Below are 115,343 nucleotides of genomic sequence, written 5' to 3' on the forward strand. Positions count from 1 at the left end.
GACGAAGGAATCGAGACCTTTGTCGGCCCGGTCGAGGAAGAAGACGAGAGCTGGTAACTGTGTGGAGGTCTGGTCCCTCCCCAGACCCGCTTCCGCTCTGGTTATAACGACCGGAAGGTCTTCCCTTTTGCTGCGGTATTGATCGCCAGGCCCCGCATGCGGCAGGGCCTTTTGTTCCCCTGCTTCCTCTCCCTATCTCTATTTGCCATTTTATGGGACCAAGCGGCCCGGCTTGCGGTAAACCGCCAGGCGCCATTGACAATCCCTGCTATGGTTAAAGAGTGAAGGGAATCGCGACAGTGTGACAGCACACGACCCAATCGCGGTGCCGCCCGGAAACACCAGGAGTTTGTGTTTTCGGCGGCACCAATTGGCATCAGCGAGCGGTTCCGCGATCCATGACTCTATCCTCTCAATTTCCCCGGTTTGCGTCTTTGCGCTCAACCTTCGTTGTGTTTTTTTTGTCATTGCCGACGGCATATGCGGTGCCGGTCACTCTTGCGGACAAGCGGATACTGGAAACGGGGCTAGCGGAGGCGCGCCTACTGGCCGAGCTACGTGGCTTCGCCCTTATTGCCGGCCGGCACTGTATCGGCTGCGATGAAAACACGGCGCTGTATGTCCGCAAGATCGCACCCCGCACAGGCTTTGTGCAGCGAATTTCCGAGCCGGCGGCGCGCTATACCTATCCCGGAAATTATCGCGATTACCAGAGCAAAGCGCTGGTTGAAAAAACACGCTTTTTTTACGGACGCTGCTATGAGGGGCAGTCTGCTCTGCTGTGGCTCAGCGAGTACCGCGGGCCCGGGGGCTGGAATCGCGATACCTATCTGATTCTTTTTGGCGAACGGGGACTGGAACACCGCTACAGCACCCAGTACCGGCCGGAGCTTTTCCATCTGGGGCACAGTGAATGTCGGGAACTGCCCGGAGTCGACGCTGAAGTCGAACCCTAGGGGCAATCGGCAGGCAAAAAAAAGCCCCGCTCGGAGGCGGGGCATTCAGACCGCGGTTAGCCGCGGTTTTTAGGGTTGTTCCCTTCGTGTGTCGGTTACTTGACCGGCTTAAAGACAATCTTCAGTTTCTTCTTACCCCACTTGCGGGCTTTCTTGATGTCTTTCTCCATCCACACGTCGATGCGGTTGGTGAAGCGCTTGTTCATACGGTCGCGGACGGTGTAGGTGCCGGGCAGACCTTCAATCTTTACCTTGGCGCCGTTAGTCAGGCCGTGCTTTTCGAGGTCGCGGGATACGGCGATGACCTTGTCACCCGGGCGCAGGCGGTTGTTCCAGGCAGCTACCCAAGGATCGTCATCAGTCTGGCCGGGCACTGAGTTGTAAGCAGTTGCGTGAACGGTCATGGTCTTTTCCACTGCCGCAGACGCGTTCAGGCTCAGAGAGCCGGCCAGAACGGCTGTTACAAAAAATACCCAATTGCGCAGAGTCTGTTTCAACATGTCCCGATACCTCCGAGATTCAAACGGTCACAAGCCAAGAGTTGCTTGTGAAGCTTCCAAGTACTTTTGGAAATAACTGATCAATATTTGAACAGTGGTCGCTATATTACGGGTCGTGGCCGGGTTATCAAATTTTTCTGCGCCGGAGATGCAGGTTCGACCGGGTGCGCGTTTTTTGGCCAGAGAATGGCAAGCCATCTCAATTTGCGGGGGGAGTAGGGGAAATCATTCTTTCAAATACGGATTTGGTTGATAAATGATCAGCTGTTGCCGGTCATAGGAGAAATCGAATCCGCCGTCGCCTGAGCGTAATGACAGCGATGTCTTCCTAAAAAATTCCGCTGGCGGTTGGAAATCCGGTTTCTAACCCTTGCCTCAAAAGTAAAAAATTCTCCCCAAGTTATTTGTGACTTTAAAGTCAAAATCAGGGCAGAGTGGGCGACCCGGGTGAAATATCCGAGGTTTTTGGGGAGATGAAGGCATGTCAGCGGTGTCATCGCACATTGTCAGCGATGTCTTTGGGGAGATCGCGGCAGGTCAGAGGGCGGTGGTCGTGGCCCTGGCGGGCGGGTTCAGCTGCTCGCGCAGTGCCAGCAGGTAGGCCCGATCCTCTTCCAGGTCGGCGAAGCCGTGCTCGGCATCCAGGTCCACGGCCTTTTCCAGCCAGTCGACGGCTTCCACCAGGTTGCCCTGCCACTCGCAAACCTGGCCGAGGTTGAAGTAGGTGATGGCCAGGTTGTGCCATTCCTTGCGGCTTGCCAGATCAGAAAGGGCGCCCCGGTAAAGAAAGTAGGCATTGCGGAGCAGATCCGCCTGCTTGCCGCCCTCTGCTGTTGCTGCCTGTTGGTGATAGGTATGTGCCAGCGCCGAGCGTACCCGGGCGGGGGAGTGGGTCAGGGTCTCGCCGCTGTCGAGAAAGTCGAGAACCGATTCAAATTGCGCCCGGGCAAGGGGGTAGAGGTCTGGCCGCAGCTCGCCGCCGAGGGCGCTGAGTACGATGCCATACCGGTAGCGCAGGTTGTTCTGCTCGCGGGGCTCGTCCGACAGGGCGGCGATTGCCTGCTCGTAGAGGGGCAGGGCGGCATCGTAATCGCCCTCCATCGCCAGGGACTCCGCTTCCGCCACCAGATCAGGGGCCGATTCCGCAGCGAAGGCAGTGGGGGCGAGCATGACTGCGCAGAAGATCAGGGGCTTGAGGAGGTTCGACATAGCTCTAAACACGGTATTGAGTTTTGCCGGACGCGCTTCCCTCGCGCCCGGGGGCACATCACTCAGTAAACCGCGAATCGGCCATTTGTGCCAGCAATCCTTGCAGCGGATGGCGCAATGTCACACCCGCGAAGCGCTTGCTCTGGCAGCGACAGGAATAGCCGCTGGCCAACAGTGACTGATTATCGCCATTCAGCCGCGGTGCCCAGGACTGTTGGAAGATGGTGCGGGAGGTTTCCCGGTTAGCGGTCTCGTGCCCGTAGGTGCCGGCCATGCCGCAGCAGCCGAGTCTCTCGGTGGTCAGTTCCAGCCCCAGTGCCGCGAAAATCGCCTGCCAGTCCCGCAGGGAGGCTGTGGCGTTGGTCTGCTCGCTGCAGTGGGGCAGCAGGCGGAAGCTGCCGCTGATGACCCGCGGGCGCTGCCGCTCCAGGTGTTCGCGCTGGCTTGCCAGCCATTCCTGCAGCAGCTTTACCTCGGGGGCGCCTTCGCCCAGCACTTTGCGGTACTCGGAACGGTAGGTGAGCGTCATGGAGGGGTCGACACCCACCAGGGGAATGCCACTGGCGGCCAGTTCCTGCAGCATGTCGCTGTTGGACTGGGCTACGCGGCGGAACTGGCCGAGGAACCCGTGCACATGCAGGGGTTTGCCGTTGGCGCGGAAGGGCGCCACCAGCGGATAGAAGTCCAGCTGCTTCAGCAGACGCAGGGTGTCTGCCACTACCTGGGCGTCGAAATAACTGGTGAACGCGTCCTGGACGAGGATGACCGCGCGACTGCGCTGCTCCGGGCCCAGCGCCGCGATGCAGGCGGGTCGGGCGACAGGCACGCCAAGCTCCTCCATTTCGTCGCGCAGGCTCTTGCGCGACAGTTCGGGGCTGTCCGCCAGGCCGAGTCCTCGCTCCATCACCCAGCGGACCGGCGCCAGTTTCAGTGGCCAGTTATACAGCTGCGGGGCACGGGACAGGTGCGGAATGACGAACTCGAGCGCGCCGACGAAATAGTCCTTTAGCGGCCGCAGATAGCGGCTGTAATAGAGCTCGAGGAACTTGGCGCGGAATTCCGGCACGTCTACCTTGATGGGACACTGTCCGACGCAGGACTTACAGCCCAGGCAGCCCTGCATGGCTTCGTTGACTTCGTGGTTGAAGTCGTACTCGCCACGGGCCCAGGCGAGGGAATTCTTGATGCGCCCTGGCAGGCCGACAAAGAAGGACTGTTCGCGGAATTTCTGGCTGGCCTCTACCGGGTCCACATCGCGGGCGCTGAGCAGCCGCAGCCATTCCCGCATCAGCGAGGCGCGCCCCTTGGGCGAGTGAATCCGTTCCCGCGTGGCCTTGTATGACGGGCACATGGCGGAGTCCGGATCCCAGTTGAAGCAGGCGCCGTTGCCGTTACAGTGGACTCCTTCACTATAGCCCTCCCAGACCTGTACCGGGATTTGCCGGTCGCGCTCACCACGGGTAGCTACCCCGTCCACTTTGAGCAATCCGGAGGCGCGGCTGGGAGTGGCGATCTTGCCCGGGTTGAGCTGGTTACGGGGGTCGAAGGCCGCCTTGACCTTTTGCAGTTCCGCGTACAGCTCGCCGAAGAATTCCGGTGCGTATTCGGAGCGAACCCCCTTGCCATGTTCGCCCCACAACAGGCCTTTGTATTTCTGGGTCAGGGCCACGACCTTGTCGGTAATGGGCCGGACCATGGCGGCCTGTGCGGGGTCCTTCATGTCGATGGCCGGGCGCACGTGCAACACGCCCGCGTCGACATGGCCAAACATGCCGTATTGCAGCCCAGCCTCATCGAGCACTGCACGGAACTCGGCGATGAAGTCCGCAAGGTGTTCCGGGGGTACACAGGTGTCCTCGACGAAGGGAATAGGGCGCTTTTCACCCTCGGCATTGCCCAGCAGGCCAACCGCGCGCTTGCGCATGGCCCAGATACGGTTGACCTCGCCGTGCCCGCGGGCGACGGAGTAACCGAAGCTCTTGCCCGGCTGGCCGACGGCACTATCGATCAGGCTGGTGAATCCCTGCAGGGCGGTTTCCAGCTTCTCTTCGGAATCCGCGGTGTATTCGACCAGATTGATGCCGCGCACGGCGCGCTCATCGGTGGGGAAGAATTCACTGACGCTGTGCCAGACGATGTCACCCATGGCCAGCTGTAGCACTTTGCTGTCGACGGTTTCGATAGAGGTGGGGCCGGCCGCCATCAGGTCCTTGGCATCCCGCAGGGCATCCTGGAAGTTGTCGTACTTGAGGTTGACCAGTGCCACGCACTTGGGAATCGGCAATACGTTCAGCTTGGCTTCGGCGATAAAGCCGAGGGTGCCCTCGGAGCCGCAGAGCACGCTGTTCAGATTGAATTGCGCCGAGTCTCCCTCGCCCTCGCGCAGGTGGGCCAGATCATAACCGGTCAGGCAGCGGTTCAGCTTGGGAAAGCGCTGCTCGATCAGCGCCGCCTTGTCCCGGGCGATCTCGTCACAGGCGCGATGCACGCGGCCAGCGCGGTCGTCACGGGCGGTGATTTCCGCCAGCTCACGCTCGCCGACCGGTCTGGAGTGCCACAGGGCACCGCCCAGCAGAACAGTGGAGAGTTCCAGCACATGGTCGCGGGTCTTGCCGTAAACGCAGGAACCCTGCCCGGACGCGTCGGTATTGATCATGCCGCCGATGGTGGCGCGATTGCTGGTGGAGAGTTCTGGCGCGAAGAACAGCCCGTGCGGCTGGAGTGCCGCGTTCAGCTGATCCTTGACCACGCCCGCCTGTACCCGTACCCAGCGCTCCTCGGCATTGATCTCGAGAATCCGGTTCATGTGCCGGGAGATATCCACGACCAGTCCGTCGGTGAGTGACTGGCCGTTGGTTCCGGTGCCGCCGCCACGGGGTGAGAGGACCACCTGGTGGAACTCCTCCCGCTCCGCCAGTTCCCCCAGCAGCTGCAGGTCATGGGTGTCGCGCGGGTAGACCACTGCCTGTGGCAGCACCTGGTAAATAGAGTTGTCTGTGGCCAGCACCGTGCGGCTTGCATAGGTGGGGCTCAGGTCGCCGCGAAAGCCCGCGTCGCGCAGGGCCTTCAGAAACTGCAGGTACAGGGCCTGAACCGGATCGACTTCACGCAGTGCTGGGATCATGGGGTTTTCCGTGACTCACAGGAGGTCTGGCATTGTAGCGGTGGCGTAGTGTGGCGCAAGCGGGTCTCCCGGTCACTGTCGCCAGCAGGACAGTGACGGGGCTGACATGCGGTCAGTCTAAAGTGGCGACACCGACCTGCGTTATACAAGATTAATTCTTGTATAAGTTTGGGTGTGAGGTTATAAACCTTGTACAGCTTTCAAAGAGTGTACAAGGGCGATGAAGATTGAGTTGCTGACCGACAAGATCCCCGTGGGCATCAGCCAGTGCGCCATGGGTGACCCGGTTCGATACAACGGTGGCCACAAGCACAGCAAAGTCTGTACCCAGCTTCTGGGTCGGGTATTCGAGTATGTGCCACTGTGCCCCGAAGTGGCGATCGGAATGGGAGTGCCACGCCAGCCCATCCGCCTGGTGAAAAGCGATCCGTCTGCGGATGCGGAGATTCGGGTGCTGGGGGTGGATGATCCGACCCTGGATGTCACCGAGCCATTGAGGGAATACGCCGATAGCGTGGTGCCAGAGTTACAGCAGGTGCGCGGCTACATCTTTATGCAGAACTCCCCCAGTTGTGGTCTCAAGGGGATCCGTCGCTACCTGCCCAATGGTCACGGGCATGACAGTGACGGCATGGGCGTATACGCCCAGCGCTTGCGGGAGCGTTTCCCGGACATGCCGATGGAGGAAGTGGGGCGGCTCAACAACAACGAGATCCGCGAAAATTTCCTGACCCAGGTATTCGCCTACGACGCCTGGTTCCGCTACGTGCATGAAGATCCGCGCCCTGCGCGCATTATCGAATTCTTCACCGCCTACAAGTACCTGTTGCTCGCCCACCACCAGCAGAAAACCCGCGACCTTGGTCAGGTGCTGGCCAATTCAAAAGGACGCGATCATGAGGAGCTGGCGCTGGAGGTGCGTGCGCGCATGATGGAAATCCTGACCCACATGGCCACGCGCAAGGACAAGACGAATGCGCTGATGCACAGCCAGGGGCACCTCAAGGGTTACCTGAGCAAAGAGGAGAAGGCGGAGCTCACGGAATTAATCGATGAGTACCGCCGCGGGCTGAAGCCGGCCTCGGCGGTACTGACCCTGCTGCGCCACTATCTGCCCCGCACGCCCCACAGTTTTATTCACAACCAGATGCTGCTGGCGGCAGAACCGGCGGAAATGGGTCTGTGCGATTTTCACTAGCCGGTGGCTGGTAAAGGTTTTGCCCGCCCGGGGTGCCTGGTCTTCCAGGCGGCAGTAAAGATTTTGTGGAGATGAAAAACCGTGTCTGAAGCAGAAACACAGACGCACAGCGAGACGGACAAGCAGGTTGCTGCGCCGTCGGCTGAAACTAACCTGACCATTGGGGAGGTCGCCCAGCGAACCGGCGTCAACCCGGTAACCCTGCGGGCCTGGGAACGCCGTTACGGTCTGTTGATACCGGGACGGACGGGCAAGGGTCATCGCCTCTATAGCGAGCGTGACGTGAGCAGGATTCGGGATATCCAGTCCTGGCTCGCTCGCGGAGTGGCGATCGGCAAGGTAAAACCGTTGCTGGAGAAGCCGGGTGAACCCGCCCCGGCAGAAGACAGCTGGGCGCAGCTGGTGGCAGATACCCTGGCGATCATTGAGCGCCTGAGCCCGGCGGAACTGGAGCGACACCTGGAGCAGCTGCTCTCCGCTTACCCTTTACCCCTGTTGCTGGATCGCTGGCTGGCGCCGTTGCAGCGCAAGTTGAGCCGCCAACATCGTTTTGGCAATAGCGTCACCCAGGCCCTGTTCTGGCGTCACCTGAACGAATTGCTGGCGGTAAACCTGCGCGCGGCCCGGCGCAATCGCAAACGTGGCCCGGCCATTGGGCGGCTGTTATTGCTCACCTTCCCGGGCAGCGAGCAGGCGGTATTTGCCCAGTTGTTTGAGGCGGCGCTGACGGACCTGGGGTTTGAAGTGATTGGACTGGCGCCGGAGGTGGAACTGGGCGAGTTGGCCTTTGCCGAAAAGAGCCTGCATATCGATGGTGTGCTCTGCTACAGCCATCACGCCCTGCCGATGGCAATTCTCGGTAGTGGGCTTGAGCGCGCTCGCAGGGGATTGCGCGGGCCCCTGTGGTTCGCCGGGGGCTTTGTTGAACTGCAACAGCGGGATCTGCGCCGGTTAACGCAATCGGGATCGAACCGGCTGTTGTCTGGTAACAGCACCGAGGTACTGCAGCAACTGCGGGAGCAATTCTCATGAGTGACAGGTTCGAGCACGAGCGCGGGCTGGTCTGGTTCCGCACCGATCTCAGGGTTCATGACAATACGGCGCTGCACCGGGCCGTCCAGGCCTGTCACTCGATTGCCGGCGTCTATATCGCTTGCCCGGAGACCTGGCAGAGTCACGATGAGGGCGACAACCTGGTGGCATTCCGTCTCGCCTGCCTGCGCGAATTACAGGAGTCCCTGGGTGAGCGGAATATCCCCCTCTACTTTCTCGAGCTGAAGCGCTTCGACCAGGTGCCAGAAGCGATGGCCCAGATCGCGAGAAAGCTCGAGGTGAGCGCTGTATTTGCCAATGCGGAGTACCCGGTCAACGAGCGGCAGCGGGACGAGGCGGTGCGACAAGCGCTCAAGCAGGTTGATATCCCGATCGAATACAGCACCGACAGAACCCTTGTCCCTCCGGGCGCGATCAAGACCAACAGTGGAGACGCCTACAAGGTTTTCACGCCCTTCAAGAGGGCCTTTATCGACCAGTGTGGTGGGGGGGATTTCTCGCCACTGCCCGCGCCGCGAAAGCGGGAACCTGCGGACTGGCCCAGCTGGTTACAGGTGAAGGCAGAGGAAAACCTGCGGCAGACAATTCCTGCCACAGTGGCAGGCTACGACGCGGTGGCGCAAAAAGATGGCAAGCTCCTCGGCTGGGAACCTGGGGAGAAAGCGGGCTTGCGCCGATTGCGGGAATTCGAGGAAAACATCGATGCCTACGAGGATGAGCGGGATTATCCGGCCATCGATGGCACGTCGAAGCTCTCTCCCTACCTGAATGCCGGGGCGCTCTCGGTGCGTCAGTGCGTGCACATGGCACTGGAATGTAACCGCGGTCGCTGGAAAGGTGGCAGTGAGGGCATCGACTGCTGGCTCAGTGAACTGATCTGGCGCGAGTTCTATACCCATCTGATCGTGGCATATCCGCGACTTTGCAAACACAAACCCTTCAAGCCCGAGACCGAGGGCGTGCCCTGGTCTGGCGATGAACTGGCGTTCCGTCGCTGGTGCAAGGGCAAGACCGGTGTGCCCATCGTCGATGCGGCCATGCTGCAGCTGGAAAAAACCGGCTGGATGCACAACCGCCTGCGTATGGTAGTGGCCTCGTTTTTAACGAAAAACCTGTTGATCGACTGGCGCTGGGGCGAGCGCTATTTCATGAATCAGTTGATTGACGGCGACTTCGCTTCCAACAATGGCGGCTGGCAGTGGGCGGCATCGACCGGCACGGATGCGGCGCCTTATTTTCGTGTGTTTAATCCCTACAGCCAGTCGGAGAAGTTTGATCGTCACGGCGAATTTATTCGTCATTTTCTGCCACAGCTAAAAAAACTCAGCGACAAAGAGGTGCACTGCCCGCCACCCACCGAGGGTTACCCGCCGCCTATTTGTGATGTAAAGGAGACGCGCAAAAAAGCCATCGAAGCATTTGCCGACCTGAAGGGTTAGTGATTACGACAGCTTAATTGACAACGGCACACTCGACCGTCTGGCATCTGTAGGGCAGAGAACTCCAGTGATCGCACGCTGCAGAAATTTTGACCAGTTCGCTGTCTATACTTGCCCAATCGCGACCAGTGCAAAGGAGTGCATTATGGGATTCACGGCAAGATCCATCAGCCTGGCGGTGGCACTGGCATCCGCATCGGCGAGCGTCGTTGCCGACAGTGTCACCACCGGGCTTTACCGCAACTTTGTCGTCTTCGGGGACTCCCTCTCGGACAGCGGCAACGCCGGGATTTTTACCAGTGACGATCCTGATGGTGAGACACCCCGCCAGCCGGCGATCAGTTTCACCGCGCAGCGGTTCGGGCTCGAGCCCCTGACTCCTTCCTGTTTTGGCCTGGGCCCGGCTTTTGGCGGTGCGGTCCCCTGCTATCCGGCGGCGGGAACGGTGGCAGAGCAGGTGGCACAGATTACCGGCTCGGTGCTGACCAATGGCAGCAACTGGGCGGTCGGCGGCAATCGCACGGCGGATGTGCTGTTGGACGTCGTCGGACCACAGCGTTTTGTCTCCCTGTTTCCCGACACCACGGTGGCCGATCACAACAGTCTGACCACCATATTGCCGGACTCAACCCGCTGCGGCGAAGACGGGGTGTGCGATCCTGCTGCAGGGGAGAGCCCTTATCTGCCACCGGCAGAGTTGATCGCCGCAGTCTCCAGTTTTGGCAACCCGGCGGCCCTGCAGGCCCTGGTGGATGATCCGAATAACGGTATCGGTCTCACCGGCGTGCCCAATGCCCTGGGGCAGGGATATCTGCAGCGCAACAGCGTTTCCCGTGACACGCTCTATTACCTGAATGGCGGTGGCAACGATATCGTCGCCAATACCATTGCCGGTACCATCAGCCCTGCGACCATGGAGCGCGCCGCCAATTTTCTCGTCACCGCTGCGGCAGAGTTGCGCGCTGCCGGTGCCAAGTATGTGGTGGTTTCCAACGTGCCGCGGGTTGGCAATACGCCACTGATGAATGACCTGGGGCCGGCCGCGGTTTCCGCAGCAAACTCAGGCACAGCACTGTTTAACGAAGAGCTGCGCGGCCAGCTGCTGTTTGTTGGAAACGTGCTGATTCTGGACACTGAGGGATTTGCGGCCCTGGCGCTGGAGCGTCCGGGGTTGTTTGGCTTTGCCGATATCGACCAGGCCGCGACCTGTTACAGCGCTGGTGGATGCGCCAATCCGGATCCGGTGTTCAGTGAAGTGGGCAGTGCCCCCAATGCCGACAGGCTCTATTTCAACGACGGTGTGCATCCAACCCTGGCAGCACAGGAAGTGCTCGGCGATTACTATTACTCCGTGCTGAGCGCTCCCGCAGGGTTCGCGATCCTGCCGGACCTGGGCTACCAGAACACCCGCGCCCACCAATCGAATATCGATCAGCACCTGCTGTCGCAGCGTTTCCGCGAGCCCACCACCACGGTATTTTTCAGCGCCGCCTGGTCCACGACGGAGCTCGGTGGTGGTCCGGCGCCTAACTATAACGACGATGCATGGGACGGTTTCTTCGGCCTCAGCTTCAATGCCACCGACAATTTCGAGTGGGCACTGGCACTTTCGTATAGCAGTTCCGATTACCGTCCGCGGGACTGGTCGCTGGAAGCGGATAACGTGAATTTCAGCTGGTTGGCCCGCTGGCATGATGAGCGCTGGTTTGTGGACGGTGGCCTGACCTACAGCGACATCGACTACGATGACGTCAATCGCCACATCTATCTCGGTCCTTACACGACACAGATCCAGGCGAGTACCGAGGGCGATGCCAGTAGCGTGTTTGTCCGCGGTGGCTTCGACACGGCGCCGGCACTGCCCTGCCAGATCGGTCCCTTTGTCTCGGTGGCCTGGACTGATGTGGATGCAGATCGCTTCACCGAGCGCGCCAACTCCGACCTGACCTATATCAGTGCCATCAATGGGCAGACAGTCGATCCTATCGGGCTGCGGGTTGGCGGCATCAGCCGGGAGTACTGGCGCTACCGTGCGGGCTTTTTCTATAACGCGCCCGAGGAAGCCGACTGGCGCTGGTTCGGTGAAGTCTGGGTGGAAGCCAATGACGGCGACGACCAACAGGACGTGAATATCGGCATCAAGTCCATTCGCGGCAACAATGCCAACCTGGCGGCCTACGATAGCCGCAACTCGGGTTATTTCCAGAACGGTGGCGGTGCCATGGTGGGGCTTAATATTACCGATCAGCTGCAGGTGAGCGGCACGGTGCTGGTGCGCCCGGAGGATACACTTGGGGGACTGAACTTCAGCTACCGGTTCTGATTACGCCCGTTCAGTTGGTCCGGCGCGACTGCCCGGGTAAGGACAGTCGCCAGGCCCCTGGCGCAGAATTTTCTGCGGTATGGACCGGAAAAAAGCCGGGGGAATGCGAAATCCGCTTCGAGATCGGGCATCAATTACCTGCGCGGTTGTTAAGTTAGGCAGTATCGATAACAACCGGATAGTGAAGATGTTCAAGCCAAAGTTCAGCCTGCCGAGTGAAGCCCTCAACCGAGCCGACGCCGATGTCTGGGCGGTCAGCACGCGAGCCCACGAGCTGGCCGACAAGGGTGAGGACGTCATCTTTCTGTGTGTAGGTGATCCCAACTTCGATACCCCCGAACCCATTCTCGACTATACCCGCGCACGCCTCGGTGTCGGCCGCACCCACTATTCCCCCGACGCCGGCGAGCCGGTGTTGCGCCGCGCCATCGCCACCATCGAGAGCAAGGTTTCCCCCCATCCCTGTAGCGCCGATGACGTAGTGGTATTCCCCGGCGGCACCAATGCGATCTATTCCGTGCTGGCCTGCCTGCTGAACCCGGAAGAGGAAATCGTGATTCCGGAGCCGATGTATATCGGCTACGTGCCCATTTGCGATGCCCTGCGTTTGAACGTCAAGCGAGTCGCCTGCCCGGCGGAAGACAATTTCGCCTTCGACGTGGAGTCCATCAAGGCCGCCATCGGCGATGAGACCCGCGTGGTGATGATCAATACCCCGGTGAACCCCACCGGTGCCATGGCAACACCGGAGCAGCTGCGGGAGCTGGCGGCCTATTGTCGCGAACGCGACGTATGGCTGGTCAGCGATGAAATGTATTCCATGATCACTTTTGCCCGTCGTCACACTTCCCTGCGCACGGCGGCCGAGCATCTGGACAACGTGGTTGTGATCGATGGACTGAGCAAGTCCCACGCCATGAGCGGCTGGCGCCTCGGCTGGGCCGTTGCCCAGGGAGAGCTGGTGGAGCGGCTGGCCCAGTGGGCCGGTGCAACCATGTTCGGCTGCCCGCAGTTCATCCAGGAGGCGGCGGCGTTTGCACTTGAGTTTGACGGTTACTTCGTGGAGCAGATGCGTTCGGCCTATGAAAAGCGTCGCGAACTGATTGTGGAGCGCATCAGTAATATGCCCGGCCTCAGCTGCTATGCGCCGGATGCTGGCATGTTCGTGATGGTGGATGTGTCCCAGGTGGCGGAATCCGGGGAAGCTTTTGCGTCTGCACTGCTGGATGCCGAACGGGTCTCCGTACTGCCGGGCGCGCCCTTCGGTCCCAGCGCGGTCAACCATGTGCGCCTGACTCTGGCGGCAGACGAAGCCGATCTGCGCCGTGCGCTGGATCGTATCGAGCACTTCGTGACCAGCGACAATCGCCAGGCGGGCTGATCGCGGATTCCCGTTATTGATGTGGCAATGAGGTGCTGCGCCCGCGGCTGCTGTGGGCGCCCCTGTTTCGACATCTGTCGATTGCCGTTATCCTTGCCTTTTCTGTTGTAGAAGAAACAGCACCGTGAAAATCGACCGGCATAACTTAAAAATACTGCAGGCCCTGCAGACCAACGCCCGCATCAGTAACCTGAACCTGAGCGAACAGATCGGCCTTTCCGAGAGTGCCTGTCTGGCGCGGGTTAAGCGGCTGACCAGCGAGCGCTATATCCGCGAGTTTCACGCAGAGGTGAACCTGGACAAGGTGCGTCACGCCGAGTTTTACGTCAACGTGGCCCTGAAGCGGCAGGACGCCCGTACCAGTGAGAGTTTCCGTCGCGCCATCAACGAGATCCCGCAGATCGTATCCTGCGTGAAGATGTCTGGTGAGTTCGATTACATGCTCCGTTTTGTCTGCCCGGATGCGGCGGATTTCAACCAGGTTTCGGAACAGTTGCTGGCCAACGAGGACGCGGCCATCTCCCGCATGACTTCCCACCTGGTGATCGAGAAGACCAAGCCGTTTACCGGCTATCCACTGGAACTGCTGTTCCAGGACTGAGCCCACACAGTCAACGGGTGGACTCCAGTCCACCCGGTTTCCCTTCAGGCAACTCCCATCACAACAGCACCAGTGACAGGCTGCGGTCGAGCAGCCACCAGGCTGCCAGTCCTCCCACCAGGTAGGAGGTGGGCCAGGCCACGACGGCGGTGGCGGAGGCACTTTGGCTGGCTTCCCACAGCTTTACCGGTGGCACTTGCCGTGCCAACCACCAGAGGGCTGCAAGGGTGGTAATAAAAGCCAGCTGGCCGGCTTCAACGCCGATGTTGAAAAGCGCCAGTGACAGCGGAATGGCGTGCTGAGGTACACCGATTTCCGTTAGTGCGCCGGCAAAGCCGAGCCCGTGCAGTAATCCGAAACCGAATGCCACCAGCCACGGCTTGCGGATTGCCAGCGTCGAGCGGCCGCGAACTTTGTGCAGGATTTCGCTCGCCACGAACACGATGCTGAGGGCGATGATGGCCTCCACCGGTGCCTGGGGCACCGATACCCAGCCCAGCACTGCGGCAGCCAGGGTCAGGCTGTGGGCTAGCGTAAATGCCGTAATTGTCCACACCAGTTGTCGCAGGCCGCTCACGAGCAATACCAGTGCCAGCACAAATAACAGGTGATCGATACCCAGCAGGATATGCTCGACACCGAGAGTGAAATAGGTTGCGGCGATCTGCGAGCCACTCCCTCTGGTTTCAACCACCAGCGTGGTCTGGTCCGGCATCAGCCTGGCGACCTGCTCCCGCCCGTCGAGCCACTGGATATGCACCAGTGCGTCGGTCATTGTCTGCTGCAGACCATCGATGGTTACTCGGACATCGGCGAGAGAATCGCTGTGGGATATTTGCCAGGTCTCGGTATAGAAACTGGAAGCAAAAGCACCGCGGGGCGGCGTGACGGGGGACACGCTTTTGTCGAATTTTACGTTGAGGGAGAGCCGTAAGTCGCCACGCGCCGGCACACGCCAGGCCACGGAGAAGCTCTCTTCAGCAGTTTGCTCGATTTTCAGGTAGGCGGGCCGCAGTTCGTGGGACTTGGCCTGGAAGGCCAGCAACAAGCTGAGCACGGCAAATATCAAGGTCACATGGAGCGGTGAGAGGCGATTCATTGTAAGGCCATCTCCTCACTGGTCTGCTTCAGCTTGCCTTCCACGCGCAGTTCATAGGCGTTGCGATAGGTGTCGTACTGCGCTTCTAGAATTTTCTTTTGTTCATCTGTTTGCCAGTCGCGCAGGACCGCCGCGCGGACATCATCAAACTGTGCTGTCCGCTGCGTTTTTACCGACTCCAGAAGCACCAGGTGCAGGCCATAGGCAGATTCGACCGGGCCGCTCCATTCTCCCTGTGGCAGCCGCTGGAGCTGCTCGGCAAAGCCCTCGCCAAATAGCCGGTCCAGGCGATCGCTGGATTCCGCCTCATAGCGTCGTTGCAGCAGGCTGCTATCCCCCAGCTCGTTTTCAGGCGCTCCTTCCCACAGGAGCGCCCTGGCGGTCTCGATGGTGGCGTCGAGGTTCTTATGTGTGTCCCTGTTGAAGTAAATCTGCTGGATCGTCAGTTGGGCCGGTTCCAGGTAGCGCTCGGCATTTACAGCAAAGTAATCGCGAAGGACACGATCCTCGGGCTCGATGGCATCGATCAGGTCTTTGGCCAGGAATTCCATTTTCATCCGCAGGCGCCGCCGGATCACCGTATCGTCCCGATCCAGACCAAGCTTGAGGGCCTCGCGGTAAAGCACTTCCTCACGCACGAAGTTGTCCACCAGCCGGTTCAGTTCCTGTTCGGTGGGTGGGCGTTGCCATCGCCGCTCGAATACTGCAGCCAGGTGGTCGATACGACTCTGTGTAACGACAATTTCATCCTGCCTGGGATCGTCGCTGGAAAAGAACGCACTGACAGCGAATAACAGCGCGCCGATCAGGGCAAAGTGCAGCAACGGTTCGCGAAAAACCGAGTGGCTCATAAGTGACATCCCTTTCATTAACTTTATGTGACGCCAAGAAACTTTATAAAATTGCGGTCAGCCTGAATGTGCTGGTGCGAATACCCCGGTGGTCTGCAACTCCTACGACGTTGATAGCTCTTATCTTTGCACCTGGGGCTTGAACCAGATTGGTGATGTCCAGCCTCGCTCCTGTAAGGATACCGGCAGGTCGTCGCGCGGCTCTCTGCCAAGTTTGGCAGCATCGTAGGTGGACCAGCGCGGCGTAGGGATCTCGATGACTCGTGCATAGTAAAAGGCGTGCTGCTCTGGATTGAACTCCTCATCCGTCCAGACTGCACCCAGTTGCGCAGCGCCGATCGTGTTGGTGTAGGTTGCTTTTTCGGCATCGACGGTGTTCCCCACCGGCGGTACTTTGCCATCGGGGGCGGGCTTGCGTTTACCTGAAAGTGCCACCTCGAAAATCTTCTGATGCTGCTCACCGTTTTGATCGACCCAGCCTTTAATGATCTGAATTCGATCCAGGTTGGCGCCGGCACTGTCTTTCATTGCCTGCACGATGAAGACAGGTTTGCGGTCTTTATCTGCGGGCTGAAGAGTCCCCCCCATGGGCACGCCGGCAGCATAGGCATCTTTAACCCAGTTACTGCTGTTTAATGTGTCCTGTGGATAGTTCCAGCCGCCGAAAAAGCGCAGCTTCAGTCGTGTGCCGGACGTGGCATAGGTTTCTTTGCGCTTGAGTGCCGCGTATATCGCCTCTCGCGTGTTTTCCGGCGCCCAGACCGCAGCGAGGCCACCGGAGCTGAATTCGCGCACCCGCTGGTTGTTGACCTCGTCTCCGGGAATCGGGCCGTCCAGACGGTGTTCCGGGCTGGCCTCAATCCCGAACTTACCGGTGTAATTGTCCTCCTCTATTGCCGAGGCTGAATTGTGCGTATCCGAGTCTCCGATCAGGCCGAATACGTAAGGGTTACCTCGGCCTTCGGCTGCCATCGAAAGGCCATCCAGGTATGCCTGGCGCGCATAGCTGCCTTTCTTGTTCTTCGGACGTTCCACTTTGGTAGAGGAAAGCGTGTAATCCCAAATTTCGAAACCGGCGAATTCATCGTTCGGAGATAGGCTGGGAAAAGTCTCTGAGGTCCCCTTGATCTGGGACACTTCATACAGGGGCTCGTTGGCAACGCGCGTTTTGATGTATTCCTCGGTCAGGGGCTCGCCATCGATCTGTGTCGGGAACATCAGGCCATCACTGGCATTGCCATTGTGAGGGATTGCCAGCAGGGTCGCTCCACCATCCCGGGTCTTGGCCATCCATTTCCACAGGTCTCGAGGGTCGTCCGAGTCCAGCGCCGAATACGGCAGAGTGGGGACTCCTTTCGAGGTTTGGAAAACCACGACGCGGTGCAGGTTGAGTTTGTCAGGGTTGGACGTCCACTCGAACGCCGGGAATGTCGTGAATTTTCCTGGCTCGTAGAATTTGTCGGCCGTCTCGACCATTTCCTTCCAGATGGGCTCAGTAATTTCTGGATTGGAGAGCGCGGGATCGGAGTTGCCGGGTTGCATGGAATCGAGTACCCGCGCATAGGCGTCGAATGCCACCTTGGTATCCTTGGACGTAATTTCTTTGGCAATGGGTAACTTGCTGGCTGGGCTTTCCGGGTCATACATCTTCTTGAAAACACCCAGGTACTCCGCATGGTCGGATACAGAATAAAAATCAAGGGGGCGCTTGATCTGAAGTTTGACGTCGATTGCGCCGGCGGGAATGGCTTCGCCTTTCGCCCAGCGGTAAGCGTCTGCAGGGGTTGTCGTAGAACCATTGGTGACCGCATCAAACGAATAACTGGTGTGCACATGAAAGTTGCCGAAGTACACATTGTCGGCAATGGTGTTGTGATCAGTCGCGGTCACATCTGCTGTGCTTCCCGGTGCATCACCGTCTGCTGTGGAGGATGCATCTGTCAGTGCCTTGCTCTCGTCGGGGGCAATCGCCGTTTCGGTTTCATTATCCGCAGTGGCCGGGTTTTCTGCTTGCTCTGCCGTTTTCTGTCCATCTCCGCCGCAGGCGGCCAGGAGAAGGGAGAGGGCGAGGACGCTGTATCGATTAAACATGACGAGCCTTTGCGAGTTTATTTGCACTAGGGTGTCTTGTGCGGCAGTGCCAATTAACTTTATTCAGTGCATATAGATAGCAGAAACATGCCTGTTTGACCTGTTGGGCACCGGGAAAAGCCGGTGAATATAGAGGAAGAAAAGCATTGCTCAGTTTCCTGTCGCTGAGTCAGTTTGTTTTATGTATGCCAGCAACACGATAAGGCGTATCTGGCTGATTTATCTGCAGCTGATTACTGGAGTATTGAATACAAAGCGATGGAACGATTTTCTTGGTGCAGTCAGAACTGGTAGACCAGTTTGAGCCAGAAATAATCGCCTTCAGGCGTGTTTTTGGTATCCAGCTCTGGAAGCCAACGGAATTCCACCAGTAAATTTTCTTTACCCATTGGCAGCACATAACCGAGCACAGGGCCGATGCCTGAAGAGCGTTGTCTGAATTCCTGTATAAACACCCCGGGGCCGGGATTGTCGTCATCACTGATCTGGTTTGCATAGAAGGCGTTCAGCCCCAAACTGACAAATCCTTCACCAGCGGGAAGCAGTTGCTGCAGGCTGCCGTCCAGGTGGAAGAGGGTGCCACTCTGGTAATCCGTATCGGGGTTTTCCCAGTTATAAGTCACCCCGGCAAACAGGGTCGCGTTGAAACCGGATTCCTGGTTGCTATAGGCAACGCCAAAAGTGGGATCCACCGCCCAATAATTGAGTCCGGGGTTGGCGAGTCGCCCTGTCTCGTAATCCCCGGTGGGGGCATGGACGGTCAGCAGGGCGTTGTATTGCCAGTTGCCACACTGCCAGCCGAGCATCGCCGGGATCAGGGTGGTGTCGCCTAGCCCAGAGGTGGAGTCAGTGCGGGCGAAATCACCGATGGCGGTTTCGATGCGGCCTGTCACCTCCACATCAACCCAGGACGCATACACTCCGGCGCTGTACTTGGCGCCCAGCACCGGTGTCTCGATGGTGTAGAGCCCACCGACAATCACAGCATCCAGGTCGACATCGATGCCGGCTGCGACGAGCCCGGCGATGGGGATGTCAGCGCCGGCACCGAAATCACCGCTGTAGTGGAGGTACATGGGTTCGAATACCCAGCCGGCCTGTAGTGGCGCCCGGTCGATCAGAGTGGCTGTCGTGCCGGGCACGTAATAGCCGATGCCGCCCTCTGTGCACACGGCAGTGGATGATATGGCCAGCAGACTCAGCCCCAGAATTCCTGCGCAGGGTTTTCTGTGAATTCGATACAGGGGACTCGGCGCAAAAAAGCCGTTTGCTCTCATACTTTTAAGCTCCCACCGCTGAATTCGCTGTTCAAACGTTTTCCAGCTTGTGTTCAGGGCGTGTACCAGATGGGTGAAGAGAAACCGCGCTCCTGGTGAGTGAGCGGAACGTCTTTGTCCATCTCCACGTCGAAACGCACTTTGTCGTAGAGAGTCCAGCGGGGTGTCGGTATTTCCAGCACCCGCACGTAGTAAACCGCTTTATGATCAGGGTTGAATTCCTCATCCACGAAGTAGCCCATTAATTGGGAGGCGCCGATATCGTTGGTGTACTCGGCGGTTTCCAGGTTGACGGAATTGCCAACCTCCTGGATTGCTCCCTGACCATCTTTGGTGCGATCGCCAGACCAGGTCACGTTGAAGATCTTCTCGTGGGCCTTGCCGTTGCCGTCCACCCACCCCTTGATGATCTGCACCCGGTCCAGGTTGGCGCCCTCGGGGTCCTTCATTGCTGCTACCAGGAAGGTCATCGGCTGGCCCTCCTTGGCTGCGCTCAGCCTGGCGCCCATTGGTACACCTTTTTCATAGCCAGCGGCGGCAATGTCACCCTTGGCGTCCTGTTCTGTGAAATCGTATCCACCGAAAAAGCGCAGGGTCATGCGTGGCCCGGTGGTGGCAAAGGTCTCCTTGCGCTTCATGGCATCCCAGATAGCCTCGCGGGTGTTTTCTTTAGCCCAGACGCCCATGACTCCCGAGGCCGCCTGTTCCCAGCCATAAAAGTCGCCGCTCTTGCCCTCGAGTAGCGGGTAGTTCCAGCGGGTCTTGTTGGACGGCTCCAGCGTCTTGAACTTACCGAAAAAGTTATCTTCTTCTGTGGTTGAGAGGCCGGTGTGGGTATCGGTGGCGGCGTTGGCGCCATACTCGAAGGGATTGGTGCCTAATTCGTCCTGCAGGCGCATTCCTGACTTGAGCGCCTCGCGCCAGTATTCGGTCTTGATGGCACCCTCGGGTTTCGGCACCAGGATCAGGTTGCCCCGGTCCCAGAGGTCCCAGTTGGCAAACTCGTCCTCAGGGGACAGGCTGGGGTGGGATTCACTCTGGCCTTTGATCTGGGTCACCTCGAACAGAGGCTCGTACTTGGCCCGCATTTGTGCCCACTCACTGGTCATGGGGGAGCCGTCGAACTGCTGTTCTTCAAACATGCGCCCGTTAGAGAGATTGCCATTGTGGGGGATGGCCAGTACCTGTCCGCCGGTTTTTTGCTCGTAGGCCTGCATCCACTGCCACAGTTTCATCGGGTCCTGGGTTTCGAAGGTGGTCAGCGGCAGCAGGTCACCGATGCGATCGGCGCCATCGCGGAAGATGACGTTGCGATGCAGGTTGTTCCCGCCGTCGGCATTGACTGTCCATTCGAAGGCGATAAAGGTGCTGAATTCACCGGGCTTGTAGAACTTCTCGGCTGCAGCAACGGTTTTTTCCCAGGCAGATTTCATCCATTTGGGATCCATCACCTGCTTGGGTAACCGCTCCTCCGATTGCATGGTAATCAATTCGCTCTTGGCGGCGCTGGCCTGCTCGGGGTCCCCGGAATTGAGTGCCTCACTCCACTTCTTGATTGTCGGGTCTTCCATCATTGCCGGGTTGCCGGCGATGATTTCATTGATGACGCCCATGCCATCGGAGTGGTCAGTGATCATGAACCAGTCATACGGTCGGTGCAGTTTTGCTTTTACACCGCTGTTGGAGTCCACCTCCTCGCCCAGTGCGAAGCGGTAGGCGTCCTCCGGCGTGAGTATTGCGCCATCCATCCCCGCATCGGCGGACCAGCCAGTATGCACATGGGTGTCACCGAAATAGGCGGTGGTCGGGTAGTCGCCCCTATCTGCGGTGGCTTTATTGGCATCGCCAGTGCTGCTGTCATCGGAGTCTGTGGCGGCATAGGGATTGGTTTCTTCGTCCACTTCGCTCACCGGTGCGTCGCGGGAGCCAAACTCTTCCCCGATGATTTGCCCACTGCCACTATCCGTTTGTGCTGGCTCACCCTGTCCTCGATCGCCACCGCAGGCGGTCAGCGCTGCCACGATGGTCAGTAGCGCAGAAGTGAGAATGTGCGGTTTCATGGGAGTCTCCGATAGGAATATCTTGCATCGCTGTGTGGCATGCTTGATGAGCGTAAGGAGCAACGAGCCAAGGTGTTGATCACGGTTTTAGCTGCTTGAAGCTTAGTTGGGGCGGTTCAGGCAGGGAGGGTGGTTGGCATCTGATCACCCACTTGGTACGTATTTCTCAACTTATATCAGTGCCTAAATTGAGCCGTGCTGAACTGAGAGGGGTGGCTAGGCTTTGGTGGGGCAGTCAAATCAACCAGCAGGAGGCCGGGTAATGAAAAATAGCGGGACCATTTATCTGATTCTGAATGCGCTGATCTTCGCCATTATTGGTGTGTCAGCCTTTGCGAATCCGCTCGCATTCACCAAGACAATCGATTTCGCGCTGACCGCACCGGCAGCGATGCCGGAGTTTTTAGCCACCTTTGGCGGGTTGATGGTGATGATCGGTGTGGCAATTGGTCTGGCGGTGGTCTTCCGCCGGCACCGCAAAATCGCTTTCCTGCTGATTGTCATGGCCTATGCGGGTTTCGGCAGTGGGCGCCTGATCGGCATGCTGGCGCACAGTGGGTTTGACTGGCGCAATGGGCTTTTCTTCGCCACCGAGATCCTGCTGATCCTCTGGGGCACGGCTTGTTATCTGCAGGAGCGGAAACAGGGCCACTCAGCGGCGTGAAGGAATAAAAAAGCGCGGCACCGCAATGCGGGCCGCGCGAAGCTTGCGGTTTGTTGCCGATCAGCCGCAAATTTGTATCAGGTCGCTACCTTGGCGCCGGCGCCACTTTCATCGTCAGTCTCATTGCCACCGGCGGCGCGGCGGAACGCCTCTTTGTAGTTCTTGAATTCGGTCCCCATCAACCGGTCCCAGAAGGTGAAGTAGAAGCCGTAATTACCCTGGAATTTCTGGTGGTGCAGGTCGTGGTGGGTGGTGGTGGTCAGTAGATCCAATGGCCCATCCACCCAGCCGCGGGGGTGGAATTCACAGCCGGCGTGGAGCATGGCGTTACGGAAGATCATCACGAAAATAAAGGACAGCCACACCAGGACATGCAGAGGCAGCAGGATAGTGATCAGGGGCGAGAAAATGGCCATCAGCGCAGCCTCGCCCACGGAGAAGCTGTAAGCGGCCCAGGGAGTCGGGGTGCGCGACAGGTGGTGTAGCCGGTGGAAGTGTCGGAACAGCTTCGGATGGTGCATGGTACGGTGGGTCCAGTAGAAGTAGGCATCGTGGACCAGGATCACCACCGGCAGGCTGACGATATTCCACCACAAGGGGTATTCCCCCCAATCCCGATACAGTTGTAACCAGCCCCAGTCATACAGTACGCCGGTAATCAGGCCGATGGTGGCGAAGACACCCATGGTCAGCATCGAGAAGCTGACCTCGCGGCGAATATCTTTCCAGCCGGCACGGCGCTTCTGAATACGCCGGCGGTCCATCCAGCGCCTGAACACGACACCAACCAGCAGGCTGACAGTGGTGGTGGCGAGCAGGTAGCGGAACAGGTCGCGCTGAAAGTGCCGCGCCCAGTCCTGGCCCATCTCCAGTAGGAATTCCATGGCTGACCCCTCACTCGGGCTTTCGTTCTTCTTGTTCGCATGGCTCCGGTGAGCCGTGCCGGTATGCGCTGTCTCAGTGACAGATAAGCAGTGTGATGGAAAGCCGGCAGGGACGCTTGCGGAATCCGCAATAACAGCTGACGGATTCCGAAATTGGGCGGATCAGGCGGGCAGTTGCTCGCGCCGGTACTCGGTGGGGGTGCGCTTGTGGCGGCGCTTGAAGGCGGCGTTGAAGGGACTCAGTGAGCGATAGCCGATATCGAGGGCGATGGTCAGGACCGGCAGGTGTGCCTGTTGCGGGTCAGCGAGGCGGGCGCTGGCCTCATCGATCCGGAATTCGTTCAGGTATTCATTGAAGTTGCGATAGCCAAGGTGGCGGTTGATCAGGCTGCGCAGCACATGCTCGCGGGCGTCCAGCTGCTCCGCCAGCTCGCGGATCGTCAGCCCGGTATGGCGGTAGCCCCCATCCCGCATATGAGCCTGCAACTGCTCCAGTAGCTGGTGCTGGGCTGCGTCGAGTGGAGGTGATGGCCGCTCCGGAGGTTCCGGTACTTCGGCTGGATTTTCCTCTGGCGCAGGTGGCAGTGATTCCCCCAGCGCTTCGGGCGAGAGGGCTAGCAGCCACAGGCAGGCGGCGAAGGACAGCAGGGTGGCCAACAGGGCGTGCAGGGTGGGGATTCCAGCGGGGATTGGCCAATAGCTAAAGAGAAATTCCGCACTGACGACCACCAGCATGTAGCCGCCGACGGCGATCAGCAGTACCGCGCGCAGGCGCCGGCGTGCCTCCACCAGGTCGGACTGGAAGCGGCGGAACAGTTCGACCATGCCCGCTGCGATGAGCCCCAGCTTGAGTGGTTGTGCCAGCACGTAGAGCGCCTCGTGCAGTGCCGGCGTGGTGGCAAACTCCAGGTGGTTGGCTGCGGCGGGAACGATGACCGACAGAGCGATAGGTATCCAACCCCAGCGAGGGAAGGTTTCCCCTTCACTACAGAGCTGGTGGGCGAAGAGCCAGAAGGCGGCCGGCACCAGGATAGTGGGCAGGTCGAATAGCAGCCTGGCCAGCGGGTGTTCCAACGACAGCAGGGGCCACAATAGGTAGCAGAGCACGCCGGTCAGCATCAGGATCAGCCAGCGCCCGGCAGGTTGGTGGCGGTAGCTGATCAGCAGGCGGGCGTTAGCCAGCAGCAGCAAGCCACAGGCAGTGCCGGTAAAGAACACATAGCTGCTATGCACCGATTACCTCCACCGGTCCGCCCAGGCGTCCAGCACCTTGCTACTGTAGGTATGGCGGCCGTAACTGCCGTTGTAGTAGGCCAGGGCGTTAGCCAGGTTGCCCTTGGCCTTGCCGATATAGTGCTTGAGGATGGTGCAGCCGTAGCGCAGGTTGGTGTCCATGTCGATCAGGTTGTCGTCCGGGCTGCCGATTTCGTTTTTCCAGAAGGGCATTACCTGCATCATGCCCTGGGCGCCTACGCGGCTGACGGCATAGGGATCGAAGGCGCTCTCGATCTGAATGACGGCAAGGACGATTTCCGGCTGCAGTCCCGCCAGTGTGGCCTCCCGGTGCACAGCCTTGAGCACGCGCATGCGCTCGTCAGGATCTTTGATGTAGCGGGCCAGGGGTTGCGATTTGGCCATCAGCCAGACTTCCGCATCGAAGCGGTCGGTAAAACTGTGGGCCTGGTGGATTGCCGCGCGCAGGGCGCGGCGCTGCTCCGGATCAATCTGTGGGATCTGCATCTGCGCCTGTGCAGGGGCCCAGGCGAGCGCGAGCAGCAGGGTTAGGCAGATTCTTATCATTGTCTTAACGGTCTATGGCAAAGCGGGCTTCGGGTTATCTTACCCCATCGCCCGCACAGCGCCACCGGGCTCAGCCGGCGAGTTTCTCCAGCAGGATCTCCAGCAGCTGGGATTCAGCGAAATCCTGGCTCTCTGCATCGCGGCGGCCTTTGTATTCCACCACGCCGCGCTCGAGGCCGCGGTCACCCACGACAATACGGTGGGGAATGCCCATCAGCTCTACATCTGCCAGCATGGCGCCCAGCCGTGCCTTGGGCTCATCCATCAGCAGCACGTCGACACCTTCGGCCCGCAGGGCTTCATAGAGATGCTCGCACTTTTCCCGCACCAGGTCACTCTTGTGCATATTGATCGGCACAATGGCGAGCTGGAACGGGGCGATGGCCTCGGGCCAGATGATGCCGGAGTCGTCGTGGTTCTGTTCGATGGCCGCGGCGACGATGCGGGATACCCCGATACCGTAACAACCCATGGCCATAACCTGTTCCTTGCCATTCTCATCCAGCACGGTGGCATTCATGGCGCGGCTGTACTTGTCGCCCAGCTGGAAGATATGGCCAACTTCGATACCGCGCTTGATTTCCAGGGTGCCCTGGCCATCGGGGCTCGGATCACCAGCGACGACGTTGCGGAGATCGGCCACGCGGCCGGGCTCGGCATCCCGGCTCCAGTTCACGCCGGTCAGGTGATAGTCGTCCTTGTTGGCGCCGCAGATAAAGTCCGCCAAGTGCGCTGCCGCGCGATCGACGATGGTCTCGATCTTGAGGCCGACGGGGCCCAGGGAGCCGATACCACAGCCCAGTTCTTCGGCAATACGTGCTTCGGGGGCGAACTCCAGCGGGCTGGCGATACCCTCGAGTTTTTCCGCCTTCAGTTCGTTCAGCTCGTGATCGCCACGCAGCACCAGGGCTACCAGCGGAGCCTTTTCTTCCTCCTCGGCTTCGCCGAGCACGATCAGGGTCTTCACCGAGTGGGCCGGATCCGATTGCAGGAAAGCACTGACGTCGGCGATGGTTTTCTGTCCGGGCGTGTGCACTTCCTGCATTTCTTTGGACGGAGCAGGGCGCTCGCCAGCGGGGGCGACAGCTTCGGCCAGCTCAACGTTGGCGGCGTAGCGGCTCTCAGAGGAAAACGCGATATCGTCCTCACCGCTCTGTGCCAGCACATGGAATTCGTGAGAGCTGGAACCGCCGATGGAGCCGGTATCGGCCAGCACGGGGCGGTAGTCCAGGCCGATGCGATTGAAGATGCGGCAGTAGGCATCGTGCATCACGTCGTAGGTTTCCTGCAGCGAGTCTGCGTCCACATGGAAGGAATAGGCATCCTTCATGGTGAACTCCCGCGCACGCATCACGCCGAAGCGGGGGCGTATCTCATCGCGGAACTTGGTCTGCACCTGGTAGAAGTTGGCCGGCAACTGCTTGTAGCTGTTGATCTCATTGCGGATCAGGTCGGTAATCACTTCTTCATGGGTCGGGCCCAGGCAGAAAGGGTTCTGATGGCGATCTTCGATGCGCAGCAACTCGGGGCCGTACTGCTGCCAGCGGCCGGACTCTTCCCACAGCTCGGCGGGCTGCACCACCGGCATCAGCACCTCAAGGGCTCCGGCCCGGTCCATTTCCTCGCGCACGATACGCTCCACCTTGCGCAGTACACGCAGGCCGGTCGGCAGCCAGGTGTAAAGGCCGGAGGCGAGGCGTCGGATCATACCGGCCCGCAGCATCAACTGGTGGCTGATGACCACTGCGTCGTTGGGCGTTTCTTTCTGGGTGGCGATCAGGTAGCGGGATGCGCGCATAGGGATATTCGGTTTGTCTTGCTGATAGGGCCGCACATTTTACGCCGGGGCGGCCGCAGGATGGTAGGGGCCCGGAGGCTCGAAAGTGCGGGGCCAGAAACAGAAAACCCCGCCGGGGCGGGGTTTTCTAGTGTCGGAGACTGCCGGAATCAGTTCTCGGCCATTTCCTTCAGCTTCTTCAGCGGGCGAACCTTGACCTGGATGCTGGCCGGCTTCGCCTTGAATACAGTCTCTTCGCCGGTGAACGGGTTGATACCCTTGCGGGCCTTCTTGGCCGGCTTCTTCACCGTGGTGATCTTCATCAGGCCGGGCAGGGCGAACTCGCCAACCGCGCGCTTCTTGATGTGGCCCTCGATCACATCGGACAGTTCGTCGAGGACAGACTGGACCTGCTTGCGGCTCAGCTCGGTGTTCTCGGCGATCTGGTTCAGGATCTGGGTCTTGGTGTACTTCTCTTTGATCGCGGTGACCTTTTGAGGCTTGGCCGCGGCCTTGGCTGCGGTCTTCTTGGCGGGAGCCTTCTTAGCTGCCGTCTTCTTGGCGGGGGCTTTCTTAGCTGCTGCTTTCTTGCGTGCGGCCATGGTAGCTTCCTTCTCTATTGGTTGTGTCTATCCGGTGAAAATGTGTTCTGTACCCCACCGGTATAGCCCTGGTTGAGCATAAAACCGCGTGGGTATGGGCTGAGTATATCCAGTTTTTTTTCTCCCGCACGAGAAAAACCGGGAAAAATAGTGCTTTTTTTCACGATATGACAGCGCAGGCGGAATCTTCGTGCTCTTTTTTGCCGATCTGGCAATGACTCCTCCGCAGCGCCCGGGCCAGCTTCTTCCTGTCAGAGCGCTCATGTATAATCTGCGCCCCTCAAAGCACCAGGTACCGATCCATGCCGATCTATGAATACCAGTGCAGGGCCTGCGGTCATCAACTGGAGGCTCTGCAGCGCATCAGCGACGCACCGCTGACCGATTGTCCGGCCTGTCAGAAGGCCGACCTGCAGAAAAAGATCTCGGCCGCTGGTTTCCGCCTCAAGGGCGGTGGCTGGTACGAGACCGATTTCAAAACCGGTAGCAAGAAAAACCTGGCCGGTGATTCGGCCAAGCCCCAGTCAGCCAAGTCCGGCACGGACAAGTCGGGCGGGGGCTCCGCCGCAGCGGGCTGAGACCCGGCGGCACCAAAACCGGGCCGGCGCTCACCGGCCCCGACAACTCACGAGACAACGGGAATGTTATCCATGCGCAGCGACTACTGTGGCGCCCTTCGATCTGCGGACATCGGCCGCGAAGTTACCCTGTGTGGCTGGGTGGACCGCCGCCGCGACCACGGCGGAGTCATCTTCATCGACTTGCGCGACCGCGACGGTATCGTGCAGGTGGTCTTTGACCCCGACGCCGCCGAGCATTTCGAACAGGCCGACCGCGTGCGTACGGAGTATGTATTGCAGGTCAAAGGCCGGGTGCGTCCCCGTTCAGAAGCCACCGTCAACCCGAACATGGATACCGGTGAAGTAGAGGTCTACGGCAATGAGCTTGAGATTCTCAACGTTGCCGAGACACCGCCTTTCCAGCTGGACGAGCACACCAACGTCGGTGAGGACGTACGTCTCAAGTACCGCTACCTGGACCTGCGCCGCGATGAAATGCAGCGCAACCTGCGTTTCCGTTCCAAGCTGACCACGGCAATCCGCAATTATCTGGATGGGATGGGTTTCCTGGATATCGAAACCCCGATCCTGACCCGCGCCACTCCCGAAGGTGCCCGCGATTATCTGGTCCCGAGCCGCACCCACGACGGCAAGTTTTTTGCTCTGCCGCAGTCGCCTCAGCTGTTCAAGCAGTTGCTGATGGTGTCCGGCTTCGATCGCTACTACCAGATTGCCAAGTGTTTCCGTGACGAGGACCTGCGGGCGGACCGCCAGCCGGAATTCACCCAGATCGATATTGAGACCTCGTTCCTCGACGAAGAGGACATCATGGCTATCACCGAGGGCATGGTGCGCAGCCTGTTCCAGGAGCTGCTGGGCGTGGATCTGGGAGAGTTCCCGCGCATGTCCCACTACCAGGCGATGCTGCGTTACGGTTCCGACAAGCCGGACCTGCGCATCCCGCTGGAGCTGGTAGAGATCAAGGATCTGATGACCGAGGTGGACTTCAAGGTGTTCTCCGGTCCGGCCAACGATCCGAAAGGGCGTGTGGCGGCCATCAAAGTGACCGGCGGTAATGACAAACTCACCCGCAAGCAGATCGACGATTACGGCAAGTTTGTCGGCATCTATGGGGCCAAGGGCCTGGCGTATATCAAGGTCAACGACCGCGACGACCTGGAAAACGGCCTGCAATCGCCGATCGTAAAATTTCTGCCCGTCGAAGTGCGTGCGGCCATTCTCGAGCGCCTCGAGGCGCAGACCGGCGACCTGATCTTCTTCGGAGCGGATTCCCACAAAGTGGTCTCCGAGTCCCTGGGCGCACTGCGCTGCAAGCTGGGCGAGGATCTGAACCTCTACACCAGTGAGTGGGCACCGCTGTGGGTCGTGGCCTTCCCGATGTTCGAGGAAGACGATGACGGCAGCCTGACCGCATTGCACCACCCGTTTACCGCACCTTCCTGCAGCCCCGAAGAGCTCGAAGAGAACCCCCTCGGCGCCTTGTCGCGTGCCTACGACATGGTGCTGAACGGCACCGAGTTGGGCGGTGGTTCCGTGCGTATCCACGATCAGGCGATGCAGCAGGCAGTGTTCCGTATTCTCGGTATCGAAGCCGAGGAGCAGCGGGAAAAGTTCGGCTTCCTGCTGGACGCACTCAAGTATGGTGCGCCGCCCCACGGTGGCCTGGCATTCGGCCTCGATCGCCTGGTAATGCTGATGACCGGCAGCGACTCTATTCGCGACGTGATCGCATTCCCGAAAACCCAGAGCGCCGCGTGTGTGATGACCGATGCCCCGGGCACTGTCGATTCTCGCCAGCTGCGCGAGCTCAATATTCGCCTGCGTCTCAAAGAAGAGCAGGTCAGCTAAACGTCTGTGCGCCGTCACTTCTGTGCCGGCGCCAGTGACTCAAGCCATAACTGATTCAACCCGGAGAGTTCTGATGGCCGGACACAGTAAATGGGCCAACATCAAGCATCGCAAGGCGGCCCAGGATGCCAAGCGCGGCAAGGTATTCACGAAGATCATTCGCGAGCTGACCGTGGCCGCAAAGGGTGGCGCTAACCCGGACGACAACCCGACGCTGCGCGCCACTATCGATAAGGCGCTCGCCGCGAACATGAAGAAGGACACCATTGAGAAAGCGATTGCTCGTGGTGCCGGCAATGCCGACGGCGATAACTACGAGGCGGTGACCTACGAAGGCTATGGCGTTGGAGGTGTTGCGGTCCTGGTAGAGTGCCTGACTGATAATCGCAACCGCACTGTGGCCGAGGTTCGCCATGCGTTCACCAAGCGTGGCGGCAACCTGGGTACTGACGGCTCGGTGGCTTACCTCTTCTCACGTAAGGGCCAGATGTACTATGAGCCCGGCGCGGACGAGGATGCACTGATGGAAGCTGCCCTCGAGGCCGGTGCCGAGGATATCGAGACCAATGACGACGGCAGCATCGAAGTCACTACCGAGTTCCAGGAATATATGTCGGTCAAGGATGCGCTGACCGAGGCGGGCTTCAAGCCGGACAATGCCGAGATCGCCATGATTCCCTCCACCACGGTTCCCATGGATAAGGATGGAGCGGAAAAGGTTATGGCTCTGGTGGATATGCTAGAGGATCTTGATGACGTGCAGAACGTCTACACCAACGCCGATATTCCGGATGAGGTCATGGCCGAGCTGGGCTGATCTCTCTCGCGATTGCGCATAAAAAAGACGGGCCCAGGCCCGTCTTTTTTTATGCTCGTTTTTTTCCGGCTGATCAGATCGGCGGTGTATATAGTTCCGGGAACTTGCCGATCTTGTCCGCATAAAAGTCGCGGAAGCGCTTCAGTTCGGCTTCCAGGTTCTCCCCCATGCGAAAAGCGGGGCCCAGCCCCAGTTCTTTCTTGGGAAAATTGATGAAGCCGCATACCACCGGTACGGCCGCGCCCCGGGCAATGTGGTAGAAACCGGTCTTCCAGCGCTCGGCCTTGCCGCGGGTGCCTTCCGGAGGCACCGCGACGATAAGCTCTTCGCTCCGATTGAACGCGTTGACGGTTCCCTCGACAAGGTTGTTGGCCTTGCTGCGGTCCACGGCGATGCCGCCAAACCAGCGCATCATGCCGCCGAGAGGAAACTTGAACAGGTTGTCCTTACCCATCCATTGGGGCACCAGCTTTAACTTCAGGGCGGCGAGGATGAAGTAATAGCCGTCCCAGTTGGTGGTGTGCGGTGCGCCCAGCAGGACATATTTCTTCGCGTCCTGAGCGCTCTGGTCATAGATTACCCGCCAGCCATGCAGCTTGAGCAGCAGGCTTGCTACCTGGCGAAGGAGGGGGGTGATCAGTGGTGTGTTGAAAATCGTCCGTTGCATAGGTCCGGCCCCAGTAAATGCAGGCGGCGCAGTATAGAGTGACTTTCTGCGCCATACCCAGTCATTTTAGGCCGTTTCGCTGGCTTTGTGTGGCCAGTATTTTGAGCCCTCAGGCCCGCTCCAGCATCTCCCCGGCGTGAGCGAGTGACTGCTCGGTGGGTTCACCACCCAGCATCCGTGCAATTTCTTCGCGGCGCTGCGTGTCTTTCAGCTCCCGCAGTGACACGAAGGCGCTGTCGCCATCCGCGTGTTTTTCCACCAGATACTGGCGGTGCGCCCGTGCTGCCACCTGGGCCAGGTGGGTAACGCAGATGACCTGTCCGGCGCGCCCTTCCCGAGTCTCGCCCAGTTGCCGCAGCAGCCGGCCGACGACATCACCGGTAGCACCGCCGATGCCTACATCCACCTCATCAAACACCAGGGTCGGCGTGCGGGAGGTCTGTGCGGTGACCACCTGAATGGCCAGGCTGACTCGTGAGAGTTCACCACCGGAGGCAATCTTGCCCAGTGGCCGCGGCGGTTGACCGGGATTGGTGGCAATCAGGATTTCCACTTCTTCGAGTCCACTTGCGGCAGGTTTCTCCAGCGGTTGCAGTGCCAACTCGATTCGGGCGTGTGGCATGGCCAGTGCCGCCAGCTGCTGGTTCACTGCGCTCGCAAGGCGCAGGGCCGCCTCTGCGCGCAGCTGGCCGAGCCGTGTTGCGACCTCCCGATAGCTGGCCTCCAGGGCTTCGCATTCCTGAGCCATCTTATCGAGCGCGTCCGGTGCGCCGATCTCGTCCAGTTCGGCCTGAAGTTGGGCCTGTAGCCCCGGCAGCTGGTCCGGCTGCACGCGATGCTTGCGGGCGGTCTGGTAGATGGCGCTGAGGCGCTCTTCCACTTCGGCGAGACGTTCCGGATCCATTTCGAAGCCGTCGATATGGCGGGACAGGGTGCTGGCGGCTTCATCCACCTGGATGCGGGCGCTGTCGAGCATCTGCGCCACTTCGGTCAGTGCCGGGGACTGCTCCGGCATGGCAGTGAGCAGTTGCAGGGCGCGGTGCAGGTGTTCGGCGATATCGCCCTCGCCGCCGGATAGCATGGCGGCCAGCTGGTAGCTGCCGCTCAGGATCTCGCCGGCATTGGCCAGCTGGCGCTGTTCGCTCTCGAGAGACTCGATTTCATCCGGCTGCAGGTCGAGCTGCTCCAGTTCCTCGAGCTGGTATTGGAGCAGTTCGCGGCGGGCCTCGGTCTCCTCGGCGCTTTCCGCCAGCGCCCGGTAGCGGCGGTACCGGTCCTGCCAGGTCTTGAAGTGGATGCGGGTTTCCGCGGCCAGTGCCTGGGCTTCGGCGTATTCATCGAGCAGGCGCCGATGGGTGTCTTTTTTCAGCAGCGACTGATGTTCGTGCTGGCTGTGGATATCGATCAGCTGCTCGCCCAGGGCCCGCAGCTGCAGCAGCGTGACTGGCTGGCCGTTGATGTAGGCGCGGGAACGGCCGTCGGCACTAATGGTCCGGCGCAGGATCACTTCGCGGCCGGCGTCCATCTCCTGCTCTTCCAGCCAGGCGGTCGCTTCCGGGTGGTCTGCAATATCAAAGGTGGCGTGGATGTCGGCGCGGTTGGCGCCGGCCCGGACCAGCTCGGCGCTACCGCGGTCGCCGAGGGCCAGGCCCAGGGCGTCGAGCGTGATGGACTTGCCGGCGCCGGTCTCGCCGGTCAGGGCGCTGGTGCCCGGTCCGAATTCCAGCTCCAGCTGGTCCACCAGGGTGAACTGACTGATCGACAGGTGCAGCAACATAGGAATCGCTTCTGTGGCCGTTCTTATTGGGTCGCCGGGTGCATCCGGCACTGCGTGAATCAGTGGTTATTTATACAGTAATGGTTGCCTGTTCGCCAGAGGGGCTGTGGGACATTACCCTCTCGTGAAAATCCACTTGAAGAATAGGGCTTAGGCCCCATATAGCCCTGCACTTGCCGAAATTTGCTGTGGGACAGGTGTCCGGCGGCGAAGACCGGACCGAATACCACGCGATTTATTTGACACCCGACGCGACGGAGTAGAGCAGTGGCCAGAGAGCGCAGCGAAGAAGAACAGAATATGGAGAGTGGGGCCGAGCACCACGAAGCCCTGAGCGACCAGCATATCGAGCCCGAAGAGCAAGGGCCCGAGGTGGAGTTGGAAGTCCCCTCCTCCGAGGAGCAGCACGAGGCCGAGGAGGCCCTGCACGAGGAAGCCCACAGTGCCGAGGCCCTGAAAGCACAGGTCATCAGCCTGCAAGAGCAGATCGATATCCAGAGGGATTCGGTGCTGCGCGCCCAGGCCGAGGCCCAGAACGCCCGTCGCCGGGCGGAGCAGGATATCGACCGCGCACGCAAGTACTCCACCGAGAAGCTGCTGCAGGACCTGCTGCCGGTAGTGGACAACCTGGAGCGTGCACTGTCCAGCATCGACAGGGGTGACGAGGCCAACAAGGCGGTGATCGAGGGTATCGAGCTCACCCGCAAGTCCTTCCTGGATACCCTGGCCAAGAACGGTGTCGAGGAGGTGGATCCGAGCGGCGAGCCCTTCGATCCGGAGTTGCACCAGGCCATGACCCAGGTACCGAACGGCGATGTGGAGCCCAACACCGTGCTGGAAGTGTTCCAGAAAGGCTACCGCCTGCACGGCCGTCTGGTGCGCCCGGCGATGGTCGTTGTCAGCAAAGCCCCATAAGGGAAATTGAGGCGGAGCTGAAGAAAGCCCCTTGAAATTGTAAGGCCGGCACCAATATAGCTGGCAACAGAGAATACAAACGCGCAGCGGCCCGGACACAGGGGGTGGCGCGCAGAGACTAGAGGACATACTGATGGGAAAAATTATCGGCATCGACCTGGGTACCACCAACAGCTGTGTGGCTGTTCTGGAGGGCGATAAGGCACGTGTAATCGAAAACGCCGAGGGTGATCGCACCACCCCGTCCATCGTTGCTTTCACCGATGACAACGAGATTCTGGTGGGCCAGTCTGCCAAGCGTCAGGCGGTAACCAACCCGCAGAACACCCTGTTCGCGGTGAAGCGCCTGATCGGCCGCAAGTTCAAGGATGATGTGGTGCAGAAGGACATCAAGATGGTGCCCTACCAGATCGTCGAAGCCGACAACGGCGATGCCTGGGTGGAAGTGAAAGGCGACAAGAAGGCGCCGCCGCAGATTTCCGCTGAAGTGCTGAAAAAGATGAAAAAGACTGCCGAGGACTTCCTCGGTGAGAAGGTCGACGCCGCGGTGATCACCGTACCGGCCTACTTCAACGACTCCCAGCGTCAGGCCACCAAGGATGCCGGCCGCATTGCCGGTCTGGACGTGAAGCGCATCATCAACGAGCCGACGGCAGCAGCGCTGGCTTACGGCATGGATAAAGCCGGTGGTGACCGCACCATCGCGGTTTACGACCTGGGTGGTGGTACCTTCGATATCTCCATTATCGAGATCGCTGATGTCGACGGCGAGAAGCAGTTCGAAGTGCTGTCCACTAACGGTGACACTTTCCTCGGTGGTGAGGACTTCGACCTGCGCCTGATCGAATATTTGGCCGAGCAGTTCAAGAAAGAGCAGGGTATCGACCTGCAGGGCGACCCCCTGGCCATGCAGCGCCTGAAGGAAGCGGCCGAGAAGGCCAAGATCGAGCTGTCCTCCAGCCAGCAGACTGAGGTGAACCTGCCGTACATCACTGCAGATGCCACCGGTCCCAAGCACCTGGTCGTCAAGCTGACCCGCGCCAAGCTGGAGAGCCTGGTAGAAGAGCTGGTTACCCGCTCCCTGGAGCCGGTCAAGACTGCCCTGGCCGACGCGGACCTGTCGGCTTCCGGCGTTGACGAAGTGATCCTGGTCGGCGGCCAGACCCGTATGCCGCTGGTACAGCAGAAGGTGACCGAGTTCTTCGGCAAGGAACCGCGCAAGGACGTGAACCCGGACGAAGCCGTTGCCATGGGTGCGGCCATTCAGGGTGCAGTACTGGCCGGTGATGTGAAAGACGTGCTGCTGCTGGATGTGACCCCGCTGACCCTGGGTATCGAGACCATGGGTGGTGTGGCCACGCCGCTGATCGACAAGAACACCACTATCCCGACCAAGAAGTCGCAGGTATTCTCCACCGCCGAAGACAACCAGACTGCCGTGACCATCCACGTGGTACAGGGTGAGCGCAAGCAGGCGGCGCAGAACAAGTCTCTGGGACGTTTTGATCTGGCAGACATTCCGCCGGCGCCGCGCGGTGTGCCGCAGGTTGAAGTGACCTTCGATATCGATGCCAACGGTATCCTGCATGTACATGCCAAGGACAAGGCCACCGGCAAGGAGCAGTCCATCGTGATCAAGGCCTCTTCTGGCCTGTCCGATGAAGAGATCGACAAGATGGTGCAGGACGCCGAGGCAAATGCCGAGGCCGACAAGCAGTTCGAAGAGTTGGTGACTGCGCGCAATACCCTCGACGGCCTGATCTCTGCGACCAAGAAAACCCTCGAGGAAGCGGGTGACAAGGTTACCGCCGACGAGAAGTCCGCGATCGAAGCGGCACTGTCCGAGGCGGAAGAAGCCGTCAAGGGCAACGACAAGGCGGCGATGGACGCGGCTACTACCAAGCTGACCGAGGCTTCTGGCCCTGTGGCTCAGAAGATGTACGCCGAGCAGGCTCAGGCTGCGCAGGGCGCCGAAGGTGCGGCTGGCGGAGAACAGGCCCAGCAGTCCGGTGGCGACGACGCGGTGGACGCCGAGTTCGAAGAAGTGAAGGACGACAAAAAAGAGGACAAGTAAGCCGCTAGCCAGCGGGCTGAACGTCCTTCGCGGGGCGCGGCGGTTTACCGAAAGGGGCCGCCGCGCCCCTGTCGTTTGCGGCCGGGCAACCGGTAGCGAGCGATATCGCCGACGGGAGAGCGGCGTGTTTGGGTTTGGGAGAAAGAGAACAAAGACAGCCTGACCGGCGAATTGACCGGTCCAGAGATACAGATTTATGTCGAAGCGCGATTACTACGAAATTCTCGGTGTCAGCAAAGGTGCGGACGAGAAAGAGCTGAAAAAAGCCTATCGCCGGGTGGCGATGAAATATCACCCGGACCGCAACCCCGATGACAAGGAGGCAGAGGCCAAGTTCAAGGAAGCCAATGAGGCCTACGAGGTCCTGTCCGATCCGCAGAAAAAAGCCGCTTACGACCAGTTTGGCCATGAGGGCGTCGAGGGGCAGATGGGCGGCGGCGCCGGTGGTTTCGGCGGCTTCTCCGATATTTTCGGCGACGTCTTTGGCGATATCTTTGGCGGCGGTGGCGGCCGTCGGGGCGGTCCGGCGCGGGGTTCCGACCTGCGCTACGATCTGGAACTGGATCTGGAGGACGCGGTGCGCGGCACCACCGTCAAGATCCGGGTGCCCACCCTGGTCGGCTGTGATACCTGCGACGGTTCCGGCGCCAAGCCCGGCTCCAAGCCGCAGACCTGTGGCACCTGTGGCGGTGTCGGTCAGGTACGCATGCAGCAGGGCTTTTTCTCCGTGCAGCAGACCTGTCCCAATTGCCGCGGTCGCGGCACTATCATCAGCGACCCCTGTGGCAGCTGCCATGGCGCCGGGCGCGTGGAGCAGACCAAGACCCTGTCCGTAAAAGTACCGCCGGGTGTCGATACCGGCGACCGTATTCGCCTGTCCGGTGAGGGTGAGGCGGGGCCGGACGGTGGCCCGCCCGGGGATCTGTACGTGCAGGTGGTGGTGAAGGAGCACGAGCTGTTCCAGCGCGATGGCCGCAACCTATACTGCGAGGTGCCCATCAGCTTTGTCGCCGCGGCCCTGGGCGGCGAGCTGGAAGTGCCGACCCTGGACGGCAAGGTGAAACTGAAGATTCCGGCCGAGTCCCAGACCGGCAAGCTGTTCCGCCTGCGCGGCAAGGGTGTCACCCCGGTACGCGGTGGTGCGCCCGGTGACCTGCTGTGTCGGGTCGTGGTGGAGACACCGGTCAACCTGACCGGCAAGCAGAAAGAGTTGCTGCAGGAGTTTGCAGGCACCTTGAGTGAGAAGAAAAACTCTCCCCGCCAGACCGGCTGGTTTGAAGGGGTGAAGAACTTTTTCGGCGATATGAAACTGTAACAGGCGCGTATCGCCGACATTTTTCGGCCGATCCAGCACAAAAAAAAGCGGCTTTAGGCCGCTTTTTTTGTGCCAGCTTGATGCAGGTGTTACGGGGAACTCCGGCCCGAGTGACGCTCTGCAAAGAAGAAATTCACCGCCTCGTGTAAGGTGTCGGGTTCAGATCAGTCGCTGACTGTGATCGCTTCAGGGGTGCCGGGGTGTGGCGCTCGATATGAAAAAAGAAAGGATGCATTAGAATGAAAAAAATTTTGAAGGTTTTTGCCTTGGGGGTGCTGAGTCTCCTGATCGCTACCGGCGGCTTCGCTTTTTATCTTTACCAAACCAATGACTTTGTCAGCGCAGTGGTGGATAACGATGAGTCCAGGCTGTTTTATTTCCCGGTGAAAGAGATGCGCCGAATGGAGGTGCTGGCTTATGAGGAAATTCCGTTGCGGGTTGCTGAGGATGTCACCATCTACAGCTATTTCTTCAAACCAGAGACAGACAGCGTCAGGGCCACAATCTTCTTCCTGCATGGCTCGGGAGGTAATGTCAGCCTGTACCTGCCCGCTATCCAGCCACTCGTGGAAAGTGGATTCCAGGTATACGCACTCGACTGGCGGGGCTTCGGTAAGTCTGGGGGTAAGCCGACGCACCTTAATGTGCTGGAGGACAGCAAAATCGCATTCGCCGATATGCGCTCCCGGGAAGAGGTGAAGTCGACTCCCGTGGTCGTTCTCGGCCAATCCCTGGGCGGCCAGGTGGCTGTGGGATTGACTAGGGAGTTACAGGAGCAGGTAACTGCGCTGGTGCTCGATGGCAGTGTCGCGTCCTTCTCCACCGTTGCGGCTGACAATACCCCGGTGGAATTCCTGCGCCAGCGCGCGGAGAGCCACCCTGAAGATTTCCACCAACCCTACACGGCCGCCGAGGACATTCGAGAGATTACCGCCATCCCAAAGCTGATTATTCAGAGCCGCGATGACACCAATGTGCGCCCCGAGCGCGGCCAGACACTCTTTGCCAATGCCCGAGAGCCAAAAGCCTTCTGGCAGACAGAAGGCAAACATATCCATACGCTGATGAAATACCCGGACGAAACAGTGAGCAAAATCGAGCAGCTCCTCAACTAGTGCCCACTGTGCCTCTCCTGTGCACCTCTCCTGAAAGGGGCGCCAGGCGAGGGCAGGTTTAGCGGTTGGCTAAAGTTTGTCCAGTCTTTCGCGAAAGTCCTGGTGATATTCCCGCTGTATTTCCTTGAGCGTCTCGAGCTGGTCCGGTGCGAGTAGCGGCACCAGCTTGGCGCGGGTTTCGGCACGAATGGCGATCATCTTGGCATCGATTTCTTCTACTTCCTGCTCGCTAAGGTGCGGTTTGTCGCCGCTCAGGAAACCGTAGGACTTGAGCATTTCTTTTTTACGCTGGAAATCCTGCTCGAGGATCGGGAGCACTTTCTGTTCCTGCTCCGGCGTGAGCTCCAGGCGCAGGGTCACCCAGTCGGCAATATCGTCATATTTTTCCCAGAAGTCCTCGCCGAGACCCTCGTCGCGAGCACAGCCGCCAAGCACAAGTAGCGCGGTGGCGAGCAGGGCCCAGTGGCAGAGGCGGGATGTGGATAAGGCTTTTCTCGAAGTGATTTCAGGTGTCAACATTGGCGCTTCTCCCTTGCTTTCTCCAAGCCTAGCCCGAAGGGGAGAGACAGCCGCACGATATGCATAGAGTTCGTGAGAATAGCCGCCATCCGTCGCTCGGAATCCTGGCCGCTGATTGCCGCTCTGTTATCTTTTCGCTAGCGCAAGGACAGGTGCCGGTAGAGCGCGGTAGAATCCGCCGCTTTAAGCAAGGAGGAGAGAGCCCATGGCGGTAAAGGTTGCAGTCACCGGGTTTGGTGGCCGGATGGGGAGAGCCCTGGCCCAGGCGCTGGTCCAGTCAGAGCGGGCGGAGCTCTCTGCGGCCGTGGTGCGCCCTGAATCCACTCTGGTCGGAGCCGATGCCGGCGAGATTGCTGGCCTGGGAAACCTTGGGCTGCCGGTCGTGGGGGCTTTAAAGGACGCAGAGTTTGACGTTCTGATTGATTTCTCCGCCCCGACGGCGACACTGGCCAATGCGGCTTTCTGTGCCGAGTATGGAAAGCCAATCGTGATCGGCACCACCGGTTTTGACGCTGATCAAAAGGCGCGACTGCTGAAAGCGGCCGAGGTGATCCCGCTCTGTATGGCCAGTAATTTCTCTACCGGGGTCAACCTGTGCTTCAAGCTGCTGGAATCCGCAGCGCGGGTCATGGGTGAAGACGCCGACATCGAGATCGTCGAGGCACATCATCGGCACAAGGTGGATGCGCCCTCCGGTACCGCCCTCAGCATGGGGGAGGTCATTGCAGATACCCTCGGTCGGGACCTGTCGGAGGTCGCGGTTTACGGACGAGAAGGGCAGACGGGAGCCCGTGACCGGGACACCATCGGCTTTGCCACCGTTCGTGGCGGAGATGTGGTGGGGGATCACACGGTAATGTTCCTTGCCGACGGTGAGCGGGTCGAGATCAGCCACCGCGCCAGCAGCCGCTTGTCTTTTGCCCGCGGTGCTGTGCGCGCCGCGCTGTGGCTCGCAGGGGAGGGCGGCGAAGTACGCGCGCCTGGCCACTACGATATGCGCGACGTCCTCGGTCTGTAATTTCTGCAATATTTTTAAACTGCGCTGAGCGCAGCCCTCTCCAGTTCAAGGAGTCAGTGAGTTTGGAAAAAAAATTAATCGTCGGCAGCGAGGAGTGGTGCAGCTTTCCCTCTCTCGGTATTCCCGCTATCAAGGCGCGGGTGGACTCGGGGGCAAAGACCTCCAGCCTGCACGCTTATAACATCCAGACCTTCAAGCGGGATGGCGAACCCTGGGTGAGCTTTGAGGCGCATCCGCTGCAGCACCTGCGGCGCCCGTCCGTGCGCTGCGAAGCGAAGCTGCTGGACAAGCGCATGGTGCGCAGCTCCTCAGGTGAGGCGGAGAAGCGCCCGGTGATCCGCACTTCCCTGTCCATCGGAGGCAGTGTCTGGGATATCGAGCTGACGCTCACCAATCGTGACAGCATGGGTTACCGGATGTTGCTGGGGCGTGAGGCGATGCTGGGGCGCATGCTGGTGGATCCCTCCGAGAGTTTCTGTCTCGGTGATGTCCGCCCGAGCGAGCTGGAAGAGTATTACCGGGACGAGCACCACATCGCCGGCACCGGGCTGCGTATTGGCCTGCTGGCTTCCAACCCGGACCTTTACAGCAACCAGCGCATTATGGAGGCGGGGGCGGAACGTGGGCATCGCATGAGCTTCCTCGATATCCGCCAGTGCTATATGAAGCTGGACCCCAATGAGCCGGAAGTGCATTACCGCGACGGTCGCATCCTTAACAACCTGGATGCCGTCATTCCGCGGATCCGCCCCAGTCAGACGTTCTACGGCTGTGCGCTGACACGCCATTTCGAAAGCCTGGATGTCTTCGCCCTGAACGGCTCAGCGGCCATCAGTCAGTCTCGGGACAAACTCTTTTCACTGCAGTTGTTGCAGCAGAACGGTCTGAATATTCCCACATCGGGCTTCGCCAACTCCCCGGTAGATACCAACGAGCTGATCGAAATGGTCGGGGGTGCACCTCTGATCGTGAAGCTGCTGGAAGGAACTCAGGGGCGGGGCGTGGTGCTGGCCGAGACCCGCAAAGCGGGAGAGTCGGTGATCAATGCCTTCAAGTCCCTGAAGGCGAACCTGCTGGTGCAGGAGTTTATCCGCGAGGCTCAGGGGCGGGATCTGCGCCTGTTTGTGATCGATGGCAAGGTGGTAGCCGCCATTCAGCGCGAGGCGGCTCCCGGAGAGTTCCGCGCCAATATTCACCAGGGTGGCACGGCATCGGTGGTCAAAGTCACCGTCGAGGAGAAGCGTCTGGCGATCAAGGCGGCCAAGGTGTTGGGACTCAAGGTGGCGGGGGTCGATATTATCCGCTCCAAGAAGGGGCCGTTGCTGCTGGAGGTCAACTCCTCCCCCGGTCTCGAGGGAATCGAGAGCGCTACCCGCAAGGATGTGGCCGGCGCGATGATCATGTCCATCGAGAAAGCGCTGAAGTGGCGCCCGCCCATCGCAGCCAACAGCACTGCCCCGGCCGGGGATGCTGAGCCGTCTGCTCCGGAAGACTGACCTTTAGGCTCCGGGGGGCTAGGTGCACTTCCTTTCCCTCTGGCTCAGTCTTTTCGGGGGGCAAAGCAGGCTTTTGGCGAAGCGCCGCTGCCGAGACTACCCTCAAGTTGGGAGACTGCGCATTCGCTTGCGTGCGTCTCCAGGGCGTGACGGGCGTGGTGGTGATTGCAATCCCCCACCCGCCACTGCCGCACATCGAAATCTGGCCGCCATGGACGGGCGGTAGCGGGGAGCTGGCCTCCCCTCAACTTCACCTCGGTGACTGCGAAATGCATGGATTCGCTGGCATGAAAAGTAGCAAGCTGTTTCCTGAAACCCTCTTGCGGCAGGTGCGCATTTTCTTGGCTATGTGCCTGCTGACTGTATTGGCCGCGCCGGGTGTCGGCGCTTCTCCACGGCTGTCGGAAACCGAAGCCGGCCGCGAGGTAATGGTCAATTACATTATCCACTTTGCCCACCATATCCAGTGGCCCATCGAGGCGTTTAATGGCACCGCCGCGCCCTTTCGGGTCTGTCTTATCGGCGATGACCAGATTCGAAAGCCCCTGTGGGCGCGGCTCAAGCACCAGAGTATCGATGGGCGTCGGGCCTCGGTGGAGACGCTGGCACACGGCGAGCTGCGCCGGGCACGGGATTGCCAGGTGCTGCTGTTACTGGCCCTGCCGCGAGCAGACCAGCTGGAGATTATCGGGGCGCTGCAGTACTTTCCGGTCTTGACCATGAGCGACAGCCCGCGCTTTGCCGCGACCGGGGGAATGGTGGAGTTCGCCGGCAGCGGGGGCAATGTATCCCTGCGCTTGAACAAGACGATGCTGGAGCGGGCCGAACTCAAGACCGGCACCAGTCTGTTCCGACTCACACGCCATGTGCCCTGAGGCGCCACATGGTCAACGTTGACTGAGCAGCCGACCGGTCTCGTGGGTTTGATGAGAAAATCGATGCTTTTTTGCACTGGCGCCTGGGGCCTAATTGCCGTAGAATCTGCGCCCGGTTTGGGCATGCCCCGCAGCGAGGTCTGTCTGTGCAGTGGCGGCCCCGTCAACGCCGGCGGCAAGTGCCGGCCACAGTGTGAGAGCCGTGCGTGAATAATTTCAAAAAAGCGAGATGAAGCGGAAGTTTCATCTCGCTTTTTTATAGGGGCAATCCGAGCAGTCCCTGCACCACCGCAGTCTGGTGCCGCCCCCAAACCGTCCCGCCCGGAAGCAGTTCTGAAGATTGGAGATCACGTTGAGTAAAACTGTCCCCACGCCGGAGTTCCTGATGCCCCGCACCACCCCGGCCCTGCTGGTCCTCGCCGACGGCAGTGAATTTCACGGGCGCGCCATCGGCGCTCATGGCAGCTCCACCGGTGAAGTGGTGTTCAACACCTCGATGACCGGTTACCAGGAGATCCTGACCGATCCCTCCTATGCCCGCCAGATCGTTACCCTGACGTATCCGCACATCGGCAATACCGGCACCAATGCCGAGGATGAAGAGTGCGAAGAAATCTGGGCCGCGGGCCTGGTCATCCGCGACCTGCCGTTGCTGGCCAGCAGCTTCCGCAACGAGCAGTCCCTGGAGGACTACCTGAAGGCGCGCAACATTGTCGGTATCGCGGATATCGATACCCGCCGCCTGACCCGACTGCTGCGCGACGGCGGCGCCCAGAGTGGCTGCATTGTCGCCGGCGACAATATCGACCGCGACGCAGCCCTGGCCAAGGCGCGGGAGTTTGCCGGTCTGAAGGGCATGGACCTGGCCAAGGTGGTATCCACCAAAAAGCCCTATCCGTTCAACGAGGGCACCTGGGCTCTCGGTCAGGGCCACAAGCCGGCACCGGCATCGCAGCCGCACAAGGTGGTGGCCTACGATTTCGGTGTTAAGCGCAACATCCTGCGCATGCTGGTAGACCGCGGCTGTGAGATCACCGTGGTGCCGGCGGAGACACCGGCAGCGGAAGTCCTGGCCATGAAACCGGATGGTGTTTTCCTCTCCAACGGTCCGGGCGACCCCGAGCCCTGTGACTACGCCATTGCCGCCATCCGCGAGCTGCTGGAGGCGGAGATCCCCATCTATGGTATTTGCCTCGGCCACCAGTTGCTGGGTCTGGCCGTGGGTGGGCGCACTGCGAAGATGAAATTCGGTCACCACGGTGGCAACCACCCGGTGCAGTGCCTGCAGAGCGGTCGCGTAATGATTACCGCCCAGAACCACGGCTTCGCCGTTGACGAGGGCTCCCTGCCGGACAACGTGGAAGTCACTCACGTTTCACTGTTCGACAAGACCAACCAGGGCATTCGCGTTAAAGACAAGCCGGCGTTCAGCTTCCAGGGGCACCCTGAAGCGAGCCCTGGCCCGCACGATATGGCGCCCCTGTTCGATCAGTTTATCGACCTGATGGCGGAGCGCCGCTAGGCAAAGCCACTGCAAAACGCCCGAGAGACAACTTTAAAACGACCGGTTCCAGGCCGGCGTGAAGCGGAAGAAAGATGCCAAAACGCACAGACATCAAAAGCATTCTGATTATCGGCGCTGGTCCCATCGTGATCGGCCAGGCCTGTGAGTTCGACTACTCCGGTGCCCAGGCCTGTAAGGCGCTGCGGGAAGAGGGATACCGGGTTATCCTGGTCAACTCCAACCCGGCCACCATCATGACGGATCCGGCGATGGCCGATGCCACTTACATCGAGCCGGTGGAGTGGAAGACCGTTGCCAAAATTATCGAACAGGAGCGCCCGGACGCCATCCTGCCCACCATGGGTGGCCAGACCGCACTGAACTGTGCCCTGGCGCTGGACAAGCATGGCGTGCTGGAAAAGTTCGGTGTGGAACTGATCGGTGCCGACAAGGAAGCCATCGAGAAAGCCGAGGACCGCGACCTGTTCGACAAGGCGATGAAGTCCATCGGCCTCGAAACCCCGCGCGCCAAAATCGTCCACTCCCTGGAGGAGGCGAAGAAAGTCCCGGAAGAGTTCGGTTTTCCGGTCATCATCCGCCCGTCCTTCACCATGGGCGGCTCCGGCGGCGGTGTGGCCTACAACTGGCCGGAGTTCGAGGAAATCTGCAAACGCGGACTCGACCTCTCGCCCACCAACGAACTACTGATCGACGAATCCCTGCTCGGCTGGAAAGAGTACGAGATGGAGGTGGTTCGCGATAAGAACGACAACTGCATCATCGTGTGTTCCATCGAGAACTTCGATCCGATGGGGGTGCACACCGGTGACTCCATTACTGTCGCGCCGGCGCAGACGCTGACCGACAAGGAATACCAGCTGATGCGTAACGCCTCCATCGCGGTACTGCGCGAGATCGGCGTGGAGACCGGCGGCTCCAACGTGCAGTTCGGCGTCTGCCCGAACACCGGCCGCATGGTCATCATCGAGATGAACCCGCGGGTATCCCGCTCCTCAGCACTGGCCTCCAAGGCCACCGGCTTCCCGATCGCCAAAGTCGCGGCCAAGCTGGCGGTGGGCTACACCCTCGACGAGCTGCAGAACGAGATCACTGGTGGTGCGACACCGGCCTCTTTCGAGCCGTCCATCGATTACGTGGTTACCAAGATCCCGCGCTTTACCTTCGAGAAATTCGGCGAGGCGGATGCCCGCCTGACGACGCAGATGAAGTCCGTCGGTGAGGTGATGGCTATCGGCCGCACTTTCCAGGAGTCCCTGCAGAAAGCCCTGCGCGGCCTGGAAGTGGGTAGCTTTGGCCTGGAGAGCAAGATCGACCCGGATGAGGACGGGGCCAAGGAGCGCCTGCGCCGCGAGCTGTCCGTCGCCGGTGCCGAGCGCATCTGGTATGTCGGCGATGCGTTCCGCATGGGCATGAGCGTCGAAGAGGTGTTCGAACTCTCTGCCATCGATCCCTGGTTCCTGGTGCAGATCGAGGAGCTGATCAAGATCGAGGAGCCCCTCAAGTCCCTGCCGACCTCGGCGCTCACTACCGAGCATATGCGCTTCCTGAAGCGCAAGGGTTTCTCTGACAAGCGTCTGGCGGACCTGCTGGGTGTCAGCCAGAAGACCGTGCGTGAGTTCCGCCACAAGCTGGGCGTGTTCCCGTCCTACAAGCGCGTGGATACCTGTGCGGCGGAATTTTCCACCAGCACGGCCTACATGTACTCCACCTATGACGAGGAGTGCGAGGCCAACCCGTCCGACAAGAAGAAGATCATGGTGCTCGGCGGCGGTCCCAACCGCATCGGCCAGGGCATCGAGTTTGACTACTGCTGTGTGCACGCGGCTCTCGCCATGCGCGACGACGGTTACGAGACCATCATGGTCAACTGTAACCCGGAGACGGTTTCCACTGACTACGACACCTCGGACCGCCTCTATTTCGAGCCGGTGACCCTTGAGGACGTGCTGGAAATCGTGCGCAAGGAAAAGCCCACCGGGGTCATCGTGCAGTTCGGCGGTCAGACGCCGCTGAACCTGGCTCGCTACCTGGCCGCCGAGGGTGTGCCGATCATCGGTACCACCCCGGAGCAGATCGACCGGGCCGAGGACCGGGAGCGCTTCCAGCAGATGATCATGCGTCTGGGCCTCAAGCAGCCTGACAATGCCATCGTGCGCTCCGTTACCGAGGCCATTCAAACGGCCAAGGATGTGGGCTATCCGTTGGTGGTGCGCCCCTCCTACGTATTGGGCGGCCGCGCCATGGAGATCGTCTACAAGGAAGAGGAGCTGCTCAAGTACATGAAGGAGGCCGTGGAGGTCTCCGACGAGGCGCCGGTACTGCTGGATAACTTCCTCAATGCGGCGATCGAGGTGGACATCGATGCGGTATCTGACGGTGAGGATGTCGTGATCGGTGCCATCATGCAGCATATCGAGCAGGCAGGTGTGCACTCCGGTGACTCCGCGTGCTCGCTGCCACCCTACAGCCTGCCGGCGGATGTGCAGGACAAGATGCGTGAGCAGGTGAAGGCCATGGCCCGGGAACTGGGCGTCGTGGGTCTGATGAACACCCAGCTCGCCTACCAGGATGGCGAGATCTACGTGATCGAGGTCAACCCGCGCGCTTCGCGCACCGTGCCGTTCGTCTCCAAGTGTATCGGTACTTCGCTGGCCAAAGTGGCTGCTCGCTGTCAGGCCGGCATCAGCCTGGCGGAGCAGGGCTTTACCGAGGAGATCGTGCCGGACTACTTCTCCGTGAAGGAGTCGGTATTCCCGTTCAACAAATTCCCGAAAGTGGACCCGATTCTCGGCCCGGAAATGAAATCCACCGGTGAGGTAATGGGGGTTGGCGCGACCTTTGCCGAGGCGTTCGACAAGGGGCTGCTGGCCGCCGGCGACACCCTGCCGGAATCCGGCAAGGTATTTATCTCCGTGCGCGACTTCGACAAAGACGCGGTGGTCCCCGTCGCCCGCGACCTGGCGACCCTCGGCTTCGAGCTGGTGGCTACGCGCGGAACCGCTCAGGTGTTGCAAGACAGCGGTATTGCCGTTACAACCGTCAACAAGATGAGCGAAGGCCGCCCGCATATCGTCGACATGATCAAGAATGACGAAATCGCGCTGGTGGTGAATACCACGGAAGGGCGCCAGGCCATTCGCGATTCGGCTGATATCCGCCGCAGTGCGGAGAATCACCAGGTGTGCTACACCACCACGCTGGCAGCAGCCAAGGCAATGGCTCTGGCAATGCAGCTGGGCGAACCCCTCAAGGTGCGCCGTCTGCAGGACCTGCACCAGCGCGTGGTCAAGCTGCCAGAGTAAAGCCGATTACTCAGGCCGCCAGGCTTCAGCCTTGCGCGGCCGGCCACTCTGAACACAACAATCGCAGCCAGGCCCCCGAACTTCGGGGGTCCTGGTTTTGTCGTTATAAAAAACTGGAGGCCCAAATTGAACCGGGTACCAATGACTGTCGAGGGCGCCGAATCACTGCGCGCCGAACTGAACAACCTGAAAAAAGTCGAGCGTCCCGCCGTCGTACAGGCGATCGCTGAGGCGCGCGAGCACGGTGACCTGAAAGAGAACGCCGAATATCACGCCGCACGGGAAAAGCAGGGGTTCATCGAGGGTCGCATCCAGGAAATCGAAGCCAAGCTGTCTCACGCCCAGGTTATCGATGTCAAAGCCATCGAGCCAAGCGACCGGGTGATCTTCGGCACCACCGTCACCATTATTCATATGGAGACAGACGAAGAGGTCACCTACAAAATCGTTGGCGATGATGAGGCGGATGTTAAGCAGAAGAAAATTTCCGTGAATTCGCCAATCGCCCGTGCCCTGATTGGCAAGGAAGTGGGCGATGTGGTGGAAGTGCATACGCCTTCCGGTGCGGTGGAATATGAAATCGATTCCGTAGAGCACCTCTGAATAGGCGGGAAGCAGGCAGGTTTTTCGGAATGTAAAAGGCGGCCCCTGGGCCGCCTTTTTTATTGCTGCCGACGGCCCGGCGTGGGAGAGATCTGGTAGTACAAACTTGAAGCCGGCCGTTATCTTCATTAATTTGAATGTCATTCATCCTGAAAGACGAGCCCGTCAATGGCCAAGGAATGTGCCGGTCTAAACCTGCCTGAATGGTGGGACGACAGCCATACTGCTGGGGCATCAGCTACCCGTAGGTTTGTCCGCCATACTTTCCTCATTCAGGGCGACAACTCCTGATGCGTGTGTCGCTCATCAAGGGCCTGATCTCCAGGCTGCCCCCCCTTCTGCAGCTGGCGCTGACGATCATTACTGTGGTTTGCCTGTCCGGCTGTGAACCAGAGCCGCAGCGCGTACTGGGAACGCTCGAGTGGGACCGGATAGCGCTGCCGGCCCCGGTGGCAGAGAAAATCGTTGCGATCAAAGTCCGGGAGGGGGACCGTGTCACCGCTGGCCAGATATTGATGGCACTCGATGACAGTACGGTAAGAGCACGTAGGGACGCCACAGGTGCAGAAGCGGCGCGCCAGGAAGCACTGTTGCAGGAATTACGCGAGGGGCCCCGCTCGGAGGAAATTGATCGGGCCAGGGCGGATCTGGAACGGGTCCGCAGCCAGCTAAGGGATGCCGAAGCCCGTTATCGGCGTCTTGCCGAGTTAGCCAGGCGGCACTTTGTTTCCAAAGATGACCTGGACAGTGCCAGAGCTGCCGCCGAAAGTGCCCGCGCCCAGGTAACAGCGGCAGAGGCTTTGCTGCTAGAGCTCGAGAGAGGCACCCGCTCGGAGCGTATCGACCAGGCTCAGGCGGCGCTGGAGCGGGCCAGGTCCGAACAGCAAGTCCAGCAAGCGTTACTGGATAAGCTGGTATTGCAGGCACCGCGGTCCGGACTGGTCGACAGTATTCCGTTCAAGCTTGGAGATGAAGCCCCGATTGGCGGGCCATTGATCACTATGCTGGTCGGCGAAACGCCCTATGCCCGGGTCTATATTCCTCAGCCCATGCGGGCCGGAATTCAGGTTGGCGATGCCGCGACTGTCACAATCGAGGGAGGCGATAGAGGTTACCCGGGGCGAGTAAGAGCTATTCGCAGTGAACCGAGCTTTACACCCTATTACGCGTTGACCGGCGAAGATGTCTCTCGGCTCAGCTACCTGGCGGAAATTCAGCTGGACGAGGCTGCGGCGAACCTGCCCTCGGGGCTGCCGCTGCAGGCAAAATTCTTAACGGCTCGAGCCAGCGACGCCCCGTCCACATCGCCCGCAACCGGGGCCGACAATGTCCGATGACGAGGTCGCAATCCGTGCCCGTGGGCTGACCAAGTGTTTTGGCAGCCTTCGCGCTGTCGACGGCCTCGATCTCACTGTCGATCGGCGCCAGGTCTATGGCTTTCTCGGCCCGAATGGCTCGGGAAAATCCACTGCAATCCGTATGCTATGCGGTTTGCTGACGCCCACTGCCGGGGATATCGAGGTGCTCGGACTGCGCATCCCCGAGCAGGCGGATCAGCTCCGTTACCATATCGGCTACATGACCCAGCACTTTTCCCTGTTCAGCGATCTCACTGTGCGGGAAAACCTCGAATTTCTCGCCGCCATCCACGGGCTTGAACAACGCGATAGTCGTAAACGGGTGGAACAGTTACTCGGGGAATATCAGCTTGAGCACCGGCAGCAACAGCTGGCCGGTACTTTGAGCGGCGGCCAGCGCCAGCGGCTGGCACTGGCCGGTAGTGTACTCCACCGGCCGGAACTACTTTTTCTTGATGAGCCCACCAGTGCGGTGGATCCGGAGTCGAGGCGGGATTTCTGGGAAAAGTTGTTTGAGCTGGCGGACGCGGGCACCACCATTCTGGTTTCATCGCACTACATGGACGAGGCGGAGCGGTGCCACCGCCTGGCCGTGCTCGATCACGGTTGCCTTGTGGCCGACGGCAGCCCGGCAGAACTTACCGGTGGCCTGGAGGGGCGTACCTTTGAGGTGCACGCGCAACAACCCCGTCGCGCACGTCAAAAGCTTTTACAGATGGCAGGGATTATCAGTGCGGCACAAATTGGCAACAACCTGAGGGTGCTCTGTGGTGAGTCTCAAGTCGATGTGCAGCAATGGCAAAAGGAGCTTGATGAGGCCGGGCTGCAGGCGCAGATCAACCCCATAGCACCGAACCTCGAAGACGTATTTGTCGCAGTCACCAATAAACCGGAACACATCCCCGAGGCCGCGCCGTGAACTGGCGTCGCACCTGGGCCGTGCTGGTAAAGGAGCTGCGCCAGTTGCGCCGTGACAGGGTGACCCTGTCCATGATCGTCGTGATTCCAATCCTGCAGCTGGTGCTTTTCGGCTACGCGATTAACCTCAATTTGCGCCATCTTCCCACGGCTATCGTCGACCAGGCGGGAACCAGCAGCTCCCGACAGCTGGTGATGGATATGCTCGCCACTGATGTTATTCACCCCGAAACCGATGCCCGTACACCGGAACAGCTGATGACAATGCTGCGCCGCGGGGAAATCCAGGTTGGGGTGGTGATACCACCAGACTTCGAGCGCCGTCTGGCTAGGGGGGAATCCGCGGTGCAAGTCCTGGTGGACGGCAGCGATACGGTAGTACAGAACGCCGCCCGTCAGCTCGCACGGATGCCGCTGACAGACAGCGCCCGTGAGCGGCACCTGAATTCGGTGCCTGTACCGGAAGTGGCGGTTTCGGTAGTCAGTTTCTATAACCCGCAACGGGTATCCGCCATCAATATCGTGCCTGGCCTGATCGGTATCATTCTCACCATGACGATGGTGATGTTCACGGCCATTGCCATTGTGCGGGAGCGGGAGCGCGGCAATATGGAGCTGCTGATCGCAACACCGGTCAGTGGTACGGAGTTGATGACTGGCAAGGTACTGCCCTATGGTGTCATCGGTCTGATCCAGACCAGTCTGGTGCTGCTGTGTGGGATATGGCTTTTTGGGGTGCCGGTGCGGGGCAGCATCCTGGATGTCTACCTGGCTGCGCTTCTGCTGATTCTGGCCAACCTGACTCTTGGTCTGCTCATATCAACCCGGGCGAAATCCCAGTTTCAGGCCATGCAGATGACGTTTTTTGTGTTCGTTCCCTCGATCCTGTTGTCAGGGTTCGTTTTTCCCTTTGAGGGGATGCCGGAGCCGGCACAGTGGATTGCAGAGGTGTTACCGCTGACACACTTCGTCCGCTTGATTCGCGGTGTGATGTTGCGGGGAGCTGACCTGACAGAGTTATGGTCCGATGTGCTGGCGCTTATCGCCTTCACCGCTGTCATGATGACGCTGGCAGTCCTGCGCTTCAGTAAGCGACTTGATTAAGTTCTGGCTTTTTCTCTCCCCCTGGTCCCGGGCAGTGAGGTCAACAGCAGCAATAGCGGCACTCACCGCGTCATGGATTCTCTGGTTCCAGGTGCAGCTTGGCCCAGTTGCTCGCCTGCACCCGGTTCTTAACGCCGATCTTCTTGAAGATGTTGTACATATGGTTTTTTACCGTGTGCTCGCTCAAATGCAGACGTGAGGCGATAGTGCTGTTGGCGTCGCCGGTGGTGAGCTGGTGAAGGATTTCCTGCTCCCTGCGGGTCAGCAAAAGGCGGTTCCGCAGATTGGCCCGGCGCGCTCCCTCACGGCTTCCCAGTGCCTGGCGCAGGTTTCTCAGCAGTGTCTGTTGGCTGCAGGAGGCATCCGAGATGAAATGGATGTTGGGTGATCGCAGCTGGCTGGCAGTACGGCCGGGAAGCTCCATTGGGAAGTTGATCAGTAAGATCAGCGGGTGATCCAGGGACTGGAGCTGGCCAATGATCCGCGAAGTGTCGCCACTGGATAGCATCTGCCAGCAATCGACCACGATGGCGCTGTAGTGGTGTAGGCAGTGGCGCTGTTTTCCGAGCTCTGCCTTTTCCCAATTCATGGGAAGCGCTTCCGAGACCAGTGTATAGAGCAATTCACCCTGCAGGCCGGGGTGACTGAAAAAGAGAACCGGCATGGGCTTGTTCCTTTTGATCCATCTCCGTCGGGCTCGATCCATCGCTGCTCAGTACTTCACTTATCCCCGGAGTTTCGCGAGCTGGAAAAAGCAACAATGTTTTTGCTAATGGCCGCTCTCCCCCGACACTTGAGAACGAATTACCAGTTTTCGTCGAAAACACTGCGCAAAAATGCCTCAGTGCTGAGAATTTAGTGTGGAGTGTAGTTGGTGTTTACTGATGGATAGGCGAGATTGCACGTCAGTCTTTTTGATCTGGCGGCCCCGTCCCCCAGGCCCGCCAGGGGGCGCTGAATGGCCGTCGCTTCGGGATAAACAGGGGGCGAATGTCGCCGCCAGTGCTGTTAGGATTGGGGCATCTCAATCAATCAGGAGGCAAGCCGGTGAACGGACTCTTCGAAAGCCTGCCGCTCTGGCTGTGGTTTCTGCTGGCGCTGCTCGCCCTTTTTGCTGCTCGGGGGCCGGTGCACCAGGGCATACTGGCGTTATCCCGGTTTATCCACCAGGTATTGCGCCTGGCGGCCAGTGCGATTTCCTCCACGGAGCAGCGGCTGCAGCAGCGTAACAACGAGGTGCTTCTCGCGCGTGCCCGGGACGGGGTGGAGTGGCAGATTGACCGCGAGTTCACTCGAGTCGAGGCTACCGTCAAGCGCGAGCTCTCCCGCTACCCCGCGCTCCATCGGCGGCTGTGCGAGCAGTTGACCGCAGTCGATGAAGATTATGTGCGCAGTGCTGAAGTGCCGCCGGAGCCCACTAACTGGCCCAAGGCCATCCGGGCGGTCGCCGAGATTCCCGCCAAGGAGGATCCGGTGGTTCGGGATGTGCTGGAGATCATTCACAGCTCCATGCGCAAGGCCGAGGCCAAGGCGCTGGAGGCGTACCGCGAGTCGGCACGCGAGCGCCATCAGCTGCTGAAACGCATGATGCCCGGTTGGCGCAGCATTCTCACCTCCCTCGGGCGGGTGAACCGGAATGTGGAGTCGGTTATCCAGCGCGCGCAGACCGTGGATCGCCATATGGAGCGCTATGAGGGGTTGCTACAGGCTGGTGAACGCGAGAGCCGCCGTCTTACCTTCTCGGCGATGGCTCAGTTCCTGATTTCGTCCCTGATGTTGCTGGTCGCCGGCGGAGCCGCCGTCCTCAATGTCCATCTCCTGTCGACACCGCTGGAGGCAATACTGGTTGCAGAATCCAGCGGCTTCCCCATGGCAGTCTCCGCCGCGACGGTGTTGGTGGCGCTGCAGCTGGCTCTGGGGGTGTTCATCCTGGATACCTTGCGGATAACCCGGCTCTTCCCGGCGATCGGCTCGCTGGCCGACGGCGTGCGGGCCCGTTTGTTCTGGCTGCTGCTCGGCCTGCTAGGTGCTCTCGGAATGGTGGGTGCAGCCCTGGCGTCCAGCGGCGGTCTGTCGCCAGCGGCTACCGAGGTTGAGGCCGTAACCATGACGGGTTGGGCTGCCGCTGCTATCCGCGCAGGGCTGGCCCTTGTGTTGCCGTTGGCGCTGGCGTTCAGCGCCGTACCGCTTGAGAGCTTCGTGAATTCACTGCGAACGGTGATCGGGCTTTGCAGCGTGCTGCTGCTTCGCGTTATTTCCGTGGCTCTGCGAGTGCTGGGAGCGCTGGTTCTGCGCGGTGGTGCGATTCTCGTGCGTATTTATGACATCGTGATTTTCCTGCCGCTGTGGCTGGAGCATAAACTGGTTTCCCGGCGCCGGGTGGCGCCTGAGGGTCACACGGAAGGTGCCGGCTCCGGCGGTTGAACGGTTGCAATGTAACGATGATGAGGAGGGTGGCCGCTAAAGCATGATCTGGCTGATATTGCTCGCTTTGGTGGCCTTGGCGTTGTGGCGTTTCGCCGTTGCCAGGCCGGCGCCGCCGTCAGATCTACGGCTGCCGCGCCCACCATTGGTTATTGCCCACGGTGATGAGCGTGGCCAGGGGCTCTATCCCGGCAATACGTTGCTCTACCTCCACGAGATGGTCGATCTGGGGGCAGACGCCCTGGAGATTGATCTCAATCTCACTGCAGACGGATATCTGGTCCTCAATCACGACCCGATCCTGGACCGCGTCAGTGATGGCAGCGGGCCGATTCGCGATAGGACACTGGCGGAGCTGCGCCAGCTCAATATGGCTTGCCACTGGACGCACGATGGCGAGACCTACCCCTATCGCGAGGCCCCGGTTCGCATTGCCACCATCGATGAGACCTTCGACGCTTTCCCGGATGCGCCAATGATCCTCGAGCTCAAGGATCGGGACCCGGAAGCTGCCGCGGCGCTGGCGCGCAGTGTCCGCCGTGCCGGCAAGGAATCAAGTCTGGTGGTTTCCTCCTTTCATTTGGGGGTGATTCGCAAATTCCGCGCACTCTGTCCGGAGGTGGCGACCGGAGCCACCCTGCCCGAAGCCCTGTTGTTCTTTATCGCTCAGCTATTCCGGCTGGAGCGCTGGTTGAGTCCGGCCTACCAGACCATGCAGCTGCCGACCCGCTATTATGGGATCCCGGTATTTTCCCCACGTCTGATCAATGCCGCCCACCGTATAGGCATACACGTGTCGGTTTGGACCGTGGATGCGGTCGAGGCCATGGAGCACTATCTCCGCCTTGGTGTGGATGGCATCGTGACCAATCGCAGCGACCGCCTGAAATCAGTCCGTGATCGCGCGCTGCCCACTGGCACCGCGCCAGCTGACTCCGACACCGATAACAATCAGAGCATCAATAGGAGTGACGATGAATAAGCACCTTCGTAGAGCTGCATGGCTGTGCTGCCTGTTAGCCATGTCGGCAGCCGCCGAGGATCGATTTGCCAAAGTGGAGATCAAGGCTGAGCCTGTGCGCGACAACCTGTTCATGTTGCAGGGGGCCGGCGGCAATATTGCTGTATTCACTGGTGAGGACGGGGTTTTTATGGTGGATGACCAGTACGCGCCGCTGACGCAGAAGATCCGCACCGCGGTAGCGGCGATCACTGATCAGCCCCTGCGATTTGTGATCAATACCCACTGGCATGGTGACCATACCGGCGGTAACGAAAATCTGGGTAAAGCCGATGCGCTGGTGGTTGCACATGAGAATGTACGGGAGCGGATGAGCACCGAGCAGTTTATGAAGACCTTCAATCGCACGGTGCCGCCCTCCGCGCCGGCGGCGTTGCCGGTGATCACGTTTACCGATGCAACCACGTTCCACTGGAATGGCGATACCGTGCGTGTGCAATACACCGGGCCCGCCCATACGGATGGGGATTCTGTCGTTCTTTTTAAGAACGCCAACGTGATTCATATGGGCGATACTTTCTTCAACGGCAGCTACCCGTTCATCGACCTCTCCTCTGGCGGTAGCGTTGATGGTCTAGTGGCGGTAATGAACCGGGTGCTGGGGATGGCTGACGACGAGACCGCCATCATTCCCGGACATGGTCCCCTCAGCAACAAGGCAGAGCTCACCGAGCAGCGTGATCTGCTGGTAAGCCTGCGGGACAAAATCCAGCTGCTGATCGATGAAGGGTTGACGAAAGAGCAGGTGATTGCCGCCAATCCAACCCGGGAATACGATGCCCAGTACGGACAGGGCTTTATGAAGCCGGATCTATGGACGGGTATTGTCTATGACTCACTGACGACACAGCAGTAAAGAGAAAACGGGGGCAAAGCCCCCGTTTTTTGTACCTGCTCAGCTTTTGAGGCGGTAGCCGGTTCGGAAGATCCACCAGATTCCCGTCAGGCACAGCAGCAGGAAAAGGAAAATCATCGCCAGGCTCACTCCGATATTCACGTCGGCGATGCCATAGAAAGACCAGCGGAAGCCGCTGATCAGGTAGACGACCGGGTTAAACAAGGTCACCTTTTGCCAGAACTCCGGCAGCATGTTGATGGAGTAAAACGCTCCCCCCAGAAAAGTCAGCGGCGTGACCACCATTAGTGGAATCACCTGTAACTTCTGGAAGTCATCGGCCCAGATGCCGATGATGAAGCCGAACATGCTGAAAGTGACAGCGGTGAGCACCAGAAACCCCAGCATCCAGAATGGGTGCAGTATTTGATAGTCGACGAAAAAGCGAGCAGTGAGCAGGATTAGAAGTCCCAGTAGCAAGGACTTTGTTGCTGCCGCTCCCACATAGCCAGCAACAACTTCAAAAGCTGATACTGGTGCCGAGAGCACTTCATAGATTGTCCCGGAAAATTTCGGAAAGAAGATTCCAAATGACGCATTGGAAATACTTTCACTGAGAAGTGACAGCATGATCAGCCCGGGAATAATGAATGCGCCGTAGGAAATTCCCTCGATTTCTCCCATCCTGGAACCGATTGCGGCACCAAAGACGATGAAGTAGAGGGATGTAGAGAGCACTGGAGAGGCAATGCTCTGCATCAGAGTGCGCCAGGTGCGAGCCATCTCGAATTTATAAATGGCGCGGATTCCGTACCAGTTCAAGCGGTTTCTCCTTGTCCGGTTTTGCTGTCGCTTTGCTGTCTCGCGTCTCTTACCAGATCCACAAAGATATCCTCGAGGGAGCTCTCGCGAGTCTGAAGATCACGGAAATCGATAGCGGCCTTATCGAGTCTTCGCAACAGATTGGTGATTCCAGTATCGCCTTCCTGTATATCAAACCGGTAGACGAGCTGGTGTCCGTCAGCGCGGATCTCAAGCGGCAGATCGGCGAGCGTTTCAGGTAAGCATTCGAGGGGCTCCAGTAGTTGCAGCAGCAACTCCTTGCTACCCATTCTCTTGATCAGCGTCTCTTTGTCTTCAACCAGAATGAGTTGACCATGGTTGATGACCCCCACACGGTCGGCCATCTCCTCGGCTTCTTCGATGTAGTGGGTGGTCAGGATTACCGTGACGCCCGACTCGCGTAACTCCCTGACCATGGCCCACATATCCTGGCGCAATTCCACATCGACCCCGGCCGTGGGCTCATCGAGGAACAGAATTTTTGGCTCGTGAGAGAGTGCCTTGGCAATCATGAGTCGCCGTTTCATGCCGCCGGACAGTGCCATGATGCGACTGTCTTTCTTCTCCCATAGCGAGAGTTGTCGCAGCAGCTGCTCCAGGTAAGCGGGATTGGGCGGTTTGCCGAACAGGCCTCGACTGAACTCGACCGTTGCCAGGACGCTTTCAAAGGAATCTGTGCAGAGTTCCTGAGGTACCAGTCCGATTTTCTCCCGCGCCGCGCGATAGTCCCGCACAACATCATGACCATCGGCTTTTACCAGTCCGGAAGAGGCGTTGACGATGCCGCAGATGATGCTGATTAAAGTGGTCTTGCCGGCCCCATTGGGACCGAGCAGGGCAAAGATTTCACCCGGGTGAATATCAAGGTTGACCTCTCGGAGCGCGGTAAAGCCACCTTGATAGGTTTTGGTGAGGTTTGAGACGGAAATGATGGGGTTCAAAGATAGCTCCTGGCTACGCGGGGCAGTTTAATGGCGACCTGCCGGGGAAACCTATCACATCCCGAATTCTCTGTAATGAAGGAAGCTGCTTTTCAGAGGCCAGCGTTGGTCTTGTCGGTGATGACTGGTTCGGACAAGCCGAAGCGAATTTTTTGTCATGTCGGGTCGCTAATGAAGAGAATGGCGCGAAAACCTTTATTAGATATGTTTATACCAAGTATGCGGTTATTTACTTTTAATCAATAAGAGCTGGGGATAGACTCAAAAGATGCCAAGCGTTTAAACGCTGATATTGCCTGGAGTGGGGGCATCCCTACCCATGTCTATCGTGGCCGGGTAAGCAGCATAACAATAGAAAGCAGAGAGGGAGTGTTGCGGTGATCATAGCGATTCCAAAAGAGACTGCTGCCGGTGAGGGCCGGGTAGCGGCGACGCCGGAGAGTGTCCGCCGCTTACAGGGTCTGGGGTTTTCGGTCCGGGTGGAGCGAGGTGCGGGTGAAGCGGCGAGCTTTCCCGATGAGGCCTACGTGGAGGCTGGTGCAGAAACTTGTAAAGACGCTGCACATTGTCTGAAAGGCGCAGGGGTAGTGCTGAAAGTGCAGTCTCCAAACGATGAGGAGCTCGCTCTGATTCCTGAAGGCGCGACCCTGATTGCCTTTTTGAAGCCGGCGCAAAATGAAGCTTTGCTGAAAAAGCTGGCGGACAGGAAAATTAATGCACTTGCAGTGGAGTCTATTCCCCGAATTTCCCGTGCGCAAAAAATGGACGCGCTCAGTTCCATGGCGAATATTGCTGGCTACCGAGCAGTCATTGAGGCCGCGCATAATTTCGGGCGCTTTTTTACCGGACAGATTACGGCTGCCGGTAAAATTCCCCCTGCCAAGGTGCTCGTTATCGGTGCTGGTGTGGCCGGTCTTTCCGCCATCGGCACGGCCAAAAGCATGGGGGCCATCGTTCGAGCATTCGATACCCGGGCGGAGGTCCGTGAGCAGGTTGAATCGATGGGGGCCGAATTCCTGACGGTAGAGATCGAGGAAGAGGGCTCCGGTAGCGGCGGTTACGCCAAGGAAATGTCCAAGGAATTCATTGAGGCAGAAATGGCCCTGTTCCGTGAACAGGCCAAAGACGTGGACATTGTGATCACAACTGCCCTGATTCCTGGAAAGCCTGCGCCAAAGCTCTGGCTGGCCGATATGGTGGACAGCATGAAAGAGGGCTCCGTAGTCGTTGACCTGGCAGCGGAGATGGGCGGCAACTGCGATTACACCGTGGCCGATCAGAAGGTGGCAGAGAGCGGAGTGACCATTATCGGCTACACCAATCTGCCGAGTCGAGCAGCGACCCAATCCTCGACCCTCTATGCCACAAACCTGACGCATCTGCTGACTGACCTGACCCCGGAGAAAGACGGCAATATCGTCATCAATTTTGACGATGAAGTAATCCGTGGAGCGACGGTCGTGCGGGGTGATGAAATTACCTGGCCTCCGCCCGCACCGAAAATCTCTGCCCAGCCGAAACCGGCCCCCAAGCAAACAGTGGAACCGGAAGCCAAAGAGGAGGTGCCGTCGAAGAAAAAGTCAGCGCTCTCAATTGCGGCGTTCTGGCTGATTGCGGGTGGTCTGACGTTGTGGCTGGGGCGCGTGGCTCCGCCGGATTTCGTCGCACACTTTACGGTTTTCGTACTGGCAATATTTGTTGGCTGGCAGGTGATCTGGAATGTTACCCACGCCCTGCATACGCCACTGATGAGTGTCACCAATGCAATTTCCGGCATCGTGATTGTCGGCGCCCTGTTACAGGTTGGTGCAACGGGTTCCGCACTGGTGACACTATTGGCGTTTGTGGCGGTATTGGTCGCCAGTATCAATATTTTCGGTGGGTTCTTCGTGACCTACCGCATGTTAAAGATGTTCCGCCGGTAACAGGAGAAAAGCGATGAACGGAATGATAGCAATGGCTTACCTTTTCTCGGCGGTGATGTTTATCCTGAGTCTGGGTGGTCTTTCCAGTCACGAGACTGCCCGTCGTGGCAACGTCTACGGAATGGTCGGCATGGCAGTGGCTATTACGGCCACCATTGCCGGCATTACTGCTGGCGCCTACTGGATGGTTGCCATCGCGATGGTGACCGGCGCAGTCATCGGCCTGTATCTGGCGCGGCGCGTGGCCATGACCCAGATGCCGCAGATGGTGGCATTGCTGCACAGCTTTGTTGGCCTGGCGGCAGTGCTCATCGGTTGGGGTGGTTTCCTCGATCCGCGCATCTCACTGACCGGTGCCGAGCATGTTGTGCACAACACCGAGATTTATCTCGGCATCTTCATCGGTGCCATTACCTTGACCGGCTCGCTGGTCGCCTTCGGTAAATTGCAGGGGCTGATTTCCGGTAAGCCGCTCATGTTGCCCGCCCGGCACTGGCTCAACCTGATCGCAATCATTGCCTGTATTGTGCTCGGCACTTTGTTTGTTCCAGCCGACCTGAGCGCCGGTACTGTCATCAACCTGCTGGTGATGACATCCATCGCGCTGCTTCTGGGGATCCATCTTATAGCAGCCATCGGTGGCGCGGACATGCCGGTGGTGATTTCCATGCTGAACAGCTATTCGGGCTGGGCAGCGGCGGCGACAGGCTTCATGCTCAGCAATGATCTGCTGATCGTTGTCGGTGCGCTGGTGGGCTCCTCCGGTGCCATCCTCAGTTACATCATGTGTCGCGGCATGAACCGCTCCTTCATCAGTGTGATTCTCGGTGGCTTTGGTTCCGACGGTGGTGAAGTGGCCGAGGGCGAGATGGAAGGCGAGGCAGTGGCCACGAATTTTGATGAGCTGGCCGCGGACCTGGAACAAGCCAGGAGCATTATCATTGTGCCCGGTTTTGGCATGGCCGTAGCCCACGCTCAGCAGGCGGTAAGTGACCTCACCGATCGGCTGCGCAAGATGGGTAAGACAGTGCGCTTTGGAATTCATCCGGTGGCGGGGCGCCTGCCCGGGCATATGAATGTGCTGCTGGCCGAGGCCAATGTGCCCTATGACATCGTGCTGGAGATGGAGGAGATCAATGACGATTTCCCCGATACTGATATGGTGCTGGTGATCGGTGCCAATGACACGGTCAATCCAGACGCAGTGGAAAAACCCGGGTCGCCGATTGCCGGCATGCCGGTGCTTGAAGTGTGGAAGGCGGGCAAGGTGGTGGTGCTGAAGCGCTCTATGGCCTCAGGTTATGCCGGCGTGGCGAATCCGCTGTTCTACAAAGAGAATGCACGGATGTTGTTCGGGGATGCCAAGGAGAGTCTCCAGAGTGTCTTGGCCAAGCTTGGGGACAGTGCCAAGTCTCCTTCGGCGCGGGAAGCTGTGGCCTGATCCGGACCTGATTCTCGCCATAGGGTTGCTCCCTGGCGTCGCCGGTGCGTACCGGCGGCGCCAGTGTTACTCTCTCCCTGTAATTCCCATACCAATAAAAATTCAGGGCATGCCAATGCGGGATTGTCTCTCCCTTTCTCATCCGTTGCGTATCCTCGCGCTTTCCGTCCTTCTCGGTGCCTGCGGCGGCGGAGGTGGCGGGGGCTCCTCGTCCCAGAACCCTTCTGCCGACGATTCCGGAGGAAGTACCGGCACCACTTGGCAGCCCGGTGTGTTCCAGCCCTCAGAGACCTTCGCCGCGCGCTGTGAGTCCCCCCGCAGTGGTACCAACTCCAGCACCGGGCGCCCCTATGACGATGTCGCCGGCACAGCCCTGGACGAAAAGAACTGGCTCCGCTCCTGGACCAGTGAGCTCTACCTCTGGTACGACGAGGTCGAGGATCGTGACCCAGCCGAATACGAAGTGCTGGAGTATTTCGACTTGCTGGTGACCGAGGAGCTGACCGAGACAGGTGCGCCCAAGGACAACTTCCATTTTTCGCTACCCACGTCGGATTGGCAGTCCCAGACCCAGTCCGGTGTGGCCGTGGGTTACGGTTTTCAGTGGGCCATCATCGAGGCGCGGCCACCGCGGGATGTGGCGGTAGCCTACTGGGATCAGGAAAATTCCGTCGGATTGCCGCCGCGGGGTACCAAGGTGGTGACGGTAGACGGCGTCGATGTGGTCTGGGCCAATGACCAGGCGAGCGTCGATACCCTGAACGCCGCTTTTTTCCCAGGCAGTGTTGGCGAAGAGCACACTTTTACCTTCGAGTATGCGGATGGCTCCCGGGAGACGGTGACCTTCACCGCTCGCGCCCTCGCCACGGACCCGGTCCAGAATGTACGGGTGATCGATGCGGCGATGGGACGCCAGGTGGGCTATCTGCTGTTCACCGACCATATCGCTACCGCGGAGAATGAGCTGAAGGGCGCCGTGGAGTCACTCGCTGCAGCCGGTATCGACGAGCTGGTTCTGGATCTCCGTTACAACGGTGGTGGCCTGCTCGCCATCGCCAGTCAGCTGGCTTATATGATCGCCGGCGATGTCCCCACGGCGGGGCGGGTTTTCGAGGAGCTGGTATTCAACGACCAGTATTCCGGAGTGAATCCTGTCACTGGCGAACCGCTGCAGCCGATGCCGTTTTTCAGCACGACACTCGGTTTCAGCAGTCTGCCCAGTGAACTGCCTCTGCCGACACTCGACCTGCAGCGGGTGTTCGTGTTGACCGGAGCCAGCACCTGCTCCGCCAGCGAATCAATCATCAATGGCCTGCGCGGTGTTGATCTGGAAGTAATCCAGGTGGGTAGTACCACCTGTGGCAAACCTTACGGTTTTTATCCCACCGATAATTGCGGCACCACTTACTTCTCTATTCAGTTTCAGGGACGGAATGACAAGGGGTTTGGTGAATACCCGGCGGGTTTCACCCCCGGTGGGAGTGGTCCGGCTGGCGTGATTGGCTGTCAGGTGGCCGACGACTTCAGTCGCGATCTGGGGGATCCGGCGGAGTGGCGGTTGTCGGCTGCACTGAGCTTTATCGAAACCGGCAGTTGCCAGGGCAGTCTTGCCAGTTCCAGCAGCTACCGTGCCGATGGGGGAGCCCTGTCTGCCGGAGGCCGTGACAAGGATGCCCGGGTTCTGAAGCCTGTCTGGCAGGAGAACCGGATCCTCGACAGAGGGGGGGAGCGCTGATGCGAGTACCCTGTCTGCCCTGGTTCAAGACGCTGGGCTATCTGCCTCTGGTGGTATTGGCAGCCTGCAGTGCCCGGGCTCTTTCCGGCCCGCTGGAACCGGCGCTGCTGGAGAATGCCACCTCGGAGGTGCGCGCCGAGCTGGCTCAGGTGGTCAGCGCGGCACTGGGCGGCATTCAGGTCACTCTGGGTGAGGAAGTGCTCACTGCCACCAGCATCCTCGTCATTGAGCAGGACGTGCCCCGTGACCTCCAGCAGCGTCCCCTGGCTGGCCGCAGCCTGGCGGTGCCGGTGCGGTTCCAGTTGCTGACGGGGGATGAGGGGTGCTGGCTGAAGCGCCTACCGCAAGGCCCGGTCTGGGCCCTGACAAGGGCCCGATGCGCGCGCGAGTCCCCACCCGCAGAAGCTGGGGGCGAGGGCTGAGCTCAGGTGTCGGCTGTCAGCGCAGCAGGTTGGACAGGCGGGCGTTGGGCTTTTGGGCTGCGCGATAGATCAGGGCGATCTTGCCGATCTCTTGAATCAGTTCTGCGCCACTTTTCTCGCATAGCTCGCCGATAATCTGGTGGCGGAGCTCCCGGTCAGCCACCATCAATTTAACCTTGATCAGCTCGTGGTCCTCGAGGGCGCGGTTCAGCTCCTCGAGGACGCCCTCGCTGAGCCCCTTGCCGGCTACGGTCACCACCGGCTTCAGGTTGTGGCCGAGTGTGCGCAGAGCTTTTTTGCGGTCGGCGGTTAAAGGCATACAATACTCCGTTTCCACGTTGTGGATATTCATAGCGTGAGCGGCCCCGAGCCGCGACCGGGCCTCCATTAGATTGGGGCGGGCCGCGGCTCGGGGCCGCTCACGCGAAAGCTGTTGTGTTATTAGGACGCATTGTAACTGATGGGCCGATCCAAAAGCAGCCACCGCTGGCTGCGTGAGCATTTCAATGATCCCTACGTCAAGCAGTCCCAGAAAGAGGGTTACCGCTCCAGGGCAAGCTACAAGCTGCAGGAGCTGCAGAAGAAGGATCGCCTGATCAAACCCGGGATGACGGTGGTGGATCTGGGCGCGGCGCCGGGTGGCTGGTCGCAGGTGGCGGCTGAACTGGTGGGTCACAAGGGCCATGTGCTGGCTTCAGACATCCTCCCCATGGATCCTCTCGCCGGAGTGGACTTTGTTCAGGGTGACTTCACCGAGGAGTCCGTCCTCAATACGTTGCTGGAGCGCTTGGGCGATGAGCGGGCGGACCTTGTGATTTCCGATATGGCCCCAAATATGAGTGGAGTGCGCGATGTCGATCAGCCCGCCTCCATGTATCTGGTGGAGCTGGCTGTGGATATGGCGCGTCAGGTACTGAAGCCCGGCGGTGGCTTTGTGGCCAAGGTGTTTCAGGGGGAGGGTTTCGACGAGCTCATCCGTGACCTGCGTGCGAACTACAGCAGTGTCGTGACCCGAAAGCCCGGTGCATCCAGGCCTCGCTCGCGAGAGGTCTATGTGGTGGCGCGAGGGTTCAAAGGCGGCTAACGATCCGGCAATTCTCACGACAGTACCTGCAAACCGGTTTTAAGAATGCTGGTCGGGGGCGGACCACTGGTGACCCGGTGGCCAGCGATGGTATAAGCTGCTCGCAACACGACGCTAGACACGCAGGCTGGCGGCCGTACCTATAATGGTCGGGTTGATGGGCCTCTGTGTCGGGGTGCCGGAACCGAATGTGCCGCAGAGGCATCCAAGTTACAGTAAACGGCCGCAATGGCCGGGCTTCCGGGTGATTTGCGCGGAGGCAAACCGCTCGCCCTTCCCCTTTTTTGGGGGCGGATGGCAGGATTGATAAGGCAAGAGGGTGATCCCTTTGAACGATATGGCGAAGAATCTGGTGCTGTGGTTGGTCATCGCGGCGGTGCTGCTGATGGTCTTTCAGAACTTCAAACCGCAGACCCGGGATGAGGCCCTCAGTTATTCCCAGTTTGTCCAGGATGTGCAGTCCGGGCAGGTAAAGAGTGTTGTCGTGGACGGCCTCACCATTACCGGCGAGAAGGCCGACGGCAGTCGCTTCAAGACTATTCAGCCGCAGATCATCGATGACGAGCTCACCAACGAGCTGGTGCGCAGTAATGTCCAGTTTGTCGGTCGCGAGCCCGAGGAGGCCAGCCTGTGGCAGCAGCTGCTGGTGGCCAGCTTCCCGATCCTGATCATCATCGCTGTCTTTATGTTCTTTATGCGCCAGATGCAGGGCGGTGCCGGTGGGCGTTCCGGCCCCATGGCGTTCGGCAAGAGTAAGGCGCGCCTGTTGGGCGAGGATCAGATCAAGACCACCTTTGCCGATGTGGCCGGCGTGGATGAGGCTAAAGAGGACGTGCAGGAGCTGGTGGAGTTCCTGCGCGATCCGACTAAATTCCAGCGTCTGGGCGGCAACATTCCTCGCGGCGTACTGATGGCGGGCCCTCCCGGCACTGGTAAGACGCTGCTGGCCAAGGCCATCGCCGGCGAGGCCAAGGTGCCGTTTTTCTCCATTTCCGGTTCTGACTTCGTAGAGATGTTCGTCGGTGTGGGCGCCTCCCGGGTGCGGGACATGTTCGACCAGGCCAAGAAGCAGGCCCCTTGCATCATCTTCATCGACGAGATCGACGCCGTTGGCCGTCATCGCGGTGCCGGTGTGGGCGGTGGACACGATGAGCGCGAGCAGACGCTGAACCAGCTGCTGGTCGAGATGGACGGTTTCGAGGGCAACGAAGGCGTTATCGTCATTGCTGCCACCAACCGCCCGGATGTGCTCGACCACGCGCTGTTGCGCCCGGGCCGCTTTGACCGTCAGGTTTTCGTCGGCCTGCCGGATATCCGCGGTCGCGAGCAGATCCTCAAAGTGCACATGCGCAAAGTGCCGCTGGATGACAAGGTCTCGGCGCAGACCATCGCCCGCGGCACCCCCGGTTTCTCTGGTGCCGACCTGGCCAACCTAGTCAACGAGGCGGCCCTGTTTGCCGCCCGCGCCAACCGCCGGATGGTCGGCATGGACGAATTCGAGCGCGCCCGGGACAAGATCATGATGGGCGCCGAGCGCAAGTCCATGGTGATGAGCGAGAAGGAAAAGGTGAACACCGCCTACCATGAGGCGGGGCACGCGATTATTGGTCGCCTGGTGCCCGAGCACGATCCGGTACACAAGGTCACCATCATCCCCCGTGGCCGCGCGCTGGGTGTGACCCAGTTCCTGCCGGAAGAGGACAAGTACAGTATTTCCAAGCGGGCAATCGAATCCCAGCTCTGTTCCCTGTTTGGTGGTCGTATCGCGGAAGAAATGACCCTGGGTGTGGATGGTGTCACCACTGGTGCATCAAATGACATCGAGCGGGCAACAGAGCTCGCCCGCAATATGGTGACCAAGTGGGGCCTGTCCGAGAAGCTGGGTCCGCTGCACTACGGTGAGGACGAGAGTGGCCAGCCAGGTGCGGGTAACCCGATCTCTGGCAAGACCTCAAACGAGATCGATACCGAGGTGCGCCGTATCATCGATGACTGCTACGACCGTGCCCACAAGTTGCTAGAGGAGAACCGTGACATTCTTGAAGCGATGAAAGACGCGCTGATGGAATACGAGACGCTGGATGCCGAACAGGTGGACGACCTGATGGCGCGTCGCAAGGTGCGTCCTCCGCGCGACTGGCATGATCCGGATGTGGGTGCTGGCGGCAATGGCAAGCCTGAGGCGGCAGAGAAAGAAGGTGAGGCCGGTGAGTCTGACGAAGGCAATCCGGTTGGTGGGCCCCTGAACGGGCACTAAGCACGGCACGAAACATGCGGAAGGCTGGAGGGCCGGCAGAAGCCGGCTTTTCCAGCCTTCCGCTTTTTGCTTTTGAGGGGCTATGAAACTGACCTGTGGCAATCACGTTCTGGACCTGTCGAGCCCGCAGATCATGGCGGTGCTCAACACGACCCCGGATTCCTTTTCCGACGGCGGTCGCTACTATCGCGAGGGTGAACTTGATCTCAGTGTCGCGGTAGATCGTGCCCGGCAGATGGTTGCCGAGGGCGCAGCCATTATAGATATCGGTGGTGAGTCCACCCGGCCTGGTGCGGCCCCGGTGACCGAAGAGCAGGAGTATCAGCGGGTGGTGCCGGTAGTGGCGGCGATTGCCGGCGAGCTGGACGTGGTCATTTCGGTGGATACCAGCACTCCGGCGGTAATGCACGCGGCCGCAGAAGCCGGTGCGGGCCTGATCAATGATGTCCGCGCCCTGCAACGCCCCGGTGCGCTCGAGGCGGCCGCGGCAAGCGGGCTGCCGGTATGCCTGATGCACATGCAGGGTCAGCCGGGCACCATGCAGGCCAACCCCGAATACGACGATGTGGTTGCCGAGGTTTCGGCTTTCCTGCAGGAGCGACTGCGCGCCTGTGAGGAGGCGGGAATTCCGCGACATCGGGTGGTGTTCGATCCTGGGTACGGATTCGGCAAGACCGATGAGCACAACCTGGAGCTGCTGCGTCACCAGGCGGAGCTGGCACCTGAAGACATCCCCCTGCTGGCGGGCCTGTCGAGGAAGTCCATGATCGGCAGGCTACTCGGGCGGGAAGTGGACGAGCGTCTGCCGGGCAGCCTGGCGCTGGCCCTGCTGGCGGCCCAACGGGGTGCGCGCATACTCAGAGTGCATGACGTGGCGGCTACGGCCGACGCACTGGCGTTGCAGCAGCTGGTGGACCAATCTTAGCGGGCAGCTCTCCCGGTGCGGACGGGCTGGGTACTCATAGAATAGAGACAAAAGATGGCGAGAAAGTATTTTGGCACCGACGGTATCCGTGGCCATGTTGGTAAGGGAGTAATCACTCCTGACTTCATGCTGCGCCTGGGCTACGCCGCCGGCAAGGTCCTGGCGGAGCAGGCGGCCAGTAAAAGCGGGCACCGTCCCAGCATCCTGATTGGCAAGGACACCCGGATTTCCGGTTACATGTTTGAGGCTGCGCTGGAGGCCGGATTGATCAACGCCGGTGTTGACGTCGGCCTGCTGGGTCCCATGCCGACGCCGGCTATTGCCTACCTGACGCGGACCTTCCACGCCCAGGCCGGCATCGTGATCAGCGCCTCCCACAATCCCTTCCAGGATAACGGCATCAAGTTCTTCAGTGCCGGTGGCAGCAAGCTCCCTGACCAGGTGGAGCTGGATATCGAGGCGGCGCTAGAGCTGCCGATGGAATCCGCGGAAAACCTGGGTAAAGCCTGGCGTATCGACGACGCGGCAGCCCGCTACATCGAGTTTTGCAAAGCCTCGACCCCCTGGGGATTTGCTCTTGATGACATGAAGGTCGTCCTGGATTGCGCCAATGGCGCCACTTATCACATCGCACCCAAGGTGTTCCGGGAGTTGGGCGCCGAAGTGATTGCCATCGGTACCAGTCCGGACGGGCAGAATATCAACCTGGATTGCGGTTCCACGAAGCCGGCCAAGCTGCAACAGGCGGTAGTTGAGCAGGGCGCTGATCTCGGCATCGCCTTTGATGGCGACGGCGACCGGGTGTTGTTTGTGGATCGCAACGGTGAGCTTGTAGATGGTGACGAGCTGCTGTTTATCATCGCCTTGCACCGGCATGAGTTCCTGGGCGGCTGCAGTGGTGTGGTTGGCACCCAGATGAGTAACTACGGCTTCGAGCTGGCGCTCAAGGAGCTCTCCATTCCTTTCGAACGGGCCAAGGTCGGTGACCGCTACGTTCTCGAGAAAATGCAGGCCAACGGCTGGAACCTTGGTGGTGAGTCCTCCGGCCATATCATCTGTGCTGATGCCACCACTACCGGTGACGGCGTTATCTCGGCCCTGCAGGTATTGCGGGCGCTGGAGGAGTTCGGCGAACCTCTGGAGGCGCTGCGCGCACGCATGAAGATGCTCCCGCAGCATATGATCAATGTGCGCCTCGCCCATCGCGACGGCGTGCTCGACCACAACGATGTGCGCAGTGCGGTTTCCGAGGCGGAGGCTCAGCTCGGGGACCGGGGGCGGGTGCTATTGCGGCCCTCGGGTACTGAACCGCTCATCCGTGTGATGGTAGAGGGGGTCGAGCGCAGTGAGGTGGAGCAGTTAGCCGGGGATATTGCCCGGGTGGTCGAGCGTATCGGCAATGGCTGATGCGCAAGCCAGTGCGGCCTTTTTGCGCGGCTAGTACCCCGTAATGGAGCAGCAGAAACTTTTTGATTTTCTGTTGTATGTTGGCGGCAATGTCGCTAAGATTTGCGCCCCTTGAAGGAGCACACATGCGTAAAACGCTGGTAGCAGCCAACTGGAAAATGAACGGCAGCCGCGAGTTTGCTGGCCAGTTTTTCAGGGATTTGGATCTCAATGGGGTCGATTGCGATGTAGCATTTTGTCCCCCATTTCCATATCTGCCGATTGTGGCAGATCTGCTGCAGGAAGCGGGGCGTCCGAGTGTGTCCCTTGGGGCGCAAAATGTGAGCGAGCGCGAAGCCGGCGCATTCACCGGTGAAGTGAGCGCTGCGATGCTGAAGGATTTCGGTGTTCGTTACGTGATCGTCGGACACTCGGAGCGACGCAGCCTTTTCGGTGAGACCAGTGAGCTGGTGGCCCAGAAATACGTTGCGGCTAAAGAAGCTGGGCTGGTGCCCATTCTCTGTGTTGGCGAGACCCTGGAGGAGCGCGAAGCATCGCGGGCCCTGGAGGTCATCGGTAGCCAGTTGGATGCCGTGGCCGAGCTGGCCGTGGATGATTGCTGGAAGGGTGCGGTTGTCGCCTATGAGCCGGTCTGGGCCATAGGGACCGGAAAGACCGCCACTCCGGAGCAGGCGCAGGCTGTACACGAATTTATTCGCGGGCGCTTGGGTGCCGCGGGTGAGGAAATGCAGATTGTCTACGGCGGCAGTGTAAAATCTGCCAACGCGGCATCGCTCTTCGCGCAGCCGGATATTGATGGCGCGCTGGTTGGAGGGGCTTCCCTCGATGCAGCGGAGTTCGCAGGCATCTGCCGGGCGGGCTGATTGGCGCAGCCAAGTTGGCGCAAAATGCATTGCCACCGAGGTGGTGTGCTGAGAGAATACTGAAAACGGGCTGCGGCCCAGATAGCGGGTTTCCTGAAAATGGAAAAGTTGGTTTTAATTTTTCACGTCCTGACAGCCCTGAGCATCATCGGGCTTATTCTGCTTCAGCAGGGCAAGGGCGCAGAAGCCGGTGCCTCTTTTGGTGCGGGTGCTTCACAGACCGTATTCGGCAGTCAGGGTAGTGGTAACTTCTTCTCCCGCATGACCGCCATTATGGCCACCGTATTTTTTGTAACCAGCCTCGGTTTGGCGGTGCTGGCAAAGCAGGGCGCCGATACCGATATCGACGCTGACCTGCCGCAGGCTCCGGCGGCTGTTGAGCAGCCTGGTCCTGCTGAAGAAGTTCCGGCTCTGGAGAGTGATGTGCCGCAGCTGGACGAGATGCCAGAAACCCAGGCGCCTGCAGTCGACGAAATCCCCCAGGCTGTAGAGGGTGAGTCTGAAGAAGTAGAAGAAGGCGACCAGCAGTAACAAGTAGTTTTAGCCCAGGTGGTGGAATTGGTAGACACGCTATCTTGAGGGGGTAGTGCGCTATGCGCGTGCGGGTTCAAGTCCCGCCCTGGGCACCAAATACAAGGCACTCGACATCGAGTGCCTTTTTTTTGTCTTAAATTTGCCATTCCGCACATTCCTCACGCGAGTTGAGTCGCAGTGGGCAGGTATCTTCTGTTAGGGCTTGTCTCCAGAAGATAAAGTTCGCCCTGTGATGATCTCGTATCCGCACTTTACGCCTTGGCGTGGAATTGCGGAGATATGACTTGCCTCACATCTGGTGGCGCGTGGATTGAAATACAATCCACACTCGCACAGTCCCCCTGTATAGGTTTTTAAGCGGCTATCACGGTCGCGATTCCCCGACGTCCACCGCTAGAAGTAGGGCAAGAGGTAGAAAAAATGTTCCGAATTCTACAGTTAACCTTTTTGATGCTGTCGGCGTCGCTGGTGTTTGCGCAGTCAGTCAGTCGCGATGAAATCCGAGGCCTGGATGAGCAGATTCAGGATGCCAAGAAAGATGTGATCGAGCTGACTGCCGAGCTGACTCAGCTCGAGGAAAAGCTCCTCTTTCCCTCCAATACTCAGGCAGCCTTTTTCGTTTCCCTGCCCAAAGAGAGCAATTTTGATCTCGAGGCGGTGGAGCTGAAGCTGAATAACGAAGTGGTGGCCCATCACCTTTACACCTTCCGAGAGCTGGAAGCATTGCGGAAGGGTGGGGTGCAGAAAATTCACACAGCCAACGTGCAATCAGGCAATCATCCACTGGAGGTCAGCTTTCTCGGGAAGTCGGCGTCCGGTCGCGAGCTGCGGGCCACTGCCACACACACAGTGGAGAAGCGGGTCGGGCCCGCATTTGTGGAGATTGAAATCGCTGGAGAGCAATCAGCCATCAGCTTCAAGGACTGGTAATCATGTTTGAGAGGCTGGTCTCCGCTCCCGCGATCATGAATCGATCCGCCGGGACCGTATTGCGGTCGTTAGCACCTGTTGTGGTGCCCATGATGTTGGCTGCACCGGCTGCCGCTGTGGATCGCAGTGAAGACGCATTGCGGGATCTCTTTTTCGGCGCCGCGATGTACGAGGCTCACCAGGAAGAGTTCTTTGATGCGATCGTGACGCTCGATACGGAGCTCAATCAATATCGCAGGCTGGATGAGCCTGAGCTCGATCCATTCTCCGCGCATTTTGGTCAAGCCCAATTCTCGGTAGGCGATCTCGAGCTTTCCTATCGGATGCACCGCGAGGCGGGGCGTGCCATCGAAGCCGTGTTAAAAGGCAATGTGCCCCAACCGGTTAAAAACGAGGCAGCCTATCGGCTGGCCAAAATTCACTATCACAAGCAGCAACCGCGAAACGCACTGCACGCTCTCGAAATGATCGAGGGGCAGGTGCCTGAGCGGGTTCGCCCCGAAGAGCAGTTTCTGCGCGCCCGGGTTTATATGGAGCTCGGCCGCTTTGAAGAGGCGGTGGCGTTGCTTCGTGACCTCAAGGGTGAGTCCCGGCTCGAGGGCTTTGTCGAATTTAACCTGGGAATCGCACTGCTGAAGTCCGGTGATGCGGAGCGCGGTGTGCGTGAATTGACCGCGCTGGGCAAGGAGCGCAGCTCTGACCCGGCAAAGCAGGCGCTATACGACAAAACCAACCTGTTACTGGGTACCTACTTGATGGACGCCGGCAAGCTGGAGCTGGCGCGCCCCTATTTTGACCGCGTACAGCTTGAGGGGCCCTTCTCCAATAGGGCTTTGCTGGGGGCTGGTTGGGTGGAGGCCCGGGCTGGTCGCTACGACCGCGCGCTGGTGCCCTGGAAACTTCTGCAATCCCGTCAAACCACTAATGAAGCGGTGCAGGAGTCCATGCTGGCGGTGCCTTACGCGTATGGCAAGCTGGACGTACACAGTACAGCGGCGATCAATTACGGTTTTGCGCTGGACAAGTTCGGCAATGAAATCGATACGCTCACAGACTCCATTGTGAGTATCCGTGAGGGCAAGTTCCTCGAGGCCCTGCGCCGCAAAGAGGCCAATCAGGTGAAAAACTGGGTGGTAACCCTGCGGGACATCCCCGGGGCCCCGGAAACCCACTACCTACTCGACCTGATGGCCTCCAATGACTATCAGGAATTCCTGCGCAACTACCGCGATTTGAACGATCTGTTTGAACGCAATTTAAGCTGGTTGCAGAGCCTGACGGCCTATGAAGATATCATCGGTTTGCGCAGGAGCTATTATGAGCCGCTGCTCCCAGGGTTGGATCAGAAGTTCCGACAGTTAGATGCACGAATTCAGATGCGCGTTGAAGAGCGCGATAAGTTCGCAGCCCGTATCGAACAGATGCTAGTCACCCGCCGTCCCGAATACCTGGCCTTTGCTGAAGAACAGGCTGCACTGGCAGAGCTCAAGCAATTGCGGTCGCGCACCCGCAATCAGGTGGTTGGTGAAGAGTCCCTGCGCCGGCTTGAGCGCCTTGAAGGGGTGCTGCAATTCCGATTGGCGACCGAATATGACGCGCGACTGACAGAAGCCTACAAGCACCTGGAGCAGCTCAATGTCGAAATTGAACAGCTGCAAACCGCCTACCAGTCCTATGTCCGTAGTCGTCAGGCAGCCACACACAGCTACACCGGCTACGACGATACCATTCGCAACTTGCGCGCGCGTCTGAATCAGAGTCAGACCCGTCTCGATATGCTGATGGCCCGTCAGGGTAAAATGCTGGAGACCCTGGCTATTGACGAGCTGGAGCGGCGCCGGGCGCAGCTGGAGAGCTACCAGATTAAAGCGCGTTTCGCGTTGGCAGATAGTTATGACCGGGCCAATGAGCTACAGGAGATGCGGGAAGATCAGCGTAAAGTCGAAGCTCTGCAAAAAGCTGCGGAAATCGTGGTAGAGCAAGATTCGAATGAAGTTGAGCTAGGTGTAGAGCCGGGTTCTGAAGACGATGAGCAGCTTCCACAGGACAACCCGCCTGAGCTGGATGCACCGGCTGCAAGCGAGCCGGAACAGGAGGTTGCGCAGTGAAGCCGGCCAGGATTTCCCCATTGACCACGGCGATTCGCGCGAGTGTTCACCGTGCAAACAGTATTCTAACCGTCGCTGCGCTGGGCTTGCTCGTGCAGGGCTGCGCGGTTAACGACCGCAACACCATTGGCAGCCTGCAGAGTGTCGAGATTGAGGTCAAAGAAGAGTACATCGACGGCAGTCTGGAAAAGGCGCTAGCCAGCTACCAGAAATATCTGCAAGAGACGCCGGAGAGTGCGCTCACGCCAGAAGCGATGCGACGCATCGCCGACCTGAAGATCAAGCAGGCCCACCGCACCGAGGCTGCCTCTCTTGCGGGGAGCACAGCTCCGTCAGGACAAGAGAGAGCTGAAGGGGGGGCTTCCCCTGAAAGTGCCGCAGAGATCGCTATTTCGCGCGGTGGTCGTTCCGATTCCCCAGCTTTGTCCGCTCCTGAGCCGACATCTGTCCCGCTGGGTGTAAGCAGTGCCGCGTCGACCGCTTCTGCGGGAGCCGCGTCTACCGAGTCCGATCGAGAGTTCGAGCAGCGCGCCAGTGGTGCGGTCGACATCGAGGCTGATTCTGCCCCTGTGCAGGCGCCGGGCGATTCCGAAGCGGTGCTTGCGGCCAACGCCCGCGAAGCCATCCAGCTATACGAGGAATTGCTGGCCAAATACCCACTTTACGACCGTAATGATCAGGTGATGTATCAGCTGTCCCGTGCCTACGAGGAAACGGGACAGGTCGATAAAGCTGTGGATGTACTACGCCAAATGGCCGCCAAGTACCCCGGATCACGCCATCTGGATGAAGCGTTCTTCCGCCTTGGCGAATACTACTTCACCCGGAAAAAATATCTGGATGCCGAAGAGGCGTACGGCAAGGTTATTGAAATGGGCCCCGCTTCCAGTTTTCACGAACTGGCGCTTTATAAGCGCGGCTGGGCCCTGTTCAAGCAGGATATGTACGAGATGGCTCTCGACGACTACATGGCCATGCTGGACTACAAGTTGTCGGAGGGTTATGACCTCGACCAGCAGACCAACAAAGTCGAGAAAAAGCACATAGAAGACACTTTCCGCGTGATCAGTCTCAGCTTTTCCTATCTTGGGGGCGCTGAATCGATCGTCGATTATTTCAATCGCAAAGGTGGGCGGAGTTACGAGTCGCATATCTACAGCCACCTGGGTGAATACTACCTGGTGAAGCGCCGCTATCAGGATGCGGCAGAGGCCTACAATACTTTCGTTGAGCGTAACCCGCTGCACCGCGAGTCGGCGGACTTCTCAATCCGCGTGATCGAGATCTACCAGAAGGGTGGCTTCCCCCGTCTGGTTCTGGAGTCGAAGAAGACGTTCGCCAATACCTATGCGCTGGATGCGGAGTACTGGAACGTATTCGATATCAACGAATACGGTGAGGTGGTGGAGTTCCTGCAGGCCAACCTGATCGACCTGGCCAGCCACTATCATGCCGCCTACCAGGATAAGCGCCTCAAGGACAAGAAGGCAGAGCATTACCAGGAGGCAATTCACTGGTACCGCGCTTACCTCGCCTCTTTCTCCGATCAGCCCCGGGCTCCGGAAATCAATTACCAGTTTGCCGGCCTGATGCTGGAAAACCGGGATTTCCTCGGTGCCGGTAAACAATATGAGCGTACCGCCTACGAGTATCCGCAGCACAAGAATTCCAGTGAAGCTGGTTATGCAGCGGTCTACGCCTATCGCGAGCATCTCGATACGACATTGAAAGATGCACCTGCTGCGAAACGTGCACCTATGCAGCGGGAAATCATTCGCTCCTCACTGCAGTTTGCGGAGACTTTCGAACAGCACGAGAAGGCGCCCCAGATTATGGTGGGTGCTGTCGAAGACCTCTATTCTCTGCGTGACTATGAGCAGACCGTAGCCAATGGTCACCTGTTGCTGGAGCGCTTCCCGCAGGCAGAGCAGGGCATCCGTCGCTCGGCATGGATTCTGGTTGCGCACGGCTCTTTCGACACCGAGGCGTACCCGGAAGCGGAGCAGGCCTACGGGCAGGCGCTCGCCCTGACTGCGCCAGACGCCAAAGACAGAATGGATCTGGTCGATAACCTGGCCGCATCCATCTATCAGCAGGGTGACCTTGCTCGCAAGGAAGAGAATTACCAGCTGGCGGCAGACCACTTCCTGCGTATCCGCAAGGCTGCTCCCGGTGCAAAGCTGTTGGCTACGGCCGAGTATGATGCTGCCGCGGCCCTGATTACCCTTGAGAACTGGACCAAGGCAGCTGCGGTGCTCAATGGTTTCCGTCAGCATTTCCCCGAACACAAGCTGATCCGGGAAGTGACGAAAAAGCTGGCGGTGGTGTATCAGGAGAGTGGCGAGCTGCTGCTGGCTGCGTCGGAGTTTGAGCGCATCGAGCGGGAGTCTGACGATGATGATGTCCGTCGTGAGGCATTGACGCAAGCCGCAGATCTGTACAAGGCTGCAGACCGCAGTGATAAGGCGCTGACTGTGTTGCAGCGCTATGTGGAACTGTTCCCCAGACCGCTGGAACCAGCGATGGAAACCCATCAGCGGATCGCAGATCTGCATAAGGATGCTGGTGCTCAGTCACAATACCGCGCTCAGCTGGAGCGGATGGTCAGAATTGAACGAGAGGGCGGGGCAGGAAGAACGGATCGTACTCGCTACTTGGCCGGTAATGCAGCGCTCGTCTTGGCAGAACCAAAGTTTGAGGCATTTACTGCGATTTCACTGGTGTCGCCGATCAAGCAGAATCTGGATCTGAAGCGCACTAGGATGAAGGCGGCCATCGATGCGTATACCAACCTGATTGATTATCAGGTTGCCGATGTGACGGCAGCGTCGACGTTTTACCTGGCCGAGATCTATCTCCACTTCAGCCGTGCCCTGCGCGACTCCGAGCGCCCCACCAACCTCTCAGCACTCGAGCTGGAGGAGTACGAATTGGCGCTGGAGGAGCAGATCTATCCGTTCGAGGAGCGGGCGATCTCTGTCCACGAGAAAAATATCGAGTTGCTCGGTATGGGGATCTACAACCGCTGGATCCAGGACAGTATTGCCAAGCTGGCGGGACTCGTACCGGCTCAATACGCCCGGGCTGAAGAAGTGGGTGAGTATATGCCCTCTATCGTGCCACGGCCCGAGCCTGAAGAGGTCGAGGCGCCCGCAGACGAAAGTTGAACATGGGTAGACCGGTCTTTTGGATTCTAGGCCGGGATCTAGTGATAACAACAAAGGTTAGTCATGCAGTCAGTTTCAAGAATGCTGATTAGGCTGGTATCGGTAGGCCTGATCGCCACCATGCTTGCCGCCTGCTCCGGTGCACCGCAGAAAGCGGGTGGTCGAGTTGTGGATCCTTCCACTGTCAGAGTGTCCGGTTCGGTTGAACGTGATTTTGACCGCGCGCTGGAGCTTTTGCGCGGAGAGCGCTATCCGGAAGCGATCGAACTACTGCAGGATATTGTTCAGCGCGAGCAGCGCCTCCCTGCGCCCTATATCAATCTGGGGATTGCCTACTATCAGTCCGGCGATGAAAAGCACGCCGAGGAGAGTCTGCTGCAGGCCCTGGAGGTTTTCCCGAATCACCCTGTTGCCGCGAACGAGCTGGCAGTGCTCTTCCGCCGGCAAGGGCGTTTTGAGGAAGCACGTGAACTGTTTGGCAATGCGCAGCGGCAGAATCCTGACTACGCACCACTGATCAAAAACTTCGGCATATTGTGTGACCTGTATCTGCAAGATCCCCAGTGCGCTCTGGCACAATTCGAGCGTTACCTGCAGTTGGAGCCCGAAGACAAAGACGTCCCGATCTGGGTGGCCGGCTTGAAGCGGAGAATCTAATAATGAGTTGGAAGACTGGTCCAGTAATCAATGTACTTGTCCTCGCTCTTGGCTTGCCCTCCCTTGCCCCACTGGCCGCATTCGCCCAGGAGTCGAGCGCAGCTGAGAAGAAAGTCGATAGCGACGTGAAGGAGCTTTCCGGTATTTCCATTATCGGTAACAAGGAGGCGCCGAAGTCGCTGTACATTGTGCCCTGGAAGAGTTCCGAAGTGGGAGTGGAGAGCGAACTGGTTTCCAGTCTGATGGACGACAAGTTACAGCCGCTGGACAAAGAGGTTTTTTCCCGTGAGCTTGAGTTCTACCGCTTGAGTCTTTCCGAAGATTGATGGTTTCACCAGGCTTAAGCGAAGGCCTGGAGGCTAAAACAGAATTTTAATCTACGCGCAGCTACTGCAGTTTTTCTAAGAGGGTTTGTAATGGATTTCTTCAACAGCGTAATCGCTTTCTTCCAGACTGGTGGTGCGTTCATGTACCCCATTCTCGTGGTGTTCGCCCTGGGGGCGGCGGTCGCTATCGAGCGCTATATCCGCCTGGTCTATGAGCGCCACACCAACCGCTCCATGTGGGACAAACTGCAGCCGGTCCTCAATTCCGGTGACTTTGATCGTGCGCGTAACCTGGTCAAGCAGGACAACTCCGGTGTGAGCAAGCTGCTTGCGATGGGCCTCGCCCGTCAGGGTGCAGTGCGCCGTCGTGAAGACATCGAGATTGCGATGGAAGAGAGCATGATGGAGATCATTCCGCAGCTCGAGAAGCGCACCCCCTATGTCGCACTCTTCTCCAATATTGCAACGCTGCTCGGCCTGCTGGGTACCATTATGGGCCTGATCGAGGCCTTTACTGCGGTAGCCAATGCCAACGCGGCAGAAAAGGCCGACCTGCTGTCAGCCAGTATTTCTGTGGCGATGAACACCACCGCCTTCGGCCTGATGGTCGGTATTACCCTGCTGATCATCCACGCGCTGCTGAACTCGCTGACCGGTGAGATCGTCGACAGTCTGGAGATGGTGTCCGTGAAGGCACTCAACATCATTTCAATTTCCTCTCGCCGTCGCCGTGACGTAGAAGCTGAAGAGAAAACCGGCAAGGCTGCTGAGAAAGCCAAAGGTGAAGAAAGCGTAAAAGAGCCGCATGCCGAGGCCAGTGGCGCCGCCGCTGAGGCGAAGAAGGGCGAGCAAGCACTGGATAACGCGTGATGAGAAGGCGTCGCCACGGAAGAAGTAAAGAGGCCCCGGAGCTCGATATTACCGCCTTCCTGAACCTGATGGTGGTGCTGGTTCCGTTCCTGTTGGTCTCTGCAGTGTTCTCGCGAGTCACGATTCTGGAGCTGGATATGCCATCCGGTGCCGGTGGCGGGACGCCCGATGATCCCACCGTGACTGTTGAGGTTGTAGTTCGCCAGGACGCTCTGGAAATCAGCGATGGTGAAAAGGTTATTGCAAGGTTTCCAAACCTGGGCGGCAGTGAGGAAGAATCGGCCGAAGAGCCAGCTGCAGACGCAACTATGGCCGCCGAGGATGGGCAGGCTGTAGAGCTTCTCTCTACCGAGCAAGTCTACGACCTGAACAAGTTGAGCCAGTTCTTGCTCGAGGTAAAGGCCAGCTACCCGGAAAAGACAGACTCCATCATTTTGATGGAGCCGGATGTGGCCTACGAACATCTGGTTGGGGTCATGGATGCGGTGCGCGGAACTGAAGTGCGCGTAGAAGATGCCGATCCGGAGGACCCCGAAGCGGTGGAGCGGGTTGAGCTGTTCCCGGATATTTCTTTAGGAGATGCACCGTGAGACATGAAAGCCGCCGCATGAAGCGTATGGCCCGCAGTCGTCGCCGCAAGACACCGGGCATGAATCTGACCTCGCTGATGGACGTGTTCACCATTCTGGTGTTCTTCCTGCTCACCAATACGTCCAGTAATGAAGCGCTGGAGCCCCCAAAGGTCATTACGCTTCCGGATTCCGTTGTGGAGTCCAAGCCCCGGGAGACGGTGACGCTGATGGTGACCGAGGAGGAGATCCTCATCGAAACCAATCCTGTCATTGCCACCAGCGAAGTACTGGCCAGTGAAGAGACGGTAGTTGAGGCCATTAAGCAGGCCATGCTTGCGGAAATGGACAAGGCGATTACCCAGGCAAAGATTAATGCCCAGCTGGAGGCCGGCATCGCGGCCGCAGCATCCGAAGAGCCTGAAGGTGAGGCTGTTGAGGTGGACGCTGCTGGTGAAGAAGAGCCAATTTTGCCACCTGAAGTAAACATTCTTGCCGACCGTACCATTCCATTCAGCTTGCTGAAGAAGGTGATGTCGAGCTGCACCGATGCCGGTTATACCAAGGTCTCGCTGGCGGTCATTCAGAAAGCATCTCAGGGTTAGTAGAAGTCTGTGACTAATTTTCAGCAACAACAGCGCGCCGTAAAGGATGAGCTGGAGATCGTTCGCCGCCGTATCGCTGCGCTCGAAGAAGAGCAGGCGCAGATTGATGCGGAGCTGGCGGTTCTGCATGAAGAGCAGGCCAAGTATGACCTGCTCAGCGAGATCTCCGAGCGCCTGGGCAAGCTGGAGGATATGGATGCCGGGGAGCTGTTCTGGGCCGAAGGGTACCGGGAGGGCGTATCCCAGCACACGATTGAGCATATCCATCGAGCAGTCAGCGTCCATAATGCCAGCCTCGACCTGCTCCAGGATCAGCGTCGCCGGGTGCACGAGCAGATAGAGGATTGCGAGGACGAGGTATTCGCGCTTGATGAGCGGGCAGATATTATTCGCCGCGAGGCGGAGGAGTCCCAGTTTGAGTTCGAGGTCACCCGTGACCTGGAGCTGAGTGATGGCCGTATTGCGGTCATGCCCTGGCACAAGAATGGCGAGGACGAACGCCGTTTCCGTCTGTGCCTGCTTGCTTCACTATTGCTGGCTCTGATGCTCGGCTACCTGGTGCCGCTCTGGCAGGTGCCTGAGCCGGAGGACGAGGTAGTGGAGATCCCCGAGCGCCTGGCAAAGCTGGTGATCGAGAAGAAAACCAAGCCCAAGCCACCGCCCGAGCCGGAGAAACTGAAGCCGAAGGAAGACAAGAAGCCTGAACCCAAGCAGGAAGTTGCCAAGGAAGAGCCCAAGCCCAGCAAGGCCGAGCAGAAGCCGGCGCGGAAGAAGGCTGAGCGGGCCGGTGTGCTGGCCTTCAAGGATAACTTCCAGGACCTGATGCAGGATGACCTTGACAACCGCCTGGGTGAGCGTACCCAGCTGAGCACCGCGGGTAAGAAGGAGAACCGCAGCCAGCGCTCCCTGATTACTGCGCAGGCAAAAGCGGGCAGTGGTGGTATCAACACCGCAGAGCTCAGCCGCAATGTGGGTGGTACAGGGACAGCGCTTGCAGGCGTCGCCTTTACCCGTGTTGAGAGTGGTATCGGCAGTGAGGGAGACTTTGCCGGTGAGGATCGTCCTCTCAGCGATGGTGTGGGCCCGTCCCGGACGGACGAGGAAATTCAGATTGTCTTCGACCGCTACAAGGCAACGCTCTACCGGATATACAACCGCGAGCTGCGCAACAACCCGGCGCTGCAGGGGCGTATGGTGCTGAAAATCACCATCGAGCCGGATGGAACCGTATCCATGGCCAAAGTTGAGTCGAGCGATATGGACTCACCGGCGCTCAACAGCAACATCGTTGCCCGGGTGAAGCGCTTCAACTTCGGGCCGAAAGCGGGCGTGCCGACGATTACGATTCTCTATCCAATCGACTTCCTGCCGGCAGCCTAAGCTGCGGAGCAGGGCCGGCCGGGGCAATGCCCCGGCCGGTGTTCTTCAGGCCAGCTTACGCTCAAATAGATCGTTTTTTGGCCTGGGACGACCTTTCTTAAGAAACTGCCTCAACTTTCCCTGAGAACTGATTGGCAGCCCTCCAAAAAATCCCTCCTGAGCAGAGTATTTATGACCTGCTTCACGGCCCATTTTTCGCCATCCCGTTAAAGTGCCGCCAGCGGCAGTGTCTGCCGGAATGCAGTATCCATGCCCTGTGTGGCAGGAACCCCCAACCAGAATGGCGGCTGATAAGTGACGATGATGTCGGAAGTAACTGGACTGAAATCTCTGCAGAGTGGGCTTGCTGGACTTTTCGGCAGCATTGGCGCTTTTCTGGCTAAATTTTGCTCTCCGCTGCTCGTTGGTTTGTTATTGACCCTGCCGTTGGCTCAGGAGGCGCTGGCTGCAAACTTTGCTACATCTGATTTCGAATTTGGCCCGTCGTCTCCAACAGACCCAGGTAGTCCCCAGGAGTGCCTGATTGACGGACCGGGAGATCTGGCAAACGATGGTCGTGCCTTTGATGGGTCAGAACAGCTATCCATTGACCGCTCCTGTACCGTAAAGAACTTCACCTGTGATAACCCTCTGAGCTCTACTCTGAATTTCGCCAGTGTTACCGATGGTACGCTGATTATTTTTGACAACGTGTGTTACACCGGCAACTTCGCATGCGCCAATGTGGAGGGTGGCAAGGCTTACATCTGGGCGGTAAACGGATCGGATTTCAGCTCCGTGAAAGAGGGATGTCAGGATCTCATCATTCCCGTTGAAAAAATCGACAAAAATGCGACGGACCTGGCTGGAACGCCGATTTCCTCAGTCACTGTGGGTGTACCGTTCATCTATACCCTCGACATTCCCGTCATGTACGACCCGGTTACCGGCACGGTATTGCCGGGTGCGGGGTCTCCCAATGAAATTCAGTCCATTACGATCTGGGACGACCTGAGCAATAGCGCTCTCGGGGTCGACCTGCGTGTGATTGAAGTGCGTGCCCGATATGGCAGCACGCCCATGGTGGAGGGTACGGACTTTACCCGCACCTATGAAGGTGGTGGCAGTGATAACAACCCGGGCAAGATTGCTCTGGAAATCATCAATCCTGCTATTTTGGCTGCCGGTGAGCAGGTGCACTTCGAATTTGAAGTTGTTCTGCGGGAAACAGCGAATAACTTTATCGGCCAAACCTTTATCAACGTCGCCGAGTGGGAATTTGCGCGCAAGATCGGCGATACTTTTTACGATCCTCTCCCTGGAGAAAACGGTGTTGCCGAACTTCTGAGTATCTCTGCTCCGGACCTGGTCATGACCAAGTCCACCAGTGCCAGTGCGATTAACTTTGACGATGTGCCGGAATTTACCCTGAGTGTGCAGAACGTGGGTGGTTCGCCGGCGTGGGGTATTGTGATTGAGGATGAGCTCCCGGTCGGGATGCAGGACTTCAATCCAGTCACCGATGGTGCCACCCCGATTGAAGTGACGATGGGCGGCACAGCATTGACTGCGGGCGCAGATTATTCCCTGGCATACAACTCAGGGTCCGGTGTGCTCAGGATCGAGCTTTCCGACGATGAGGGTGCGAGGGGGCTTGCGCCTAACGAAACCCTGCAAATCACTTATACGAGCCAATTGGATCAACCGGGGAGCCCTACTGAGCCGGACGATGGTGAAACCCTGACCAACGTGGCGGCCGCTACTAGCTGGTTCAACGATACCAACGATAACAGCAACCGCGTTAGCTTTACCGGACAGCTTGATGACGGCACCGTAGGCACCGATGACGAACAGGATGCGGCCACGGTGACCGCTGCTCTGACTGGTTACTACTTCGAAAAAACCGTACGTAATATAACCAGTGGTCAATCGCCCGCCACGGTCGCGGCACCCGGCGATACTCTGGAATACACCCTGCGGTTATTCAACCTCAGTGAAAACCTGTACAACGTCAATATTACCGATCAGCTGGATGGCTCTCGGCTTGATCTCTCTTCAGTCTCTATCGACGATTCCACCTGCCCGGCTGGCGCCAGCTGTACCGACAATGGTTCTGGCCTGATTTCCATTACCGGCGATCTGGATGTGCTGCCCAACACAGCGTTGTCATCTATTGAGGTGCGTTTCGAGGTAGATGTGCTGACCTCCCTCAATACCGGGGATCTGGTCAGTAACCAGGCGAATATGTCCGCCCAGGATGCTGACAGTGGCGGAACTAGCTTCACCGCGGACAGTGACGACCCGAATGTTAACGGTGTTTACAACCAGGCGGATCCGCCCGCGACTCCTCCCGATGCGACTGTGGTGGAGGTAATCGATGTTGGCCCACTGCTAAAACAGAACCCATCTGATACCGAAGTCGCCATCGGTGAAGTATTCGAGTACACCATTACCGTTCCACAGGTTGCGGTGCCGACACCACTTTACGATGTGGAGGTGCGCGATAGCCTGCCGGAGAATCTGGCGTTTATCAGCGCGAGTGCGGATGTCGGCGGAACAAATTATTCCCTGGTCAACAGCGGCACTGCGACCGAACTGATCCTGCGTGATGCGGTCACCGGATTGGATATTCCTGCGAACCAGCAGGCGGTGGTCACGTTGCAGGTACGACTCAAAAACGATCTGATGAATCAGGATGACAGCCCTGGTTTCAGCAATGCCGCTAGTTACACTTTCAGTCGGACGCAAGGTGGTGGTCAGAATCCTGTTGGTGGGAATACCACTGCCCCGATGATCATTGTCGAACCGCTGATTGACGACACCACGTCCAGCAAAAGTGTGGCCAATGTCACCTCAGGGAAAAACGCTTCAGATCCTGCTCAAGGCGGCGATATTCTCGAGTACACGGTGACTCTGGGAAACAATGGTAGCTCTCCTGCCTACGACGTGAACCTGGTGGATGTGTTGCCCAGTGGTGTGGTACTGGATACAAGCTTTACTCCAACACTGACTATTAACGGGGTCGATCCCGGTTTTAATCCCACTCCTTCTCAATCCGGCCGCGAACTTACCTGGGGCCGCGGCAATGCGGACTCCAGTCTGGATATTCCGGCCGGTGAGCAGCTCATACTCACCTACCGGGTTCTCGTGAACACCGTTGTTGTCAGCGAGTTGGTCAATTTTTTAACGGCCGATTGGACTTCGCTAGATGGAGCAATTTCAGATGAGCGCAGCGGCGCCGATGCACCGGATACGTCAGGGCTGAACAATTATTTCATTCAGCTTGCCAGTGCGCCCGTGGCCACCGATGACACCAGCGACTTTGCAAAAGCGGTCATTACTGACAGTTGGGACGACACCACATATAGCTCCGCGGACGACCGAACGCTGCGTGTTGGCGATACCGTGAGCTATCAATTGGTACTGACGCTGCGCGAAGGGGTGACAGAGTCTGTACAGGTAGTGGATGACCTGCCGAGTGGATTGGAACTGGTCAGTTCAAATCTGACATTTGCTGGCAATATTAATTTTACAGCGACAGCAACACCTGCAGCCGGCGACACCGGAACCTTGACGTGGAACCTCGGCGACATCACCAATACACCGGATACTGATGGCACCAACGATAATCTGGTGATCGATTACGTCGTCGAGGTCGTTACCGATACTCTGGCGCATACCGAAACCAGTAACCTGCCGAACAGTGCGCAACTGAATTACGCAGGTGCTACTGCGCCTATTCCCGCGGAGGATGCTGTAGATGTACTGCAGCCGCTGTTGTCCGCCTTAAGCAAAACCGGCACCATTACCGACGGTTCCAATCCCGTGGCAGTCAATGGCGACGGCTCCCAGGCGAATCCCTTTGAAGTGGATCTGGCCAGCCACCAGATGCAGTTCCAGCTGGAAGCCTGTAATGCGCCCGGCGGTGCGCCAGCCTATAACGTGGCTATCAGTGATACTCTGGCGACTCAGTTCGATGAGGCGGATCTGGCAACGGCACCGACGGTCGCAATTAATGGCACGCCGCTCGCCCCCTCAGACTTCGATTACACCCCGCCGGTGCGCGGCGGTGAATTCCGTATCGTTCTGCACGATGATGTACCACTGCCATCAGGCCAGTGTCTGACTGTGGACTACAACATCGGCTTCTACACCGATGTGACTACTACCAGTGCCTGGAGCAACGGCGCCGCGCTGGATAACTACTGGTCGCTACCCGGTAGTACGGGTCAGGAGTATACCGATGGCATCGCTGCCCAGGTATGGATGGTCAATGCCAGCAGTGCGCAACCGCCAGTCAAAACCGTGCTCTCACCCGCTGTTGAGGCAACCATTGGCGAGCAGGTGACTTACCGTATCACTGTGCCTGCAGACAATATTGTCCGCAATAATCTGGTGATCACCGATACCCTCCCGGCGGCACTGGTGTACGAGAGTGCGATCGTTACAGTTGGCGGTGTAGCCGCAACGGCTACCGATAACAGCAGTGGCCAAAACGTAAGCCTGACACTGGCCAGCGTGGAAGCCGGGCAGGAAGTTGTGGTGACACTCACTACATACGTAGCGAATACCCTAGATACCAATGCCGGGGGCACTTTCAATAACAGTGTATCGTTCAATTACGATGGCGGCACGCTGCTGACGAGCGTACCTTCAGCGGATCTACGGATCGTAGAACCTCAGGTCAGCGTGGCAAAATCCGTAGTGCCAGACACGGCCGCCCAGGTGGGTGATGTACTGACGTATACCGTCACTCTCGCTGCACAGGATGGTGTCAACTTCTCCACCGCATTTGATCTGCTGTTGGTGGATACCCTTAGCGCCGGTCTGGAATATGTGCCTGGTACAGCCCAGGTGGATGGTATTGCCAGTGAACCAACGATAAATGGTTCACCGCAGGTGCTGAGCTGGCCGGCCAGGGATATACAGAAAGGCGATACGGTTGAAGTCGTTTATCAGGTGCAGGTACAGGACGATGTCGGCCCGGGGCAGCCCCTGATGAATGTCGCGACTGCCACTTGGACCAGCCTTAGTGGTGACGACAGCAAAGAGCGTGATGGCAGCGGCGGCCTGAATGACTATGTCGCTTCCGACAGCACGAATGTGGGTGCCCCCGATAACACGACTTTGGCCAAGGCCTGGGAGACCGATACCTTTGGCACCGCGGACCAAAATCTGCGGGTGGGTGACAGGGTGGACTTCGTGCTGACCGTTGGTCTGCAGAAGGGCTCTCATAGTGATCTGGAGCTGGTGGACAGCTTGCCGCTGGGGATGGTGTTCGAGCGCGTCGTCAGTGCCAGTGAGTTTGGTGTTGCGGTGACCGCGGATCCGACGTCCGTGAGCGGTGACGGTATCGCGAATCCGCAGATATTGACCTGGAGCTGGCCATCCCTGACCAATCCAGTGGGTAGTGCAAGTGATGAAGTGCAGATTGTCTATCGCGCCCGAGTGCAGAAAGACGTTCTCAACCAGCTGCCGACTACACAGCAGCTGCTGAATAGAGCAACACTCGACTACACCATTGTCGGTCAGCCAGCACCGACCAAGTTTGCCGAGGCGACGCCTAACCTGGTGCAACCCGAACTCTCAGTGGCCAAATCTGTAGACACCAGCGATGGTGATGCCATTATTCTCGCAGGAGAAGCGGTCACTTACACGGTAGAAGTTACCAACAGTGGCGCAGCTCCGGCTTATGACCTGGTTGTGCGCGATACCTTGCCGCAGGGAATGCGCCAGAATGGCGGCCCCAGCACTGTCTCGGTCAGCATCGGTGCAAACAGTCTTCCCAATGTAACGCCGACTTACGATACCGCTACAGGCGTTGCATTATGGGATTTCAATAGTGGTGGTGCCGATACCTATACCATCCAACCCGGCGACACCTTGACACTGGTTTACGAGGTAAGCGCGAATACGGATCTGGCGGCCGGCCTGTCTCTGGTGAATAGCGCCGAGGCGTATCTCTACTACTCATTCGATGATGAAGCCGTTCCTGCAGATGGCGTTGCCAGTGACCGCCAGCAATACGGTCCCAGCGCAGTGGCTACGGCGGAATTGACTGCAGCGGGGCCGGGTGCCCTGAGCAAGGTGGCCGGTCAGTCCAGCGTTGCCATCGGTGAACAGTTCACCTACACAATCACTGTTCCGGAAGTTCCGGTAGACGTTGCGCTGCAGGATGTGCGCATCACCGACAACCTGGCGGCTACCGGTGTGGATCTGAGCTTTGTTTCCGCCAGCCTTGCTGGCACTGCGCTGACGAATACTGGCACTGCCGATAATCTGGTGCTGGTGGATAGCACTAATGGCATCGATATTCCGGCCGGTGGCCAGGTGGATGTGCTGGTCACGGTCGAGGTGCTCAACACTGCAACCAACCAGGCTCGCACAGAACCTTTCATCAACCACGCCTGGTACGACTACGATAATGGCGTGTCTCGTCTCGGCGATGACGCGACTACGGGCGCGGACTCCGATCCGGTGACTATCGTGCACCCGGAGCTGGTGGTCGAAAAGACTGGCCCTGCTTCGCTGAAAGTCGGTACTCCCGACAACTTCGTGCTGAACGTTGCAAACACCGGTGAGGCCAGTGCCTGGAATGTGACACTGACCGACTGGCTGCCCAATCCGACGCCGGGCGGTATGTGCGATGCCCAGCCGGTGATTCAATCGGCAGTAATCCAGAAAGCAGACAGTTCGACAGTCACGCTAAATGCTGCGGATTTTGCGGTCAGTTTTGTGGCCGGTGATCCTACCTGTCAGTTCACAATGACACTGCAGACGGATGATGCGCTGGCACCGGGAGATAACCTGAGCGTTACCTATCAGGTCGATTTGGATGAGGACAATATCCACGGCAGCACCCTGATTAACATTGCTGGTGCAACCGAGTGGTTCAGTGCCGATGCATCTTCTTCCGAGCGCTTCGCATACCAGCGCCAGCTGACCGATGGCACCCCCGGAGCGGTCGACCACGAGGATAGTCACGAATTTATCGTCGAGGCGGCGACCCTTGAGGTGCGCAAGACCGTGTTCAATGTGACAACGGGTGAGTCGGGCGCGACGGCCAGCCCCGGTGATCGCCTGCGCTATACCATCGAGATTGAGAACACCAGTGATGTGCCGCTGAATGGCTTTAGCATGATCGATGAGCTCGATCGCCTGAATTCCACGGCGATGTTTGAGGCAGATTCGTTAGCGGTCGTGACCTTGCCAAGTGGTGCTTCCGAAAGCATAACTGGTAACGGCGGCAGTCAGGGTAGTGGTCTGCTCGAGGTCAATGATCTGGCCATTGCTCCGGCGGGAGAGGCCGGTGATACGCTGACCGTTGAATTCGAGGCCACACTTGTACCCGTGATCACCAGCGGCACAGTGGTGCTCAATCAGGCCCAACTTAGCGTCAGTGGTGTGGTCTTTGAGTCCAGTGACGACCCTGCACTTGGTGGGGCTGAAGATCCCACCGAGACGCTGATTGATTCGGGTCCGCTTTTCGAAATCGAAAAGACCTCTGAAGATCTGACCGGCGACGCAGCCATGCTGTTGCCCGGAGAAACCCTGCGCTACACGCTCACCGTACAGAATATTGGTGGAGAGAATGCGGTCGGTGCAGTTCTGCGTGACCAGGTGCCGGCGAACACAACTTACGTCGTGAATTCCACCACTCTCAACGCCGTGGCGGTTGCCGATATTAATGGCGGCAGCCCGCTGGCAGCGGGCCTGACTATCAACTCACCCGGAGCTGACGAGGGTGAGGTGCTGGCAGATCCGGCAGCCTCGGGAGATGCCCAGGCAGTAGTGACATTCGACGTGACGGTGAACGACGTTAATGAGGGCACCCTGATTTCCAACCAGGGCTTCCTCAACGGGGACGGTGCCGGTAGCGGAGCGTTTGAAGAAGTGCCCTCGGACGACCCGGCAACCGAAGCTGAAAATGACCCGACCATTGATATCGTCGGCGAGTCATCACTGCTGCTAGCGCGTAAAGCCGTAGCCATTCAGGTGGATAACCTGAGTGCCGGTATCGTCGACCCGGGTGACATCCTGCGCTACACCATCGTGGTGGAAAACCGCGGCGGTGTGGATGCCACCGAGGCAGTGCTGACGGACCTGATCCCGGCCAGTACCACTTATGTGCCCGGCTCCACCACGCTGAACGGTATCGCGGTGAGCGACAACGGTGGGGGCGAGGCTCGCATTGCGACTGGCCTGCCGATTTCCTCCGAGGACCTGACGCCACCTCTGCCTGGGGCGATTGAAGGCGTCATCAGTTCCGCTCGCACCGCGACCATCGTGTTTGATGTCACCGTGGATGCCGGCACGCCGACAGGTACGATTATCAGTAACCAGGGCAGTGTGGATAGTGCCGAGCTGCCATTGGTTCTGACCGATGCGGATGGCAACCCGGCGAACGGTGCGCAGCCCACTGATGTCGTAGTCGGCGATGCCCAGCAGCTGGCGATCATCAAGGAAGTGAGCGTGGTGAACGGAGCCGCCGAGGCTGGCGCCACGCTGGAATACCTGGTAACCGTGACCAATATCAGCGCGGTACCGGCAAGTAATGTGGTGATTACCGATGATCTGCTGGTTGCCGGCGACGGTGCACTCACTTACGTTACCGATTCGGCCAGGCTGAACGGCCAGGCTGATGGCATTACCGTGAATGGTTCTGTCATTACCGCGGACTACGCCTCCGTCTTCGGTGAATTGCAGCCGGAAGATTCAGCCACGCTACGCTTCCAGGCCAAGCTGGGTACCGATCTTGCGATCGGCACCACGGTACTGAATACGGCCATGGTGGAGTGGAATGATCCTCCCTCAAGCGAGCAGGCCAGCGTCTCCATTGACGTGGGTGGTACGCCGGGTATCGCCAATCTGGCCGGTTACCTCTGGCAGGATGTGAACTTCAATGCTGAGGCGGATACCGACGAGCAATTGCTGCAGAACTGGACCGTAGAGCTCTACTTCAACGGCAACCTGGTCGAGACTGCACAGAGCGACGAGAACGGTTACTTCCAGTTTGACGGTTTGCTGACCAATATGGCCGGCGGTGCCAGCTATGAGTTGAGATATGTCGCGCCTGGTGCGGGGGTAAACACCGCTTCACTGGGTAATGCGGATTCCGATTTCACCAACGGTCCACAAGAAATTACTGAAATCTATGTGGGTTCCGGTGCGAACCTGCAGAACCTGAACCTGCCACTGACACCGAACGGTGTGGTCTACGACTCGGTGGTACGTGGGCCGGTAGCGGGTGCCACGCTCACCATGCTGCGCGCTTCCAGTGGCGTGGAGTTGCCGGATAGCTGCTTCGACGACCCGAAACAGCAAGGTCAGGTGACTCAGGCTGGCGGCTTCTACAAGTTCGACCTCAACTTCTCCGGTGCCGGCTGTCCGGCAGGCAGTGACTACCTGATACAGGTGGAATTGCCAGGCGATAATTATGTCGCCGGTGAGTCCGCGATTATTCCCCCGCAGACCAATGCCGACACCGCCGGCTTCGACGTGGCGGCCTGTCTGGGCAGTGCAGGGGATGCGGTGCCTGCTACCACAGAACACTGTGAGGCACAGGCATCACCGACAGCGCCGGCTATCGATATCGATGCGCAGAGCCCGGCAACCAACTATTACCTGCGCCTGCGCCTGGATGACAACCGGGTGCCCGGTGAGAGCCAGCTGTTCAACAACCACATCGCCGTGGACCCGCAGCTGGATGGTGCCCTGTCGATCACCAAGACTGCGTCGATGCTGAATGTTACCCGCAGCCAGCTGGTGCCCTACACCATCACGTTCAGCAACACGCTCGGCGTACCGCTGACGGACCTGCAGCTGGTGGATTTCTTCCCGGCTGGCTTCAAGTACGTTGCCGGCTCCGCCCGTGTCGACGGCATGGCGATCGAGCCGGAAGTCGAAGGCCTGCAGCTGCGCTGGTCTGGATTGCGGGTCGATCCGCAGCAGACCCGAACTGCCAAGCTGCTGCTGGTGGTCGGCTCTGGTGTCGGTGAGGGTGAATACGTGAACCGGGCGCAGCTGTTCAATGGCCTGTCGGGTCAGGTGGTTTCCGGTGAGGCATTTGCCACCGTACGGGTGATCCCGGACCCGACGTTCGACTGTACCGATGTGATCGGTAAAGTCTACGACGACAAGAACATGAACGGTTACCAGGATGCCGGAGAGGGTGGTGTGCCCGGAGCTCGCGTTGTCACTGCGACCGGTCTCAATGCCACTACCGATGCCCATGGTCGCTTCCACATCACCTGTGCTGTGGTACCGAATCAGGATCGCGGTTCCAACTTCGTGCTGAAACTGGATGACCGCAGTCTCCCCAGTGGCTATCGCCTCACCAGTGAGAACCCGCGGATTGTACGCGCCACGCGAGGCAAAATGATCAAGGTGAACTTCGGTTCCAGCCTGCACCGGGTTGTGCGTCTGGACATGGCCGAAGGCGTGTTCGAGCCAGGCAGCACCGAGATGCGGCCCCAGTGGAATTCCCGCACGGAGCTGTTGCTGGAAAAACTGCAGGAAGCGCCATCGGTACTGCGTCTGTCCTACCTGGCAGAAAACGAAGATCCAGATCTGGTAGATCGCCGCCTGCAAGTCATGAAGGCGCGTATCGCCGATGAATGGGCGCGCGATTACGGCGACTATGAACTGACGATTGAGACCGAAGTGTTCTGGCGGCGTGGGGCGCCGCCGAGCCGGGGGGGATGGAAGTGATGTTAATTCCTCATAAAGCGCGGCTCGCCGCCGACACCAAACTGCGAGCGCGGCCCAAAGCGCTATGTGCGGCGATCAGTCTGCTGACACTTTCAATGGCCTCGGCCAGTATCGCGCAGGATGTGAACCTGCAGGCGGAAGATGCCAGCTGGTGGGAGGTGTGGAAGCAGATTCCCGGACTCTCCCCCGAAGTTGAAGAACCTGAGGTCGACTACGAAGAACAGCCGCTTGGCAGTAACACGGAAACGATGCTCCTCGGCCAGCCCCGCAACCAGTGGGTGCAGGACGCAACGCTCTTTTCCGAAGCTATGGAGCCGGTGCGGGAAGAAAATCTCATCGACCCCATGCCATTCGAGACTGTCGATGATGAGATCAGCGAGGCTCAGGTCGAGGCCTTGCGTGAAAAGCTGGCTGAACTTTCCGGTAAGCACAATCTTCAGCTGAAGTTTATCGGACACACCGACGCCGCGGCGATGACGCCCCAGCAGCTGGCGGAATATCTCGATAAGTCAGAATTCACCCGCGCCCGAGCCAAGCATGTGGCGGAGTTTTTCCAGCTGGCGCTGGACCTGCGGGAGGACGCGGTTTCCTTTGAAGGCCGCGGTGACGAAGAGCCGCTGGTAGAAAATATCACCAGCCAGGGCCGGGCCATGAACCGCCGTGTCCAGGTGCAGATCACCTACGATGAGCTGGATCAGCAGGCCCAGGCCGAGATGGCACGGGCGCAGGCGCTGCAACTTAACCGGGTAAAGGTCTGTCGCCAGGAGACGGTCTGTCGCCTGACCTATACCGCCGGCACCGAAGAGCGTGCACGACTGAAAAATCTGGTGACGCCGCTACGCTGGCAGCCGGGCCAGGTGGATCTGCCCGAGGCCTTTATGCGCCGCATCAGCGAGGTGCGCGCGCAGTTGGCGGATAAAAATAACCTGGTGGTTCACTTCGTCGGTCACACAGACGGCATGCCATTGCCGGAAGGCCCGGCGGAGCTATATAGCGATCACTTGGCACTTTCTCTCGCCGAGGCGCGCCGCGTGGCGCTGGCGGTCCGCGATAGCCTTGGCCTGTCGGAGACGATGGTGACCTACTCCGGCAAGGGCAGCAGCATGCCCATCGTCGCCAACGACACCGCCAAGGGGCGTGCCCTGAACCGTCGGGTTGAGGTGGAATTCTGGTACGACGATCCGCTGGAGACCGCACACAATGGTGTGCAGGCCTGTCCGGAAGCGGCGGGTGCGGAGACCATTACCGTCGCCCACGAGTCGCCCACCGGACCGCTTGCTCCGATCCGTTTTGAAAGCGGCGATCCGGTGATTGCGCAATCTGAACTTGCCCGTATGCGCAGCATCATGGCGGAAGTGGCGGACAAGGCTAACGTTCGCCTGAGTTTTGTTGGCTACAGCGAAAACGAGCGCATGGAGCGTCGTGAGGCCATGGTCTATGGCGACGACGTCGGTCTCTCCCGCGCGCGTGCGCGTCGGGCGATGGAGCAGGTCCAACAGGCTCTAGACCTCACCGAAGAACAGGTTGAGTTTGAGGGCCGTGGTTTCGTGCAGTCCGACGATGTGGTGTCCACCGGCTTTATCGAGCTGGACGGCGCACGTGTGGAAGTACAGGTGCTCTACGACGAGCTGGCGGTGCTTTCCGAACAGGATCGCCTCGCGATCGAGCGGATCGATCGGGAAGCGCAGGCCAACAACCCCTATGCGCTCAACCTGATGCGCATTACCGTGGACGGCAGTCCGGAATACGATCCCTACAAGAACTCTGCCGACTTGCAGCGGTGTACTGACGTGGCGCTGGAGCAGGCCAACATTCAGTTCCGTTTCGATAACAAAACCATGACGCCGCGGCTGAACGTCAGTGCCTGGCCCACCACAGTGCGCTATCAGGATGATCCGCAAACGGTCGTGGATGACAGCCGGGTACAGTTCCGCAGCTACTCCAATTACCCGAACTTTATTGAGCGCGCGGAAGTGCGCCTATTCGAGGAAGAGCAGTCACTGCGTGATACTCCGGTGGCCGTGGTCCCGCTGGATGAAAACGGTGATGGCGACTGGAGTGCTCAATTCGAGGAATTTGAAGCGCCACTGAAAAAGCTGCAGTACGTGCTGCGGGTCTACGACGAAGACGGTCGCTATGATGAAACACGGCCACAGACGCTGTGGCTGGTGGATCGGCTCGACGCGCCGGCGAACGAACAGGTAACCGAGCGCGAGTTGCTGGTCGGTTATGGTGAAAACCGCCTGGCGAGCCAGAATATCCCGCTCGATGGCAACACCGTGCGCGTGAACGGTGCGCAGATTCCCGAGGATCACACCGTCTGGCTCGCCGGTCAGTCGGTGCCGGTGAGTGAGAATGGCGAGTTTGTCGCCGAACAGATATTTAACCGCGGCCTGCACACTGTCGAAGTCGCCGTGCTGGACCCCGAGGGCAACGGCGAATTGTTCCTGCGCGACCTGCGCTTTGCCAACAACGAGTGGTTCACCGTGGGTATTGCCGATTTCACGGTTGGGGTCGACGATACCAACGGCCCGGCAGCGCTGGTGACCGGCGATGAAACCCACTATGACAACTCGGTTAGCTACGACGGCCGTCTGGCGTTCTACACCAGTGGTGGTTTCGGTGAGGGCTGGCGGCTCTCTGCCAGCGCCGATACCGAAGAGGGACCGGTGGACGAACTCTTCTCCAATTTCATGGAGAAAACACCGGATGCCCTGTTCCGCCGACTGGACAGCGATCTGTATTACCCCACTTTTGGTGACGACTCGACAGTAGTCGAGGATGCCCCCACGTCCGGTAAGTTTTACGTCAAGCTGTCTAAGTACGACGACTACGGCTTGTGGGGCAACTTCAAGGCCAGCTATACCGATAACGAACTGGCCCATATCGACCGTGCGCTCTACGGTGCTACCGGCCACTACGAAACCGATGATGTAACCAGCTTCGGTGAGAAGCGTTTTTCTGTCGACGGCTTCAGTGCCGAACCGGGCACCATCGCTGGCCGGGACGAGTTCCGTGGTACCGGTGGTTCCCTCTACTTCATGCGCCACCAGGATATTCTCGCTGGCTCCGAGCGCGTGCGGGTCGAGGTGCGTGACAAGGATTCAGGCCTGGTACTGGGTGTGAAAAACCTCACTCCGGTAATCGACTACGACGTGGACTATATCCAGGGCCGTATCCTGCTGAACCGGCCGCTTTCCGCCATCGCCAATGACAATGTGCTGATCCAGGACGGGTCCTATAACGGCAACCCGCAGTATCTGGTGGCGCGCTATGAATACACGCCGGGCTTCGAAGAAATGGATACGCTGGCGCTCGGTGGTCGCGCGCACTACTGGATTGGCGATCACGTCAAACTGGGCGTGAGTGGTACCCAGCAGGATGAGGAAGATAACGAGAGTTCGCTACAGGGCGTCGACCTGACCTTCCGCAAGAGTGCGGGCAGCTGGATAAAACTGGAATCCGCTACCAGTGAGGGCAGTAATCTCGACAGCCTTTCCTCGTTCGACGGCGGGTTCAGTTTCAATTCTGAAAACCCAATCGACCCACAGGCCAAAGCCGCTGCCTCCAAGGTGGAAGGTAGCGTGCAACTGAACGACTTCTTCGAAGGCGCCCGGGGCTCCGGTACCTTCTACCATCAGGAGCGTGAAGCAGGGTTCTCGGCACCGGGCCAGATGGTCAATGGTGATACGACGCAGACCGGTGCCAGTGTCACCGTGCCGATTGGTAGCCGCGCTGATGTCAGCCTGAAGGCGGACAGTAAAGACCAGGAGCTGGGCCTGCAGACTTCCGCCCTGGATCTGGCGGTGGGTTACCAGCTCAATGATCGCTGGCGAGTCACCACCGGTGCCCGCGCGGATACCCGCGAGGATCTGTCGCCGGTGGTACCGGCGACCCAGACCCAGGGTGACCGCACCGATATGGCGGTAGAGGCTGCCTATGATTCCGGTGCTGACTGGCGTGCATTCGGCTTCGTGCAGCGCACTCTGGAAGTGGACGGCAATCGGGATGAGAACAACCGGGTCGGCTTTGGTGGTGCCTATCGCGTGAGCGAGCGCCTGACTCTGGACAGTGAACTGTCCGGCGGTGATACCGGCACTGCAGCGCGAGTGGGTACTGACTACCTGATCAGTGACCGCACCAACATCTACCTGAACTATACCCTCGACAACGAGCGCACCGACACCGGCGTGCGCGCACGCAAGGGCAACATGGCCAGCGGTTTCCGCAGCCGTTACTCCGACAGCCTCAGCATTTATGGCGAGGAGCGCTACAGTCACGGTGATGTATCCACGGGCCTCACCCACGCCCTGGGTATGGACCTGGCACCGAGCGAGCGCTGGAACTACGGTACCTCCGTTGAGGCGGGCACTCTGGAAGACCCGCGCACCGGCGCACAGACGGACCGTCGCGCGGTCGGTTTGAACATGGGCTTTAGTGACGGAGATATCCGTCTCGCCTCGGCTGTCGAGTACCGCACCGACACTATGGAAAACCCGGTGGAGGGGCAGGACACAGTACTGGAGAACGAGCGCAAGACCTGGCTGCTGAAAAACACTGCCAGCTACCAGATCAATCCGGACTGGCGCCTGGTGGGCAAGCTCAACTATTCCGATAGTGAGAGTTCCCAGGGGCAGTTCTACGACGGCAAGTTTACTGAGGCCGTGATGGGCTATGCCTATCGACCGGTGAACAACGACCGCTGGAACACACTGCTGAAGTACACCTACTTCTATAACGTTCCCACCCAGGGGCAGGTCACGGTGGAGAACACCGCGGCGGAGTTTATCCAGAAGAGCCATATCTTCTCGGTGGACACCAGTTACGATATCAGCCGCCAGTGGACACTGGGTGCCAAGTACGCCTACCGCCTCGGCCAGCTGAGCCAGGATCGCCAGAACCCCGAGTTCTTCGACAGCCGCGCTAACCTCTACGTACTGCGTGCAGACTGGCACTTCGTCAACAAGTGGGATCTGCTGATCGAGGGGCGCATGCTCGAGCTGCCGGACGCCCAGGATCAGCGCAGCGGTGCCCTGCTGGGGCTTTATCGCCAGGTGGGACGCCATTTGAAAGTGGGTGTTGGTTACAACTTCACAGACTTCTCTGATGACCTGACTCAGCTTGACTACGATAGCCAGGGTGTTTTCCTGAACGTGATAGGGAAACTTTGATTGCTGTCCGGTCGCACTGCTCGCGGTGCGACCGGCTGGCAGACCGTAAAAAATTACCGATCCAGAATGCTTCCGGTACCTCAATCGAAGCCTGAGACCGGGAGGTAGGAACAGCTTTGGCCGCGGTTCCGAAATCTATCTACTCTTATTTCGCTCTCCTATGCTTGTTCCGGGGCCGTGGCAAATCAGCCCCTGTGATTCATTCCCATGATTTGATCGATGAGACATTGTGGTGTCTCTACGTGACAAACCTGTATTTTTATCGCTCTCCCCCAAAAAGCTCTCTGGTAAGATTCCCCGGCAAATAAAAAGCAATAAATGCAAATCGGGGATGGCTTCATGGTCAAAAAAATTCTATTTGTGGTATCGGTTCTGCTGGTTACCGCTTGTTCTTCCACACCGTATGAAAACTTTGACTCAGCGACGGTGCAGGGAAAGGGTTCCATGCGATTGGTTTCGCAGGTCTCTCAGGAGGAAATGGTCAAGGAATTTGTGCCTTCCAATAGCGGGGGATCAGCTGGAGCTCAGTTTGGTCTTGTGGGTGCACTGGTGGGTTCGGCGATCGATGCATCAGTCAACAACTCCCGTGCTCAGGATGCCGAACAGATGGTTGAGCCTTTCCGCAATGCATTGCTGGATCTGGATGTGCGTTCGCTGGTCTACCATCAGCTTGCCGAGAACGCTTCACGAATCGATTGGGTTAGCGATGTCAATCCGGTTATGGAACAGCTGGAAGCGGGTAAAAAGCCGGAAGATTATGTCTTGGGGGTCGATGAAGATCTGGTTCTGATGGTGGATACCCGGTATAGCCTCAAGCCCGGAACTGAGGTTGTTGAGTTCGTGGCGATGTACGCCCTTTATGATAAGGATGCAATCCGTAAAGCGGGTAAGTCCAAGGCAAAGCCGATATACAGCAATACCGCAACCATTCAGTCTTATCCTCACAACGCCAGTATTCGCCGTCTGACTGAGAGTGAGAAGGAAGCTGAGCGTCAGAGTATCGAGCAACGGTATCCGACGGATGCTGAACTGGCGAAAAACACCCTGGCGCGGAATCAAAAGAACAAGAAAAAGGCTCTGGCAAACCTCGACACAAAAACGCTGTCCGTGGTTGGCTACAACCCCAATGGCAGTGTCTGGCTGGCCAACGATGGAGCCCTGCTGCGTGAGGAAGTTCAGGCAGCGCCATCCCTCTTGGCTGATATGGTCGTGAAGGACCTCATGGGGGAATACCCGCTGCCTGAGCTGGCTGAAGGTGAAAAGCGGAAGCATCCGAAAGCGCCTCAACTGCTTGAAGAATCCGAGAACGGGATGGTCATTACCCGCCGCCCAAATGGAACGTTGCTTTCCAAGCACCGTGATGCACCTGTCTATACCACCTTTGGCAACGTGTTCTAATGAGCAGGTGTTCAGCACTGGCTTTGCTGCTTGTGGCGCTGACGGGGATTCCAGCTTGCGCCACTAAAGTCAGCAACACTGTGATCGGAGACGGACCACTGCCGCTGGTGGCTGGAGAAGATGCTCTTACCGCGCAGAGGCGTGATTGTCCTGCAACGATTGCCGTGATCGACGAGAGCGTCAAATCTCCGCCGCTCACCGGCATTGGTAATCAGGTCGTTCGGTCTGTGGCGCTTGAGTTGCTGGAGGGGTTGGGTCCAGAAATTACAGAGTCGCAGGGAGAAAGCGATTTGCAGGTGGTGGTCAAGCGTGCGTATGTGCACAATCTTGCATCTTCAAAGTCCGCAGTGGTGGTCCTCTCTGTCACTAATCGTGAGACAGCGGAAAGTACCGTTTACCGTGGCCGGTCCGTTGGTGTGAACTGGTGGGGAACCCAGAGGGAGTACCTGGAGGGTCTGAAACTTGCCATGCAAGAGGCCCTTGGACCGGTGACCTATCAACTGCAGCGCATCTGTGCATCTTGATCTGGGTAGGCTCTCGACTAAAACTCGCACGAATCTGCTGATACGGCTGCTGGCTCGAGCGGCACGGAATTGGTGAGTCAGAAAAAAATTGCGATGGTGTCTGGACTTCCCGCCGTCACATCCCTAGAATGCGCAGCCTCTTCGGCGCTCGGTCATCCAGCGCCAGCCAACGAAGCGTTACCAGAGCTCGTTGGTCGAGTTGATGCGGGGTGGAGCAGCCTGGTAGCTCGTCGGGCTCATAACCCGAAGGTCGTCGGTTCAAATCCGGCCCCCGCTACCAAATTCTTCCGCCAGTGGTTTTAAGAGAAGTGCCCGACGAATCGGTCTCCCTCTCTACCTCTGGCCGGCAAAGCCGGGCGAAGGTCGTTATTCGAATCTGACCGCGCTACCAAATTCAAGTCCTACAACTTCGTAGGCAGGGCCCGACATGTCGGGCTCGCTTTTCACCTGAGTACGGCGCAGCCGCTCGAAGGTCATCGGTTCAAGTTCCGCCCCCGCTACCAAATTCTTCCGCCAGTGGTTGTAAGATGGATGCCCGACGTTTCGGTCTCCCTTTTTACCTCTGGCCGGCATAGCCGGGCGAAGGTCGTCGGTTTAAATCCGGCTCCACTGCCAAATTCAAGTCCTACAACTTCGTAGGCAGGGCCCGACATGTCGGGCTCGCTTTCACCTGAGTACGGCGCAGCCGCTCGAAGGTCATCGGTTCAAATCCGGCCCCCGCTACCAAATTCTTCCGCCAGTGGTTTTGAGATGGATGCCCGACGTTTCGGTCTCCCTTTTTACCTCGGGCCGGCATAGCCGGGCGAAGGTCGTCGGTTTAAACCCGGCTCCACTGCCAAATTCAAGTCCTACAACTTCGTAGGCAGGGCCCGATATGTCGGGCTCGCTTTTCACCTGAGTATGGCATAGCCGCTCGAAGGCCGTCGGTTCAATTCCGGCCCCGTTACCAAGCTCTTCCGCGTGTGGTTTTAAGGTGGATGCCCGGCGATTCGGTCCCCCCTTTACCTCTGGCCGGTTCAGTCTGTCCGGGTTGGCTCATTCCGTTCTGGCCGTCTGCAAGTATCCCTGGCAAACAGTTTATTGCTGGCTTGAAGTCGAGCTTTTCGAGAATTTGCTGTGCTGCGCGTTGAATCAGTATTTGCGAAAACTAAACTTCAGCGATTTGTACTTTATGCGGGGCAGGGGCGGCCTGATGCCGTGCCCTTTTTAGTTTGTGTTTTTTCCACCACAAATAAATGCCAGTGCCAAATAGCAGCGACGGCACCAGGCCGGTTAACAGGATCAGCCAGCGGCCGAACAGTCCCAGTGCATCGCCATTGTGTAAAGGGAATTGCCAGCGCACGACCTGGTTGCCAAGGGGGATGGAGGTGACGTCCTGTTTCAGCAGTATCTCGCCGCTGTACTGGTCCAGGCGTACAAAGCTCGCGCCATAGTTTTGCCAGGGCTCACCCGCTGCGCGAAAACTCAGGCCGTAGGTGTCACCGGCATCACGAGGTAAGTAGATGCGCTTCAGTTCTCCGCCCGGAAACGCCTCATGTCCCAGGGCGACAATAGTTTCCGGATCGAGTGGTGTGCCCTGATCGGTGCGAGAGCGTGGCAGGGTTGGGCGTGCTTCCATCGGCAGCAGTGATCCCACCACTGCGTCCGCTTCCTTGGGAAATACCATGGTGACGCCAGAAAAGGCGATCAACAGCAGCAGTGGCAGGAAGTAAATGCCCAAGACTTTATGCAGATCGAAGAACAGACGAAAGCGGTTGCGGTCGCGTCGGATGACAAGTGCGCGCCTCCAGCGCCCCTTGCGCGGCCACCACAGAACAACGCCGGTAACACAGAATACCAGTAGCAGCAGCCCCATCAATCCCACGATGGTCTTGCCAGTGCTCCCTGCCAGCAGGGTGTAGTGCAACCGATAGATCCAGGACATGGTGTATTTGCCCCAGCCGCGCACTGCCAGTACTTCGGCGTCGGTGGGGGAAACGCTGACCTCGATGGGGCCCGGCGCGCCCTCGGGTGAGGGGAAGCGGATCACGTGGGGGCTGCCGGGTTGCCGCGGCGTCATTAGCCGCACCGGTTGCGGGTTCCCAGGCACCGCGGCCTGTGCTGCCGCGAGGACCTCGCTGTAACTGGCCGGGTTATTAGAGGGTGCGAAGGTGACCGTCTCCGGCGCCAACTTTTCATCCAGGGCATGATCGAACACCAGCAGGCTGCCGGTAAGTCCGATCAGGGAAAGCAGCAGGCCCAGAGTCAGGCCTGCGTACTTGTGCAGAATGAAAAAGCTGCGCCGCATGAGTGCTTAGAACATCCGTGAGTAGGACAGGCTCAGGTTGCGGCCCAGGCCTTTGAAGTTGCGGGTGTCATTGCCGGCTGTCTGGGAGTAGTAAGTGAAATAATCCTCGTTGGTCAGGTTTTGGATGCCCAGTGCAAACTCTCCTCCCAGGGCCTCCAGTTGGGCTGTCGCGTCGATGATCGCGTAACCGTCGAACTCTCTGGTGACGTCGCCGGCACTATTTTCGAAGTCACGATCGAGCAGCCAGTTGGCTTGCAGCCGGGTGCTCAGTGTGTTGGTCCAGTTACGCGACCAGCTCAGGTTGAAGCGGTTGGGGGCGATGTTGCGGCCGTCCAGGTCAGTATCCACCTTGCCATCGGCGTCCGAGTCATAGCGACCCTCGGTGTAGGCGTAGCGGGCTTCCAGGGTGTCGGTATCAGTGGCAAACCACTGTCCGCGCAGCTCCACGCCGTCGATTTCGGTCTGCTCGCGCGCGACGCTGTAGACGCCGTCTGCGCCGAGTGCCAGACGCTGGCCGAAATCGGAGTCGGATGTGTAGTAGGCCAGCTGGGCGGCTACTTTCTCACCGCTGAATTCAATACCGAATTCTTCGTTCTGGGTCAGGATGGGTTTCAGGTCGAGGAAGCTCTCCACATCCTGGCCTGGCTGGTTGATTCCGCGCAGTACCCGACCCACGTCGGGCATGGAGAAACCTTCGGAGTAGTTGGCATAAACCCTCCAGGCATTATTAATGGCGTAAGTTGCGCCGATATTGCCGAGTGTCTCGCTGAACTCAGGGTTACCGCCCTGCACGAACTGGCCGCCGTTGTAGGAGTAGAGGGTGGTGAAATCATCCACGTTCAGCTCGGAGATTTCGTGACGCACACCGGCGGTGACGGTCAGGCGGTCGATGCCGGTGAATTCCGCCTGAGCGTAGGGGGCGACGTTCTCGTACTGGGTGGCTGGCACCCAGGCGCGGCCGGTCTGCACCAGTTGCTGCCAGGTTTCATCCTCCAAGAGGTCGACGCCATAGGCAACGCTCACGGGGGCGCCGGCGATCTGATCCTTGATCAGGGTGAGTTTCAGGCCGCGTTTTTCCGAATTGTTCTGGGATTGATCAAAGATTGCCTCGCCGAAGGCCGGGTCCTGGAAGGTGGCAAATGCCCCGCCGCCGTAGGTGCCCGCGAAATCCTGTGAGAACACCTGCGCGCGCAGCTTGTGACCGAGAACATCCTCGTTGGTGTACTGCAGGTTGATGGTGGTCACTTCGTTGGAAGGCGCCGTGCCCGGTACATTCTCTTCAATGGCGGTGGTGGGGATACCGGCATCGATATCACCGTCGACACTCAGCCAGTTGTTGTTGCCTTCAACCAGGTAGTGGTTGACGGTCAACTGCAGACGCTGGTCGTCCCAGCTGTAACCGGTCTTTACAAAGGTGTTGATGGAGTCGCTGTCCATGGTGTCGCCCTGGGTGTTATCGAAGCCGACGACTTCACCGTTGGCATCGTAACTGATGCCCGTATTGCGGTAGCTGACGCTGGCGAGCACATCAACGGCATCGACTTTTCCGGTAAGGCTGTAGCTGCCGTTATAGCCGAGGGTATCGCCGGGCTCTTCAGGCTGCAGGACGGATTCAACCCGCAGGCTTTGCTGAAGCTCGTCGCTGGGGGCGCGGGTGATCAGGTTGATGATGCCGCCGGACGCGCCCATACCGTGGATGGCGTTGGCGCCGTGAATGACCTCAACCCTTTCCAGCATCAGCGGGTCGATGGTGTGGCCGTCGCGACCGCCGTTCCGCAGCGGGTTGGATTGCGGCACGCCATCAATCAGGTACAGCGGCTTGCGGCCGCGAAGGCTTTCACCGGAGCTGGTCATCTTCTGGCGGCTGGGCGAGAAGCTCGGGATCAGGTTGCCAAGAATGGTGGAAAGGTCGCTGGTGGCGGCCATCTGCTGGGACAGTTCTTCTTCGTCAATTAGCGTGACGGTATTGGGAATCGCATTCAGGGGCTTTTCAGTACGGCTGGCCGTGACCACGACTTCTTCCTCGATGCCTCGTTCCTGGGCGAGAGCTGTGAGTGGGGCGAGGGCGATGGCCAGCGCCAGAGAAGCTTTGCGAGTATCCATGGTGAATCCTGTTATCGGTTGTGTTGCGACTGGGCGCTTTTGGCCGGACGGAATCCGTCGCCCTGAACATGTGGGTGCGGATAATATTGATTATGAGAATCGTTATCAACAAGCTTTGGCGGATTCGGCGGACTTTTCGCTGGGTCGGTGGGTGAGATGCTGGGCGGGTAGATAGTCCGGGTGCTGCGCGGATTTGCTCCTATAATAAGAATCGGGTCGCGGGGGCCGATGTGTAATCAAATGCCAAACACGGCTTGACTCAATCAGATCTGCCCCCTAGAATGCGCAGCCTCTTGAGCGGTTAGGCAACTGGCCGCAGGGGAGCGAAGGCAACCAGGCTTCGCTTTTCAGAGAGTTGATGCGGGGTGGAGCAGCCTGGTAGCTCGTCGGGCTCATAACCCGAAGGTCGTAGGTTCAAATCCTGCCCCCGCTACCAAATTCTGCATCTGCGTACAGGCGCAGGTGCGCGTTAGAAGCCCCTGTTAGGGGCTTTTTCGTATCTGCAGGATACGGTTTCCGAATGGGCCGGAAGTAGGCGCCGCGGTTTGTCATTCGGACCGTGGTGCGGGCTTCCCAGCCCATTTTTTGTTTGTGGTGACGGAAATGACTAGTAAGCGCGAACAGCTGGAAGAGCTCCTGGGGCCCGTAGTGGCTTCGCTGGGTTGTGAGCTGTGGGGGATCGAATATCAGACCCACGGACGCAACGCGCTGCTGCGCATCTACATCGACGGCGAAGACGGCGTGACGGTGGAAGACTGCGAAAAGGTCAGCCGCCAGGCGAGCGCGGTGCTGGATGTGGAAGACCCTATCACCGGCAAGTACACCCTGGAGGTGTCATCGCCCGGTATGGATCGTCCCCTTTACCGCCTGGAGCAGTATCAGCGCTTTGTCGGTCACCAGATTGAAGTGCGCCTGCGCATGCCGCTGGAAGGGCAGCGCAAGTGGCGCGGCCTGCTCGCCGGTGTGGAAGGCGAGGAAGTGGTCCTGCGCATTGACGACGAAAACGAATACCTGTTGCCCATCGACAGCATCGAGCGGGCCAACATTATTCCCCAGTTCAAGTAACAGCCGGCGTAAGCGCGGTTGAAACAGCTTTTAGTAGCGTTTTTGAAAGAGGCAGCTGCATGAACAAAGAGATCTTGCTGGTAGCCGAAGCGGTTTCCAACGAGAAGGGCGTTGACCAGGAAATTATTTTCCAGGCGATCGAGGCGGCTTTGGCAACAGCCACCAAGAAACGCTACGACGAGGACTCCACTATTGAGGTGATCATCGATCGCCGCAGCGGTGACTACGAGACCTACCGCAGCTGGGAAGTTGTGGATGACGATACCCTGGCCGAACTGGGTACCCAGTTCACCCTCGAAGAGGCTCACGAGAAAGATACTGAGCTGAAGGCCGGCGACGTTTACCGCGAGCAGGTAGAAAACGTGGAGTTTGGCCGCATCGCCGCCCAGACCGCCAAGCAGGTCATCGTGCAGAAGGTTCGCGAAGCCGAGCGTGCCAAGGTGGTCGAGGAATACCGCGATCGCGTCGGCGATCTGGTGAGCGGAACCGTCAAGAAAGTGACCCGCGACTTTATCGCCGTGGATCTGGGCAATAACGCCGAGGCGCGCCTGCCCCGGGACCAGCTGGTTGGTCGCGAGATTTTCCGCATGGGTGACCGCGTGCGCGCCATCCTGCTGGAAATCCAGCCGGAGGCCCGCGGCCCGCAGCTGATGCTGAGCCGCTCCTGCCCGGAGATGCTGATCGAGCTGTTCCGCATTGAAGTGCCGGAAATTGCTGAAGAGGTTATCGAGATCAAGGGCGCAGCCCGCGATCCGGGTCTGCGCGCCAAGATCGCCGTGACCACCAACGATGGCCGTATTGACCCGGTCGGTGCCTGTGTCGGTATGCGTGGTGCGCGCGTACAGGCGGTCTCCAACGAGCTGTCTGGCGAGCGTGTCGATATCGTTCTGTGGGACGACAACCCGGCACAGTTCGTCATCAACGCCATGGCTCCAGCCGAGATCGAGTCCATCGTCGTTGATGAAGATGCCGGTTCTATGGATGTTGCCGTGGCGGAAGAGAATCTCGCCATGGCCATCGGCCGCAGCGGCCAGAACGTGCGCCTGGCGTCCGAACTGACCCAGTGGCAGATCAACGTGATGAGTGTCGAGGAGTGGCAGTCCAAACAGGAAGCCGAATCCAGCACCGTCATGGAAACCTTTATGGAGCGCCTGGACATCGACGAGGATGTGGCTGGCGTACTGGTGGATGAAGGCTTCACCACTCTTGAAGAAGTGGCCTACGTACCGCTGGAAGAAATGCTGGGCATTGAGGGCTTCGACGAGGAAATCGCCGAAGAGCTCCGCGCCCGTGCCAAGGATGCCCTGTTGACCCAGGCGCTGGCCTCCGAGGAGCAGTTGGATGCCTCCGAACCGCAGGAAGACCTGCTGAATATGGAAGGGATGGATCGTCAGCTGGCCTACCAGCTGGCCAGCCGGGGTATCGCCTCCATGGAAGACCTCGCCGAGCAGGCGGTTGATGACCTGCTGGAAATCGACGGTGTCGACCAGGAGCGCGCTGCCGCGCTGATCATGAAAGCGCGCGAGCCCTGGTTCGCGGACGACGCCGGCGAACAGGCGTAAGCGCAGAGATGCGCCAATGAAATAGATAAATCCCCTCCGCTCAAGTGACTTTTAGGAGAGAGAATGGCCGAAGTAACAGTTAGCGAACTCGCCAAATCGGTTGGTGCCACCGAAGAACGTCTGCTCAAGCAGATGAAGGAAGCGGGTTTGCCCCATACCTCTGCAGATGCGGTGGTGTCGGACGAAGAGAAACAGGTCCTGCTCAACTTCCTGAAAAGCAGTCACGGGGAGAAGAGCGCTGCTCCGCGTAAGATTACCCTGAAGCGCAAGACCACCACCACGCTGAAAACCGGCTCTGGCACCGGCCGTAAAACCGTGAATGTGGAAGTGCGCAAGAAGCGGACTTACGTCAAGCGCCCGGAATCAGAAGGCGAGGCGGAAGCCGTTGCGCCTGAGCCCACTCAGGCGGAGCTGGATCGCGTCCAGGCCGAGCTGGAGCAAGCCCGCGCCGAACAAGCTGAGGCCGAGCGTGCTCGTGCCGAAGCCGAAGCGAAGGCTGCACAAGAGGAAGCTGAAGCCAAGGCTGCAGCTGAGGCCGCCAAACAGGCTGAGGAAGCGGCAGCAGCGGAGACTGAAGCACCCGCTGAAAAGGCCGAAACAGCCGGCGAGCAGGAGAAGCCTGCGGCTCCGGTCCGCTCCACTTACGTCGACGATATCGAGGCGATGCGTATTGCCGCCATGGAGCGTCGCAAGAAGCAGGTCGAGGAAGAGGCCAAAGAGCTCGAAGAGAAGAAGGCTCGCCTGGAAGAAGAGCGTAAGCGCGCCGAAGAAGAGCGTGAGGCAAAGGCGAAGAAAGCCGCTGCCGAGAAGCCGTCACTGCGTCGCAAGATGGAAACTGTTTCCGTTCCCGCCACAAAGGACGAGGACGAGGAGCCCCGCAAGCGTCGCGGACGCAAGGCGCCCAAAGGCGGACCCAAGAAGTCCAGCAAGACCGCGCTCTACGAGCAGGCTCTGGAGGCCTTTGAGGACGACGAGGCTGAAAAACGCAGCACGCGTTCCCTGTCCCGTCCTACGCTGAAAATCAAGAACACACACGGCTTCAAGAGGCCGACAGGAAAGCAGGTGTACGAAGTACAGATAGGCGAAACCATCACCGTAGGCGATCTGGCCAAGCAGTTGAATATGAAGGCCGGTGAGCTGATCAAGCGCCTGATGAAAATGGGCGAGATGGTCACTATCAACCAGGCTATCGATCGCGACACCGCGACTTTGATCGTCGAAGAGCTGGGCCATAAAGTGGTCATGCGCTCCGAAAACGAGCTTGAAGAGAGCCTGGTGGCTGAAGTTTCCCAGGCCAAGGGTGAAGAGGTTGGCCGTGCGCCGGTAGTGACCGTGATGGGTCACGTTGACCACGGTAAGACGTCACTGCTGGACTACATCCGCGAGACCAAGGTGGCTTCCGGTGAAGCCGGTGGCATCACCCAGCACATCGGTGCCTATCGGGTGAAGACCAGCCAGGGTGAGGTTGCCTTCCTGGATACTCCCGGACACGCGGCGTTTACCGCCATGCGCGCCCGTGGTGCCCAGGCTACCGATGTGGTCATTCTGGTGGTGGCTGCCGATGACGGCGTGATGCCGCAGACCGAAGAAGCCATCCAGCACGCCAAGGCGGCGGGCGTGCCGCTGGTTGTCGCAATCAACAAGTGTGACAAAGAAGCGGCTGACCCGGATCGGGTGAAGAACGAACTGGCTGCCAAGGACGTGATCCCGGAAGACTGGGGCGGTGATACCCAGTTTATCGAGGTGTCCGCACACACCGGTCAGGGCATCGACGACCTGCTGGAAGCGGTTTCCCTGCAGGCGGAAATGCTCGAGCTCAAGGCCGAGGTCGGTGTTCCGGCCCGCGGCGTAGTGATCGAATCCCGTCTGGAGAAGGGCCGCGGTGTGGTCGCGACCCTGCTGGTACAGAGCGGCGAGCTGAAGCGCGGTGATATCGTGCTGGCCGGCCAGAGCTATGGTCGCGTTCGCGCCATGACCAACGAGCTGGGCCAGAGCGTCAAGGAGGCCGGCCCGTCTACTCCGGTTGAGCTGCTGGGTCTGGACTCCACGCCCAATGCCGGTGACGACTTTATGGTCGTGGCCGATGAGCGTAAGGCCCGTGAAGTGGCCGAGCAGCGTGCCGAGAAGGAGCGCCGTGAGCGCATGCAGCGCCAGCAGGCCGCCAAGCTCGAGAACATGTTTGCTGACATGGAAGCGGGCGAGCGCAAGGTACTGCCAGTGGTCATCAAGGCCGACGTACGCGGTTCCCTGGAAGCGATCCTGTCCGCACTGGCGGATATCGGTAACGAAGAAGTATCGGTCAACGTGGTGTCCAGCGGTGTCGGCGGTATCGCCGAAAACGACATCAACCTGGCCCTGACCTCCGGTGCTATCGTCATCGGTTTCAACACCCGTGCCGATGTGGCAGCGCGCAAGCTGGCAGAAACCGAGAGCGTGGAGATCCGCTACTACAGCGTGATCTACAACCTGCTGGACGAAGTAAAGCAGGCGCTGTCCGGTATGCTGGAGCCGGAAGTCCGCGAGGAGATCGTCGGTATCGCCGAAGTGCGCGACGTGTTCCGCTCGCCGAAGTTTGGCGCCATCGCCGGCTGTATGGTTACCGAGGGTACCGTCCACCGCAACAAGCCGATCCGTGTACTGCGCGACAACGTGGTGATCTACCAGGGCGAGCTGGAATCCCTGCGTCGCTTTAAGGATGACGTACAGGAAGTCCGCAACGGCATGGAGTGTGGTATTGGCGTTAAGGACTACAACGACGTCAAGCCCGGTGACCAGATTGAGGTCTACGATATCGTCAAGGTTGCCCGCGAACTCTAAACTCGGGTCAACAATCGTCGCGCTGCGGTCACTGGCCGCGGCGCGATTGCAAGCCGCCATTGGAAATAGGTAACAGATGGCAAGAGAATTCCACCGTGCCGACCGTGTAGCCGATGCGATGCGCCGTGAACTGGCTCAGCTGATCCAGATGGAAGTGCGCGATCCGCGTGTCGGCATGGTCAACGTCAACGACGTGGAAGTCAGCCGTGATCTGACTTCGGCCAAGGTCTTTGTGACCCTTGTCGGTGAAGACGACCCGGCCAAGATCAACACTTCCATGGAAGTGCTCAATCGTGCCGCAGGCTTCCTGCGCAGCCAGTTGGCTCGCGTCATTCAGATGCGCAGCGTGCCCCGTCTGCAGTTCCGCTATGACGAGACTTCCGTACGCGGCCAGCAGTTGTCGGCGCTGATCGACAAGGCGGTCAAGGCCGATCGCTCCCACCAATCCAGCGACGACGGCGACGACAAAGAGTAAGCATGGGCCGCAGACCTAAATGGGGCCGGCCGGTGAACGGGGTATTGTTGCTGAACAAGCCCACCGGTATCACCGCCAACGACGCCCTCCAGAAAGCCAAAAGACTGTTTTTCGCCAACCGCGCTGGCCATACCGGCGCGCTGGATCCCCTTGCCACCGGCGTACTGCCGATCTGTTTTGGTGAGGCGACCAAGTTCTCCCAGTACCTGCTGGATGCCGACAAGCGCTATCGCAGTACCTTCTGTTTCGGCATGGCCACCGACAGTGGCGATGCCGATGGCAATGTCATCTCTACCAAAGATGCCTCGGGTCTGACCGAAGAGGCGGTGCGCGAGGCCATGGCCCCGTTCCGCGGCAAGATCAGCCAGGTGCCGTCCATGTACTCCGCCCTCAAGCACAAGGGTCAGCCGCTGTACAAGCTGGCTCGCCAGGGCGTCGAAGTGGAGCGCCAGGCCCGTGAAGTTGAGATCTTCGAATACGAGCTGCTCAGTTTTACTCCGGGCCGCCAGCCGCGGGCCGAAGTGGAGATTCACTGCACCAAGGGCACTTATGTGCGCAGTCTCGCTGAGGATCTGGGCGCCGCACTGGGCGTTGGTGCCTATGTGGAGAAGCTGCATCGCAGTGCTGCCGGTCCTTTCCGGGAAGAGGATGCCGTGACTCTGGACGAGCTGGCCGAGGAGCGGGGAGAGGGCAGAGCGGAGGAGCTCGATCACTACCTGCTGCCGATGGATGCCCCGGCTTCCGGTCTGCCGAAAATGACCCTGCCGGAAGACTCCGGTTACTATGTGCGTCAGGGGCAGCCGGTGATGGATTTGCAGGTCTACCGTATCGGCCAAGAAGGTGATATGGTGCGCCTCTTCCTGGAAAGTGGTGAATTTCTGGGCGTAGGTGAAATTACTGATGACGGGCGGGTCGCCCCGCGACGTCTGGTAAGCGGCAACTAGTTACGCGAGGCCGAATCGGTCACGTGTACTGGGAGCCAACGCGGGATTCCCGCAAAGCGACTAGCTGGTCTGTAAATATGCACGGGCCAGCCGAATCTTCTAAGCATATTACGACGAGGTATTTCGTTATGGCACTGACTGCAAATGAAAAAGCAGCCATCCTGAAAGAGCACGGCCAGTCTGAAGGTGATACCGGTTCTCCGGAAGTTCAGGTAGCCCTGCTGACTGCCAACATCAACAAGCTGCAGAGCCACTTCTCTGCACACAAGCAGGATCACCACTCCCGTCGTGGTCTGATCCGCATGGTAAACCAGCGTCGCAAGCTGCTGGACTACCTGAAGAAAAAGGATCTGAACCGTTACGCACAGCTGATCGCCAAGCTCGGCCTGCGTCGCTAAGACTCCTGAATGCCCGCCTCTGGCGGGCATTCTTCTAATTGCTTTCTGGAAAGTGATGGGCTCGCTGCGTCGGATGTTGTGAACAGAGGCCGGGCAGCGGCAGAAGTCAAACCATCCCTTTCCAGTGCAATGCCGGCGCCTGCCGGCTCCAGCGTCATTGTGCGCTGGCCCTCGGGTCTGTTGATCAAAGATGTACAAACATACCCGCGGGAAAACTGTAGGGGTTGCTGGAATGGGCCAGTAACCGTGAGGAAATAGGAAAAAACTAGTGAATCCAGTAAGCAAAACTTTCCAGTACGGAAATCAGCAAGTCACCATCGAAACTGGCCGCATCGCGCGCCAGGCTACTGGTGCAGCGCTGGTAACCATGGGCGAAACCGTGGTGCTGTGTACCGTTGTTGGTGCCAAAGAGGCCAAGCCTGATCAGAGCTTCTTCCCGCTGTCCGTGCACTATCAGGAAAAGGCCTACGCGGCCGGCAAAATTCCCGGTGGCTTCTTCAAGCGTGAAGGCCGCCCGTCCGAGAAGGAAACACTCACTTCTCGTCTGATCGACCGTCCGATCCGTCCGCTGTTCCCGAACGGCTTCATGAACGAAGTACAGGTGATGATCACCGTATTGTCCGCTGAAAAAGATGTGGATCCGGATATTGCCGGCATGATCGGCACCTCCGCCGCTCTGTCTGTCTCCGGTATCCCCTTCGGCGGCCCGATTGGTGCTGCTCGCGTGGGCTACACCCAGGAAGACGGCTACCTGCTGAACCCGACTTACAGCGCGCTGAAGAACTCCGAGCTGGACATGGTCGTAGCCGGTACCAAAGACGCGGTTCTGATGGTGGAGTCCGAGGCCAAGGAGCTGCCGGAAGACATCATGCTGGGTGCGGTACTGTTCGCTCACCAGGAAATGCAGGCGGTTGTTAAAGTCTGTGAAGAGCTGAAAGCCGAAGCGGGCAAGCCCACTTGGGACTGGCAGCCGGAAGCGGTCAACGAAGAACTGAAGTCCGCCCTGGAAAGCCAGTTCGGCGCCAAAGTGGCTGAAGCCTACAAAATTACCGACAAGCAGCAGCGTACCACTCGCCTGAGCGAGCTGCGTAACGAAGCCGCTGAAGCGCTGGCTACCGAAGAAGTGGACGAAGGTACCGTCAAGAGCTACTTCGGCAAGCTGGAAAAGAAAACCGTTCGTGGCGCTGTAGTCCGTGGTGAGCCCCGTATCGATGGTCGCGACACCAAGACCGTGCGCCCGATCAGCGTAGAAGTTGGCGTGCTGCCGAAAGGCCACGGTTCCGCACTGTTTACCCGAGGTGAAACCCAGGCTCTGGTCGTTTCCACTCTCGGTGCGACCCGCGATGCGCAGATCATCGACGCCCTGGAAGGCGAGCGCAAAGACTACTTCATGCTGCACTACAACTTCCCTCCCTACTCTGTAGGTGAGGCGGGTCGTGTCGGCGCTACCGGTCGTCGTGAGATCGGCCACGGCCGTCTGGCGCGCCGCGGTATCGCCGCTGTACTGCCGGATCCGGAGAGCTTCCCGTACACCCTGCGTGTGGTTTCCGAGATCACTGAATCCAACGGTTCCAGCTCCATGGCTTCTGTCTGTGGCTCCAGCCTGGCGCTGATGGACGCCGGTGTGCCGCTGAAGGCGCCGGTTGCCGGTATTGCCATGGGCCTGGTCAAAGAAGACGATGGCTACGCGGTTCTGACCGATATCCTGGGTGATGAAGACCACCTCGGCGACATGGACTTCAAAGTAGCGGGTACCGCCTCCGGTGTGACCGCGCTGCAGATGGACATCAAGATCGAAGGTATCACCGAAGAGATCATGGAAACCGCTCTGGAGCAGGCCCTGCACGCGCGTCTGCACATCCTGGCGGAAATGAACAAGGTCATCGGCGAGTCCCGTTCCACTGTGAATGAGAACGCTCCGCGCTACGCCACCCTGAAGATCCACCCGGACAAGATCCGCGACGTGATCGGTAAGGGCGGTGCAACTATCCGTTCCATCACTGAGGAAACTGGTGCTTCCATCGATATCGAAGACGATGGCACTGTGAAGGTCTTCGGTGAAGACGGTGAGAGCCTGGAAGCGGCGGTTACCCGCATTGAGGAAATCACCGCGGAAGCCGAGATCGGCGCTATCTACGAAGGTACCGTGGTGCGCATCGTCGACTTCGGCGCGTTCGTGAACTTCCTGCCGGGTAAAGACGGTCTGGTACATATCTCCCAGATCGCCGAAGAGCGCGTAAACGCGGTGACCGACTACCTGAGCGAAGGCCAGAAGGTGTTCGTCAAGGTGCTGGACGTCGATCAGCGCGGCCGCATCAAGCTCTCCATCAAGGAAGCAAAGGCGGATCAGGCCGAGCAGGCGGGTGAGCAGTCCTCTGGCGAGGAGTGATTCACCCGGGCTCAGCCCAGGTGCGCGACTCAACCCGCGCACTGATAAAAAACCCGGCAACGCCGGGTTTTTTTATGTCCGGGAAATACTGGATGCAGGTTGGATCGCTTGCGCCTGCCGCTTTCCTGTTTCTCTGTTGGATAAAGGGCCGGTGACTAATTTATTCCTCGTGCGCTATTCTGGCGCGCAATTCGTGTCATCTAATGGCTAGCGCACCACTAAAAGGCGTGTGAAAAATAGCGGATTTGGTCGCGCATCATCCAGGTGGATCAAAAATCAGACAAGAAATTATTCCTCTAGCGCTTCTAAAAGAGGAATAGCTGGCGCAACATTCCTCAAATAAAAATGACAAACTGATACAAAAGTTGTCCTGAAATAACCTTTTGCATGATTGTTGAACAGGTTGTCCTGACTTTTCTGTATTTCGAAGATATTTTTTTGAAATTTTTATGACCTACCTCTCGCCGTGCGCGAATTTTTTTCGCACAATGCTGGCGAGGAATAAGATATTCCTTCTGAAAATAATCCAGCACATAAAGTATTTTGCTTGTGGTGACAGAGCCTGAGAGAGGGGTACAGGCTCAAAAGTGGGGAGGGGAAACCCCATGGGCAGCACAAGCACTACAGCCATCGACGGTAGCTGGGCCGAGGATTGGGGGCGAGAGGTATTCGCTCCAGCAGCATAAATACAAAAAACTGTCTGGGAGACTTTCTCATGTTCCAACAAAAGAAACTGAGCAAATCGGTTGCCGGAGTGGGCTCGCTCACGCGCGCTGCCGTTGTTGCCGCAGGTACACTCTTCTCTGCCACTGTTATGGCACAGCAGGTCGGCACCATCGAGGGCCAGGTGTTCCTCGATAAGGGTATCGAAGCCTCTGGTGTTACCGTCAAGGCCTCCAGTAAGGTGATGCCTCGGTCCCGTACCGCCACTACTGACGAAGATGGCGAGTTCAAGCTGCCCGCCCTGGTTCCGGGCATCTATAACCTGACATTTACTGCCGATGATGGCACCACCCGCACTGTGCAGGCAGAAGTACTACTGGATCAGATGACCGTCGTCGACGTCAACCTGTCGCCAGAAGTTCAGGGGGATCTCGAGCAGGTGGTTGTTACCGGCCAGGTAATCACCGTAGGCGGTAACTCTTCCCTTTCTGATGCTATCGGTTCAGACATCATCAAAGGCCTGCCGATCGGCCAGGACTATCGTGATCTGATCAAGCTGGCCCCCGGTGTCCAGTACACCCAGAACTCCGTGCGCGGTCCCAGTGCCGGTGGTAGTGGTCAGGACAACGTTTATAAGTTTGACGGGGTAAACGTCACCCTGCCGATGTTCGGTACCCTCTCTGCAGAGCCTTCCAGCCAGGACGTTGAGCAGTTCTCTGTCGAGCGTGGTGGTTCTCGCGCGGTCGGTTTCAACCGTTCCGGCGGTATTACCGTTAACTCCAAGAGTAAGGCCGGTACCAACGAATATACCGGTAGTGTCGAGTACAAGTTCCAGAATAAGGGGATGCGCGCGGAGACCGATGCTGGCACCCGCTCCCAGACTGACCTGAGTTGGATGACTGCCAACATGGGTGGTCCGATCATCGAGGACCAGCTGTTCTTCTATGGCTCCTATTACGGCCCCCGCGCTGAGCGCCAGAATAAGGAGACCGCTTACGGTCCGGCCAAGGACTATCTGAGTGAGCGGGACGAATACTATGGCAAGCTCACCTGGGCTCCGATCGACGAAGTGCTGCTGAATGTTGGCTACCGCACGTCTGACCGTGTTGCCGAAGGTGCTTCTATTTCTTTCAACGAAGCTGATTCTGTCTCCGTGGGTGAGGAGTCCGGACAGGACATCCTGACCGTGGACGGCTCCTGGCTGATCAACGATGACACCACTTTTACTTTCCAGCTTAGCGATTACGCACTGGAAACTGCGGGCCTGCCGGATAACATGCTGGGCGTAACCCCTGCCTACGGACAGTCCCTGGACCTGGCCAATCTGGACCAGATGGGCTACTTCAGTGTCCCCAATACGCGCCCAGATGATGCGGCGTGGAATGACTTTGTACAGCCGTTCATCGACCAGTATGGCTACGTGAATGATGCGGGCGAACGTATTGGTAGTGGTGGTGTAGGCGCCTACTCCCTGATCAACGTACAGAACTTCTATCGCACCAGCTTCGAGATGGCGCTGGACCATACTCTCGAGTGGGGCTCAACCACCCACGAATTCCACATTGGTTACCAGTATTCCGAAGGTGAAGAAGACCTGGCGCGCCTGTCCAATGGCTGGGGCTCCATCAGTGTGATCGACGGTGCTGCAGATGCCGACGCCCCGGATAATGCCTGGTTCATCGGTCGCACCGAACAGATGAGCCTGGTTTCCGAAAGTGGCACCCGGGTGCCCTCGATTCGCTCCTACACCGAGTCACAGAACTTCGAGATCAACGACTCCATCAGCTGGGGCGACTTTATCTTTGATGTCGGCTTCCTGATCAGCCAGGACACCCTGTACGGTCAGGGCCTGCGTGAGGCCGATACCCTGTCGGGCTACGAAGCGGCACCGGGCAACAAGTACGAGATGTACAAGGTGGACTGGAAAGATATGATCCAGCCGCGCCTCGGTGTGACCTGGGCATACAATGACCAGGACACTATCTTTGCCAACTTTGCCCAGTACAACCCGGCCGCAAGCTCTCTGGCGCGAGCAGCTTCCTGGGATCGTAACAGCCGCGCGACACTGGATGTCTACTGGGATCAGAACGGTAACTACATCAGCTCCACTCCGCGTGAAGGCTCCTCCGGTAAGCTGTTTGCCGATGACCTGGATCCACGTCGCGTAGACGAGCTGACTCTGGGTACGACAAAAGAGTTCGATAACGGTATCAGCCTGCGCTCCCATGTTCGTTACCGCGAGGGTTCCCACTTCTGGGAAGACACCTGGAACTGGTCGCGCGAGTATGGTTGCTACGGTCCGGATCTGGATCAGTGTGTACCGGATGATATTGCGGCCAAGGGGCCCTATATCGATAACCTGTCCGAAATGATTGATCAGATCGGCAGTGGTTCCACATACGTGATTGCCGAGCTGGATGATGCGTATACCCAGTATTGGGAGTTCAGCATGGAGGCGTCATGGACTGGTGACCGTACCTACCTGAATGCGTCCTATACGCGTAGCCGTTACACCGGTAACTTCGACCAGGACAACACGACTTACACCAACGATGCCAATACCTTCATCGGTTCCTCTTACCTGGCGGACGGTAAAGGTCGTCAGATCTGGGATAACAAGGAAGGTACACTCGCGGGTGACAAGCCGCACCTGCTGAAGATGTTCGGCCAGTACACCCTGGACTGGAACGCTAATGTTGGTGCTTACCTCGTGTATCAGTCTGGTCAGCCCTGGGAAACCTGGGACGGTTCCATCTACGGTTATTCCTCTGGAACCAACCGCTACGCCGAGAAGGCGGGCAGCCGTCGCAGCCCGAGCCACTGGCAGATGGACCTGAGCTATTCCCAGTACTGGAATGTATATCAGGACTACA

General features: G+C 58.9%; 81 protein-coding genes, 3 tRNA genes and 1 pseudogene (2 of these 85 only partly in view). 63 read left to right on the top strand and 22 right to left on the bottom strand.

The window, feature by feature from the left end:
* Together AUP74_RS07805 and AUP74_RS07810 are read left to right on the top strand one after the other, a co-directional pair.
* Positions 1–57 carry the final stretch of a baseplate wedge protein 53 gene (locus AUP74_RS07805; RefSeq protein ID WP_069947084.1) on the top strand. The gene continues 204 nt to the left of window position 1, outside the view, so the window shows 57 of its 261 coding nt (coding positions 205–261); its start codon lies off the left edge, out of view; its stop codon occupies positions 55–57.
* A 428-nt stretch (positions 58–485) separates the two neighbouring features.
* Positions 486–956, top strand: a complete 471-nt coding sequence (locus tag AUP74_RS07810) for a hypothetical protein (RefSeq protein WP_069947085.1) — start codon at positions 486–488, stop codon at positions 954–956.
* Between the two features lie 95 nt (positions 957–1,051).
* Here the strand turns inward: AUP74_RS07810 and AUP74_RS07815 are convergent, their stop codons facing one another.
* From AUP74_RS07815 to ydiJ, 3 genes are all read right to left on the bottom strand, one after another.
* Positions 1,052–1,456, bottom strand: a complete 405-nt coding sequence (locus AUP74_RS07815) for a 3D domain-containing protein (RefSeq protein ID WP_069947086.1) — start codon at positions 1,454–1,456, stop codon at positions 1,052–1,054.
* 537 nt (positions 1,457–1,993) lie between these two features.
* Complete coding sequence (locus AUP74_RS07820) at positions 1,994–2,665, bottom strand: tetratricopeptide repeat protein (RefSeq protein WP_069947087.1); 672 nt, start codon at positions 2,663–2,665, stop codon at positions 1,994–1,996.
* Between the two features lie 58 nt (positions 2,666–2,723).
* Entirely contained in the window at positions 2,724–5,789 is a 3,066-nt protein-coding gene (ydiJ, locus tag AUP74_RS07825; protein WP_069947088.1) for a D-2-hydroxyglutarate dehydrogenase YdiJ, read from the bottom strand.
* A gap of 220 nt (positions 5,790–6,009) precedes the next feature.
* Between ydiJ and AUP74_RS07830 the strand changes: the two genes are divergently transcribed.
* From AUP74_RS07830 to AUP74_RS07855, 6 genes are all read left to right on the top strand, one after another.
* On the top strand, positions 6,010–6,987 hold the full coding sequence (locus tag AUP74_RS07830; protein WP_069947089.1) for a YbgA family protein: 978 nt from the start codon (positions 6,010–6,012) through the stop codon (positions 6,985–6,987).
* 81 nt (positions 6,988–7,068) lie between these two features.
* The gene (locus AUP74_RS07835) at positions 7,069–8,019 is read left to right on the top strand and encodes a MerR family transcriptional regulator (protein ID WP_069947090.1); all 951 of its coding nucleotides are present in this window, start codon (positions 7,069–7,071) and stop codon (positions 8,017–8,019) included.
* Complete coding sequence (phrB, locus tag AUP74_RS07840; protein WP_069947091.1) at positions 8,016–9,479, top strand: deoxyribodipyrimidine photo-lyase; 1,464 nt, start codon at positions 8,016–8,018, stop codon at positions 9,477–9,479. The genes AUP74_RS07835 and phrB overlap by 4 nt, the downstream gene beginning before the upstream one ends.
* A 145-nt stretch (positions 9,480–9,624) precedes the next feature.
* A complete protein-coding gene (locus AUP74_RS07845) occupies positions 9,625–11,802 on the top strand; it encodes an autotransporter outer membrane beta-barrel domain-containing protein (protein WP_069947092.1) in 2,178 nt (725 codons plus the stop codon).
* A gap of 187 nt (positions 11,803–11,989) precedes the next feature.
* Positions 11,990–13,183 (top strand): pyridoxal phosphate-dependent aminotransferase, encoded by a 1,194-nt coding sequence (locus AUP74_RS07850; protein ID WP_069947093.1) that lies wholly within the window; start codon positions 11,990–11,992, stop codon positions 13,181–13,183.
* A gap of 124 nt (positions 13,184–13,307) precedes the next feature.
* On the top strand, positions 13,308–13,784 hold the full coding sequence (locus AUP74_RS07855; RefSeq protein WP_069947094.1) for an Lrp/AsnC family transcriptional regulator: 477 nt from the start codon (positions 13,308–13,310) through the stop codon (positions 13,782–13,784).
* A 58-nt stretch (positions 13,785–13,842) separates the two neighbouring features.
* On the opposite strand, the gene AUP74_RS07860 is transcribed toward AUP74_RS07855, so the two are convergent.
* The 5 genes from AUP74_RS07860 to AUP74_RS07880 all read right to left on the bottom strand — a co-directional run bounded on the left by AUP74_RS07860 (position 13,843) and on the right by AUP74_RS07880 (position 21,162).
* A complete protein-coding gene (locus AUP74_RS07860; RefSeq protein ID WP_069947095.1) occupies positions 13,843–14,883 on the bottom strand; it encodes a HupE/UreJ family protein in 1,041 nt (346 codons plus the stop codon).
* Positions 14,880–15,734, bottom strand: a complete 855-nt coding sequence (locus AUP74_RS07865; protein WP_069947096.1) for a peptidyl-prolyl cis-trans isomerase — start codon at positions 15,732–15,734, stop codon at positions 14,880–14,882. The genes AUP74_RS07860 and AUP74_RS07865 overlap by 4 nt, the downstream gene beginning before the upstream one ends.
* Positions 15,735–15,854: 120 nt before the next feature.
* Positions 15,855–17,825 (bottom strand): DUF3604 domain-containing protein, encoded by a 1,971-nt coding sequence (locus AUP74_RS07870; protein ID WP_069947097.1) that lies wholly within the window; start codon positions 17,823–17,825, stop codon positions 15,855–15,857.
* A gap of 281 nt (positions 17,826–18,106) precedes the next feature.
* Positions 18,107–19,102, bottom strand: a complete 996-nt coding sequence (locus AUP74_RS07875; protein WP_083260868.1) for a SphA family protein — start codon at positions 19,100–19,102, stop codon at positions 18,107–18,109.
* Positions 19,103–19,155: 53 nt separating this feature from the next.
* Positions 19,156–21,162, bottom strand: a complete 2,007-nt coding sequence (locus AUP74_RS07880; protein ID WP_083260869.1) for a DUF3604 domain-containing protein — start codon at positions 21,160–21,162, stop codon at positions 19,156–19,158.
* Positions 21,163–21,424: 262 nt separating this feature from the next.
* On the opposite strand from AUP74_RS07880, the gene AUP74_RS07885 reads away from it, so the two are divergent.
* Complete coding sequence (locus tag AUP74_RS07885) at positions 21,425–21,826, top strand: DUF4345 family protein (RefSeq protein ID WP_069947098.1); 402 nt, start codon at positions 21,425–21,427, stop codon at positions 21,824–21,826.
* Between the two features lie 77 nt (positions 21,827–21,903).
* Here AUP74_RS07885 and AUP74_RS07890 read toward each other — a convergent pair whose 3' ends face one another.
* The 5 genes from AUP74_RS07890 to AUP74_RS07910 all read right to left on the bottom strand — a co-directional run bounded on the left by AUP74_RS07890 (position 21,904) and on the right by AUP74_RS07910 (position 26,889).
* A complete protein-coding gene (locus AUP74_RS07890) occupies positions 21,904–22,710 on the bottom strand; it encodes a sterol desaturase family protein (protein ID WP_083260870.1) in 807 nt (268 codons plus the stop codon).
* A 162-nt stretch (positions 22,711–22,872) separates the two neighbouring features.
* Positions 22,873–23,943 (bottom strand): helix-turn-helix transcriptional regulator, encoded by a 1,071-nt coding sequence (locus tag AUP74_RS07895; RefSeq protein ID WP_069947099.1) that lies wholly within the window; start codon positions 23,941–23,943, stop codon positions 22,873–22,875.
* A 3-nt stretch (positions 23,944–23,946) separates the two neighbouring features.
* Positions 23,947–24,510: a lytic transglycosylase domain-containing protein gene (locus AUP74_RS07900; protein ID WP_069947100.1), complete on the bottom strand. Its 564-nt coding sequence runs from the start codon at positions 24,508–24,510 to the stop codon at positions 23,947–23,949.
* Positions 24,511–24,580: 70 nt separating this feature from the next.
* Positions 24,581–26,308 carry a proline--tRNA ligase gene (locus AUP74_RS07905; RefSeq protein WP_069947101.1) on the bottom strand — a complete coding sequence of 576 codons (1,728 nt, stop codon included), beginning with the start codon at positions 26,306–26,308 and terminating at the stop codon, positions 24,581–24,583.
* Positions 26,309–26,457: 149 nt separating this feature from the next.
* Positions 26,458–26,889, bottom strand: a complete 432-nt coding sequence (locus tag AUP74_RS07910; protein ID WP_069947102.1) for an HU family DNA-binding protein — start codon at positions 26,887–26,889, stop codon at positions 26,458–26,460.
* A 302-nt stretch (positions 26,890–27,191) separates the two neighbouring features.
* Between AUP74_RS07910 and AUP74_RS07915 the strand changes: the two genes are divergently transcribed.
* From AUP74_RS07915 to AUP74_RS07925, 3 genes are all read left to right on the top strand, one after another.
* Complete coding sequence (locus AUP74_RS07915; RefSeq protein WP_069947103.1) at positions 27,192–27,467, top strand: FmdB family zinc ribbon protein; 276 nt, start codon at positions 27,192–27,194, stop codon at positions 27,465–27,467.
* A gap of 72 nt (positions 27,468–27,539) precedes the next feature.
* On the top strand, positions 27,540–29,318 hold the full coding sequence (gene aspS / locus AUP74_RS07920) for an aspartate--tRNA ligase (RefSeq protein ID WP_069947104.1): 1,779 nt from the start codon (positions 27,540–27,542) through the stop codon (positions 29,316–29,318).
* Between the two features lie 73 nt (positions 29,319–29,391).
* Positions 29,392–30,135, top strand: a complete 744-nt coding sequence (locus AUP74_RS07925; RefSeq protein WP_069947105.1) for a YebC/PmpR family DNA-binding transcriptional regulator — start codon at positions 29,392–29,394, stop codon at positions 30,133–30,135.
* Positions 30,136–30,208: 73 nt separating this feature from the next.
* Here the strand turns inward: AUP74_RS07925 and AUP74_RS07930 are convergent, their stop codons facing one another.
* Together AUP74_RS07930 and recN are read right to left on the bottom strand one after the other, a co-directional pair.
* Positions 30,209–30,802, bottom strand: a complete 594-nt coding sequence (locus tag AUP74_RS07930) for a 1-acyl-sn-glycerol-3-phosphate acyltransferase (RefSeq protein WP_069947106.1) — start codon at positions 30,800–30,802, stop codon at positions 30,209–30,211.
* A 109-nt stretch (positions 30,803–30,911) separates the two neighbouring features.
* The gene (gene recN / locus AUP74_RS07935) at positions 30,912–32,579 is read right to left on the bottom strand and encodes a DNA repair protein RecN (protein ID WP_069947107.1); all 1,668 of its coding nucleotides are present in this window, start codon (positions 32,577–32,579) and stop codon (positions 30,912–30,914) included.
* 267 nt (positions 32,580–32,846) lie between these two features.
* On the opposite strand from recN, the gene grpE reads away from it, so the two are divergent.
* The 4 genes from grpE to AUP74_RS07955 all read left to right on the top strand — a co-directional run bounded on the left by grpE (position 32,847) and on the right by AUP74_RS07955 (position 37,998).
* Complete coding sequence (gene grpE / locus AUP74_RS07940; protein ID WP_069947108.1) at positions 32,847–33,494, top strand: nucleotide exchange factor GrpE; 648 nt, start codon at positions 32,847–32,849, stop codon at positions 33,492–33,494.
* Positions 33,495–33,627: 133 nt separating this feature from the next.
* Positions 33,628–35,568, top strand: a complete 1,941-nt coding sequence (dnaK, locus tag AUP74_RS07945) for a molecular chaperone DnaK (protein ID WP_069947109.1) — start codon at positions 33,628–33,630, stop codon at positions 35,566–35,568.
* A 196-nt stretch (positions 35,569–35,764) separates the two neighbouring features.
* Positions 35,765–36,883: a molecular chaperone DnaJ gene (gene dnaJ, locus AUP74_RS07950; protein ID WP_069947110.1), complete on the top strand. Its 1,119-nt coding sequence runs from the start codon at positions 35,765–35,767 to the stop codon at positions 36,881–36,883.
* 239 nt (positions 36,884–37,122) lie between these two features.
* Positions 37,123–37,998, top strand: a complete 876-nt coding sequence (locus tag AUP74_RS07955; RefSeq protein ID WP_069947111.1) for an alpha/beta hydrolase — start codon at positions 37,123–37,125, stop codon at positions 37,996–37,998.
* 69 nt (positions 37,999–38,067) lie between these two features.
* Here the strand turns inward: AUP74_RS07955 and AUP74_RS07960 are convergent, their stop codons facing one another.
* The gene (locus AUP74_RS07960) at positions 38,068–38,517 is read right to left on the bottom strand and encodes a hypothetical protein (protein ID WP_069947112.1); all 450 of its coding nucleotides are present in this window, start codon (positions 38,515–38,517) and stop codon (positions 38,068–38,070) included.
* Between the two features lie 205 nt (positions 38,518–38,722).
* On the opposite strand from AUP74_RS07960, the gene dapB reads away from it, so the two are divergent.
* The 10 genes and pseudogenes from dapB (at position 38,723) to AUP74_RS08005 (ending at position 50,716) form a co-directional block, all read left to right on the top strand.
* Entirely contained in the window at positions 38,723–39,535 is an 813-nt protein-coding gene (gene dapB / locus AUP74_RS07965; protein WP_069947113.1) for a 4-hydroxy-tetrahydrodipicolinate reductase, read from the top strand.
* A gap of 56 nt (positions 39,536–39,591) precedes the next feature.
* A pseudogene (locus tag AUP74_RS17395) lies at positions 39,592–39,999 on the top strand (ATP-dependent zinc protease family protein); the annotation flags it as partial.
* Positions 40,000–40,083: 84 nt separating this feature from the next.
* The gene (gene rimK, locus AUP74_RS07970; RefSeq protein ID WP_226999934.1) at positions 40,084–41,031 is read left to right on the top strand and encodes a 30S ribosomal protein S6--L-glutamate ligase; all 948 of its coding nucleotides are present in this window, start codon (positions 40,084–40,086) and stop codon (positions 41,029–41,031) included.
* A gap of 287 nt (positions 41,032–41,318) precedes the next feature.
* The gene (locus AUP74_RS07975; RefSeq protein WP_226999916.1) at positions 41,319–41,906 is read left to right on the top strand and encodes a YfiR family protein; all 588 of its coding nucleotides are present in this window, start codon (positions 41,319–41,321) and stop codon (positions 41,904–41,906) included.
* Positions 41,907–42,291: 385 nt separating this feature from the next.
* Positions 42,292–43,428: a glutamine-hydrolyzing carbamoyl-phosphate synthase small subunit gene (gene carA / locus AUP74_RS07980; protein WP_069947115.1), complete on the top strand. Its 1,137-nt coding sequence runs from the start codon at positions 42,292–42,294 to the stop codon at positions 43,426–43,428.
* 74 nt (positions 43,429–43,502) lie between these two features.
* Positions 43,503–46,733, top strand: coding sequence for a carbamoyl-phosphate synthase large subunit (gene carB, locus AUP74_RS07985; protein ID WP_069947116.1), 3,231 nt, complete (start codon positions 43,503–43,505; stop codon positions 46,731–46,733).
* 126 nt (positions 46,734–46,859) lie between these two features.
* Complete coding sequence (greA, locus tag AUP74_RS07990) at positions 46,860–47,336, top strand: transcription elongation factor GreA (protein WP_069947117.1); 477 nt, start codon at positions 46,860–46,862, stop codon at positions 47,334–47,336.
* Positions 47,337–47,626: 290 nt separating this feature from the next.
* A complete protein-coding gene (locus tag AUP74_RS07995; RefSeq protein ID WP_069947118.1) occupies positions 47,627–48,673 on the top strand; it encodes an HlyD family secretion protein in 1,047 nt (348 codons plus the stop codon).
* Positions 48,663–49,613 carry an ABC transporter ATP-binding protein gene (locus tag AUP74_RS08000; protein WP_226999917.1) on the top strand — a complete coding sequence of 317 codons (951 nt, stop codon included), beginning with the start codon at positions 48,663–48,665 and terminating at the stop codon, positions 49,611–49,613. The genes AUP74_RS07995 and AUP74_RS08000 overlap by 11 nt, the downstream gene beginning before the upstream one ends.
* Positions 49,610–50,716, top strand: coding sequence for an ABC transporter permease (locus tag AUP74_RS08005; RefSeq protein WP_069947119.1), 1,107 nt, complete (start codon positions 49,610–49,612; stop codon positions 50,714–50,716). The genes AUP74_RS08000 and AUP74_RS08005 overlap by 4 nt, the downstream gene beginning before the upstream one ends.
* A gap of 70 nt (positions 50,717–50,786) precedes the next feature.
* Here the strand turns inward: AUP74_RS08005 and AUP74_RS08010 are convergent, their stop codons facing one another.
* Positions 50,787–51,380, bottom strand: coding sequence for a helix-turn-helix transcriptional regulator (locus tag AUP74_RS08010; RefSeq protein WP_069947120.1), 594 nt, complete (start codon positions 51,378–51,380; stop codon positions 50,787–50,789).
* Positions 51,381–51,763: 383 nt separating this feature from the next.
* On the opposite strand from AUP74_RS08010, the gene AUP74_RS08015 reads away from it, so the two are divergent.
* From AUP74_RS08015 to AUP74_RS08025, 3 genes are read left to right on the top strand one after another with little or no spacing between them, the layout of a single operon-like run.
* On the top strand, positions 51,764–53,140 hold the full coding sequence (locus AUP74_RS08015; protein ID WP_069947121.1) for a hypothetical protein: 1,377 nt from the start codon (positions 51,764–51,766) through the stop codon (positions 53,138–53,140).
* A gap of 43 nt (positions 53,141–53,183) precedes the next feature.
* The gene (locus AUP74_RS08020) at positions 53,184–54,122 is read left to right on the top strand and encodes a glycerophosphodiester phosphodiesterase family protein (RefSeq protein WP_069947122.1); all 939 of its coding nucleotides are present in this window, start codon (positions 53,184–53,186) and stop codon (positions 54,120–54,122) included.
* Positions 54,115–55,017 carry an MBL fold metallo-hydrolase gene (locus AUP74_RS08025; protein ID WP_069947123.1) on the top strand — a complete coding sequence of 301 codons (903 nt, stop codon included), beginning with the start codon at positions 54,115–54,117 and terminating at the stop codon, positions 55,015–55,017. The genes AUP74_RS08020 and AUP74_RS08025 overlap by 8 nt, the downstream gene beginning before the upstream one ends.
* A 39-nt stretch (positions 55,018–55,056) precedes the next feature.
* Here the strand turns inward: AUP74_RS08025 and AUP74_RS08030 are convergent, their stop codons facing one another.
* Both AUP74_RS08030 and AUP74_RS08035 read right to left on the bottom strand, forming a co-directional pair.
* Entirely contained in the window at positions 55,057–55,818 is a 762-nt protein-coding gene (locus AUP74_RS08030; RefSeq protein WP_069947124.1) for an ABC transporter permease, read from the bottom strand.
* A complete protein-coding gene (locus AUP74_RS08035) occupies positions 55,815–56,780 on the bottom strand; it encodes an ABC transporter ATP-binding protein (RefSeq protein ID WP_069947125.1) in 966 nt (321 codons plus the stop codon). Before AUP74_RS08035 ends, AUP74_RS08030 begins: the two co-directional genes overlap by 4 nt.
* A 377-nt stretch (positions 56,781–57,157) precedes the next feature.
* On the opposite strand from AUP74_RS08035, the gene AUP74_RS08040 reads away from it, so the two are divergent.
* The 4 genes from AUP74_RS08040 to AUP74_RS08055 all read left to right on the top strand — a co-directional run bounded on the left by AUP74_RS08040 (position 57,158) and on the right by AUP74_RS08055 (position 62,303).
* The gene (locus tag AUP74_RS08040) at positions 57,158–58,705 is read left to right on the top strand and encodes a Re/Si-specific NAD(P)(+) transhydrogenase subunit alpha (RefSeq protein ID WP_069947126.1); all 1,548 of its coding nucleotides are present in this window, start codon (positions 57,158–57,160) and stop codon (positions 58,703–58,705) included.
* Between the two features lie 13 nt (positions 58,706–58,718).
* The gene (pntB, locus tag AUP74_RS08045; protein ID WP_069947127.1) at positions 58,719–60,146 is read left to right on the top strand and encodes a Re/Si-specific NAD(P)(+) transhydrogenase subunit beta; all 1,428 of its coding nucleotides are present in this window, start codon (positions 58,719–58,721) and stop codon (positions 60,144–60,146) included.
* Between the two features lie 115 nt (positions 60,147–60,261).
* The gene (locus AUP74_RS08050; RefSeq protein ID WP_069947128.1) at positions 60,262–61,881 is read left to right on the top strand and encodes a S41 family peptidase; all 1,620 of its coding nucleotides are present in this window, start codon (positions 60,262–60,264) and stop codon (positions 61,879–61,881) included.
* Positions 61,881–62,303: a hypothetical protein gene (locus AUP74_RS08055; protein ID WP_069947129.1), complete on the top strand. Its 423-nt coding sequence runs from the start codon at positions 61,881–61,883 to the stop codon at positions 62,301–62,303. Before AUP74_RS08050 ends, AUP74_RS08055 begins: the two co-directional genes overlap by 1 nt.
* A 16-nt stretch (positions 62,304–62,319) precedes the next feature.
* On the opposite strand, the gene AUP74_RS08060 is transcribed toward AUP74_RS08055, so the two are convergent.
* On the bottom strand, positions 62,320–62,622 hold the full coding sequence (locus tag AUP74_RS08060) for a YhbY family RNA-binding protein (RefSeq protein WP_069947130.1): 303 nt from the start codon (positions 62,620–62,622) through the stop codon (positions 62,320–62,322).
* Between the two features lie 141 nt (positions 62,623–62,763).
* On the opposite strand from AUP74_RS08060, the gene rlmE reads away from it, so the two are divergent.
* From rlmE to AUP74_RS08165, 21 genes are all read left to right on the top strand, one after another.
* The gene (gene rlmE, locus AUP74_RS08065) at positions 62,764–63,387 is read left to right on the top strand and encodes a 23S rRNA (uridine(2552)-2'-O)-methyltransferase RlmE (protein WP_069947131.1); all 624 of its coding nucleotides are present in this window, start codon (positions 62,764–62,766) and stop codon (positions 63,385–63,387) included.
* A gap of 337 nt (positions 63,388–63,724) precedes the next feature.
* Positions 63,725–65,644: an ATP-dependent zinc metalloprotease FtsH gene (ftsH, locus tag AUP74_RS08070; protein ID WP_069947132.1), complete on the top strand. Its 1,920-nt coding sequence runs from the start codon at positions 63,725–63,727 to the stop codon at positions 65,642–65,644.
* Between the two features lie 82 nt (positions 65,645–65,726).
* Entirely contained in the window at positions 65,727–66,569 is an 843-nt protein-coding gene (gene folP / locus AUP74_RS08075) for a dihydropteroate synthase (RefSeq protein WP_069947133.1), read from the top strand.
* 54 nt (positions 66,570–66,623) lie between these two features.
* On the top strand, positions 66,624–67,976 hold the full coding sequence (gene glmM, locus AUP74_RS08080; RefSeq protein WP_069947134.1) for a phosphoglucosamine mutase: 1,353 nt from the start codon (positions 66,624–66,626) through the stop codon (positions 67,974–67,976).
* Positions 67,977–68,101: 125 nt separating this feature from the next.
* Positions 68,102–68,839: a triose-phosphate isomerase gene (gene tpiA, locus AUP74_RS08085; RefSeq protein ID WP_069947135.1), complete on the top strand. Its 738-nt coding sequence runs from the start codon at positions 68,102–68,104 to the stop codon at positions 68,837–68,839.
* A gap of 99 nt (positions 68,840–68,938) precedes the next feature.
* Positions 68,939–69,370 carry a preprotein translocase subunit SecG gene (secG, locus tag AUP74_RS08090; protein WP_069947136.1) on the top strand — a complete coding sequence of 144 codons (432 nt, stop codon included), beginning with the start codon at positions 68,939–68,941 and terminating at the stop codon, positions 69,368–69,370.
* Positions 69,371–69,382: 12 nt separating this feature from the next.
* A tRNA-Leu gene (locus tag AUP74_RS08095) sits at positions 69,383–69,468 on the top strand.
* Between the two features lie 325 nt (positions 69,469–69,793).
* The gene (locus tag AUP74_RS08100) at positions 69,794–70,303 is read left to right on the top strand and encodes a hypothetical protein (protein ID WP_069947137.1); all 510 of its coding nucleotides are present in this window, start codon (positions 69,794–69,796) and stop codon (positions 70,301–70,303) included.
* Positions 70,304–70,305: 2 nt separating this feature from the next.
* Positions 70,306–72,411 (top strand): tetratricopeptide repeat protein, encoded by a 2,106-nt coding sequence (locus AUP74_RS08105; RefSeq protein WP_083260871.1) that lies wholly within the window; start codon positions 70,306–70,308, stop codon positions 72,409–72,411.
* Positions 72,408–75,578: a tetratricopeptide repeat protein gene (locus tag AUP74_RS08110; RefSeq protein ID WP_226999918.1), complete on the top strand. Its 3,171-nt coding sequence runs from the start codon at positions 72,408–72,410 to the stop codon at positions 75,576–75,578. The genes AUP74_RS08105 and AUP74_RS08110 overlap by 4 nt, the downstream gene beginning before the upstream one ends.
* An 81-nt stretch (positions 75,579–75,659) precedes the next feature.
* A complete protein-coding gene (locus AUP74_RS08115; RefSeq protein ID WP_069947138.1) occupies positions 75,660–76,235 on the top strand; it encodes a tetratricopeptide repeat protein in 576 nt (191 codons plus the stop codon).
* Between the two features lie 2 nt (positions 76,236–76,237).
* Complete coding sequence (locus AUP74_RS08120; RefSeq protein ID WP_069947139.1) at positions 76,238–76,561, top strand: hypothetical protein; 324 nt, start codon at positions 76,238–76,240, stop codon at positions 76,559–76,561.
* Positions 76,562–76,651: 90 nt separating this feature from the next.
* Positions 76,652–77,431 (top strand): MotA/TolQ/ExbB proton channel family protein, encoded by a 780-nt coding sequence (locus AUP74_RS08125; protein ID WP_069947140.1) that lies wholly within the window; start codon positions 76,652–76,654, stop codon positions 77,429–77,431.
* Complete coding sequence (locus AUP74_RS08130) at positions 77,431–78,021, top strand: ExbD/TolR family protein (protein ID WP_069947141.1); 591 nt, start codon at positions 77,431–77,433, stop codon at positions 78,019–78,021. Before AUP74_RS08125 ends, AUP74_RS08130 begins: the two co-directional genes overlap by 1 nt.
* A complete protein-coding gene (locus tag AUP74_RS08135; RefSeq protein WP_226999919.1) occupies positions 78,018–78,605 on the top strand; it encodes an ExbD/TolR family protein in 588 nt (195 codons plus the stop codon). Before AUP74_RS08130 ends, AUP74_RS08135 begins: the two co-directional genes overlap by 4 nt.
* Before the next feature lie 9 nt (positions 78,606–78,614).
* Positions 78,615–79,985: an AgmX/PglI C-terminal domain-containing protein gene (locus tag AUP74_RS08140; RefSeq protein WP_069947143.1), complete on the top strand. Its 1,371-nt coding sequence runs from the start codon at positions 78,615–78,617 to the stop codon at positions 79,983–79,985.
* Positions 79,986–80,399: 414 nt separating this feature from the next.
* The gene (locus AUP74_RS08145; RefSeq protein ID WP_226999921.1) at positions 80,400–90,674 is read left to right on the top strand and encodes an isopeptide-forming domain-containing fimbrial protein; all 10,275 of its coding nucleotides are present in this window, start codon (positions 80,400–80,402) and stop codon (positions 90,672–90,674) included.
* On the top strand, positions 90,665–95,845 hold the full coding sequence (locus AUP74_RS08150; protein ID WP_083260872.1) for an OmpA family protein: 5,181 nt from the start codon (positions 90,665–90,667) through the stop codon (positions 95,843–95,845). The genes AUP74_RS08145 and AUP74_RS08150 overlap by 10 nt, the downstream gene beginning before the upstream one ends.
* Before the next feature lie 339 nt (positions 95,846–96,184).
* Entirely contained in the window at positions 96,185–97,243 is a 1,059-nt protein-coding gene (locus AUP74_RS08155; protein ID WP_158514551.1) for a hypothetical protein, read from the top strand.
* Positions 97,243–97,767 (top strand): hypothetical protein, encoded by a 525-nt coding sequence (locus tag AUP74_RS08160; protein ID WP_069947146.1) that lies wholly within the window; start codon positions 97,243–97,245, stop codon positions 97,765–97,767. Before AUP74_RS08155 ends, AUP74_RS08160 begins: the two co-directional genes overlap by 1 nt.
* 203 nt (positions 97,768–97,970) lie before the next feature.
* Positions 97,971–98,047 (top strand) — tRNA-Met (locus AUP74_RS08165).
* Positions 98,048–98,914: 867 nt separating this feature from the next.
* On the opposite strand, the gene AUP74_RS08170 is transcribed toward AUP74_RS08165, so the two are convergent.
* On the bottom strand, positions 98,915–100,054 hold the full coding sequence (locus AUP74_RS08170; RefSeq protein WP_069947147.1) for a PepSY-associated TM helix domain-containing protein: 1,140 nt from the start codon (positions 100,052–100,054) through the stop codon (positions 98,915–98,917).
* A gap of 6 nt (positions 100,055–100,060) precedes the next feature.
* Positions 100,061–102,157 (bottom strand): TonB-dependent receptor, encoded by a 2,097-nt coding sequence (locus AUP74_RS08175; RefSeq protein ID WP_069947148.1) that lies wholly within the window; start codon positions 102,155–102,157, stop codon positions 100,061–100,063.
* 359 nt (positions 102,158–102,516) lie between these two features.
* On the opposite strand from AUP74_RS08175, the gene AUP74_RS08180 reads away from it, so the two are divergent.
* The 9 genes from AUP74_RS08180 to AUP74_RS08220 all read left to right on the top strand — a co-directional run.
* Positions 102,517–102,593 (top strand) — tRNA-Met (locus AUP74_RS08180).
* Between the two features lie 167 nt (positions 102,594–102,760).
* The gene (rimP, locus tag AUP74_RS08185) at positions 102,761–103,222 is read left to right on the top strand and encodes a ribosome maturation factor RimP (RefSeq protein ID WP_069947149.1); all 462 of its coding nucleotides are present in this window, start codon (positions 102,761–102,763) and stop codon (positions 103,220–103,222) included.
* Positions 103,223–103,281: 59 nt separating this feature from the next.
* Positions 103,282–104,784 carry a transcription termination factor NusA gene (gene nusA / locus AUP74_RS08190; protein WP_069947150.1) on the top strand — a complete coding sequence of 501 codons (1,503 nt, stop codon included), beginning with the start codon at positions 103,282–103,284 and terminating at the stop codon, positions 104,782–104,784.
* Between the two features lie 63 nt (positions 104,785–104,847).
* On the top strand, positions 104,848–107,601 hold the full coding sequence (gene infB / locus AUP74_RS08195) for a translation initiation factor IF-2 (RefSeq protein ID WP_069947151.1): 2,754 nt from the start codon (positions 104,848–104,850) through the stop codon (positions 107,599–107,601).
* 76 nt (positions 107,602–107,677) lie between these two features.
* Positions 107,678–108,076 carry a 30S ribosome-binding factor RbfA gene (gene rbfA, locus AUP74_RS08200; protein ID WP_069947152.1) on the top strand — a complete coding sequence of 133 codons (399 nt, stop codon included), beginning with the start codon at positions 107,678–107,680 and terminating at the stop codon, positions 108,074–108,076.
* A gap of 2 nt (positions 108,077–108,078) precedes the next feature.
* Positions 108,079–109,020: a tRNA pseudouridine(55) synthase TruB gene (truB, locus tag AUP74_RS08205; RefSeq protein WP_069947153.1), complete on the top strand. Its 942-nt coding sequence runs from the start codon at positions 108,079–108,081 to the stop codon at positions 109,018–109,020.
* 128 nt (positions 109,021–109,148) lie between these two features.
* Positions 109,149–109,418: a 30S ribosomal protein S15 gene (rpsO, locus tag AUP74_RS08210; RefSeq protein ID WP_067085249.1), complete on the top strand. Its 270-nt coding sequence runs from the start codon at positions 109,149–109,151 to the stop codon at positions 109,416–109,418.
* A gap of 268 nt (positions 109,419–109,686) precedes the next feature.
* Complete coding sequence (gene pnp, locus AUP74_RS08215) at positions 109,687–111,807, top strand: polyribonucleotide nucleotidyltransferase (protein WP_069947154.1); 2,121 nt, start codon at positions 109,687–109,689, stop codon at positions 111,805–111,807.
* A gap of 715 nt (positions 111,808–112,522) precedes the next feature.
* A protein-coding gene (locus AUP74_RS08220) for a TonB-dependent receptor (RefSeq protein WP_069947155.1) crosses the window boundary here: on the top strand, positions 112,523–115,343 show its 5' portion. It continues 149 nt past the right edge of the window; 2,821 of the gene's 2,970 nt are visible here — the first part of the coding sequence; it begins with the start codon at positions 112,523–112,525; its stop codon lies beyond the right edge, outside the window.

It is taken from the genome of Microbulbifer aggregans (assembly GCF_001750105.1).
Taxonomy (GTDB): domain Bacteria; phylum Pseudomonadota; class Gammaproteobacteria; order Pseudomonadales; family Cellvibrionaceae; genus Microbulbifer; species Microbulbifer aggregans.

Coding starts and splice junctions, on each gene's coding strand:
- AUP74_RS07815 (WP_069947086.1), bottom strand. CDS start 1,456: ATGTTGAAACAGACTCTGCGCAATTGGGTATTTTTTGTAACAGCCGTT.
- AUP74_RS07820 (WP_069947087.1), bottom strand. CDS start 2,665: ATGTCGAACCTCCTCAAGCCCCTGATCTTCTGCGCAGTCATGCTCGCC.
- ydiJ (WP_069947088.1), bottom strand. CDS start 5,789: ATGATCCCAGCACTGCGTGAAGTCGATCCGGTTCAGGCCCTGTACCTG.
- AUP74_RS07830 (WP_069947089.1), top strand. CDS start 6,010: ATGAAGATTGAGTTGCTGACCGACAAGATCCCCGTGGGCATCAGCCAG.
- phrB (WP_069947091.1), top strand. CDS start 8,016: ATGAGTGACAGGTTCGAGCACGAGCGCGGGCTGGTCTGGTTCCGCACC.
- AUP74_RS07845 (WP_069947092.1), top strand. CDS start 9,625: ATGGGATTCACGGCAAGATCCATCAGCCTGGCGGTGGCACTGGCATCC.
- AUP74_RS07850 (WP_069947093.1), top strand. CDS start 11,990: ATGTTCAAGCCAAAGTTCAGCCTGCCGAGTGAAGCCCTCAACCGAGCC.
- AUP74_RS07860 (WP_069947095.1), bottom strand. CDS start 14,883: ATGAATCGCCTCTCACCGCTCCATGTGACCTTGATATTTGCCGTGCTC.
- AUP74_RS07865 (WP_069947096.1), bottom strand. CDS start 15,734: ATGAGCCACTCGGTTTTTCGCGAACCGTTGCTGCACTTTGCCCTGATC.
- AUP74_RS07870 (WP_069947097.1), bottom strand. CDS start 17,825: ATGTTTAATCGATACAGCGTCCTCGCCCTCTCCCTTCTCCTGGCCGCC.
- AUP74_RS07875 (WP_083260868.1), bottom strand. CDS start 19,102: ATGAGAGCAAACGGCTTTTTTGCGCCGAGTCCCCTGTATCGAATTCAC.
- AUP74_RS07880 (WP_083260869.1), bottom strand. CDS start 21,162: ATGAAACCGCACATTCTCACTTCTGCGCTACTGACCATCGTGGCAGCG.
- AUP74_RS07885 (WP_069947098.1), top strand. CDS start 21,425: ATGAAAAATAGCGGGACCATTTATCTGATTCTGAATGCGCTGATCTTC.
- AUP74_RS07890 (WP_083260870.1), bottom strand. CDS start 22,710: ATGGAATTCCTACTGGAGATGGGCCAGGACTGGGCGCGGCACTTTCAG.
- AUP74_RS07900 (WP_069947100.1), bottom strand. CDS start 24,510: ATGATAAGAATCTGCCTAACCCTGCTGCTCGCGCTCGCCTGGGCCCCT.
- AUP74_RS07905 (WP_069947101.1), bottom strand. CDS start 26,308: ATGCGCGCATCCCGCTACCTGATCGCCACCCAGAAAGAAACGCCCAAC.
- AUP74_RS07910 (WP_069947102.1), bottom strand. CDS start 26,889: ATGGCCGCACGCAAGAAAGCAGCAGCTAAGAAAGCCCCCGCCAAGAAG.
- AUP74_RS07915 (WP_069947103.1), top strand. CDS start 27,192: ATGCCGATCTATGAATACCAGTGCAGGGCCTGCGGTCATCAACTGGAG.
- aspS (WP_069947104.1), top strand. CDS start 27,540: ATGCGCAGCGACTACTGTGGCGCCCTTCGATCTGCGGACATCGGCCGC.
- AUP74_RS07925 (WP_069947105.1), top strand. CDS start 29,392: ATGGCCGGACACAGTAAATGGGCCAACATCAAGCATCGCAAGGCGGCC.
- AUP74_RS07930 (WP_069947106.1), bottom strand. CDS start 30,802: ATGCAACGGACGATTTTCAACACACCACTGATCACCCCCCTCCTTCGC.
- recN (WP_069947107.1), bottom strand. CDS start 32,579: ATGTTGCTGCACCTGTCGATCAGTCAGTTCACCCTGGTGGACCAGCTG.
- dnaK (WP_069947109.1), top strand. CDS start 33,628: ATGGGAAAAATTATCGGCATCGACCTGGGTACCACCAACAGCTGTGTG.
- dnaJ (WP_069947110.1), top strand. CDS start 35,765: ATGTCGAAGCGCGATTACTACGAAATTCTCGGTGTCAGCAAAGGTGCG.
- AUP74_RS07955 (WP_069947111.1), top strand. CDS start 37,123: ATGAAAAAAATTTTGAAGGTTTTTGCCTTGGGGGTGCTGAGTCTCCTG.
- AUP74_RS07960 (WP_069947112.1), bottom strand. CDS start 38,517: ATGTTGACACCTGAAATCACTTCGAGAAAAGCCTTATCCACATCCCGC.
- dapB (WP_069947113.1), top strand. CDS start 38,723: ATGGCGGTAAAGGTTGCAGTCACCGGGTTTGGTGGCCGGATGGGGAGA.
- AUP74_RS07975 (WP_226999916.1), top strand. CDS start 41,319: ATGAAAAGTAGCAAGCTGTTTCCTGAAACCCTCTTGCGGCAGGTGCGC.
- carA (WP_069947115.1), top strand. CDS start 42,292: ATGCCCCGCACCACCCCGGCCCTGCTGGTCCTCGCCGACGGCAGTGAA.
- carB (WP_069947116.1), top strand. CDS start 43,503: ATGCCAAAACGCACAGACATCAAAAGCATTCTGATTATCGGCGCTGGT.
- AUP74_RS07995 (WP_069947118.1), top strand. CDS start 47,627: ATGCGTGTGTCGCTCATCAAGGGCCTGATCTCCAGGCTGCCCCCCCTT.
- AUP74_RS08000 (WP_226999917.1), top strand. CDS start 48,663: ATGTCCGATGACGAGGTCGCAATCCGTGCCCGTGGGCTGACCAAGTGT.
- AUP74_RS08010 (WP_069947120.1), bottom strand. CDS start 51,380: ATGCCGGTTCTCTTTTTCAGTCACCCCGGCCTGCAGGGTGAATTGCTC.
- AUP74_RS08020 (WP_069947122.1), top strand. CDS start 53,184: ATGATCTGGCTGATATTGCTCGCTTTGGTGGCCTTGGCGTTGTGGCGT.
- AUP74_RS08025 (WP_069947123.1), top strand. CDS start 54,115: ATGAATAAGCACCTTCGTAGAGCTGCATGGCTGTGCTGCCTGTTAGCC.
- pntB (WP_069947127.1), top strand. CDS start 58,719: ATGAACGGAATGATAGCAATGGCTTACCTTTTCTCGGCGGTGATGTTT.
- AUP74_RS08050 (WP_069947128.1), top strand. CDS start 60,262: ATGCGGGATTGTCTCTCCCTTTCTCATCCGTTGCGTATCCTCGCGCTT.
- AUP74_RS08055 (WP_069947129.1), top strand. CDS start 61,881: ATGCGAGTACCCTGTCTGCCCTGGTTCAAGACGCTGGGCTATCTGCCT.
- AUP74_RS08060 (WP_069947130.1), bottom strand. CDS start 62,622: ATGCCTTTAACCGCCGACCGCAAAAAAGCTCTGCGCACACTCGGCCAC.
- rlmE (WP_069947131.1), top strand. CDS start 62,764: ATGGGCCGATCCAAAAGCAGCCACCGCTGGCTGCGTGAGCATTTCAAT.
- ftsH (WP_069947132.1), top strand. CDS start 63,725: ATGGCGAAGAATCTGGTGCTGTGGTTGGTCATCGCGGCGGTGCTGCTG.
- folP (WP_069947133.1), top strand. CDS start 65,727: ATGAAACTGACCTGTGGCAATCACGTTCTGGACCTGTCGAGCCCGCAG.
- glmM (WP_069947134.1), top strand. CDS start 66,624: ATGGCGAGAAAGTATTTTGGCACCGACGGTATCCGTGGCCATGTTGGT.
- tpiA (WP_069947135.1), top strand. CDS start 68,102: ATGCGTAAAACGCTGGTAGCAGCCAACTGGAAAATGAACGGCAGCCGC.
- secG (WP_069947136.1), top strand. CDS start 68,939: ATGGAAAAGTTGGTTTTAATTTTTCACGTCCTGACAGCCCTGAGCATC.
- AUP74_RS08100 (WP_069947137.1), top strand. CDS start 69,794: ATGTTCCGAATTCTACAGTTAACCTTTTTGATGCTGTCGGCGTCGCTG.
- AUP74_RS08105 (WP_083260871.1), top strand. CDS start 70,306: ATGTTTGAGAGGCTGGTCTCCGCTCCCGCGATCATGAATCGATCCGCC.
- AUP74_RS08115 (WP_069947138.1), top strand. CDS start 75,660: ATGCTGATTAGGCTGGTATCGGTAGGCCTGATCGCCACCATGCTTGCC.
- AUP74_RS08120 (WP_069947139.1), top strand. CDS start 76,238: ATGAGTTGGAAGACTGGTCCAGTAATCAATGTACTTGTCCTCGCTCTT.
- AUP74_RS08125 (WP_069947140.1), top strand. CDS start 76,652: ATGGATTTCTTCAACAGCGTAATCGCTTTCTTCCAGACTGGTGGTGCG.
- AUP74_RS08130 (WP_069947141.1), top strand. CDS start 77,431: ATGAGAAGGCGTCGCCACGGAAGAAGTAAAGAGGCCCCGGAGCTCGAT.
- AUP74_RS08150 (WP_083260872.1), top strand. CDS start 90,665: ATGGAAGTGATGTTAATTCCTCATAAAGCGCGGCTCGCCGCCGACACC.
- AUP74_RS08155 (WP_158514551.1), top strand. CDS start 96,185: ATGGTCAAAAAAATTCTATTTGTGGTATCGGTTCTGCTGGTTACCGCT.
- AUP74_RS08160 (WP_069947146.1), top strand. CDS start 97,243: ATGAGCAGGTGTTCAGCACTGGCTTTGCTGCTTGTGGCGCTGACGGGG.
- AUP74_RS08170 (WP_069947147.1), bottom strand. CDS start 100,054: ATGCGGCGCAGCTTTTTCATTCTGCACAAGTACGCAGGCCTGACTCTG.
- AUP74_RS08175 (WP_069947148.1), bottom strand. CDS start 102,157: ATGGATACTCGCAAAGCTTCTCTGGCGCTGGCCATCGCCCTCGCCCCA.
- rimP (WP_069947149.1), top strand. CDS start 102,761: ATGACTAGTAAGCGCGAACAGCTGGAAGAGCTCCTGGGGCCCGTAGTG.
- nusA (WP_069947150.1), top strand. CDS start 103,282: ATGAACAAAGAGATCTTGCTGGTAGCCGAAGCGGTTTCCAACGAGAAG.
- infB (WP_069947151.1), top strand. CDS start 104,848: ATGGCCGAAGTAACAGTTAGCGAACTCGCCAAATCGGTTGGTGCCACC.
- rbfA (WP_069947152.1), top strand. CDS start 107,678: ATGGCAAGAGAATTCCACCGTGCCGACCGTGTAGCCGATGCGATGCGC.
- truB (WP_069947153.1), top strand. CDS start 108,079: ATGGGCCGCAGACCTAAATGGGGCCGGCCGGTGAACGGGGTATTGTTG.
- rpsO (WP_067085249.1), top strand. CDS start 109,149: ATGGCACTGACTGCAAATGAAAAAGCAGCCATCCTGAAAGAGCACGGC.